This is a genomic window from Bradyrhizobium sp. USDA 4501 (assembly GCF_054062115.1).
Genome location: NZ_JBSSEX010000001.1, coordinates 1,127,427 through 1,241,681 on the forward strand (window position 1 = coordinate 1,127,427; position 114,255 = coordinate 1,241,681).

The window sequence follows — 114,255 nt, forward strand, 5'->3', positions numbered from 1 at the left end:
TCAGGTCACGCCTGCGGCGTTGGGCGAACTGGGTGTCCATCACATCGATCCGAACAGGCCACGCGGGCGGATGAAGACGACCAGCAGGTAAACGGCATAGATGCCGACCGATTTCAGCGACGGCGGCAGGATCAGCGCGGTGGTTGCTTCCACCAGGCCGACGATGATGCCGCCGGCAAAGGCGCCGAACACGCTGCCGAAGCCGCCGAGCGCCACGGTGACGTAGGCGATCAGGGCGAACGACGCGCCCACGTCGGGGTAGACGTAGAAGAAGATCGCCATGATGGCGCCGGCGAGGCCGACCAGCGCCGCACCAAGGCCCCAGCCGAGCGCGAACACGCGGTTCTTGTCAATGCCGACCAGCGCCACCGCGCCGGCGTCTTCGCGCGTCGCCTCGAGCGCGCGGCCGAAATCGGTGCGATTGATGAAGAAGTAGAGCGCGACGAAGGCCGCGATCGACAGCATCGCGCCGATCAGCTGCGGCTCCGGCAGATAGATGCCGGCGATCGACACCGTCTTGCCGCCGACCCAGGAGTTGGTGACGCTGCGGTAGTCGGGCGTGAAGAAGAACTGGGCGAGGCCCCGCATCACGATCGCGAGGCCGAAGGTCGAGAAGATCTGCACCATGCCAGCATTGGCCTTGGCGCGCATCGCGAAGCGGACGATCAACAAATAGACCACCGCACCGAACACGAACAGCGCCGCGGCGACCAGCGGCGCCGCGAGCAAGGGATCGATCGCGAAGAACGCGAACAGGAAGAAGGTCGCGTACATCGCGATCATCAGGAACTCGCCGTGCGCGAAATTCACGACGTCCATCAATCCGAAGATCAATGCGAGGCCTGCGGCGATCAGTCCGTAGAGCAGCCCCATCAACAGGCCGCTCGCCAAACTCTGGATAATGGTCTCGGCTGTCACGGTCGACGCTCCATGTTCCGACCATTGTCTTTAGCCCCCGTCATTGCGAGGAGCGAAGCGACGAAGCAATCCATGCTTCCTTTTCGCGGAGACGTGGATTGCTTCGCTTCGCTCGCAATGACGGAACATGCGAGACTCTGAATGATGTCTTCGGCTGTCACCGCCGTCTGCCCCCTCAATAGCGTTTTCGAGCGAAGTGGATACCGGTTCGCGCTAGGAAAACGCGTCGCAACAAGAATCCAGAGCTCCGCTCCGATACGATCGGAACGGACGCTCTGGCGCCCGACCGATCAGCTGTTCATCGGCCAGATCGCCTCGGAGACGGCGGCCTGTTCCGGGAAGATCGTCACGAAGTTCTTCGCGGAGTACTGCAACAGCACCGGATCGGCGAAGTTGTTCTGCCCCATCTCGTCGAACTTGACGCGCCGCCACGGCATGATGGTCTGATCGCCCGGCATGTCGGTGGCGACCAGCGCCTCGCGGATCTTGTCGCCGTCGGTCGACTTGGCGCGGTTGATGGCGTCCGCCATCACGATCAGGCCCATGAACTGGCGCGACGAATAGTCGTTGAAGTCCTTGCCCGACTTGGCGCGGTACATCTCGTTGATGAGACCGACCATCGGCCGCTTCTGCGCCAGGTCGAGCGAGAAGCTGCCGCGCGAGATCACGCCCTCGAGCTTGTCGCCGACCGCGTCGTAGGTCGCCTTCTCGGAGAAGCCGGCGTCCTGCGCCATGATGTTCTTCGGCTTGTAGCCGAGCTCGGCCATGGTCTTCACCAGGAGGATCGCGTCGGTGGTGTAGCTCGACGGCATCAGCACGTCGGCATTCGCCGCCTTGAGCTGCTGCACCTCCGCGGTCAGCGACGGCGAGTTGGCGCGGTACTTGATGTCGGCCACGATCTTGTAGCCGCGCTCGCCGGCGAGCTTGGTCTGCGCGTTCGCCGAATCGGTGCCGAAGATGGTGTCTTCGTGGAACAGCGCCAGCGTCTCGATCTTCTGGCCCTTCTTCTTCATCGCATCGAAGAAGTCGAACATCGCGGTCGAGAACATCTCGTCATGCGGCGAGGCGCGGAAATAGTATTTCAGGCCGCGGCGATGCAGGCTCGGCGAGGAATTGTCCGCCGAGAGGAACGGAACGCCGTAGCGCTCGCAGATCTGGCTGACGGTGACGGCGACCGCGCTCTGATAGGTGCCGATCACGGCGCAGACCTTCTCCTGCGTGATCAGGCGCTCGGCTTCGGCGCGGCCCTTTTGCGGATCGGCCTGGTGGTCGGCGAACACGAGCTTGACCTTGGCGCCGCCGAGGCCGGACAGGCCCTCGCCCTTGGCGAGCGGCAATGCGAAGTCATAGTTCTTGTTGATGATGTCTGCCGCGGTCTCGAACGCGCGCTGCGCATCGACGCCGATCTGGGCGCTGGCGCCCGAGAGCGGATAGATCACGCCGATTGCCACTTCACTGGTCTGCGCGCGCGCGGCCATCGGACCGAGCGCAGCAGCGGCAGTGGCACCCAGCAACACGTTACGGCGAGAGATCGTCATCGAAATTTCCCCTTGGTCAGCTTGTTATTATCGATGTGACGCTTGTAGCGCGCAGTAAAGCCTCAATGAATTGCACGAATTGCCTATTCAGAGCACAGCGAGCTGCTTGTTCCTGAGATCGGTCACCAGCATCAGGCCCGGCGAATGCGTGATCGCGAACGGCAGCTTCGCACTTGCGATCACCGATTGCGGCGTGACGCCACAGGCCCAGAACACCGGGATCTCGTCATCGGCGACCGGTACCGCATCGCCGTAATCGGGCTTGGCGATATCCTTGATGCCGATCGCATGCGGATGGCCGAGATGGACCGGCGCGCCATGCACCGACGGGAAGCGCGAGGTGATCTGCACCGCGCGGATCGCATCCGCCGGCTTGAACGGGCGCATCGACACCACCATGGGTCCCGCGAACGGTCCCGACGGGCTGCAGGCGATATTGGTGCGGTACATTGGCACACGCAGATTGCGTTCAATGTGACGGATCGGCAGGCCCTCATCCAGCAGCGCCTCCTCGAAAGAGTAGGAGCAGCCGAGCACGAAGGTGACGAGATCGTCGCGCCAGTATTTGGTGATGTCGGTCGGCTCGTCCGCCACCTCGCCGTCGCGCCAGACCCGGTAGCGCGGCACGTCGGTGCGGATGTCGAGGTCGAGACCAAGGGCCGGAATGCGGGGATCGCCGACGTCAGACATGCCGATGATCGGGCACGGCTTCGGATTGAGCTGGCAGAAGCGGTGGAAGGCGCCGGCGAGCTTTTCCGGCAGGATCGCGAGATTGCCCTGGACGAAACCGTTGGCGAGGCCGGCTGTGGTGGCCGAGGCCACGCCGTCACGGCAGGCGCGGCGCGCTTCGACGCTCGCCAGCACTGGCTCCCCCTGAGATCGCTGCACTGCCGCAAAAACAGTCATGGGATTCTCCTGCCCATAATCTCGACAAGGACAAACCAACACCAAGCGTGATATAATGTCTAATCGTCCTTTCTAATCAAAATCGATAAAGCAGATTTATCGATCGGGAAAATGCTTCCAATGACGGACTTCCGCTCGATCGAGACATTTCTCTGGGTCGTCAAGCTCGGCAGCTTCCGCGGCGCCGCCCAGCGGCTCAACACCACCCAGCCGGCGATCTCCCAGCGCATTGCCCAGCTCGAGCGCGAAATGGGCGTCAAGCTGCTCAACCGCGACCACCGGGTGGCCTCGCCCACCCCGAGCGGGCGGCTGATGATGATCTATGCCGAGAAGCTGATCGGCCTGCGTTCGGAGATGATGGCCGAGGTCGGCGACCGTTCGGCGATGCGCGGCGCGCTGCGGCTCGGTGTCGCGGAGACTATCGTGCACACCTGGCTGCCGCGCCTCGTCAAAAGCGTCAACGAGGTCTACCCGAACCTGTCGCTGGAGATCGAGGTCGACATCACGCCCAATCTGACGCAGCGGCTGCTGGCGCAGGAGATCGAGCTCGCCTTCGTGCTTGGACCGGTCTCGGCGTCCGGCGCGCACAACCACGTGCTGTGCGATTACCCGATCGGTTTCCTGGCGAGCCCGGCGCTCGGCCTCGGCGACGGCCCGGTGGCGCGGCAGGACCTGGCGCGGTTTCCGATCATCACCTTTCCGCGCAAGACCCAGCCCTACGAGACCGTACGCGCGCTGTTCAACGCCCCCGATCTGCCGCCGATCCGGCTGCACGCCTCGACCTCGCTCGCGACCGTGATCCACATGGCCAATGAAGGGCTTGGCATCGCGGTGATCCCCGCGGCGATCGTCGAGAACGAGCTTGCCGACGGGCGCTTGCTGCTGCTCGACACCGACCTCAAGCTGCCGCCCCTCACCTTCACCGCGAGCTGGCTCGCCTCGCCCGATGCGGTCGCCATCGAGCGCGTCGCCAATCTCGCCAGGCAGATCGCGCAGACGAGCGTGGCGGTTGACGGCGCGAGAGTGGCGCGTCATTGAACGATTGCCGGATAATCGAACGTCATTCCGGGATGGTCCGAAGGACCAGACCCGGAATCTCGAGATTCCGGGTTCGATGCTGACGCATCGCCCGGAATGACGAAAATAAAAATGGACTGACGACATGAGCCGAGCCGCCACCAACCTGCAGATCGATTCCGCCCGCCTCTGGGGCACCATCCACGAAACCGCGCAGTTCGGTGCAACGCCCAAGGGCGGTGTGCGACGGCTGACCTTGAGCGCCGAAGACAAGCAGGTGCGCGACTGGTTCCGCAAGGCATGCGCGGACGCCGGCCTCGAGGTGCAGGTCGACGCACTCGGCTCGATGTTCGGGTTGAGGAAAGGACGGGACATGTCGAAGCCGCCGATCGGCGTCGGCTCACATCTCGACACCCAGCCGACCGGCGGCAAATATGACGGCGTGCTCGGCACGCTGGCGGCGCTCGAAATGGTGCGCACGCTGAACGATGCCGGGATCGAGACCGAGCTGCCGATCTGCATCTGCAACTGGACCAATGAGGAAGGCTCGCGCTTTGCGCCGGCGATGATGGCCTCGGCCGCCTATGTCGGCGATTTCACCACCGACGACATCCTGTCGCGCAAGGACGCCGAGGGCGTCACGGTGGCGCAGGCGCTGGACACGATCGGTTATCGCGGCGACGCCCCGGTCGGCCGCCAGAAGTTCACCAGCTTCGTCGAGCTGCATATCGAGCAGGGTCCGATCCTGGAGGCCGAGAACAAGACCATCGGCGTGGTCGATTCCGGCCAGGGCGTGTTGTGGTACGACGGCAAGATCACCGGCTTCGAGAGCCACGCCGGCTCGACCCCGATGCCGCTGCGCCGCGATGCGCTGGCGACGCTGTCCGAGATCGTTCTGGCGATGGAGAGCATCGCGAAGAAGCACGGCCCGAAGGCGGTCGGCACCATCGGCGAGGCCGTGATCGCCGCGCCCTCGCGCAACGTCATCCCCGGCGAGATCACCTTCACGGTGGATTGCCGCAGCGCCGACGCTGGGATCATGGATGCGCTGGATCGCGACCTGCGTGCCGCTGTGAGCGAGATCGCAGCAAAGCGCAAGGTCGAGGTGCAGCTTGATCTCGTCTGGCGCAAGGCGCCGACGCACTTCGATCCGAAGCTGGTCGACGCGGTCGAGAACGCCGCCAAGCAGCTTGGCTATTCGCACCGCCGCATCACCTCGGGCGCCGGCCACGACGCCTGCAACCTCAACACGGTGATGCCGGCAGCAATGGTGTTCGTGCCCTGCAAGGACGGCATCAGCCATAATGAGCTGGAAGATGCCAAGCAGACAGATTGCGCCGCCGGCGCCAACGTCCTGATGCATACGGTGCTGGCGCTCGCCGGCGTCGCGTCCTGATCATCATTTCTCCTCATCGGATGGAGGCTTTCGTGCGCGCAGTGTTTGTCGACGCCAATGAATCGCTTGCTGTCATCACGGAACGACTGGAAAAGCCCGGCGATCCCAGGATGCGGATCAACCGCAACCCGGACATCAAGTCCGAGGACTATCCGGCGGTGCTCGACGGCGCCGAGATTGCGGTGGTCGACCACACCGCGCTGCCGACCGATGTTGCGAAGAAGTGCGCCGGCCTGAAGCACGTCGTGTTCCTCGGCACCGGCGCGCGCAGCTACATGAACCCGGAAGAGCTTGCCGAGCTCGGTATCTCCGTGCACCTGATCAAGGGCTATGGCGACACCGCGGTCGCGGAGTCAGCGATCGCGCTGATGTGGTCGTCGGCGCGCGTGATCGCGCAGATGGACCGCGAGATGCGCGCCGGCAACTGGCTGCGAGAGGACGGCATGCAGCTCACCGGCAAGACACTCGGCCTGGTCGGCTTCGGCGGCATCGCCGCCGAGGTCGCCCGCATCGCACTCGGCAGCGGCATGAAGGTGATCGCCTGGAACCGGTCGGCCAAGAGCCATCCGGGTGTCGAATTCGTCGATCTCGACACCGTGCTGGCGAGCAGCGACGTGGTTTCGATCCACCTGCTGCTGAATGACGAGACCCGCGGCCTGATCACGCGCGACAAGATCGCGAAGATGAAAAAGGGTGTGGTGCTGATCAACACCGCGCGCGGCGCGATCGTCGACGAGCTGGCGATGATCGATGCGCTCAATTCGGGCCACATCCGCCACGCCGGCCTCGACGTCTACAACATCGAGCCGCTGCCGAAGGATCACCCGCTGACCAGGATCCCGAACGTGACGCTGTCGGCGCACTCCGCCTTCCGCACGCCCGAGGCGAGCGAGAATTTGATCCACGCGGCGTGGGAGCACTGCCGAAGGATCGTGAAGGGGTAATTTCACCGTCGTCCCGGCCAAGCCAACGGGTCGGCGCAAAGCGCCGCCCGATGACAAGCTCCGCGCGAGCCGGGACCCATAACCATCACTGCCCATTGTCACGAAGGCTGGGGGCACAGCGAGCCCCAACAACGAGACCCTGTGGTTATGGGTCCCTGCTTTCGCATGGACGACAGTGGCCGTAGGGTGGCTAACCCGCCCTACGCAGATTGCGAAGCAATCAATAACGACGTCGTCCTGGACAAGCGAGCGTAGCGAGCGCGATCCAAGACCCATTACCACCGGCCTGCGTCATCGCGCAGGGCGGTGGTCAGACCCAGCAACACAACAAGCACTCGGGGTAATGGGTCCTGGCTTTCGCCCATAGGCGCTAAGATAGTTTGATCATAGTCTGATAGTGGCGCTTATGTCTGGGTGGCTCGCGTAGATGTCGCCGGAGAGCGTGACTGGCTCTGCAGAGTAGAGCGATTGCGGGCTGTGGAATGATCGCTTGCCGTAGCGAAGCGACGAGCTGGCGCAGCAGACGCCACGTCACTGGGTGGGTCAGGCGGCGTCGGGCAAGCGGGGAGAGTCTTCGAGTTCGTCGACGAGCGGCTCGAGCAATAGAATGATCAGCAGATGAGCGAGGATATGGGGTCTGGCGGACCGCTCGTCGGTTCCGGGAGGTCCCTTCAGGCCAATCAGGCTTTTCAGCCGCTTGAAGCCGAGCTCAATGCGCCATCGCAGCCGATAGAGGGCGAGGATATCTGCAGTCGTGAAGTCCTCTGGCCTGAGTGAGGTCACCAGGATCACCCAATCTGCGGCGTCAAGTGTTTGCCTGGAGAGCTGATGACCTCCCTTTTGTGCAGTCCGGCGCGCCTTGCGTCGCGCAGCCGCAGCAGCTTGCGCCGGCTTCTTCGCGGCAACCAGACGCACTGCGAGCGGCGGCGCACCTGACTTGCGCTTTATCCAAATCGGCCGATCGATCAGGCCACGCGCCGAGGCGTTGCGCAGTTCGGCAGTGAGGTCAACAAGATTACCTTCGGCATCGAGCCAGCGCGCGCTCTTCCAGCCGGCCCGGATCACGAAGTCTGCATCGGCATCGACGAGATGCGCCATGCGCTCCGGTTGCAGATAGGCGCGATCGGCAAGACGGATCTCACCGGCAACCGCCGGTATCCGATCCAGCGTCTCGCCCGCTCGCTGATCGGTCAGCTCGAAGTGACCAAAGCGCTCCTGCGGAAGATCGAACGCGCTATGGATACGCCACACTGCGTTCTTGTTCCTGCCGCTCGTCCCAGCCTTGGGGACCGTCGTGGCGTCAACAATACGGATCAGACGACCGCGGCTCGCCTTCGGCGCCGCGTCGGCAAGCGCCTGCTCGACCAAGATTGCCAGCCAATCTCCGCACTGACGTAAGCGATACAACAGAGCCACGTTGGAGATATCGACAAGCCCAACCGACGTGGCCCATGCCGCCGTCAACCGCAGCCCTTTCTCACCAAGGCAATAAGCCAAGATCAGGCGCAGCAAGTCGACCGCATTGCTGATCTCCCGCGGACGGACAAACGCCTTCGTCTTGCGCGCGCTAATGTTCAGAGCCTCGGCTCCGCCAAGTCGGGCGACAACGCGCGCCCAATCTTTGTTCACAAGCGATTCGTGTGCCATTCCATCTTGGAATCACAAACGAATCCAAGGCGCAAATCCTATTTTAGCGCCTATGGGCTTTCGCCAGGACGACCCCGTTCTTGACGGCGCAGCCTAATCCACCATCTCCGCGACGGCCTTGCCGCATGCCGTGGTGTCGGCATTGCCGCCGAGATCGCGCGTGCGCAGCGTGCGTTCGCCGAGCGTGCGCTCGATCGCGCCGACGATCGCAGCCGCCGCCTGCTTCTCGCCGAGATGCTCCAGCATCATCGCGCCCGACCAGATCATGCCGATCGGGTTGGCAATGCCCTGCCCGGCGATGTCAGGCGCCGAGCCATGGACCGGCTCGAACACCGAGGGGAAGTCGCCTTCCGGATTGATGTTGCCCGACGGCGCGATGCCGATCGTGCCGGTGCAGGCCGGGCCGAGATCGGAAAGGATGTCCCCGAACAGGTTGGAGCCGACCACGACGTCGAACCAGTCCGGATGCAGCACGAAGTTCGCGGTCAGGATGTCGATGTGGTATTTGTCCCACTTCACGCCGGGATATTTCTTGGCCATCGCCTCCACGCGCTCGTCCCAATAGGGCATGGTGATGGAGATGCCGTTCGACTTGGTCGCCGAGGTCAGATGCTTCTTCGGCCGCGACTGCGCCAGATCGAACGCAAATTTCAGGATGCGGTCGACGCCGGTGCGGGTCATCACGGTTTGCTGGGTGACGAATTCGCGGTCGGTGTCCGGGAACATGCGGCCGCCGACGGACGAGTATTCGCCCTCGGTGTTCTCGCGCACCACCCAGAAATCGATGTCGCCGGGCTTGCGGTTCGCCAGCGGCGACGGCACGCCGGGCATCAGCCGCACCGGGCGCAAATTGACGTACTGGTCGAACTCGCGGCGGAATTTTATGAGCGATCCCCACAACGAGATATGGTCGGGTATTTTCGCCGGCCAGCCGACCGCGCCGAAATAGATCGCATCATGCTTGCCGATCTGGTTCTTCCAGTCGGCCGGCATCATCTCGCCGTGCTTCTCGTAATAGTCGTAGGAAGCGAAGTCGAAATGGTCGAACTTCACGTCGACGCCGTGCTTCTTGGCCGCCGCCTCGATGACGCGCAGGCCCTCCGGCATCACTTCCTTGCCGATGCCGTCGCCGGGAATGACCGCAATCCGATACTGCTTCTTTGCGCTGCTCATCGAGAACACCCTTGTGATTTGCCCGGCCGGCAATGCCGCCTATTCTCATGGTCCTGCAATGGACCAAACTTTGCGCGAGCGCAACGCTGCAGTGCAGTGTTGACCGCGGCGCGACCCTGCCCCACCAAATTCGCCGACACCCACTCCTCATACCAAGCGAGACATCCCATGGATCTGCATCTGCGCGGCAAGCGTGTCCTGATCACCGGCGCCTCCAAGGGCATTGGCGCGGCCGCCGCCGAAGCCTTTGCCGAGGAAGGCGCCAACCTCCTGCTCGCCGCCCGCAACGGCGACCAGCTCAAGGCGCTCGCCGAGCGGCTGCGCTCCGCGCACCAGATATCTGCCGCGACCAGCGTGGTGGATCTGCGCAAGTCCGAGGATCTCGCGCGCCTCGCCGGGGAGGCCGCCGACATCGATATCCTTGTCAACAATGCTGGCGATATCCCCGGCGGCTCGATCGACAAGATCGACGAGGCGACCTGGCGGCATGCGTGGGAGCTCAAGGTGTTCGGTTACGTCAATCTGACGCGCGCGATCTACGCCCAGATGAAGGCGCGCGGCGGAGGCGTGATCGTCAATGACATCGGCGCGGCCGGCGAGAAGTTCGACGCCAATTACATCTGCGGCAGCGCCGGCAATGCCGCGCTGATGGCGTTCACCCGCGCGCTCGGCGGCAAGAGCCTCGCCGACAATATCCGCGTCGTCGGCATCAATCCCGGCCCGGTCGGGACCGACCGCCACGTCACGCTGCTCAAGACCCGCGCCAAGAACCAGTTCGGCGACGAGAACCGCTACAAGGAATTCCAGAAGGGCCTGCCGCTCGGCCGGCCCGCACATGCACGCGAGATCGGCGACCTGATGGCGTTCCTCGCCTCCGACCGCGCGGGCTATACGTCGGGCGTGATCTACACGGTGGATGGCGGGCTGACGTCGGGATGGGGTTAGAAATCGCCCCTCCGCTTGTACCGCCGTCATCCTGAGGAGCCGCGCGTAGCGCGGCGTCTCGAAGGATGGGCCACGGGCTGCGCCATCCTTCGAGGCTCGCCGAAGAGGCTCGCACCTCAGGACGACGCCGTCCGCTCGAACAGCTGCCGGATCAGCGTCGTGATGCGGCCCTGCGGCGCCAGCATCTGGTTCATGATAGAGAAATGATCGGCGCCGGCGATCTCCTCATAGGTCACCGGCAAGCCGTAGCGGGCGCGATGGCCGGCGAAATCGGCGGTCTGCTTGCGCAGCAGCGGCAATTCGGCGCTGCCGACTACCAGCGACAGCGGCTTTGCCGTGCCGCCCTCCGCCATCATCGGCGAGTTGCGCCGCGACGCCGCTTCGTCGAGCCTCAGCTTTTCGTTGAGGTAGGAATGCCTGATCGGCTCGAGGTCGTAGATTCCCGAGATCGCCATGCCGGCCCGGACATGGCCGTTCGACAGCGCCATCGATGTCAGATGTCCGCCGGCCGACCAGCCCGACACCACGATGCCCTCGGCAGCGGCCCCGAGCGCGGGCAACTGCCCGGCCAGAAAGTCGATGCCGGCATGGATCTCGGCGACGATGTCGTCGAGCGTCGCATCCGGCGCCAGCGTATAGCCGATCAGCGCGACATTGATGCCGTGGACCATCGGCCCCTCGGCGAAGGTCGTGAACACTTCCTTGGCACGGGTCTGCCAATAGCCGCCGTGGATGAACAGCAGCGTCGGCGCGCCGTCGCGAACTTTCACGAAGTCGATCCGGTTGCGCTCGCGCGAGCCGTATCTGAGGTCGAGACGGCCGGCGTGCTTTTGCCGCAGTGCCGCCGAGCGTTGCTCCCAGCCGGCGGCGATCTCGGCGCTGCCCTTGACGGCAACGCCGTTGTTCAAGCCGAGGTCACGCTCCTGCTGGCTCATCGCGCGCCAGTCCAGCGCGGAAAACAACGCTGCCATCCCTGTCCCTTCGGTTCTCGTCGCATTGCCACGACGGCAGGAAATGTTCTACAGCACAAGCAAACAGAAGGCATAGGAGCAACGGCGCATGGCTGATCAGGGCTTGGTGAAGGAAACGGCGTGTGCCGTCGTCGAGAAGCTGAAGGCCGGTGACGTTACGCCGCTCGATCTGCTCGACGTGCTGGAGACGCGCATCGCCGAGGTGGACGGCAAGGTCAACGCGCTGCCGACGCTCTGCTTCGACCGCGCCCGCACCCACGCCAAGGCCCTGATGCAGAAACCGGCCAGTGAGCGCGGCCTGCTCGCAGGCCTTCCGGTTCCGATCAAGGACCTCACCGCCGTCTCCGGCGTGCTGACCACGCTGGGCTCTCCGATCTTCAAGGACAACGTCCCGGCGAAGTCGGACATCCTGGTCGAGCACCTCGAACAGAATGGCGGCGTGATCTACGCCAAGTCGAACACGCCGGAATTCGGCGCCGGCGCCAACACCTTCAATGAGGTGTTCGGCCCGACCCGCAATCCCTGGGACACATCGCGCTCGGCCGCTGGCTCCTCCGGCGGCGCCGCGGCGGCACTTGCGAGCGGCACCGCGTGGCTGGCGCACGGCTCCGACATGGGCGGCAGCCTGCGCAATCCGGCGAGCTTCTGCGGCATCGTCGGCCTCCGGCCGTCGATCGGCCGCGTCGCGCAGACGCCGAAATTCGGCGTCGACCGCACGCTCGGCCAGCAGGGACCGATGGCACGCAATGTCGAGGACCTCGCGCTGCTGCTCGACGCGATGAGCGGCGAGCATGCCGCCGATCCGCTGTCGCTGCCCGCACTGCCGACGTCGTTCCTGTCGGCGGCGCGGTCAGGCAGCAGGCCGAAGCGCATCGCCTATTCGCCCGATCTCGGCATCACGCCGGTCGATCCCGAGGTCAAGGCGGTGACCCGCAAGGCGGCGGAGCGGTTCGCGGCAGCCGGTGCGATCGTCGAGGAGGCGCATCCCGATTTCAGCGAAGCCCATGAATGCTTCCACGTGCTGCGCGCGTTCGATTTCGCAATCAGCAAGGCCGAACTGCTGCGCACCAAACGCGATCTGCTGAAGCCCGAGGTGATCTGGAACATCGAGGAAGGGTTGAAGCTCACGGTCGAGAAGCTCGAACGCGCCGAGGCGCAGCGCGTCGCGATGACGGCGCGTACGCTCGAATTCTTCGACAAGTACGACCTGCTGCTGGCGCCCGCGACCATCGTGGCGCCGTTTCCGGTCGAGAACCGCTATGTCGCGGAGTGCGACGGCAAGAAGTTCGACAACTACGTCGAATGGCTCGGCATCGTCTACGCGATCACGCTGGCCTGCTGCCCGGCGCTGTCGCTGCCCTGCGGCTTCACCGCCTCGGGCCTGCCGGTCGGCCTGCAGATGGTCGCAAAGCCGCGCGCCGAGGCGCAGCTTCTGGCCGGCGCGAAAGTGCTGGAGGACATTCTGGGCGTGCGCGGCACCACCCCGATCGATCCGCAGCCGCCGCGATCCTGACCCTTATGGTGGAGAGGCGGGCGATACCCTCCACTTCGTCATTGCGAGCGAAGCGAAGCAATCTGTCACCGAGCGCGCAGAACGATGGATTGCTTCGTCGTTTCAGCGCAAAATTGCTCTGCAATTTTGTCGCGAGCTCCTCGCAATCCCGGGGCTATCTATCTCTATGGGACGAAGGGATAGGCTGCAGACGATCTGCCCTACGCCTTATCCTCCGTCGCCTGCAGCGCCACAGTGAGTGCCGCCTTGGTCTGCTCGACGATTTCGTCCAGCAACTCCTCGCGGCTGATCTGCGCGGACTCGCCGGTCAGCAGTCCCTGCTCGGCGAGCATCACGATGCCGTGCAGCCCGGCCCAGATCTTCAGCGCCTGCCGCTCGCGCAGCAGGCCGACCGCGGGCGCCTCGAACGACTCGATCAGCAGTGCCAGCGTTTCCATCGCCGCGGTGTGCAGCTCGCTGCCCTTGGGCGCGCAGGCCATGGTGCGCGACGCGAACATCAGCCGGTAGATGCCGTGGCGCTCGAGCCCGAAGGCGAGCGCGGCCTGGGCAAAGCGCGACAGCTTCGAGCCCTTGCTCGACTGCTCGATCGCCTCGCGCATGATCACGTTGAACTGCCGGAATGCTTCCGCGGTCACCGCCTCCAGCAGCGCCTCGCGGTCGGCGAAATGCCGGTACGGCGCCGGCTGCGAGACGCCGAGCTGCTTGGCCAGCGCCTTGATGCTGATCGCCTCGGGACCACCGAGCTCGACCTCGCGTAACGCGGCCTGGATCAGGGCTTCGCGGAGGTCGCCATGGTGGTAGGTTTTGAACGGCTTACGAACGATTTGTCCCATTGCGGCAATGATCGCTGAATTTTCGCTTGACGCGCAAGCGCGACGATAATGTAATATACTATAACTTGGCGATCCGGTTAAGAGGGCCGGCCGCCCAAGCAAGCCAAGAGCTTGCCTAAACAAGAACTTGCCTAAACAAGGCTTGCATAAACCGGAATGAGGAACCCGGCGCAACCCACAATGCGCCAGAGCCGAGGGAGGTGCTTGCATGTCCAAGCTCAGAATCCGCGTCGACCAGGACAAGTGCCAGGGTCACGCCCGCTGCAAATCACTCGCCCCCGAACTGTTCGAGCTCGACGAATACGGCAACGCCCATGAGGTCGGCGACGGGACGGTCCCGGCCGGGCTCGAGGACAAGGCCTGGCTCGCGCAGACCAATTGCCCGGAAATCGCGATCGAAGTCACCGAGGAATGACGGCCAGCCGGGGACGGCCGTGCGCCGCCCGTTGAGCCAACCAGCGTTTGATCGAACGAGAAGGAAACGAGCTGATGTCCGATTCCCCGTCCGCAAGCTATCTGCCCGAACATCCCCCGGTCTCCGACTGGGTCCATGATTTCGACCATACCGATCCGGTCTGGACCGACGACCCGTTCCCGATCTGGGAGACGCTGCGCGCGGCTTCGCCCGTCGTGCATACCGAGCGCTTCCTCGGCTGCTACATGCCGACCACCTATCAGGCGGTGAAGGAGATCGCCTACGACACCGAGCACTTCTCCTCGCGCCGCGTCATCGTGCGCGACATCCGCCCCGAGATCACCGCTCGCGCGCCGCCGATCACCTCCGATCCGCCGGAGCACAAGCCCGCCAAGCAGGTGCTGCTGCCGCCGTTCACGCCGGACGCGATGAAGCGGCTGGAGCCGCGGGTGCGCGCGATCTGCAACGAGCTGATCGACGAATTCATCGCCGATGGCCATTGCGACGCCGCCGCGCGCTACACCAAGCACATCCCGGTGCGCGCCATCGCCCATATGCTGGGAATTCCCGAGAAGGACGGCGACCTGTTCATCAAATGGATCCACCAGATCCTCGAGCTCGGCATCAAGAACGAAGACGAGCTGATGAACGGCGTGCGCGAGATGACCGGCTACTTCGTGGCCCATCTCGAGCAGCGCAAGCTCGAGCCGGGCGACGATCTGATCTCGCAGCTGCTGCGGGCCAAGGGCCCCGGCGGCCAGCGGCTCACCGACGAGCATGTGCTCGGCTCGCTGCGGCTGCTCTTGATCGCCGGCATCGACACCACCTGGAGCGCGATCGGCTCCTCGCTCTGGCACCTCGCCAAGACGCCGGCCGATCGCGAGCGCCTGATTACGGAGCCGGCGCTGATCCCGACCGCGATCGAGGAATTCCTGCGCGCGTATTCGCCGGTGACGATGGCGCGCGAGGTGATGAAGGAGACCACGATCTCCGGCTGCCCTGTGAAGGCAGGCAACATGGTGCTGCTGTCCTTCCCCGCCGCCAATCGCGATCCCGCCATGTTCCCCGATGCCGACAAGGTGGTGATCGATCGCAAGGAGAACCGCCACGCCGCCTTCGGCCTCGGCATCCACCGCTGCGTCGGTTCCAACCTTGCGCGGATGGAGATGCAGGTCGCGATCGAGGAATGGCTGAAGCGAATCCCTGATTTCCGGCTCGATCCGGCCGGCAAGGTCACCTGGTCGGAAGGCACGGTCCGCGGCCCGCGTCAACTGCCCGTTCTGTTCGGCAACAACGCCTGAGGAACCCGACAGCGGTTACATCGCGTCACCCAATGAGGTAGCTTGCCCCGGAATCGAACCGACGAGTCCGGGAGCAATGCAATGACCGAACAAACCGCTCAGCCCGCGAGCGATCATCTCGACATCCACGATGTCGAGCGGCGGGTGAAGGCGATCTTCATCGGCTCGGTCGGCAATCTCGTCGAGTGGTACGATTTTTACGCTTACACGGCGTTTGCGCTGTATTTCGCGCCGGCGTTCTTCCCGCACAGCGACCCGGTGGTGCAGCAGCTCAATGCGGCCGTGCTGTTTGCCGCGACCTTCCTCATGCGCCCGCTCGGCGGCTGGCTGTTCGGCTTCATCGCCGACCGCTATGGCCGGCGGCTGTCATTAACCCTCTCGGTGGTCTGCATGTGCTTCGGCTCGCTGATCATCGCGGTGACGCCGACCTATGCCTCGATCGGCATCGCGGCCCCGGCGATCCTGGCGCTGGCCCGCGTGATCGAGGGCCTGAGCCTCGGCGGCGAATATGGCGCCAGCGCCACCTATCTCAGCGAGGTCGCCGATCCCAAGCACCGCGGCTTCTATTCCAGTTTCCAGTACGTCACGCTGATCGGCGGCCAGCTCACCGCGATCATCGTGCTGCTGTTGCTGCAAAAGGTGTTCCTGACGCCCGACGAGCTGAAGGCCTGGGGCTGGCGGATTCCGTTCGTGATCGGCGCCATGCTCGCGATCGTCGCGGCGGTGATGCGCCGCAGCCTGCATGAGACCGAGGCCTTCGAGGAGGCCAAGAAGGTTTCCAAACCGACCGGCTCGATCGTCGGCTTGTTGAACTATCCGCGCGAATTGCTGCTGGTGGTCGGCCTCACCGCCGGCGGCACCGCGGCGTTCTATACCTTCACCACCTACATGCAGACCTTCGTGAAGCTGTCGGTCGGCCTCACCGAGGACCAGACCACCTTCGTGATCTTCGGCTCGCTGATCTTCGCGACCATCCTGCAACCGATCTATGGCGGACTCTCCGATAAGATCGGCCGCAAGCCGCTGCTGATCTTCTTCGGCATCGCCGGCACGCTCGGCACGATCCCGATCCTGACCGCGCTGAAGGATACCAAGTCGCCGTTCATGGCCTTCCTTCTGATCTGCGGCGCCTGGATCTTCGTCGCCGGCTACACCTCGATCAACGCGATCGTGAAGGCCGAGCTGTTTCCAACCAACGTCCGCGCGCTCGGCGTCGGCCTGCCCTACGCCATCACGGTGTCGATCTTCGGCGGCACCGCGCCGGCGGTCGCGCTCTATTTCAAGAGCATCGGGCATGAGGACTGGTTCTACTACTATCTCAGCGGCATGATTTTCCTGTCGCTGCTGATCTACTCGACGATGCGCGATACCAAGCGCGACTCCGCGATGCACCGCCACGAATGATCGCACGACGCCATGACCGACGATAACGAACCGCCCGAGAGCAAACTGACGCGCAGCAAGCAGCGCTGGGCACGCGAAGGCAAATTCCTCACCGGCAAGGTCACCCGGCCGGAGGAGCAGCGCCTGCCGCCGGGCCAGCATCTGACGGCGGATTGGCCGGTGCTCGATCTCGGGCTGATGCCGAACATCTCCCAGGAGCGCTGGCGGCTCGACGTCTACGGCGCGGTCGAGCAGACCATCTACTGGACCTGGCAGCAGTTCATGGCGCAGCCGCAAACGCAATTCGTCTCCGACATCCACTGCGTCACGACCTGGTCGCGCTACGACAACCAGTGGGAAGGGCTCGCCACAAGCGACCTGCTCGCCGCCTGCCAGCCGCGCGAGGACGCGCGCTTCGTCGCGCTGCATTCCTATGACGGCTATACGACGAATCTGCCGATCGAGGACTTTGCCGCCGAGGACGCGCTGCTCGCCCATAGCTGGTCGGGCAAGCCGCTGGAGCAGGAGCATGGCGGCCCGGTGCGGTTCGTGGTGCCGCATCTGTATTTCTGGAAGAGCGCGAAGTGGCTGCAGCGCATCGAATTCCTCACCGAGGACGCGCCCGGCTTCTGGGAGGTCCGTGGCTATCACAATCGCGGTGATCCCTGGGCCGAACAGCGCTATTCTGGCGACTGACACACCAACAAGATGATGGAGCCTGCCCGTGCCGCACGAACGCTTTCAATTCACCGGTGTTGGCGGCCATCAGCTGGCCGCCGCGCTTGACACGCCCGACGGGCCGATCAAGGCCTATGCGCTGTTCGCGCACTGCTTCACCTGCGGCAAGGACGTGCTGGCCGCAAAGCGCATCGCGGTCGCGCTCGCGGCCAAGGGCATCGCCACGCTGCGCTTCGACTTCACCGGCCTCGGCTCCAGCGAGGGCGAGTTCGCCAACTCGACCTTCTCGTCGAACGTCGCCGATCTCGTCCGCGCCGCCGACCATCTGCGCGAGATGCGCACAGCACCCGCGATCCTGATCGGCCACAGCCTGGGCGGCGCCGCGATCCTCGCCGCCGCGGGTCAAATCCCCGAGGCCAAGGCGGTCGCGACCATCGCCGCGCCGTCAGATCCCGTCCATGTCACGCATTTCTTCAGAGACCGGATCGAGGACATTCGCACGCAGGGCGAAGGCGAAGTCTCGCTCGCGGGCCGCCCGTTCCGCATCAAGCGCGAATTCCTCGACGACGTCGCCGAGCAGAAGTTGATGGCGCAGGTGAAGCAGCTGCACAAGGCGCTGCTGATCATGCATTCGCCGACCGACGACACCGTCGGCATCGACAACGCCACGCACATCTTCAGCGCCGCCAGGCACCCCAAGAGCTTCGTCTCGCTGGCCGAGGCCGACCATCTCTTGAGCGGCAAACAGGATGCCGACTATGTCGCCGACGTGATCGGCGCCTGGGCCGAACGCTACATCGATATCGCGCCGCAGCCGGCGGCGGATACCGGCACTGCGCCGCGCAACGTCGTGGTGCAGGAGACCCGCGCCGGCAAGTTTCAGCAGATCATCACGGCAGGCCCGCATCGCATGCTGGCCGACGAGCCGATCGCCGTCGGCGGTCAGGATTCCGGCCCCGGGCCGTACGACTTCGTGCTGGCCGGGCTAGGCGCCTGCACCTCGATGACGATGCGGATGTATGCCGACCGCAAGTCGCTGCCGCTCGGTCGCGTCACCGTAACGCTGACGCACAGCAAGATCTACGCGAAGGATTGCGAGGAGTGCGAGACGCGCGAAGGCATGCTCGACCAGATCGACCGCGTCATCAGGATCGAGGGCGACCTCGACGCCGACCAGCGCAAGCGGCTGATGGAGATCGCCGACAAGTGCCCGGTGCACAAGACGCTGACGTCGGAGGTGCGGATCGTCACCAAGGCCGCGGAGTAAGCCTGCGACACAGCGAGACGGGTCGTGCCGTAGCAGCATCTGGGCGGCGTCCCTCTCCCGCACGAGGGCCGTCGCAGGGGCGTGCTAAAAAATATCGAAAACAACCCCATGCAAAGGTGCCGGCGGCCGCCGGCGCTCGACAAGGCAACTTGACACGTCGGGCAACTCAGGGATATCTTCCATTATTCCGAAATCGTGCGAGCGTCCCTTTGCCCGCGCGCCGCGCGCTTGCCGGTCAGGCAGTTCGCCATGATCCGCACCGCGGCGCCGATCTCGTTCTCGCGCCAGGCGGCGAAGCCGAGCAACAGGCCGTGGTCGCGCGGCCGCTCCAGCGCGAGGCTCGACAGTGCGCGCACCTCGACGCCGGCGACCACCAGGCGCGTCACAGCATCCCGGTCCGCACGGCCATCCTTGAAACGGGCAATCAGCTGCATGCCGCCCGGCGGCACCTCGGCGGTGAGCACCTCGCCGAGCTGCCGCGCCAGCGCCGCCGCGAGGTGATCGCGGCGCGCGCGATAGATCCGCCGCATCCGCCTGACATGCGCCAGGAAATACCCGTCGGCCATGAAGCCGGCCAGCGCCTCCTGGACATGCACGGAGGCGATCAGCCCGAGATGGCGCTGCGCGATCTCCATCGTCCGCGCCAGTGATGGCGGCACCACCAGATAGCCGATGCGGATATCGGCGGTCATCGCCTTGGCGAAGGTGCCAAGATAGAGCACGCGTCCCTCGCGATCGAGCCCCTGCAGCGCCGGCATCGGGCGACTGTCATAGTGAAACTCGCCGTCGTAATCGTCCTCGACGATCCAGGTCTTGCCGGGCTCGGCAGAAGCCAACAGCTCGGTGCGGCGCGCGACCGGCATCACGCGCCCTGTGGGGTGCTGATGCGAGGGCGTGGTGAAGATCAGCTTCGGCGCGCGCGTCGCGCGCGTCCGCATCATGCCCCATTGATCGAGGCTGACACCGACGACGTTTGCACCGGTGGCACGAAACGCCGCCGCCGCACCGGGATAGCCGGGATCCTCGGTCCACACCGCATCGCCGGCGACGATGGTGGTCGCGGCGATCAGCGTCAGCGCCGCCTGCGCCGTCGGCAGCACCAGGATCTGATCGGCCTCGGCGCGCACGCCGCGGCTGACTTCGAGATAATCGCGCAAGGCCTCGCGCAGGCTCGGCCGGTTGACCACGGTCTGGTCATTGAAGCGGCGGCGCAATGCGCTGCGACGCAGGCAGCGCGCCCAGATCTCGTGCGGAAACTCCCGTGCATCCGCAAGCCCGGGACGCAGCGGCCGGAAATCGGCCTGGTAGGACAGCGGCCAATCCGTATCGGAGAGCTGCAACGCCCAAGGCGACAGCAGCGGCTTGCGGGCGGCATCACGGCGTGGCGCGGGCAGAGCCTTGGCGAAGCGCGCCTCGATATCGTCGGTCACAACCGGCCGCCGCCGCGCCGCGACCCGCAGATACCCTTCGGCGACGAGCTGCTCATAGGCATGCGTCACGGTGTTGCGCGCCACGTCGAGCTCGGCCGCAAGGCTGCGGCTCGATGGCAGCATGGCGCCGCTCCTGATCCGGCCGCTCGCCATCAGCGCGCGCAGCTGCTGGGTCAACTGCGCGGCCAGCCCGGCATCGTCCGATCGCTTCAGCGCGAGCAATTCGGCGAGGATCAATCTGGCTCCACTATTCTACCAAATCTGGCTCTTTCGAGAGAGCCAGCATGATCCTATTCACAAGCGGTATTGCCTGCAAGGATCCTGCCGTGAACCAGTCACTCTCCCCCGCCAAGGCCGCCGCCCTGTTCATCGTCGTGGTGCTGGCCTGGGGCATCAACTGGTCGGTCACGAAATCGCTGGTCGAGGCGGTGCCGCCGCTGTGGACCGCATCGATCCGCAGCTGGGTCGCCCTGATCGCGCTGCTGGTGATCCTGCGCGCCAGCGGCAATTTGATCATTCCGCGGATCGCCGATGTCCCGGTCGTGCTCAGCGTGGCGCTGCTGCACATGACGTTTTTCTCGACGCTGGTCGCCGCCGGCCTGCGCTATCTCCCGGCCAGCAAGGGCGTCGTGCTCGGCTACACCACGCCGCTCTGGGTCGCGCTTGCCGCGGCCGCCGCGCGCACCGAACGGCTCGGGACGCTCAAGCTTGTCGGCGTCGCGCTGGGACTCGCCGGGCTCGGCGTGATCCTCAACCCGGCGTCGCTGGACTGGAGCAATCTGCATGTCCTCGCCGGCGCCGGCATGATCATCATCGCCGCGATCTGCTGGGCCGCGAACATCATCTATATCCGCTCGCACCGCTGGATCGCGACGCCGCTGCAATTGCTGCTGTGGCAGGTGCTGGTCGCGACGCTGGTGCTGACGATGTCGGCGCTCGTCACCGAAGGCGTGCCCGAGGTGAAATGGTCGCCACACCTCCTGCTGCTGTTCCTCTATTCCGGCTTCATCGGTACGGCGTTGGCCTATTGGGCGATGTCCATGGTCAACAAGAGCCTGCCGGCACTGACCACCTCGCTCGGCACCACGGCGACGCCGATCGTCGGTATCGTGACCGCAGCCCTCTTGCTCGGCGAGCCGATCGATCTCTCGCTGGCGATTGCCGCGGCCCTGATCGTCGGTGGGATCGCGCTGAGCTCGCTCGCGGATGCGCCGTCGCGTGCGTAATTAGGACCTGTGCTCATAGATTCGTCACGTCCGCTTCGGTCTCGGAAGCTGACGTCGAAACCGACGCGCTGCATGTCGGCCTTGGGCCAAAGGACTAAACCGCTCGCGCGGTAGGGCACGACGGCTGGCAGCACGGCTGAGAGGATAGCGCAACGAGGCGTCCTGTCTTGAGATGAGGGGTTCGCAACCTTCACTCAAAACAGGAGCATCCCCATGACCGACGAGGCAGTGAGCCCGCTGCGCCGGCGCATGATCGAAGACATGACGATCCGGAAGTTCGCGCCGAAGACCCAACATGACTATGTGCAACGGGTCAAGAACTTCGCGGCGTTTCTCGGACGATCACCTGATACGGCGAGTTTTGAGGACGTGCGGCGCTACCAGCTGCATCTGGCATCGAGCGGCGTTGGCGTGCCGACCATCAACCAGACCGTCTCGACGCTGCGGTTCTTCTTCAGGGTCACGCTCAAGCGCCACGAGATCGTCGAGCACACCCACGTCATTCACGAGCCGCGCAAGCTGCCGGTGGTGCTGAGCCCAGAGGAAGTGGCGCGGCTGCTCGATGCGGCACCGGGGCTGAAGTACAAGGCGGCGCTGAGCGTGGCCTACGGCGCCGGCCTGCGCGCCGCCGAGGTGGTCTCGCTCAAGGTCGCCGACATCGACAGCAAGCGGATGATTATCCGCGTCGAGCAGGGCAAGGGCGGCAAGGACCGCAACGTCATGCTGTCGCCGCACCTGCTTGATCTGCTGCGGACCTGGTGGAAGGCGGCGCGGCCGCAGGGCTGGCTGTTCCCCGGCCGCGATCCGGCGCAGCCGATGACCACGCGCCAGCTCAATCGTGCCTGTCATGCCGCCGTGCAGATGGCGGAGATCAACAAGCGCGTGTCGCTGCATACCCTGAGGCACAGCTTCGCCACCCATCTCTTGGAGCAGAACATCGACGTGCGCGTGATCCAGGTGCTGCTCGGTCACGCCAAGCTCGACACCACGGCGCTCTATACCCGGGTCGCCACCAAGACGATCAGCGAAGTGATGAGTCCGCTGGAACACATCGCGATCAAGATGAAGGAGGCTCGGCCACCCGGCTGACGGCGCCCGTGTCCCGCCCGGTTCTGGAGGTTGCGGATATCCTCCGCAGCCATGGTCCGGCGTGGCGCAAGGCCCATGCCGGCCACGTCAGCCTCGACCAGTTGAAGGTGATGTCGGCGATCGAGCGCTGCCGCACGGCAGCCCTCGGCGGCCATGTCGCGCGCTGTGAGGACTGCGCCCACACGTCGATCGCCTACAACTCATGCCGCAATCGGCACTGCCCGAAGTGCCAGGGCGCTGCGGCGAAGCAGTGGCTCGCCGATCGCGAAGCCGAGCTGCTGCCGGTGCCGTATTATCACGTCGTGTTCACGCTGCCGGCTCGGATCGCCGACATCGCCTATCACAACAGGGCTGCCATCTACGACCTGCTGTTCAAGGTCTCGGCCGAGACCATGCTGACGATCGCCGCCGACCCGAAGCATTTAGGGGCCAGGATCGGCATCACGTCGGTGCTGCACACCTGGGGCTCGGCCATGACCCACCACCCCCATGTGCACATGATCGTGCCGGGCGGCGGTATCTCCCTCGATGGTCGGAGCTGGGTACCCTGCCGGCCGGGCTTCTTCCTGCCGGTGCGCGTGCTCTCACGACTGTTCCGGCGCCTGTTCCTGGGTCGCCTTGCTGCCCTCCACCAGGCCGGGCGCCTCAGCTTCTTCGGTAACGACGCTCATCTCGCCGGAGCACAATCATTCGCCGCATTGCTTGCAGCGTCGCGCAAGACGGAATGGGTCGTTTATGCCAAGCGTCCGTTCGGCGGGCCACAGGCCGTGCTGGCCTATCTGTCGCGCTATACACACCGCGTCGCCATCGCCAACAGCCGCCTGATCGCCCTCGACCAGCAAGGCGTCACCTTCAGATGGAAGGATTATCGGGTCGATGGCCGCGATCGTCACAAGCGGATGACGCTCGCCACCTTCGAGTTCATCCGCCGCTTCCTCATCCACGTGTTGCCAAAGGGCTTGCACCGCATCCGCCACTACGGCCTGCTGGCGCGGGGCCCCTGCGCCGACAATATCGCACGCGCGCGCGAACTGCTCGCCGTCAGCGATCGTGAGAATGAGCCCACCGAGACCATCGCCGCCGGCAAGCCGCCGTGCCCATGCTGCGGCGGTCGCATGATCGTCATCGAGGTCTTTGAGCGAGGCGCAACGCCCAGCCATCAACAGACCGCGCCAACCCGCGCCATCAGGATCGATACGTCATGAGCGCGCAACCGTCATTCTGCAAAGCTGCTCGCCATGCCCGCCGCTCATCGACCGGCCACGGCGGAGCGCACCTGAACGCTCATCGGTCGTCGCCCATCCGTCCATCATTGATCGCGTTCGACGCCGCCCACCGCCCATTCAATGATAGCGACAGCGTCGTGCCGACCGCTGCACCGGTTCGAACTCCATCGGCCAGGTCGCCTGCAGAGCTCAAATCCCCATAGAGCCCGCCGCACTTTCCTGCCCACCATGCGCGGTTTCCTTGTATGGGCTTTGTCAAGGGAGGCGTTTAAATAGGCGATAGGTCGGCGCATCTTTTCCTTCGTCAGTTTCTTTGTTCGATCTGAGGCCGTTTCTTCGTCCCGACCCGCACTTCGCTTGCGCTGGCGCGCGCAGAAGCTGTCAAGGTTGGCCGCCGCACGAATCGTACGACAGGCTCCGCCGTTGCCAGGCCACACCTTGACAGCTTCGAGCACGACGGCATCGCTTGGTGCGATCGGGATGACGATCGGAGGGGAGCCCGCTTGCGGGCGCGATCAATCGCGCCACAACCTTGTATCCGGTGGGTCCAAGGACCCCGAACCATGATGCAGTCATGCGCATCGGCAGCGAAGCTCCGAAGCGGCGGACCCATTCTCCCTTTCGGCATCGAAGCCAAGGAAACACGTCGGGACCCCGCCACCTCGAACCGTCATCGGCGACACCGTCACAGGCGGACGGAAGGCCGAAACTGTTGGGGTGTCCTTCCTCCGTTCATGATGCCGGCCGCAGAACGACGCCGTCCGGCACTACGCCCTCCCGCACGAGTCGCCACAGAGCGATCAGGAGCTTGCGCGCCAAGGCCACGATCATGGTCTTGCGCGTCCCGCGGGCATTCTCGGTACGAGTTCGAAACCACTGCGCCAAGACGCTGTCCTTCTGGAATCTGAGAAATCGCCACGCCAATTCGATCATGCCTCGTCTCACTCGGGCATTGCCGGAACGGGTCAGCCCTCTCTCCCGGCGTTTTCTGCCGCTTTCGTCAGGCGAGCCAGTGAGGCCGGCATAACGCGCTATCGCCCTTCGGTCGCGCATGCTTCGCGATAGTACCTCCTGCACCAGCATGTCGCCGGTCTCGACACCAACCCCGATTACCCGCGCCAACAGGCGCTCCATTGCGTGTGGTCCATCACTGGGCGTTTGCTTGAGACGCTCCAGGCGAGCCTCCTCGATCTGCCGTATCTGATCGCTGACGAGCCGCCGGCGCGCCATGTCGCGACGCAGCTCAGCCAGGGTTGTTGGGCGGGATCGGCTCTCCTTCGGGGGTGCGCAAGCCGTCAAGGCGTTCGGCGGCTTTCTTCAGCTTGGGATTGAAGCCGCGGATGCCGAGCCGTATCAACGCTGCTTTCATTCGGTTGACGATCCGACTTTGCTCTCCGACAAGGCTCTCGCGCTCACGGGTGGGGCGCTTGGCATCTTCGTCCTTGATTGTCGGGATCGCGACCATCTTGCAGTGATCACGCTCGCCCCGCAACCAGCCGAGAAAAGAGCGTTTCAGCAGTTCGGTGTCGAGACGATCGGTCTTGGCGCGCCGGTGCTCGCGCGATACCGCTATGCTCGATGCGTGAATGACATGCGCCTCGATGTCGCGCACCCTGAGCCAGCGGGCCAGCCAGAAACCGTCACGGCCGGCCTCGAAAGCGACCGCGATGCGTTCGATGCGGTGTCCTGCCTTCCGCGCCTCTTCTCGCCAGCGATTGAGCAGCTTCAGCAAGGCGTTCTCGTCGACCTCAAGCTTCTTCGACGGCTGGCGCTCGACACCAGGCACAATCCCCGCAACGAGCCAGCTCGACAGGCTCATCTCGATCACAGCGATCAGCGTACCGTCCGGTTTGAGGGGTGTGAGGGATCGGCTCAGGTCGTTCAACTTCTGCATGGGGTGCTCCATCGGTTCACATCAGCGCCGATGAATGCCATATCCTCACCGTCCTCACCGCCGCCGCCCGCACCATAGCATCTCCCTTGGAGGCTTTCGGACGCCGACCGCCCGAATGTGCCGCGCCGTCAGTCATGCGGCCGGCATCCGAAACCCTTCACACAAGCGGTCCTCAACAGGACGAATGTCGCGCAGCCGGCTTCCCTTTGTAAGCCATTTCACACAGTAGCGAAGCGCCGCCCATTATGATTACTTGAGGGACTGCCCCCAAAACGGGAGGTCGAGATGCCAACGTCATCTCACCTTTTGCGATGGTCGACCGAGATGCTGCCGGAGCGCGTGCGGTTCTCCACGTTCCGTGAGGAGTTTGCGCGGCTGAACCTCGCGTTGGACGTGATAGACCACAGCGGTGGCCGCCCACGTATCGACGTCACCTGCTTGTCGCTCGGTGCGGTTGGCGTTTGTAGCCTTGTCACGACGCCGGTGGAGTTTATTCGTCACAAACACCACCTCAAGGATAGCCGTGAGCAATTCGGACTGAACCTCGTCGAGGCTGGACCGGTCCAATTTGCAAATGCTGGCCAAGAGTATGGCTATGACGTCGGCTCCGCTTGTTTGGTCGATCGGGGAAGGACGCTGCGAGTATTTGGGCCGCGTGGGGGGAGCGTCAAATTCGTAACCGTGCAGGCTGCCGCCCTTAGGTCTCTGGTGGCCAACCCGGAAGACCTATCAGGTCGGCCAGTGCGTTCCGGACCGGCGCTGAGACTTCTCAACCGCTACCTGCGGTCGCTCGCATCCTTCAAAGAACCTCCGTCATCAGAGCTAGCCGCCACCGTCGGCGTACATCTCCTCGATCTTGTCGCCGCGACGCTCGGGCCGACCGACCAAGCAACAGACATCATTACGGAGCGCGGTGTGAAGGCAGCAAAGCTGCAGGCGATCCTAGCGGAAGTCGCGAGACGCTACAGCGATCCCAATTTCGATTTGAACAAGGTCGCTGGGGCGATCGGCATGTCGCGGCGATACGTGCAAAAATTGCTCGAGGAGGGGACCGGAAAGTCTTTCACCGAGCATCTTGCAGGACGCCGGCTCGAGCGTGCCTTCGCGATGTTGACTGACCCGCACCATCTGCATTTGGCCATCATCGACATCGCGTATGCAGTCGGCTTTGGTGACGTTTCTAATTTCAATCGCACGTTCCGCCGGCACTTCGGCGAGACGCCCTCAGGTGTGCGCGCCGCATCGACCATGCGGGAGCAGAAGTGATCCTGCGGCTCCTTACCAGTGCGCCGACGATGCCGCAGAATGCGAGTATTTGCGGGCTTCGCGAACACCCTTTCTTTAACATCATCGCCAAGAGGCGCATACCGACATCGCAGGGAATGAGCGCTAGACATGCAGACCGTCAGCTTAGGGCTAGCAGGCAACATCGAAATCGGGATAGGGGGAAGCCTCGCGGCTTCTCCCCTCCCACACCACCGGACATACGGGTCCGTATCCGGCGGTTCGGTGGATTATGCGGGCTGCTGTGCCGCGACGGAAGCCAAGCCGAGTGCCCTGAAGAACGCGATTGGCATGGCGATGGTGAGCGCGGGGCTGTTCGCGAGCCGCCAAGGGCCATGCGGGCTGCCGGCGGTTTGTGCCGCCAGATCCCGGCCGACGCCGCAGCGTCGCAGCTCGGCAAAGCGAGTGTCACCGCGCTTCCATTGTTTCCAGGCGATGGCGCGCAACCGCCGCCTGAGCCATTCGTCAAGTGTGCGCAACACCGACGGGGTTTGGCAGATGCCGAAGTAGCCGCGCCATCCGATCAGATAGCGCGATAGTTCCTTGGCAATCTGCGCGAGGCTTCGGCCGCAGGTGCGTCGTGTCAGTCCTCGGACCTTCGCCTTGAAGCGGGCAAGTGCCTGCGGCGCGATGCGCCGACGCGGTTCTTTCCCACCGATAAAGCTGAAGCCCAAGAACTTGCGAACGCTCGGTTTGGCGACCGCGCTCTTGGCTTTGTTGACCTTGAGCTTGAGGCGCTTTTCGAGGAACCGTTCGATGCCCGCCAGCACCCGCTCGCCCGCCTTCCGACTGCGCACATAGATGTTGCAGTCATCGGCGTAGCGCACGAAGCGATGGCCGCGTCTTTCCAGTTCCCTGTCCAGCACATCCAGCATCAGGTTCGACAATAGCGGCGAGAGCGGACCGCCCTGCGGCGTACCCTCTTCCGTCGGACTGACCAGCCCTCTCTCCAGCACACCCGCATTCAGGAATCCGCGGATCAGCTTCAGGAGGCGCTTGTCAGTCACCCGCTTGGCAACGAGCCTCATCAGGATGTCGTGGTTGACCCGGTCGAAGAACTTCTCCAGGTCGATGTCCACCACGAAGCTGTGGCCGGCCGCAATGTACGTCTGCGCCCGTTCCACCGCCTGATGCGCCGAGCGCCCCGGCCGGAAGCCGAAGCTGGTCTCGGAGAACGTCCCGTCCCAATCCGCCTGCAGCACCTGCATCACCGCCTGCTGGATCAAGCGGTCGAGCACCGTCGGGATGCCGAGCGGCCGCAGGCCGCCCGACGTCTTCGGTATCTCCACCCGCCGCACCGGCTGCGGCTTGTAGGTGCCCTCAAGTAACTGGGCTCGGATCGCTAGCCAGTGCTCCTTCAGGTGGGCCGGCAACTCATCGACGGTCATCCCATCGACGCCCGCCGCGCCCTTGTTGCGCGTCACTTGCGCCAACGCCGTCTTCAGGTTCTCACGCTCGATTACCGCTTCCATCGACGGCCCTGCGGCCGCCGGGCGTTCGAGGGCGGTGGCCGCCGCGCGCGCTTCGGACTCTTGGGCGGCGGCGTTCGGGGCTTCACCCTTCGCTCCGGTGCCCAAGTTCAGCTCGACCTGATTCTTCTGCCGCATGGCTCGCGCGAGATCACCGTTCTACTGGCCACTTCCACCGTTTGGGCCTTCGACGGCACGCCACCGCCTACTATGCCCGCTGCTGACTTCTGCGCTGCGGTCAAGTCGCCTTACGACGACCTCAGTCCCGTTACCGGGACACAGCACAGACCTCCCGAGGTAAGACCGACCGCCTTCACCGCACGCTCGCCGGATTTACCACCCCGACCCTTGATGACTATGGACTTCGCGATCACATGCTCGCTCGTCCGGCCGGGTAGGCCTCGTTATCCGGTAATTGTCCATCGAGCCGCGGCTTTGCTCCACGCTGTCTTCAGACCCCACCTCGCGATGACGCCCTTGCGCTTCGCTAATCCTTCGCCGTCATCAGGCTGGATAGAGGACTTCCACCTCCAAGCTGTCGTTCATACTCGGCACACATGAATTAGGCCGCCAACTGAGGCGGCCTAGTCATGTGACCAAAGTTGGTGGTCACTTCTCAACTTCCACGATGTATCGCCGTATCGTTTTCGCGGTTTTCGCGCCCTCAGGTGCAAGGTCCTTCCAGACCTTGGACTGGAAAAATGCTATCGCGGCATCTGCGCTATCCCACTCGGTCATGGCCACACTGATTGGAGCAGGCCCACCCTCCGCGTGGAAAACTCTGCCTTTCAAAGTCCCCATTGAGCGGCCACCGGCCTCGGCCAGTGCCCTTCTCGCTGCCTCGATATAAGCGGGCGAAACAGTTGCACCAGCAATTGGTTCGATCTCACCGATACTGTAGGCCTTCAGCTTGGTTTGAGCGTGCAAACCTTGGAACGCGAACCCGCCGATTGCGATGCCGCTGAGCAGTGACAATGCCATCAAGTATTGAGTTTTCATGATTTCCTCCAGCTTGCCGATAACCGGCCGGGCGAGAGTAGGGTGAGAGGCAGCCGCACTCAACTTCGATAAAAGCGCGAGGGACTTCCGGTGACCCTCGAAGAGCCAACCTCTCGGGAGTCATGCAGACCATCAGCTTAGGGCCATCCCGGACTCATGCGTGCGATGACCATCCTACTCGATCACCTCGTCGACATTGGCAGGCAACGCACGAGAATGATGAGCCGGAGCACGCTGCGGTGGTGAGATTGAATGCAAAGACATCTCAACGTATTGGCTCGATCCATTGGGCGCGCGACGGCCCCGGCTCAAAGGGATCACCGAAGTACTGGGTTTCACGAACGACCTTCCCGCCTCTGAATTCCATGATGCTCACCGTGTAAGACGGCAAGCCGTCGTATGTAAGGACAAATTCAGTAACCCAAAGGTCGGCAGCGCCGAGTATGCGTCGCACCGTAAAGCGCTTCTTGTTCGGCTGCGCAAAACGAGACGCTTGAATATTGCGTCGACCGCGGATTCTCTCCCCGGATTGAGGGTACTCAAGCACGGCATCATCACGGTAAATCTCATGCTCCGCCTCGAAGTCATTTGCATCTGAGGCTGCCCAGTGATGATCCAAAGCCGCTCGAATGGTTTGATCTTCATTCATTCTCTTCCCTCGCGTCGCAATGCTGCATATTATCTCCAAAACGGAGCATCGGCACGAACGGAATGTCTGCTGAGGGGCCATAAGACGCCGATAACTACCGAACCGGGCAACTTCCGCTTTATGACGGGAAGCCGACGGTTATGAGGACACGCCTAGGCCGTCGCAAGCGGCCTGACCCGCAAGCTCCCGCGCAGGCCGGCGCCGGTGCCGAGCATGATGCCGGCGATCGCGATGAGGGACGACAGCGAGAGCGTCGACAGCCCAGTCAGCCCCTGCCCGACCGAGCAGCCGAACGCCATCACGCCGCCCGCGCCCATCAACGCGGCGCCGCTCGCCGAGCGCAGCATATGCTGCGGCGACCGGTAGCCTTCGAGCTGGAAGCGCCCGGTGGCGATGGCCGTGATCAGGCTGCCGGCGAACACGCCGAACACGGTGACGATGCCGAAATTGAGCGTCGAGCCGGTCGACAGCATGACGTATTGCAGGGCGTCGGCGATCGGCGCGATGAAGGTCAGCGACGTCACCGGCACCGGATTGAAATCATCGGCGCCGAGATAGCCGGTCGCGTACCAGCCCCCCGCCACCAGCAGGCCGACGATCAGGCCGGCCGCGATCTGGCCCGGTGACTTGCGGAATGGCGCATGGGCAAAGGCGAAAATAATCAAGAGGGCTGCGAGAACCGAGGCCGCCACCATCCGCGCCGGCACCGCGCCGAGGCCGATGTCCGCCAATAGCGCCGGCACCGAATTGGCTGACACTGTGGCCTGTGACGCCTGCACCATCGCGATCCGCGCCGGGGCGATCAGGCCCTTCAGCGTCATCTCGGCGAAAATGCCGAGCACGATCACGACCACGAAGGAGCGCAGATTGCCGCGCCCGAGCAGCACCAGCGCCCGCGAGCCGCAGCCATTCGACAGCACCATGCCGTAGCCGAACAGGAGCCCGCCGAGGAACATCACCGGCGCCGAGAAGGACGGTTGCAGATAGATCGACTTGCCGAGATCGACGAGGCCTGCCGCCGCCAACAGCTGCGAGGCCGCGATCGCGACGCCCATCGCCAGCGCATAGGTGCGCGCCAGGCGGCCGTCGCCCTCCGCCCACCAGCCGCGCAGGCCGCTCATCATGCAGAAGCCGCTGAGCAGCGCGACCGAGCCATAGATGAGGCCGATGGTCAGGGCGGCAATGATGACGATCGTGGCGGGGTCCATAATAGTCCTTCAATTACGTTCGTCATTGCGAGCGACGCGAAGCAATCCATACTATCACGCTGGAGAGAAATGGATTGCTTCGTCGCTTCGCTCCTCGCAATGACGGTGAACTAGGGTCGCAAAATCACGCGGTCGCGCGACGAGCCTGCCACGGCAACAAACGCCGCCTTGGCCTGTTCCAGCGGGTAGATCGCGCTCGGCTTGATCGGGAATGGCTTCAGATGTCCGCCGGCAAAGCCCGGCGCGAGCTCGCGCAACACCTCGCCGGTCGCAACCGACGACAGCGCAAGCGTGTCGATGCCGACATAGGTGTGCTGGCCGCGGTAGAATTCGAGGATGTTGAACTGCACGATGCGGTCGACCGCCGCGATCAGGATCTGGCGGCCGCGCAGCGCCAGCGACTTGTGCGCGGCCTGGAAATAGGGATCGCCGACCGTGTTGTAGACGATGTTGGCGCCCTTGCCGCCGGTCAACTCGCGCACGCGAGCGGCGACGTCGGTGGTCGAGGCGTCGATCACCTCGACCGGCGAATTGCTGTGGCCTTCATAGGGCTCGCTCTTGCGCACCACGCCGATCACGCGCGCGCCGTGCCAGCTCGCGATCTGCACCGCGGCCTGCCCGACCTTGCCGTTGACGCCCATCACGAGCACGGTCTCGCCCGCCTTCGGCAGGCCGGCGCGGCGCAGGCCCTCCATCGCGGTGACGAAGGGCACGCCGATCCCGGCGGCTTCGTCCCAGGAAAAGCCCGCGGGTTTTTCCACCACGGCATCGCGCTCGACCACCAGATGCGTGGCATGGGTGCCGTCGCGGCGGATGCCGAGGTCGCCGGACGAGCCGAACACCTCACGCCCGATGAATTCAGCGGGACCATCGATTACGACACCGGCGTAGTCGCGGCCCGAGGTACGCGGGAATATGGCATAGGGCATCAGCCCGGTCGCGGCCTTGACGTCGGACGGATTGACCGCGGCGGCCCTCACCTCGATGAGCAGATCGTCCGCCGCGCGCGACAACGCAAGGGTCTCGACCGCTGGCGCCACCGCCGCCGCGTTCTCCGCCTTCGTCAGCAGGCGGACGCAGCGCGCGTCGACAGGATGACGGTTTGCTTGCGGGGCCGGCGGCATCAGCGTTCCAGTCTCGGTCATGGAGCGCGCCGCAAGGCACGCGGATGGTGGCGGCCGGATGGCCTCGGGCCATGACTAATCGACTGACCGATCAATTCAAGGGGCTTGTTGCGGCCGGCCGAGTCAGAGCTTCGGCGGCGGGGCCGTGCCCAGGATCGCCTCGATCGACAGGCCGAGCCCGAGCAGCCTTGCATCGCTGCCGACCGGACCGTCGAGCTCGAGCCCAACCGGCAGGCCATCGGACGTCATGCCGGCATAGAGCGACAGCCCGGGAAGGCCAGCATTGCTGCCGGGATCGGTGTTGCGGATCAAGGTGCCGAAGGTCGGCACCTGGGCGCCGCCATTGACCGACATCTCGCCGGATCCGTTGTTTTCGTCGATGACCGGTGCAGGCGCGATCGTGGTCGGAAACAGGATCGCATCCAGCCCGTTGTCCCTGATGTAGGTGGCATAGATCGCCTGCAGCACCGGCCGCTGCACTTTGATTGCATCATCATAGGCGGCACCGAAGGCGTCCGTAGTGATGGCACCGAATGCGCCGACGACATCAGGACTGGCGACGCCGGCCGCGATGTCGGACAGCGTGATCCCTTCAATCCCGGAGGCGGCGAGCCAGGCCGGGATATCGGCGATCGGCTCGTGCAACGCGACCACAAACGACACCTTGCCGTTCTGCTCAAACAGATCGGGCATGTCGACATCGACCAGCACCGCGCCGGCCGCCGAGAGCCGGGCGCAGGCTGCGCGGGCGACGGCTTCGACATCGCGATCGAGGCCGCTCCAGAAACAGGCGGGAATGCCGAGACGCACGCCGCGTAGCGGGATGCTCGTTGCCAGCGGCGTGCCTGTCATCACGGCATCGAGCAGCGCGACATCGGCGACGGTGCGTCCCATCGGGCCGACGGTGTCGCGGGTATGGCTGATCGGAACCACCTGGTTGTCATCGTGATAACGCCGCTCGGCGCCGCCATCGCCGACTGAAGGCCGAAGGCCCACGGTCCCGGTCAACGCCGCGGGCACGCGGGTCGAGCCGCCGGTGTCCGATCCGAGGCCACAGGTGGCGATGCGCGCGGCGATCGCCGCCGACGTTCCGCCGGACGACCCGCCCGGGATCCGGCTGGTGTCGTATGGATTCCGCACCGGTCCCGCGAACGGTGCGAGATTGGTACTGGTGATGCCGAAGGCAAGCTCGTGCAGATTGGTCTTGCCGATGACGACGGCACCCGCATCGAGCAGCTTTTGCAGCGACGGCGCATTGCGCGCAGGCCGCGCGTGTTGCAGCGCCGGCGTGCCGCCCGATGTCGGCAGTTCTGATGTGTTGATATTGTCCTTCACGACGATCGGAAGCCCGGCCAGCACGCCGGTCCGCGTCCCGGCATCGACCTCGCGCGCCGCGGCCAGCGCGCCGTCGCGGTTCAGCACGATGAAGGCGTTGAGGTGCTTGAGCCGCTCCGCACGATCGAGCGCGGCCTCGACGACACTGACCGCCGTTACCTTGCCGGCGCGGATATCAGCCAGGATCTCCGCAGCGGTCGTTTCATTGGTGTCGGCCATACCCTGCGCCCTGTTGAATTGCAGGGATTAGGCTATTCTTTCGGCCGCTTGTCGTAAACACGTTTCGCCTTGCCGAGCGAACGCTCCAGCGTCTCGGGCGCAACGACGCGGACGCGGGTGGAGATGCCGATCGTGTTCTTGATGAAGGCGGAGACCTTCTCGGCGTATGCAGTCAGCCCCTCACCGTCCCAGCTCTCCGGCCGGGCTTCGGCGAGCACCGTCATCTCGTCCATGCGGCCCTCACGGGTCAGCTCGATGACAAAGTGACCGCCGCACCAGTCGGTCGCCAGCAGCGCTTCCTCGATCTGGGTCGGGAACACGTTGACGCCGCGCAGGATGATCATGTCGTCGGAGCGGCCGGTCACCTTCTCCATCCGCCGCATGCCGGGCCGCGCCGTGCCGTGCAACAGCCGCGTCAGGTCGCGGGTGCGGTAGCGGATGATCGGAAAGGCTTCCTTGGTCAGCGAGGTGAACACCAACTCGCCCTTCTCGCCGTCGGGCAGCACCTTGCCGGTCAGGGGATCGATCACCTCCGGATAGAAGTGGTCCTCCCAGATGTGCAGGCCATCCTTGGTCTCCACGCATTCCTGCGCGACGCCGGGACCGATCACCTCCGACAAGCCATAGATGTCGGTGGCGTCCATGTCGAACGCCTGCTCGATCTCGACGCGCATCGCATTGGTCCAGGGCTCGGCGCCGAAGATGCCGAACTTGAGCGACGATTTGCGCGGGTCGAGGCCCTGTCGCTTGAACTCGTCGAGGATCGCCAGCATGTAGCTCGGCGTCACCGTGATGATGTCGGGCCGGAAATCATTGATGAGCTGCACCTGCCGCTCGGTCATGCCGCCCGAGATCGGGATCACCGTGCAACCCAGCCGCTCGGCGCCGTAATGCGCACCGAGGCCGCCGGTGAACAGGCCATAGCCATAGGCGTTGTGCATCAGCATGCCGGTGCGGCCGCCGGCGGCGCGGATCGAGCGCGCCATCACGTCCGCCCAGGTGTCGATGTCGGCTTTGGTGTAGCCGACCACGATCGGCTTGCCGGTCGTGCCCGAGGACGCATGGACCCGCACCAATTGTTCGCGCGGCACCGCGAACATGTTGAAGGGATAATTGTCGCGCAGATCCGTCTTCACCGTGAACGGAAATTTGGCGAGATCGGGAAGCTGCCTGAAGTCGGACGGCTGCACGCCGGCGGCATCGAACGCCTTCCTGTAGTGCGCGACATTGTCATAGGCATGCTTGAGCGACCAGGCCAGCCGCCTGGTCTGCAGCGCCATGATCTCGTCGCGCGAGGCGCGCTCGGCCGCATCGAGCTCGGCGTGATAACCGCTGTCCTTGACCTTGAGCTTTGCCGTTGCCATCGACGTTTCCCCTGAAGCCTTTATGCCTGGATGTCCGTGTCGGGCAGCCAGGTGCCCGCTATCACGCGCGAATGCCCGCGGAATTCGGCGATCACGCTGTCGCCGGAGGTCACGCTCACGTCGTAGATTCCCGAGCGGCCATTGCGCGAGATCTCGCGCGCGGTCGCCACCAGGCGGTCGCCAAGCTTGCCGGGCCGGATGAAAGTGACGTTGCCCTGCGCCGCCACCGCGCGATCGTTGCGGCTGTTGCAGGCAAAGGCGAAGGCTGAATCGGCCAGCGTGAAGATGTAGCCGCCATGACAGATGCGCTGGCCGTTGACCATGTGCGGCTGCACCGTCATCGCCATCACCGCCTGCCCCGGCCTGATCTCGACGAGCTCCATGCCGAGGCCCTTGCTGGCGTCGTCTTCCTTCCACATCGCGTCCGCGCAGGCGCGGGCAACGTCCTCGGGCGATAGCGTGGCCTTCACGTTCACATCGAACTCCCTGTGCCCGGGCCCGTTGCGGAGGGCCTCTTGTGCCGAACTTCAATTTCAAGCGCGACGCACGAGGCGTCAACGCTACTTCCGTCATTCCGGGACGATGCGCAGCAGCGAACCCGGAATGACGACAATCTCAGACGTGGTCGTAGTCGACCACGACCTTCTCAGAGCACGGCTTGGCCTGACAGGTGAGGATGAACCCCGCCTTCAGCTCCCACGGCTCCAGCGAATAATTCAGGTCCATCGGCGCCTCGCCTTCGACCAGCTTGGCGCGGCAGGTCGAGCACATGCCGCCCTTGCAGGCAAACGGCAGGTCCATGCCGGCGCGCAGCGCAGCGTCGAGGATCGACTCGCCGTCGGCCACCGGGACCTCGCGGCGCTTGCCGTCGATGATCAGCCCGGCAATCGCCTTCGGCGGCGCGCCGGCCGGAACGACGACCTTCGCCCGCGGCTTGCCGCCGAATTCCGACACGAAGCGTTCGACATGGATGCGCTCGTCGGCGATGCCGATCTCGCGGCAGGTGGCCTCGATGGTCTCGCTCATCGCGGCCGGACCGCAGACGAAGACGTGATCGACCGTCTCGGCCGGCACCAGCGAGCGCAGCAGCACCCGCACCTTCTCGCCGTCGAGCCGGCCGTGCAGGATCGGAATGTCCTGCTCCTCGCCCGAGATGACGTGGAATACCGAGAGCCGCTGCATGAAGCGGTCCTTCAGCTCCTCCAGCGCCTCGCGGAACATGACGCCCTCAGTCGAACGGTTGCCGTAGAACAGGAAGAAGCGGCTGTCCGGCTCACGCGCCAGCACGCCCTTGATGATCGAGAGGATCGGCGTGATGCCGCTACCGGCGGCAAAGCCGACATAGGTCCGCGCCTCGCCCGGCGCGTGGGCGACGCCGAAACGCCCGGTCGGCGTCATCACGTCGAGCTCGTCGCCGGTCTTCAATTCCTCGGCCGCCCAGTTCGAGAATGCGCCGCCGTCGACCTTCTTCACCGCGATGCGCAATTCGCCGTCGTCGGGACCGGAGCAGATCGAATAGGAGCGGCGAACCTCCTCGCCATCCATCGTGGTGCGCAGCGTCAGATACTGGCCCGGCGTAAAACGGTAGTCGCCTTGCAGATCGTCGGGGATCGCAAAAGTCATCGAGATCGCGTCCGACGCTTCGCGGCGCAGATCGCTGACGGACAGGCGGTGAAAGCGCGGTGTCGACATGGTCAATGACACTTGAAGTAATCGAAGGGTTCACGGCAGCTCCTGCAGCGCCACAGCGCCTTGCAGGAGGTCGAGCCGAATTCGGAGAGCAGCTCTGTATCAACGGAGCCGCATTGCGGGCACATCACATGCTGCTCGCCGAACAGCGCGCGGCGCGAGGAGCCCGGCAGCGGCGGCGCGATGCCGTACTCCTTCAGCTTGCGGCGGCCGTCCTCGCTCATCCAGTCGGTGGTCCAGGCCGGCGACAGCACGGTGCGGACCTTCGGCCCATGAATGCCTTCACGCGCCAGAGCGAGCTCGATCTCGAGTGCGATCATGTTCATGGCGGGACAGCCGGAATAGGTCGGCGTGATCGCGACCTCGACGTGACCGTCGTGGACCGCGACATCGCGCAGCACGCCGAGATCGGCGATGGTCAGCACCGGGATCTCGGGATCGACCACCTGCGCGGCCGCGCGCCAGGCGCGCCGGCGCAGATCGGCATCGCTGAGCGCAACGGTCACCATGTTGCCCCCGGAAAGGTCCGCTGCATCGATTGCAGCTCGCTGAGGAGATGGCCGAGATGTTCGCTGTGGCTGCCGCTGCGGCCGCCCTGCTGCATCCAATCGCTCTTCGGCAGTGCCAGCGTCGCCTCGTTGATGATGCCGGTGACCGTCTTCAGCCAGCGCGGCTGCAGCGCCGCCGGGTCGATCGCAATGCCGGCATCGATCAGGCCGCGCTCGCCGTCGTCCACCGCGAACATCTCGCCGGTATAGGCCCAGAGATCGTCAATGGCGTCCTGCGCGCGGCGATGGCTCTCCTCGGTGCCGTCGCCGAGGCGAACGATCCATTCCGACGAATGTCTGACATGATAGGCACTCTCCTTCTCCGACTTCGCCGCGATCGCGGCAAACGTCGGATCGGACGAGGCCATCATGGCGCGCCAGTAGAGATCGGCAAATGCCGCGTAGAAGAACTGCCGCACCATGGTGCGGGCAAAGTCGCCGTTCGGCTGCTCGACCAGCAGCAGGTTGCGGTACTGCCTGACGTCGCGCAGATAGGCGAACTTGTCTTCGTCGTTGCCTCGGCCTTCGACCTTGGCCGCGTAGGTGTAGAGCTCACGGGCCTGACCGAGCAGGTCGAGCCCCATATTGGCGAGCGCCATGTCCTCTTCCATCGCAGGCGCATGGCCGCACCATTCGGACAGCCGATGGCCGAGGATCAGCGCGTCGTCGGCGCGGCGCAGCGCGTAGAGCACCAGCGGCGTTTCGGAGACTTCGATGTTGGCGGTTGCCATGTTCTCTATTCCACCTGCATCCACTTGCTCGACGTCATCCTGAGGAGCCTGCGCAGCAGGCGTCTCGAAGGATGGCCGCGGTTACGATCGGGCGTCATGGTTCGAGACGGCGCTGCGCGCCTCCTCACCATGACGGGTGAAATTCACATGTGCCCGACTTCGTCGGGGACGTCGTAAAAGGTCGGGTGACGGTAGATCTTGGATTCCGCCGGCTCGAACATCATGCCCTTCTCGGACGGATCGGACGCGGTGATCGCGTTCGAGGGCACCACCCAGATCGACAGCCCCTCGCCGCGGCGGGTGTAGATGTCGCGCGCGGCCTGCAGGGCGAGCGTCGCGTCGGCCGCATGCAGCGAGCCGACATGCTTGTGCGCCAGGCCATTGCGGCTGCGGATGAAGACTTCCCAGAGCGGAACGTTCGGCGTGGCCATGGCGGCGCTCCCTTATTCTGCGGCTTGCGCGAGCTGACGGCTCTTGCGCTTCTCGGCATAGGCCATCGCGGCCTCGCGCACCCAGGCACCCTCCTCATGCGCCTTGCGGCGCGCGGCGAGACGATCGCGGTTGCAGGGGCCGTTGCCTGCCAGCACCTGCTTGAACTCGTCCCAGTCGATCGGGCTGTGCTCCCAATTGCCGTTTGCGTTCTGCTTCATGCCGGGATCGGGGATCGTCAGGCCCAGGAATTCGGCCTGCGGGACGGTGGCGTCGATGAATTTCTGGCGCAGCTCGTCGTTGGAGAAGCGCTTGATCTTCCATTTGGTCGAGGTGTCGCTGTGCTGGCTGACCTGGTCCGGCGGACCGAACATCATCAGCACCGGCCACCACCAGCGATCGAGCGCGTTCTGCGCCATCGCCTTCTGCTCCGCGGTGCCGCGGCACAGCGTCACCATGATCTCAAAGCCCTGGCGCTGGTGGAACGACTCTTCCTTGCAGACGCGGATCATCGCGCGCGCATAGGGGCCGTAGGAGCATCGGCACAGCGGGATCTGGTTCATGATCGCGGCGCCGTCGACCAGCCAGCCGATGGTGCCGATGTCGGCCCAGGTCAGCGTCGGATAATTGAAGATCGAGGAATATTTCGCCTTGCCCGATAGCATCGCATCGACCAGCTCCTCGCGCGAGGTGCCGAGCGTCTCGGCGGCGGCGTAGAGATAGAGGCCGTGGCCGCATTCGTCCTGCACCTTGGCGAGCAGCGCAGCCTTGCGGCGCAGCGACGGCGCGCGGGTGATCCAGTTGCCCTCGGGGAGCATGCCGACGATTTCGGAATGGGCGTGTTGGGAAATCTGCCGCGTCAGCGTCTTGCGGTAGGCGGCGGGCATCCAGTCGTTCGGCTCGATGCGCTCGTCGGCATCGATGCGGGCCTGGAACTGACTGGCACGGGCGACATCCTCGACGCCGCGATCGTCGCCGTCGGATGAGTTGAGCGCCTGCGTGTACATGGCCGACCTCCCAATGTGTTGTTAGGCAGCAATATATAACACAAATTTTCGAATGCAAGAAGTTTTTGTAATATATTCAGACACCCTCGAAACGGCGCGCCACCGCCCCGTTGGGCTTCGGCAGCGGCCCGTCCTGGTTGGTTGCGTGGTCGTCAAGCCATTGTTCCGACGGCGAAAGCAGCCCGCGATAGATCTCGCCGCAGAGTTTCCGCGCCGCCCTGCCCGGCCAGTCCTTCGGCAGCAGCTGATACGGCAGCAGCGGATCACGCAGCACGACCCGCCGGTAATGGTGGATCAAGAGAATGCGCGCGGTGAAGGCGTCGGCGTCGCTCAGCGTCTCGCCGCGGATGATCGAGCCGTGCAGCGGCTCGAACGTCTTCATGAACTTCAGATAGGCGTCCGCGGTGCGGTCGAGCGGCCAGCTTTCGCTAAGCAGCCGGCGTCCGCTGTCATCTTCCGCGGAGACTTCGAGCCGGATCGCGCGCGACGCTTCAACGGGGATCGGCACGCCCGACGGCGCGACCCACACGCCGGGCAGCGGGCTGCCGAAGCCGGCATTCTTCAACGCCTCGCGCGCGGCGTCGCGGTCCTCGGCATTGCCGATCAACAACAGCTCGAAGCGGCCGGTCCAGTCCGACGGCGGCGGATCGTAGATGTGCCGAGTCGCGGTGTCGAAGGTCTGCCGGCCCTTGGCGTTCAGCCGATAAAAACTGTTGCGGCCGACCTTGTTGCGCTCGAGCCAACCATCGGCGGCGAGCCGCGACATCGCGGTGCGCACCACATTGCCGTCGATGTCGAGGAACTTGAAGAATTCCAGCAGCGTGCCGAGCCACACCGAGCCGCCGCGCGGCACGATGGAATCGCCGAACACGGTGATGATGATCGAGCCGGTGCGTGACGGCTCGCGCTTCAGCTGATCGACGATGCGGGCAAGCGGCTGTGACATGCCCAACGCATAGCGCGTTTTGTCGATTCACGACAATGCAGGGTCTTCTCCTTCTCCCGCGTGCGGGGAGAAGCTCGGGATGAGGGGGCTCTCCGCAATCACGGTGCGAGTTGCGCTCGTGGAGACTCCCCTCACCCGGATCGCATTGCGCTGCGCTTCATGCGATCCGGCCTCTCCCCGCAAGCGGGGCGAGGCAAGGAAGAGACATGTCAGCGATTGGGATCCGGATAGACGATGCTGCGCCAGCCGCTGCGATCGAACGGCGCCCACTCGCCTTCCTTCTGCGCGAGGCGATCGGCGACCGCGTAGACCACGGCCGGGTGATGACCCATGCCGCAATGGCTGCTCTCGACCTCGATGCTGTCGGTCATCGACGAGGCCTGCTCGCGGCAGCCCTGCCAGGCGCAGACGCCGTCGGTGCGGCTGAAGATCGCGGTGGTCGGCACCGGCGGCGCGCTGGCGAGCGAGCCGCCGAAACGCTGGTCCTCCTCGTCGGCACGACGCCCGCTGGCCATCTCATAGACGCGCCAGGCGTTGGTCGACTTCGGGCCGGCGGCAAACGGGCTGCCGAGCGTGATCACCTGGCGCACGCGCTCCGGCATCATCTTGGCGAGCTGGCGCGCATAGAGGCCGCCGAGGCTCCAGCCGACCACCGAGACCTTGCGGCCGGTGGTTTCATTCATCTCCTGCAGCAGCTCGACCATCCCGTCCTGCACGCCGGCGCGAAGCCCGAGATTGCGGCCCTGGCGCCAGCCGCTGACGGCGTAGCCCTTGCTCCTGAGAAAGTCGCGCAGCGGCCGGGTCGACATGTCGGAAGCGATCAGCCCCGGCAGCACCAGCACCGGATGCCCATCGCCGCGCGGCGCGAGGCTAAGCAACGGCAATGCACCAAGAAAGGCGCCGAGCTCATGAATGGCGCGGCCTTCCAGAAACATCAGCGTCCTGGACGGCGGGCGTAGCGTCTGCGCAGCAACGGACATTTCAGCTCCTCTTCCGGCAGGGCCGCCGGCAATGGGACCAACGAGAATGGGTCAACGGAGTTGACGCGAACCCGGCGGAATTCGTTCCGCAACGCAACAATCTGTCCTGAAAAGCTAGGGAACCGGACACTTTCGTGCAAGCGGTCCGGGTCACACTTGCCACAACTAAAGTGACGTTCGTGCCCAATCGGTCACAGCAGCCGCAGCGTGTATTCCAGGGTGTAAAGCGCAAGGCCGGCAAGCCCACCGATCAGCGCGCCGTTGAAGCGGATGTATTGCAGATCCTTGCCGACATTGACCTCGATCAGGGAGATCAGCTGCTCCATGTCCCAGCTCTTCATCTGGTCGGCGATGAAGCCCGAGACGCCGCTCTTCTGCTCGGCGACGACGGTGCGCAGGATCGCCACCAGGCCCTGATTGATCTCGCCGCGCAGGTCGGTGTCGCCGTCGAGCGCGTCGCCGGCCTCGACCAACATTCGCGCCAGCTGATGCTGCAGCACCTGCGACTCGCCCGAGGCGCTGCGTTCGATGAAGTCCTTGACGTTGGCCCAGATGGTGCGCCCGAGATTGGCAAGCTCCGGCCGCGCCATCAAATCGCGCTTGAGACCATCGATGCGGTCGGCGAATGCCTTGTCGCTGCCGAGCCGGTCGACAAAGGACAGCAGCATGCGGTCGAACTCGCCGCGGAACGGATGCTGCGGATCGTTGCGCACTTCCTCGAAGAACTTCGTGGCGGACGCGATGATCCGGTTCACCACGAACTTGTCGGCACGATAGAGCCTGAGCAGCGTCGGCATCTCGGCGCGGACCTTGTCGCGGATCACGGCCATGGTCTCCTGCTGCGTCAGCGTCTGGTGCAACACGCGCAGGATGTCGTCGAGCAGGCCGCCATGCTTGCCCTCCTGCACGAAGCCGCGCAGCGCGCCGGCCGCAAGCGGCGCGAGGTCGATCGAGAGCACCTGCGTCGTGACGCGGCGGCTGATGAACTGCATCAACCCCGAGCTCTCGGTCGCCGCGAATGCCTCGGGCAGCATCCGCAGCACGAAGCGGGCGAGATCCTCCGAACGTTTGCGGTCGCGCAGCCAGTCGGCGATGAACGAACCGAAATCGATCTCGCGCAGCTTGGCCTCGACCGGCCCGGATTCCAAAAAGTTGTTCTCGATGAATTCGCCGAGCTTCTCGGCGATGCGCGCCTGATTGCTCTGGATGATCGCGGTATGCGGGATCGGCAGGCCGAGCGGCCGCTTGAACAAGGCGACGACGGCATACCAGTCGGCGAGGCCGCCGATGGTTGCAGCCTCGGCAAATGCCGCGATGAAACCGAACACCGGGTGCACCGGCAGCAGCGCCTTCGCTGCGATGAAGATGATGAAGGTTGCCGCCAGCACGCCGGTCGCCAGCCACTTGACGCGCCGCAGCTCGGCCGCGCGTTCGACGTCGACTGGCGTTGCGATGAGGGCGGCGGGAAGGGTCATGGGGTTTCGCAGGGGTGACGAACGAAGCATAGCATGGCCGCACCGCCGTCATTCCGGGGCGTGCGAAGCACGAACCTCAGGTGCGCAATTGCGCACCGGGGAATCTCGAGATTCCGGATCGCCGTTTCGCGTCGTCCGGAATGACGATGGATACATGAGTTATGAAGGACACCGCCAAAAAAGAAGGCCCGCAAAATGGCGGGCCTTCGAAAAGGGCAGTTGGTCAGCGCGGCCGCGATCAGGCGGTCTTGCCGTAGACCTTGGCGAAGTTGTCCTGCGCGGTCTTCGCACCGTCGGTGACGAGCTTGCCGAGATATTCGGTGGTGGCCTTCGCCCGCGAGACGAACAGTTCGCCACGCGCACGGGCCAGCTCCGACTGGATCTGGGCGGCTTCGCTCAGCGACTTGGCCGACGCGAGCTTGTCGATACCGGCGAAGAACGCCTCGGCGTCCTGGTAGATCGCCTGCTGGATGTTGCGGCTGATCTTGGCGGCTTCGGTCACCGAACCGGCAACGGCGGACTCGATCACGTTGGTCACCTTCTCCGAGCCGGCATAGGCATCGGCAGCGCGGGTCTTGGCGGCCTCGGCCTGCTTCTTCACGAACTCACGGGCGGCTTCCGGAACTTCCAGGTTCTGAAGCTTGGTGAACGCCTCGGTGACGGGCGCGAAGGCTTCCTTGACGCTGTTCAGCACGGAATTGGTTTCGGTGGTCATTGGGGTCTCTCCATCCTCAGGTTTGAGCTATGGGCTCACCCCGTCCGGTTTGGCCCGGGGCAACGGTGTTATGACACGCCTCATGGTGCGTCGCAACATCTATGTTGCAGCGCGATATCACGAACCCGTGAACAGCACGAAGATCCGGCGGAATGCCTAGAGAACCAGCAGGAAACGGTTTCTAATTACCACTGACCGCGTCAGACACCCCGTAAGCCTCCATTTGGGCCCGGACCTGCGCCACGTTGTGCCCGAGCACGACAATGTCGTGGGTCTTGCCCTCGACGTCGCGGACATGGTCGCGCAGCAGGGCCTCAGCCTTGAAGCCGAGGCTCTCGAACAGCGCGATCGCCGCCCGCTGATCGACGGTCATCTGCACCGAGAACTTCTCCAGCCCGGCACCGAGCGCGATGGCGAAGGTCTCCTGCGACAGCGCCCGGCCGACGCCCTGCCCGCGCACGTCGAGCGACACCACCATCCGGATCTCGCCGACATGCGGCGACCAGGAATGCGGATCGCGCACCAGGGTGCCGCAGCCGACCACCTTGCCGTCCTTGATCGCGAGCAGGCTCGTGATGTCGCCGCGCTCGATCTCGTTGATCCAGGCCGACAGCACCTTCGGCTGGCTGATGTTGCGCGGCAGGAACAAGAGATCATGCGTCGGCAGCTTTTGCGCGAAGGCCAGCACCGCGGCCTCGTGGTCCCGAATCATCAGGCGAAACTCGATGTCGCCCGCCTCGGTCTTGACGCGGCGCGGATAGGAACGTTGTTCGGTCATGTCGATCTCTCTCAAGTCGACCCCTCTTAGGTCGATCTTTTGCTCAGCCAGGAGTCCAGTTTCGGCCACAGCCGCTTGATTGCATTGGCGCCGGCGACCAGCGAGACGTGACCGCCCTTCAGCATCACCTCCTCCTTGTCCTCGGAGCCGATCTTGGTGATCAGATGCTTTGCCGCATCATACGGCACGATGTGGTCGTGCTCGGCGACCGCGTGCAGGATCGGCACCTTGATGTCGGCAAGCTTGGCCTCGCGGCCGCCGACGGTCATGGTGTCGTTGTAGAGCTTGTTGTCCCACATCAGGTCCTTGGTGATGGCGCGGAAATATTCGCCCGCGAGCGGCAGCGTGTCGGTCGCCCAGCGATCGAACATCCGGTACGACTTGACGAACTCGTCGTTCCAGATGTTGTCCCAGAGCTGGATCTGGCCGACGACACGCGCGGCCGGCCGCAACATGTCGAACGATTGCAGGATCAGTTCGGGCGGCATGTTGCCGGTGCTGTCGATCAGGCGGTCGACGTCGAAATAACGACGGTCGGCGAAATTCGAGAACAGCTTCATCTCGCGGAAATCGATCGGCGTGGTGAAGCAGATCAGGTTCTTCATCGGCCCGTCGTTGAAGATCGAGCCGTAGAGCAGCGACAGCACGCCACCGAAGCAATAGCCGATCACCGAGACGTCCTTTTCGCCGGAATCCTGCTGCACGCGGCGGACCGATTCCGGAATGAAGTCGAGGACGTAATCCTCCATGCGCAGCGATTTTTCCTCCGGCTTCGGCGCACTCCAGTCCAGCATGTAGACGTCGAAGCCGCGCCTGAGCAGGAATTCGATGAAGCTCTGCCCCGGCACCAGGTCGAGGATGTAGCCGCGGTTGGTGGTCGCCATCACGATCAGGACCGGCACGCGATAGACTTCGCTGGCCAGCGGCCGGTAGTGATAGAGGTTCATGGTGCCGCGCGAATACAGCACATCTTTCGGCGTCGAGCCGAGCGACGGGCCGGAGCTCGAGAAATACTCGACGCCCTTGATGCTGCGCTGGATCGCGCGCTGCACCTCGGACTGGACCCGCTCGGAGATCGAGGCGAAATCAAAGGGGGTGGGAGCATTCATTTGCTGCCTCCGTCCGCTGGCGGCTGCTTGGTGCGCGGTGGCCGCGGCGTTGCGCCGTGGCCGTCGTCCGGCGCCAGCGAATTGTGGTGCACCTGCTGCAGCAGCGTCTTGATTTCGTTGAGCTGGTTCTCCATCGATTGCAGGCGTTCCGCCATGCCGACGAGCTGGGCGCGGCTCGGCAGGTTCATCGCCAGCAGATATTTCTCCATCAGCTCGCCGAGCTGCTTCTGCGCACCGGCCGCGACGCCGCCGGCCTGGTTCATCGCCTTGGAAAATTCCGGCGAGCTCATGAGCTGGTTGCCGAAGGAATTGAACCCCTTCTCCATCTCGCCAATCATCGTCTGCCAGATCACGGCAGGGTCGTTGCCCTTGTCGGCCATGCGGCGCTCCTCCACACCAATTTCGGGCGCTTGCCGCGCTTCCATTTGTTTCTGCCATACGACACTGTTGCTGCTGATCGGTCAACAGCGCGGCGCGACCGGCGACGCCGAGGCTCTTCTGCGCTGCGTCAATCCGTGGCATAGAGGTTCCTGACCGCGACACCAGCAGGGGACGCCCGTGACCACGCTCGCCCATCAGCCGCCGCAGATCATCCGCGCCAATGGCATCGACATCTGCTACGAGATGTTTGGCGATGCGAATGCCGAGCCGCTGCTCCTGATCATGGGCCTCGGCGCCCAGATGATCCATTGGGACGACGAGTTCTGCCGCCAGCTCGCCGCGCGCGGTTTTCGCGTCATCCGATTCGACAACAGGGATATCGGCAAATCCTCCCGCCTGAGCGGCGGCAAGCGGCTGACCGCGCTCGAACTGCTCAAGCTCCGCTTCCTGAAGATCCCGGTCGCAGCGCCCTACAAGCTGGCCGACATGGCGAGGGACACGATCGGGCTGATGGATGCGCTCGGCATCCGCACCGCGCATCTGGTCGGGGCCTCGATGGGCGGCATGATCGCGCAGGAGGTTGCCATCACCTTCCCCGAACGCGTGCGCTCGCTGACCTCGATCATGTCGACCACGGGCAATCCAAAGATCCCGGGCCCGACCCGCGAGGCGACCGCAGTGCTGATGGCGCCGCCACCGAAGAGCAAGGAAGAGTATTTCGTCCGCTTCGGGCAGACCTGGAAAGTCCTGCGTAACGGCTCGTTCCCTGAAGATGAGGCGCTCGATCCCGAACGCGCGCGGCGCACCTTCGAGCGCGGCCTCAATCCGGAGGGCGTCGGCCGTCAGCTCCGCGCCATCCTCGCCTCCGGCAGCCGCAAAGAGCGCCTGCGCGGCGTCAAGGCGCCGACGTTGGTGATCCACGGCACCATCGATCCGCTGGTGCATCCCGAAGGCGGCAAGGACACCGCGGTCTCGATCCCGGGCGCGAAGCTGGTGATGATCGAGGGCATGGGCCACGCCCTGCCGATTCCGATGTGGCCGCAGATCATCGACGCCATCGACAAGCACGCGCATGGCGCGGCGGCGAAGGCGGCGTGAGGCCAGAGCGTTTTCGAGCGAAGTGGATCCCGGTTCGCGTGAAGAAAACGCCCCAAAGCCAAAATCGAGAGCCCCGTCCCGATTCAATCGGAACGGGGCTCCGGTATCTTCCGGTAACCATGTGAGCCAGGAGTGCGTTCTTCCGGGCGCGGCACGGACGCTGTAGAGAGCGCTATCCACCGCTCAGCCACCGGGAGCAACCAGATGAAGACCATCCTCCGGCCACAGACAGCCGTCGCCGCTCTCCTCCTCGCGCTCGCGTCTTCATCGGCAATGGCGGCTGCCAGCGACGCGCAGCAGGAAGCCAACCGCAAGGCGGTGCTGGCGTTCTACGAGAAGGGGCTGAACCAGAAGGACGCCGACGCGGCGCTCGCCTATGTCGGCAACCGCTATGTGCAGCACAATCCCGGCGCGGCCGACGGCCGCGAAGGCTTCCGCAAGTTCATCGGCTTCCTGCGCGAGAAGTTTCCGAACTCGCACAGCGAGATCAAGCGCTCATTCGTCGACGGCGACTACGTGATCCTGCACGTCCACGCCGTGCGCGAGCCCGGCACCCGCGGCAACGCGATCATCGACATCTTCAAACTCGAGGACGGCAAGATCGTCGAGCACTGGGACGTGGCGCAGCCCATTCCGGAGAATCCCGCCAACAGCAACACGATGTTCTGAGGCATCGTGATGGCTTGTGTTCAGCCACTGGCATGATCAGGCTGGCGAGCGCGCCGGGACGCCCGCTATTGCTTGACCGCGATCCAGATCACGTGGCGGACACCGCGGCCTCGGCCGGTGGCGCGGACGGCAATTTCGTTGACCGCGAACCCCGCCCCGGGTGAGCGATTTCGGGAACTTGGCATTCGGACCGGACGACCAGACGGCGAGCACGCCGCCGCGCCGCAACGCGGCGTGTGCGATCTTGAGCCCGGAGACATCATACAGCGCGTCATTGGCCTTGCGGGTGAGACCTTCAGGCCCGTTATCGACGTCGAGCAGGATGGCATCGAAGCCGAGCGGTTGGCGTTCGATCACGCTGGCAACATCCTCCTCCCGGATGCTCACGCGCGGATCGTTCAGGCTGTCGCCGAAGATCTCCGCCATCGGGCCTCGCGCCCAGGCAACGACCGCCGGCACCAGCTCGGCCACCGTGATCCGCGCCTCGGGTCCGAGCACGGCGAGCGCGGCCCGCAGCGTAAAGCCCATGCCAAGGCCGCCGATCAGAAAATGCGGCCGTGCGACCGTCTCGATCTTCTTCGCGGCAAGCGTCGCCAACGCCTCTTCCGAGCCCGACAGGCGGCTGTTCATCAGCTCGTTGGTGCCGAGCATGATCGAGAATTCGTGGCCTCGCCGCATCAGACGCAATTCACCCTCGGTGCCGGGAATGCGCGCGGTATCGATCTTTTCCCATGGAATCATGCGGCGGTTTGTATCATGGCAGGCACCTCTGCCGTAGCCCGGATGGAGCGAAGCGAAATCCGGGGTCTGCCCCGTCCGCATGAGACGCTGTCCCGGATTACGCTTCGCTTCATCCGGGCTACGAAGGCGTGAGCCTAGCCGCCTGTCCAGACGTCGAGCACGTAGCGGTTCCTGGTGCCCATTTCCTCGATCCAGCGCGCGGCGGCGTCGGTGTCGACACCGGTGCGCTCGCGATAGATCGAGATCAAGGTCGCCTTGACGTCGGGCTCCATCCTGCCGCCGTCGCCGCAGACATAGACGATCGCGCCCTTCTGGATCAGCTCCCAGACCCGGTCCTTGTGTGCGGCGACAAGGTGCTGCACATAGGTCTTCGGGCCATCGGCACGCGAGAAGGCGGTGTGGAGTTCACTGACGCCGTCGGCTGCGAACGCCTTCAGCTCATCCGCATAGATGAAATCCTGCTCAGGATGCCGGCAGCCGAAGAACAGCATCGCCGGCCCCAGCGTCGCGCCCTGCGCCCTGCGCGCGGCGCGCTCCTGCAGGAAGCCGCGGAACGGTGCGAGCCCGGTGCCCGGCCCGATCATGATGATCGGCACGGCATTGTCATCGGGCAGGCGGAAGCCGGCCTTGGTCTCCTTGATGGTGGCGTGGACGGTGTCGCCGGCGCGGCGGCGCGCCAGATAGTTCGAGCAGACGCCCTTGTAGATGCCGCGGCCGGAACTTGCCGGCGCCTCCACCACGCCCACGGTGACACTGCAGCGCTGCGCCTCGCCGGCCGGAGACGACGAGATCGAATAATAGCGCGGCGCCAGCAGCGACAGCATTTCAAGATAGAGGTGGAACGGCAGCTCGCAGGCCGGATATTCCTCGAGCAGGTCAAATACCGATTTGCGCTTCGCCAAGACGTCGGTGCGATAGCGCGCGGCCGAGGCATCGTCGTCCCCGACATAGGCCATCAGCTTCGGCTTGGTCGCCGGGCAGCGAGTGTGCTCGGCCATGATCTGGATCTGCTTGCGGGTCGCGACCTGCTGCAGCTCGACGAACTCGGTGAGCAGCCGTCCGACCGACACGGCGTTGCCGACCGGCAGTTGCGCGCGGCGGCCTTCCGAGACCTGCAGACGGATCTGGTCGGCCGGCAGGAAGCCGAAGCGGCGCGCAACGGAATCGACCAATGTAGGATCGTTGCGCGGCACCACGCTGAGATGATCGCCGACGCGGTATTTCAGACTGGACGGCAGCTCGACCTCGATATGCCGGGTCGAACGCTCCGACGGATGAGCGCCTGCCTTGGTCTGCAGCTCGCTGTTGGCGAGCACCTTCATCGGCACCGCGCCGCCCTGTGTCACGATGGTATTGACCGCACCCTGCGCCACCGGCTCGATCGCGTAGAGCGGTTCGTCCTCGGCGGTGCGGGTGAAATTCCAGTCGATGCCGAATTCCTTGGTCGCGACCTTGGCCGCCTCCGGGAACCATTTCTGGAACTGGCCGTCGAGATCGCTGCGCGCGTCGCCCTCGCCGCGCGGATAGACGGCGCGCGCGCCATGTTTGGTGAGCTGCTCGTCGATGAAGCGCGGCACCGACTGGTAGGTCGCCGCCCAATCGCTGTTGCCGCAGCCGAACACCGCGTAGCGGACCTTGGCGAAGGCATCCTTCGGCAGGTCGCTGTCGAGCCATTTGACGAACTGCGTCGCGTTGTCGGGCGCCGCGCCATTATAGGAGGCGCAGATGATCAGCACGCCGCCCTCCTCCGGCAGCTTGCCCACATAATCGTCCAGCGGACCCAGCCGCGTCGCGAAGCCGTTGATCTCCGACAGATCGGCCATGCGGGTCGCCAGTTCCTCGGCGGAGCCGAGATTGGAGCCGTAGAGCACCAGCATCGGCGTGTTGTGGCCGGGACGCGTGGTCGGCGCGCGCGGAGCCTTCGGCGCGGCCGCAACCGCGCCCGTGCTGCCGGCGAACGCGCCGCGGTCCTTGTCGTCGCGCGGCCGCACCTTGATCCTGAAGCCATCCGGCTTGACGGTCAGCGTCTCCTTCAGATGCATCTGGTAGCGATGCACGTCGATCAGCTTGAACCGTTGCAGGATCATCCCGATCGCCAGCGCCGCCTCGTGCATGGCAAAGCCGCGGCCGATGCAGGCGCGCTGGCCGTTGCCGAACGGCTTCCAGGCATTGATCGGGCGCTTGGCCTCCGCCTCACGGCTGAAATTCTCGGGATCGAACACGTCGGGGTTCGGACCCCAGACGCTGGGATCGCGATGCAGCGCCATCACCAGGATGGTGATGAAGGTGTTCTTCTTCAGCTTGTACTTGCCGCCGATCATCTCGTCGTTGAGCGGCGCGATGCCGTAGGCCGGCGCCGGCGGCCACAGCCGCAGCGCCTCCTTCAGGCATTGCGTGATGTAGGTGAGTTGGGTCACCTGCTGATAGGTCGGCCGCGCATTGACGTCGGGACCGAGGACGCGATCGACCTCCTCATAGGCCTTCTTCAGCACCTCCGGGTGCTTCAGCAGCGCGTAGATCGTGCACGACAACAGGCCGCTGGTGGTCTCGTGGCCGGCGATCAGGAAGGTGTTGATCTGGTAGCGGATGTTGACGTCGTCGAGCTGCTCGCCGGTGGCGCGGTCGACGCCGGTCATCATCGCCGCCAGCATGTCCTTCTTGTCGTCGGTCGCGGCGGTGCTGCCGCGCCGCTCGGCGATGATCTCGTCGACCATCTTGTTCATGAAGGCGACGTCGTCGGCCAGCGTCTTGCGCCGCTTCTGCATCCACAGACCCTCGAGCGGCAGGCCGCGGGTCATCATGATGGTTTCGAGCGATCGCACCAGCGATTCCACGAACGGGTGGTAGTCGCGGCGGTAGAATGAATTGAAGCGGTAGTCGAAGCCGCAGAGGCCGATGGTGTCGAGGGTGAGCGCCGTCATGTCGTGGACGACCTCGATCTCCTCGTCGGCGTTAAGGCGCTCCCATTTCTTGACCAACTGCTCGGCAATGTCGACCATGCTCGGGTGGTACGACTGCATGGCGCGGTTGCCGAACGGCTGCATCAGGATGTTGTGCGCCTTGCTCCAGTTCGGCTCCTTAGTGTCGGCGGTGAACAGGCCGTCGCCGCCGACCGCACGCACCCGGCGCAGCGAGCCGCGCACCGCCTTGTCGAAGCGCTTCTCGTCGGAGAGCTCGTCGACGAGATCGTGGCCGGACACGATCACGAGCGGCGCGCCCATCATGTCGAGCCAGAAGATCGGTCCGAGCTCCTTGGAGAGCTTGACGAGATGCTGCACCGGCGCGGTCGAGTCCAGCGACAGCATGTTGCCGACCACCGGCTTCGTCGGCGGATGCGGAATCGGACTCAGTCTGTTGCCGGACGCCATTTTCGAAGTGCCCCCTCTAACCTCAGTCATTCCGGGATGGTCCGAAGGACCAGACCCGGAATCTCGAGATTCCGGGTGCGATGCTGCGCATCGCCCCGGAATGACGACGCCGTCGTCAGCCAAACCGCTTTCTGCGCCATTCGATCAGCTTCGCGCTGACTTCGTCAGGCTTTTCCTGCTGCGTCCAATGGCCGCTGTCCTTGACCAGGTACTTCTCGAGGTCCGGCACCAGCCGCTCCATGCCGTCGGCGGCCGAGGGCGGCAGCACCGCGTCGTTCTCGGCCATGATCATCAGCGACGGCACCCGGACGTGATGGTCCAGCCCGGCCGAGCGCTCCCAGTTGCGGGTGAAATTGCGATACCAGTTGATGCCGCCGGTGAAGCCGGTCTTGATGAAGGTGTCGACGAACACCTTTTTCTCGTCCGCGGACAGGATCGGCGTGCGCGGATCATGCTTGGCGTCGTAATTCGCGATCATCTGCGGAAACGCCAGGTTGAGCCGCGCCGAGGCGCCGACGCCGGCGATCGGCTGTTCGGGCGGCGCGTCCGCCGGACGCGGCACCGGCTTGCGCATGAAGGCGTCGAAGGTCTGCTCGACGCGGCTGCCGAAGATGCGGTCGGGCTCGCGCCCCGGATCCTGGAACTGGACGATGTACATGTGATCGCCGAAGCGCTGGCGGAACAGCGCGATCGGGTCCATCGGCGCGCGGTCCCAATGCGGCGTGTTGACGCCGACGACGCCGGCGACCCGCGCAGGATGCCTGAGCGGCATCTGCCAGACGACAAAGCCGCCCCAGTCGTGACCGACGAAGATGGCCTTGTCGATCTTGAGATGGTCGAGCAGGCCGACGAGGTCGCCGGTCAGGTGCTCCATGTCGTAGGCCTCGACCGGCTCCGGCCGGTCGGTCGCGCCATAGCCGCGCTGATCCGGCGCAATCACCCGGATGCCGGCCTCGCCCAGCGCCTTGACCTGGTGGCGCCAGGAAAACGCCAGTTCAGGCCAGCCGTGGCACAGCACCACCGGCGGCGTGTCGGTCTTGGGGCCTGCTTCATAAAACCCCATGCGGATGCCGTTCGTCTCGGCGAACTGCAGCGGTGGCATCTCAATCATCGACCGGGATCCTTATTCGGCTGCGCCCTTGATGTCCGCGGGCGGGGGAGCGAACGCCGCCTCGAGTACATCGAACTCGAGCGGCAGCATGTCGCACATCACCTGCACGTGGGGAATGATGTTGGCGCCCACGATGAAGCCGAAATCGAGCTGATCGCGGTAGCTCTGCACGGTGATGTTGAGCGCCACGCCGTGGGTCGAGATCGAAACCGGGAAGATGTGCAGCAGCTCGGCACCCGCCGCATACAGCGTCTGCCGCGGCCCCGGCACGTTCGAGACCGTGATGTTGGTGGCCGGCGGCAGCACGTTGGAGAGGTCGGAGCGGCTGTAAAGCAGCGCCATGATCTGCACCAGGATCGGCGCGCCCAGCAACGAGATGTTGGTGACCTGCGGCACCAAAGCGCGCAGCGGATGCGACATTTCCTTGGACTTGGTCGACTGCGCGATGATGGTTTCCAGCCGCTTCCGGGGATCCTCGATGTCGGTCGCGATCGAGCAGATCATGCCGAACACCTGGTTGTTGGATTCGGCGTTGCCCTCCTCGCGCAGCGAGATCGGAACGCCTGCCGTCAGCGACTTGTTCGGCAGCGCGCCCTGGCTGATCAGATAGCGCCGCACCACGCCGGAGGCGAGCGCCAGCACGACGTCGTTGAGCTTGCCGCCGGACGCCTTCGCCAGTGCCTTGGCCCGCGACAGCGAGATCGAGGTGCCGGCAAAGCTGCGCTCGGACGAGATCGCCTTGTTGAGGATGGTCGGCGGCGAGGACATCGCCTGCAGGCTCTCGCGCGACCTCGGATCGGCGACCTTGGCGACGACGTCGGACAGGCTCTTCATGACCGTCGGCATGGAGCCGGCGAACTTCACCGCGCTCTCGATCTGGAACATGGCGTTGTCGAACAGGATCGAGCCGAGATCGCTCTTGCCGGAGCGCGGCAGCTCCAGGCTCTTCTGCGCGGCGGCGGCCGCCTCGAACGGCTGGGTCCAGAGTTGCTGATAGGCGTCGATCAGATTGGCCGCGATGTCGCGCGGCTCCTGCGCGACTTTCTTCGCGCTCGGCGGCTCGATCTCGCGCGGCACCGGCGTCAGGTCGTAGATCATGCTGGTCAGCGCCGCGCCGGCGCCGCCGTCGATGCAGGCATGGTGCATCTTGGAATAGAGCCCGATCTCGTTGTCCTTCATGCCCTCGAAGACGTAGAACTCCCAGAGCGGGCGGGCGCGGTTCAACAGCTTGGCGTGCATCCAGCCGACGATGCGCTCCAGTGTCGCGCGATCGCGCGGCGCCGGCAGGCTGGCGCGGAAGATGTGCCGGTCGATGTCGAACTGATCGTCCTCGACCCAGGACGGGTGATCGATGTCGAGCGGCGCCTTCTGCAGGCGTGCCTTGAGGATCGGCGCGATGTGCAGCCGCGAGGCGATCATCGCCTTGAACTCCTCGAAGAAGTCGCCCTTGTAGCCGTCGGGCAGGCGGAAGATCGCCATGCTGCCGACATGCATCGGCATTTCCGGCGTTTCCAGATAGAGAAACGATGCGTCCAGCGAGGACAGCTTCTTGGCGTCGCTCATGGTCTCCTCCCGAGAGCCTACTTACGCGGGCGCCTTGGGCGGCGCTTCTCGTCGTTTGGTCAGGATAGTGCCTGTTCTGCCGGCCCGTAGGCAATGGCAAAGGGGCCCGAGCGGTCAAAATGCCGGAATTCCCCTTCCGGCTGGGCCAGCCGGTCCGCAATCGCCCACAGCGCCGCGGGATTGACGCCGAGGCCGATATGGCTGGCGAAATGCACCTCGATGTTCTCGGCGGTGGCCGACGGCCGCACGCGCGAGGTCCGCCAGTTCACGATCCCATCGGTGCGGGAATAGATCGAGGTCGTCGGCACCGGCATGTCGCCGGCGATCGCGGCGCGGATCTCAGGGATGTCGTCCACAGCTTCGCCGGACAAGAGCTCATAGAGCCGCGTCGCATTGGTGGCGCGGATGTCGTCGGCGAACGGGCTGCCCAGCGTCATGATGGAGCGCACCAGCTCCGGCATCTGCGACGCCAGGTCGCGCGCATAGACGCCGCCGAGGCTCCAGCCGATGATCGAGACCTTGCGCCCGGTCGCCTCATGGACCCGCTTCAGCAGGTCGCGCAGCGCAGCCCGCCTGCTGGAAATCCCGCCGAAATTGCGGCCCATGTTCCAGGCATAGGCATCGTAGCCGAGCTCCTTGAGATAGCGCCGCATCGGCGCCATCGAAAGGTCGCTGGCAAGGAAGCCCGGCAGCGCCAGCACCGGATGACCATCGCCCTTCGGCGCCTGCATCAGGAGGGGCGACAGCAGCAGGCTCGAATTGAGTTCGAGCACGCCGCGCGCCTCCGCCAGCATCAGGAACAGGCTCGGCGGGCGCAACCGGCGTTCGGTCCCATCAACGCTCCTGTCCATGTCGGTCACTATTTCTTCTTGCTCGTGCCGCCGAAGCCGGCCATCGCCACGAACATGTCCTGGAAGCGTTCGGCGAGCTTGGGATCGAAGGTGAACCAGCTCTGCATGAGCGATTCCGGTGAGATCTTGTCGATGTTCGACGTCATCTGCTGCTGCAGCTTGTCCATCACCGCCGCCTGCATCGGCCCCACATCGGGCAGGCCGAAGAATTGCCGCGCTTCGAGGGGCGTACAATCTATCTCGACGTTGACTTTCATATCCGCCTCCTCAAATGCGCCTTGGCCCGCCACAGTATCGCCGGGACGGGGCGAGTTGCGCAAGCGAGCCGTACCTGCCCCGGGGGGCAGTCGGCCTCAATCATCCGTTATGGTCAACCAAACCGTTTGGAGCGGTTGCTCGAGGCGCGCCGGTGATCATTCCCGTGACCGACAAGCGGCACTCCGAAAGTCGAATGTCACGCGTTCGCGCCAACAGCCTACTCTCCAAGCCGGTTCATTGCGCTGCACCCGCGCGGATGGGTTAACCCTTTGGCAAATCGCGCTTGCGCGGCCGGTAAACTCTGGCAACATGGATCAATAATACCAGCCGGACAAAGCAGCCGGCGGACAAAAACGGGGACGCGGGATTACATGTCGGGACGTTGGAGTTTGTTTGCGGCCACTGTCGCCGCACTCGTCGCCTTTGCTTTGCCGGCATCGGCCCAAACGTTGAAGTATGCGAACCAGGGCGAGTTGAAGTCGCTGGATCCCTACACGCTGAAGGAAACCACGACGATCGCGCACCACGCCCACGTCTACGAAGGCCTCACCGCGCGCGACAAGGACCTCAAGATCATTCCGGCCCTGGCGGAAAGCTGGGAGACGCTGAGCCCGACCAAATGGCGCTTCCATCTGCGCAAGGGCGTGAAATTCCACAATGGCGATCCCTTCACCGCCGACGACGTGCTGTTCTCGGCCGAGCGCGTCCGCGCCAAGGGCTCCAACTTCCTCAGCAACGTCCCGGCCGACGCCAAGTTCAGCAAGGTCGACGACTACACCGTCGACGTAACGCTCGAGTCGCCCAATCCCATCCTGATCTCGCAGTGGGATAGCTGGTACATCATGGACAAGAAGTGGAGCGAGGAGAACAACTCGGTTGCACCGACGCCGGCCTCCGCGACCACGCCGAGCTACGCGGCGCTGCACGAGAACGGCACCGGCCCCTTCACGATCGAGAGCCACCAGCCCGGCGTGAAGACCGTGTTCAAGGCGTTTGCCGGCTATTGGCGCAAGCCCGAGCATAATCTCAAGGAGATCATCTTCACCCCGATCGGCTCCGACGCCACCCGCGTTGCCGCGCTGCTCTCGGGCGAAGTCGACGTGATCGAACCGGTTCCGCTCCAGGACATCCAGCGCGTCAATTCCAGCGGCGTCGCCACCGTCATGACCGCGCCGGAGATTCGCACCATCTTCATCGGCATGGATACGGCGCGCGACGAGCTGCTGTTTTCCAACGTCAAGGGCAAGAATCCGTTCAAGGACATCCGCGTCCGCGAAGCTTTCTACAAGACCATCGACGTCGATCTGATCAAGACCCGCGTGATGCGCGGCATGTCGACCCCCTCGACGTTGATGATCGCCCCCGAGCTCTATCCGCTGTCGAAGGAATTCACCCGGCCGAAGCTCGATCCTGATGGTGCCAAGAAGCTGCTGGCCGACGCCGGCTATCCGAACGGCTTCGAAGTCACGATGGACTGCCCGAACGACCGCTATGTCAACGACGCCGCGATCTGCCAGGCGGTGGTCGGCATGCTGGCCCGCATCGGCGTCAAGGTGAACCTGCTGGCGCAGCCGAAGGCGCAGTATTTCGCCAAGGTGCTGAAGCCCGGCGGCTACCAGACCTCGTTCTTCATGCTGGGCTGGACACCCGCGACGTCCGACTCGCACAACGTGCTGCACGACATCCTCGGCTGCCGCGACGATCCGAAGGATGCCACAAGGGGCGAGGCCAATCTCGGCGGCTATTGCAACAAGGAAGTCGACGCGCTCACCGACAAGGTGCTGGTCGAGGGCGACACTGCCAAGCGCGACCAGTTGATCAAGCAGGCCTACGACATTGTCATCAAGGATTACGGCTACATTCCGCTGCATCAGCAACCGCTGGTGTGGGGCGTGTCGAAAAAGGTCAAATTGACCCAGCGCGCGGACAACCAGGTGCTGCTCTACTGGGCGACCAAGCAGGGTGAATAGTGGCTTTGGCGAATTGGGTCCCGGAAGCGCAGGCTTCCGGGACCGCTCGTTTTCCGGCCGCGCAAGGCCGCGAGCCGAATGTCAAAAGCAGTGAAAGGTAGAGATGCTGGCCTTCACTCTTCGCCGCTTCCTGCAGGCGATCGGCGTGATGCTCGCCGTGGGCGTGATCGCGTTCGCGATGTTCCGCTTCGCCGGCGACCCGGTAAACCAGATCGTCTCGATCGACACCTCGGCCGCGCAGCGCGCTGAAATCCGGCACTCGCTCGGCCTTGACGATCCGGTGCTGGTGCAGTTCGGCCGCTACTTCATCAATGCGCTGCAGTTCAAGTTCGGCGTGTCCTACCAGTTCCGCCTGCCGGTCTCCTCGCTGCTGGCGGAGCGGCTGCCGGCGACGCTGGAGCTTTCGATCTGCGCCACGCTGTTCGCGATGGTGGCCGGCATCCTGATGGGGGTCTATTCGGCGCTGCGCCGCGACACCGTGCTCGCCAAATTATTCCAGGCGGTATCGCTGATCGGCATTTCGCTGCCGACCTTCCTGATCGGCATCCTCCTGATCTATCTGTTCGCGGTGACGCTGGGCTGGCTGCCCTCCTTCGGCCGCGGCGAGGTGGTGAAGCTCGGCTGGTGGACCACCGGACTGCTGACCGTCTCGGGCCTGAAGGCGCTGATCATGCCGGCGATCACGCTCGGGTTGTTCCAGATGACCCTGATCATGCGGCTGGTGCGCGCCGAAATGCTGGAAGTGTTGCGGACCGACTATATCCGCTTCGCCCGCGCCCGCGGGCTGACCACGCGCGCAATCCATTTCGGCCATGCGCTGAAGAACACCCTGGTTCCCGTGATTACGGTGGCCGGCCTGCAGTTTGGCTCGGTTATTGCTTTCTCGATCATCACCGAAACCGTGTTCCAATGGCCGGGCATGGGACTTCTGTTCGTGCAGGCCGTGCAGAATGTCGATATCCCGATCATGGCCGCATATCTGTTGATGGTCTCGCTGATCTTCGTCACCATCAATCTCGTGGTCGACATCCTCTACACCGTGGTCGATCCGCGCTTGCGCTCGACCGTCGGCCGCGCGGCGTGAGGGCTGACCGATGTCCGATGCCGTCGTCCCCCATCGTTCCCAAGGCCACCAGGCCCCTGCCGGCTGGTTCAGGCGCGCGCTCGACAGCGACATCTTCTATTCGTTCCGTCGCTCCAGGCTGACGATGGTCGCCGCCGTGATCACGCTGCTGTTCTTTCTGCTCGCAATCTTCGCGTCGTGGCTCGCGGTGCAGAACCCGTTCGATCCGGCGCAACTGCAGCTGATCAACTCGCGGATCGCGCCGCTGTGGACCACCGACGGCCAAAGCCCGTTCCTGCTCGGCACCGACGAGCAGGGCCGCGATGTGCTCTCGGCGATCCTTTACGGCCTGCGCATCTCGCTTGCGGTCGGCCTGGCCGGCGTGGTCTTTGCCGGCGCGCTCGGCATCGCCCTCGGGCTGATCGCAGGCTATTTCGGCGGCGTGGTCGACACCGTGATCATGCGGATCGCCGACGTGCAGCTCACCTTCCCCGCGATCCTGATCGCGCTGCTGGTCAATGGCGTCGCCAAATCGGTGCTCGGCAACCGGCTCGACGAGATGAGCACGCTCGGCGTCCTGATCATCGCGATCGGCCTCAGTTTCTGGGTGCAATATGCCCGCACCGTGCGCGGTTCGGTGATGGTCGAGAAGAACAAGGATTACGTGGCCGCGGCGCAGCTGATCGGCCTGCCGGCGCCGAAGATCATGCTGCGGCACGTGCTGCCGAACACGATGGGCCCGATCCTCGTCATCGCCACCATCAACCTCGCGCTCGCGATCATCACCGAGGCGACGCTGTCGTTCCTCGGCGCCGGCATGCCCGACACCATGCCCTCGCTCGGCACCCTGATCCGGATCGGCAACAACTATCTGTTCGCCGGCGAATGGTGGATCGTCGCCTTCCCCGGCATTGCGCTGGCCGGCCTGATCCTCTCCATCAACCTGCTCGGCGACTGGCTGCGCGACGCCCTCAATCCGAAGCTCCGATGACCAAGCCTGTTCTTTCCGTGCGCAATCTCGAGGTGGAATTCGTCACCCGCCGTGCGACCTTGCGCGCCATCAACGGCGTGTCGTTCGACATCGCCAAGGGCGAGGTGCTCGGCGTGGTCGGCGAGTCCGGCGCCGGCAAATCGGTCACCGGCCTTGCCGTGATCGGGCTCATCGATCCGCCCGGCCGCATCTCCGGCGGCGAGATCGAACTGTCGGGCACGCGGATCGACCATCTTCCGCTGGAGGAGATCCGCCGCATCAGGGGCAAGCGGATCGGCATGATCTTCCAGGATCCGCTGACCAGCCTCAATCCGCTCTACCGGATCGGCGACCAGATCATCGAGACCATTCGCACCCACAGCAATCTGAGCGAGAGCGCCGCGCGCAGGCGCGCCATCGATCTGTTGGCCGAAGTGGGCATTCCAGCGCCGGAGAAGCGCATCGACGGCTACCCGCACGAATTCTCCGGCGGCATGCGCCAGCGCGTCGTCATCGCGCTTGCGATCTGCGCCGAGCCCGAACTGATCATCGCCGACGAGCCGACCACCGCGCTCGACGTCTCCGTGCAGGCGCAGATCATCGCGCTGATCAAGCGCCTCGGCCGCGACCACGGCACCGCGGTGATGCTGGTGACCCACGACATGGGCGTGATCGCCGAGACCTGTGACCGCGTTGCGGTGATGTATTCCGGCCGCATCGCCGAGATCGGCCCGGTGCAGGAGGTGGTGCGCAATCCGCTGCATCCCTACGCCAGGGGCCTGATGGGCGCGATCCCGACGCTTGCCGGCGAGGACAAGCGCCTGGTGCAGATCCCCGGCTCGATGCCGCGGCTGTCGGCGATCCCGCCGGGCTGCCCGTTCAATCCGCGCTGCGCGTTTGCCTTCGATCGCTGCCACGTCGAACGCCCCGAGCCGATCCGGCAGGGCACGCAATCCGTCGCCTGCCATCTGTTCGAGCCGGCGAAGGAGACGGCGGCATGAGCGGGACATTGATCGAGGTCAGGAACCTGCGCCGCGTCTTCGACGTGTCCAAGCCGTGGCTCAACCGCGTGATCGAGGGCGGCCATCTCGAATTCCTGAAAGCGGTCGACGGCGTCTCCTTCGACATCAGGCGCGGCGAGACCTTCGCGCTGGTCGGCGAATCCGGTTCCGGCAAGACGACGGTCGCGCGCATGGTCGTCGGCCTGCTGCCGCCGAGCTCGGGCGAGGTCGTCATCGACGGCGTCTCGATGACCGATCCGCGGCAGGGCCAGGCGCGCCGCCGGCTGCGCCGGCGCATCCAGATGGTTTTCCAGGATCCCTATGCGAGCCTCAATCCGCGCTACCGGGTCGCCGCCATCGTCGCCGAGCCGATCCGCGCTTTCGACCTGATCCAGGGCGAGCGCGACGTCAGGGCCCGGGTCGGCGAATTGCTCTCGCTGGTCGGCCTGCACCCCGACGACGGCCAAAAATTCCCGCACGAATTTTCCGGCGGCCAGCGCCAGCGCATCGCGATCGCCCGCGCGCTGGCATCCGAGGCCGAGTTCATCGTCTGCGATGAGCCGACCTCGGCGCTCGACGTCTCCGTGCAGGCGCAGATCCTCAACCTGATGCGCGACCTGCAGGACAAGTTCGGCCTCACCTATCTCTTCATCAGCCACAATCTCGCGGTCGTCCGCCACATGGCGAGCCGGATCGGCGTGATGTATCTCGGCCGCGTCGTCGAGATCGCCGAAGGGCGAGAATTGTTCGAGAACCCGCGGATGCCCTACACGAAGATGCTGCTCGGCGCGGTTCCGGATCTTGCGATGTCCGGCCGCCAGCGCATCCCGGTGAAGGGCGAGATTCCGAATCCGATCGATCCGCCGCCGGGCTGCTCGTTCAATCCGCGCTGTCCCCTCGCCTTCGATCTCTGCCGCCAGAAGACGCCGGAACTGATCGACGGCGTCGCCTGCCACGCCGTCAACAGTCCCGCCGTCGTTCCGGCATGATCACGAGGATGGGAGCGGCCATGTGCACCAAGCGGTTGGCATACCAGCCGGCCTGTGATCAAGTGCGGCCGCCAAAGAGACCCAACAACAAACCGACGAACGGTCAATCGCCATGAGCAACATCAACCCCGATCCGTTCACAACCCGGCCCGAGATCGAAGGCACCTTCGGCGTCGTCACCTCGACGCACTGGATCGCCACCGCGGTCGGCATGGCAACGCTGGAGAAAGGCGGCAACGCCTTTGACGCCGGAGTAGCCACCGCCTTCACGCTACAGGTGGTCGAGCCGCACCTGAACGGCCCCGGCGGCGACGTGCCGATCATCGTGCACGACGTCAAGCGCGGCAAGAGCGAGGTGATCTGCGGCCAGGGCCCGGCGCCGGCGAAGGCAACCATCGCGCATTATCGCAGCGAGGGTCTCGAGATGGTGCCCGGCACCGGCCTGCTTGCGGCCTGCGTGCCCGGCACATTCGAATCCTGGATGCTGCTGCTGCGCGACTACGGCACCATGAAGCTGCGCGACGTGCTGGAGCCCGCGATCGCCTACGCACGCGACGGCTATCCGCTGGTCGAGCGTGCGTCGGCCACCATCAAGACCGTCGAGCAGCTGTTCCGGAAATACTGGACCACATCGGCCGACGTCTATTTGCCTGGCGGCGAGGTGCCGAAGCCCGGCACCATCTTCACCAACAGGAAGCTCGCGGAGACCTACGCACGCATCCTGAGCGAGGCGGAGAGCGCCGGCGGCGATCGCGTGGCGCAGATCGAGCGCGCGCGGCAGGCCTGGTCGAAGGGCTTCGTCGCCGAGGCGATCGACAAGTTCTGCCGCACCCAGGAGGTGATGGACGTCTCCGGCTCGCCGCATCGCGGCGTGCTGTCGGCCGACGACATGGCGCGCTGGCAGCCAACCATCGAGGCGCCCCTCACCTACGACTACGGCCGCTACACCGTGCAGAAGGCCGGGGTCTGGAGCCAGGGTCCGGTGATGCTGCAGCAGCTCGCGCTGCTGAAGGGTTTCGAGCTCGACGGGCTCGATCCCGCAGGCCCCGACTTCATCCATCTGCAGATCGAAGCCGCCAAGCTCGCCTATGCCGATCGCGAGACGTTCTACGGCGATCCGAAATTCACCGAGATCCCGATCGAGACGCTGCTGTCCGATGCCTATAACAACGAACGGCGCAAGCTGATCTCAAAAGACAAGGCGTCGCTCGACTTCCGCCCCGGCTCGGTCGAGGGCTTCGGCGGCGTCGTGAAGTTGCGACACGCCGAAGGACATCGCGAAGCGGTCGGCGCCATGGGCGCGGGCGAGCCGACCGTCGGCCGGTTCGGCGAAGTGCGCGGCGATACCGTGCATTTCGACATCATCGACACGGCCGGCAACATGATCTCGGCGACGCCGTCCGGCGGCTGGCTGCAGTCCTCGCCGGTGATTCCCGAGATCGGCTTCTGCCTCGGCAGCCGCGCCCAGATGTTCTGGCTCGAGGAGAACCACCCTGCCTCGCTCGCGCCGGGCAAGCGGCCGCGCACCACACTCTCGCCGACCATGGCGCTGCGCGACGGCGAACCGTATCTCTCCTGGGGCTCGCCGGGCGGCGATCAGCAGGACCAGTGGATCACGCAGTTCTTCCTGCGCCATGTCCACGCCAGGCTCAATCTGCAGGAGGCGATCGACGCGCCGGCCTGGCACTCCGAGCATTTCCCGATCTCGTTCTGGCCGCGCACCTCGCGGCCCGGCGTCCTGGTGCTGGAAAACCGCGTGCCGAAATCGACCATCGACGAATTGAAACGCCGCGGCCATGTGGTCGAGATTGGTCCCGATTGGTCGGAAGGCCGCCTCACCGCGGCCTCGAAGGTCGGTGCCCGCCGCCGCGCCGCCGCCAATCCGCGCGGTATGCAGGGATACGCCGCAGGCCGCTAGACACGAAGGTTTGAGATGACCTGGTCGATCATCGCCCGCGACAGCGCCACCGGCCAGCTCGGCATCGCCGTCGCGACGCGGTTCTTCGCGGTCGGCGCGCTGGTGCCGCACATCGCACCCGGGATCGGCGCGGTGGCGACGCAGGCGCTGGTCAATCCTTATTACGGCATCGACGGCCTCGCGCTGCTGCGCGGCGGCAACAGCCCGCATGAGGTGATCGCGGCGCTGATTGCGCCCGACAGCGGCCGCGAAAGCCGGCAGGTCCATGTCATGGACGCCAGGGGCCGCATCGCGGCGCATTCCGGCAAGGACTGCATCGACTGGTTCGGCCATATCGCCGGCGACGGGTTCTCGATCGCCGGCAACATGCTGGCCGGCCCCGCGGTGCTCGACGAGACCGCGCGCGTTTATGCCGAGAACGAGAGGCTGCCGTTCGCGGAGCGGCTGATCAAGGCGATGTTCGCCGGCGAAGCGGCCGGCGGCGACAAGCGCGGCAAGCAATCGGCGGCGCTTCTGATCCACGGCGCGGAGGAATGGCCATTGCTCGCCCTGCGCGTCGACGACCACGCCGATCCCCTGCGCGAGCTGGAGCGGCTGGAGGCCGTCAGCCGCGAGCACTGGGCGCCATTCCGGAGCTTCATGCCGACCCGCGACAACCCGGCCGGAACCAGCGATCGCGCCACCATCGACGCCGGCATCGCGGCGGCAAGCGCGAGCCGTAAATGACAGCAGGCCCGCTGATCGAGATCGAAGGCCTGCGCGTCACCTTCCAGGGCGATGACGGCCGCACCACGCATGCCGTCGACAGCGTCGATCTCTCCGTCGCCAAGGGCGCCACGCTCGGCCTGGTCGGCGAGTCCGGCTGCGGCAAGAGCGTGACCTCGCTCGCGATCATGGGGCTGTTGCCGAAGCAATCCGCCGCGGTGTCCGGCGCGATCCGCTTCGACGGCTTCGACCTGCTCGAGGTGCCGGACGAGACATTGCGCGACCTGCGCGGCGATCGCCTCGCGATGATCTTCCAGGAGCCGATGACCTCGCTCAATCCGAGCTTTACCATCGGCGACCAGATCACGGAGACGATTCTGCGCCACCGCGGCGGCTCCCGGCGCGCGGCGCGCGAACGCACCATCGAGCTGCTGCGCCGCGTGCATATTCCCTCGCCCGAGAAACGCATCGACGAGTTTCCGCACAAGCTGTCCGGCGGCATGCGCCAGCGCGTGATGATCGCGATGGCGCTGGCCTGCGACCCGCAGCTTCTGATCGCCGACGAGCCGACCACCGCGCTCGACGTCACCTTGCAGGCCCAGATCCTCGATCTGATGCGGGAGCTGAAGGCCGCGAGCGGCGCCGCGATCATCCTGATCACCCACGATCTCGGCGTCGTCGCCGAAGTCTGCGACGAGGTCGCGGTGATGTATGCCGGCGAAATCGTCGAGCGCGCGCCGGTCGACGAGCTGTTCGCCAATCCGCAGCATCCCTACACGGTCGGACTGCTCGGCTCGATCCCGCGGCTCGATCGCCGCACCAGCCATCTCGCCTCCATCGAGGGCATGGTGCCGAACATGGCGAACCCGCCCGCCGGCTGCCGCTTCGCCGCGCGCTGTCCGTTCGTCGAGGATGCCTGCACCAAATCGCCGCCGCCGCTCGCGCTGCTGAGCCCGACCCACGCCTCGCGCTGCATCCGCGCGCCGCTGGAGCGGCTGGTGTCATGACCGCGCTGCTCGAGGTCGAAGGGCTGGTCAAGCATTTCGTCGCCGAACGCTCGCTGTTCGGCCGGCCGACCGCCCATGTGAAGGCGGTCGACGGCGTCAGCTTCACGGTCGAGGCCGGCAAGACGCTGGCGCTGGTTGGCGAATCCGGCTGCGGCAAATCCACCGTCAGCCGGCTGGTGCTGCGGCTGATCGAGCCGGATGCCGGACGGATCCGCTTCGAAGGCCGCGACCTCGGCACGCTCAATGCCGAGCAGCTGCGCGCATTCCGCCGCGACGCGCAGCTGATCTTCCAGGACCCCTACGCCTCGCTCAACCCGCGCATGACGGTGAGCCAGATCCTGACCGAGCCGCTGGCACTGCACAATCTCGTCCCGGCCGCGGACCGCCGCGAGCGGGTCGAGCAGCTGTTGCGCCTGGTCGGGCTCGAGCCGCGGTTCGCGCGGCGCTATCCACATGAATTCTCCGGCGGCCAGCGCCAGCGCATCGCGATTGCCCGCGCGCTCGCGGTCGAGCCGAAGCTGATCATCTGCGACGAGCCGGTGTCGGCGCTCGACGTCTCGATCCGTTCCCAGATCCTGAATTTGCTGCGCGACCTGCAGGATCGCCTGAAGCTCGCCTACATCTTCGTCTCGCACGATCTCGCCGTAGTGAAGCACATCGCCGATCGCGTCGCCGTGATGAATCTCGGCACCATCGTCGAGACCGCGGATGCCCAAGCGCTGTTCGCCGCGCCGCGCCATCCCTATAGCCGCGCGCTGCTGTCGGCGATCCCGGTGCCGAAGCCGCGTGCGAAGCGCAGCCGCATCGTGCTGGAGGGCGAACTGCCGAGCGCGCTCAATCCGCCCTCCGGCTGCCGCTTCCATACCCGCTGTCCCTATGTGATCGCGCGCTGCCGCAGTGAAGTGCCGCAGTTGCGCGAAGATGGCACCGGTTATGCATCGGCCTGTCACCGGACGGGCGAGCTGCCCGGCGCGGAGGCGATCGTGCCCTCCGATGGCGGGTTCTCGCCGACACTGGAAAAGCTGGTGGCGGCGTTCAATGCGGCGGAAGCCTCGGGACAGCCCGGGGTTATTTCACAGGGAACAGAGGCGTAGGGAACAAGGGGTTGGCGATGAGATTTTGGCGCTTGGCGGTCCTGATGGCGGCCCTCGTGACCTGGTGCGGAACGAGCGCGCGTGCCGAGACGACACTCCGCATCGGGCTCGCCGAGGACCCGGACATCCTCGATCCTTCAATCGGACGCACCTATGTCGGCCGCATCGTCTTTTCAGCCTTCTGCGACAAGCTGTTCGACATCGACGAGAAGCTGAACATCGTTCCGCAACTCGCGCTGTCCCACGAGAACTCGGCCGACGGCAAGGAGATGACGATCAAGCTCCGGCCGGGCGTCAAGTTCCACGACGGTGAGCCGTTCGACGCCGAAGCCGCCAAATTCTCGCTGGAGCGCCATCTGACACTGCCGACCTCGTTTCGCAAACCGGAATTGGCTGCGCTCGACCACGTCGACGTCGTTGATCCCCTGACCATCAAGCTGGTGCTCAAGACGCCCTACTCGCCGCTGATCGCCCAGTTGACCGACCGCGCCGGCATGATGGTTTCGCCGAAGGCGGTGAAGGAAGCGGGTGACAAATTCGGACTGCATCCAGTCTGCGCCGGACCCTACAAGTTCGTCGAACGCGTGCAGCAGGACCGCATGGTGTTCGAGAAATTCGGGGATTACTGGAACAAGGACAACGTCTTCATCGATCGCATCGTGTTCCTTCCTATCGTCGATGCCACGGTGCGGCTCGCCAATCTGAAATCCGGCGGGCTCGATCTGATCGAGCGCGTGCTTGCCACCGATATCAAGGACGTCCGAAGTGACAAGCGGCTCGTGCTGTCGACCGCACCTGAACTCGGCTATCTCGGCCTCACCATCAACATCGGCAACGACAAGAGCAAGGGGCCGCTCAGCCAGTCGGAAAAGGTGCGCCAGGCGCTCGATCTGTCGATTGACCGCGAGGCGCTCAACCAGGTCGTCTTCAACGGCGAGTTCACGCCGGGCAATCAGTGGGTCAGCCCGACACACCCTTACTATCAGAAGGCGTTTCCGGTTCGGGGACGCGACATTGCCAAGGCCAAGGCGCTGCTGAAGGAGGCCGGTGTCACGCTGCCCGTCGCCATCGACTACATGGTCCCCAAAGGCGCCGAGAACGAAGCCGTAGCCCAGGTCGTGCAGTCGATGGCGGCCGAAGCCGGCTTTGACATCAAGATCCGCGTGGTCGAATTCGCGACGACTTTCAAGCAGGCCCAGGCCGGCGAATTTCAGGTGTTTCAGATCAACTGGAGCGGCCGGATCGATCCCGACGGCAATTCCTATGTCTTCCTGCACACCAAGGCGCCGCAGAACGATGGCGGCTATTCTAACGCGGAAGCCGACAAGCTGATGGAAGATGCACGGCTGATCAACGATCCCGCCCAGCGCAAGGCAATCTACGAGAAGATGACCAGGATCGTGCTCAATGACGAGCCGATCATCTATCTCTATCACCGCACACTCCTGATCGCGCATTCCACAAAAGTCGCGGGTTACCGGCAGATGCCGGACGGATTGGTGCGCGTGGTCGGGCTGAAATTGAAATGATCGCCACAGCGCAGGACACGCGGGGCCGACAATGCTGAACTTCCTCGCCAAGCGGCTGGTTCAGCTGGTCCCGACGCTGTTCTTCGTCTCGCTCCTGATCTTCTCGCTGCAACATTTGCTGCCCGGCGATCCGGCACTCGTCATGGCCGGCGAGGAGCGCGATCCGGCCGTCATCGAACAGATCCGCCAGCAATACCATTTGGATCAACCGATCCCGGTGCAATACGCCTATTGGGTCAAGGGCGTGCTCACGGGCGACCTCGGCGAGTCACTGCGCAACAAGATGCCGGTGTCGAGCCTGATCGCGCAGAAGCTGCCGGTTACGATGCAAATCGCCGGCATGGCGATCGTGGTCGCCTTCCTGATCGGCATTCCCGCCGGCATCATCTCGGCGGTGAAAATCGGCACCGCGTGGGACTATGGCGCCAATTTGTTCGCGCTGTGGGGTATCTCGACGCCGAATTTCTGGCTCGGCATCATGCTGATCTTCCTGTTCTCCGTCGAACTTGGCTGGCTGCCGGCCTCCGGCTACGTGCCGCTCAGCGAAAACTGGCGCGCGAGCCTCGCCGCATCGGTCATGCCGGCCTTCGTGCTCGGCAATGCGATCGCGGCGATCCTGATGCGGCATACGCGAAGCGCGATGCTGCAGGTGCTGGAGAGCGACTATGTCCGCACCGCGCGCGCCAAGGGCCTGTCCGAGCGCACCGTGATCCTCAAGCATGCGATGCGCAACGCGCTGACGCCGATCATCACGCTCGGCGCGCTCGAGCTCGGCACGCTGCTGTCGGGCGCGGTGCTCACTGAGCAGATCTTCTCGATCCCGGGCTTCGGCAAGCTGATCGTCGATGCCGTGTTCAACCGCGACTATGCGGTCGTGCAGGGCGTGGTGCTGACCACGGCGACGATCTACATCACGCTCAACCTGATCGCCGACATCGCCTACATCCTCGTCAACCCGCGGCTGAGGGGTTGATCGGATGACCGACGCTGCACTCAGCCCCCTCGCTCCGCTTGCCGCCGCCGAAACGCTCGAGAGCCCGGCGCGGCGCGCCTGGCGGCGGCTGATCCGGCGCAAGGGTGCCGTGCTCGGGCTCACCGTGATCGCGCTCTTCATCCTGCTCGCCGTGTTCGCGCCGTTGATCGTGCCCTATGATCCGGTCGCGACGAGCTGGTCGCTGGTACGCAAGGCGCCGTCGGCGCAGCACTGGCTCGGCACCGACGAGCTCGGCCGCGACGTGTTCGCCCGCGTCGTGTTCGGCGCTCGCGCCTCGCTGCTTGCCGGCGTCATCTCGGTCGGCATCGCGCTTGCGGTCGGCGTGCCGCTCGGCCTCGTCGCCGGCTATCGCGGCGGTTTCATCGACGCGCTGATCAGCCGCATCACCGATGCGATGCTGGCCTGCCCGTTCCTGATCCTGGCGATCGCACTCGCAGCGTTCCTCGGCCCGAGTCTTAGCAATGCCATGATCGCGATCGGCGTCTCGGCGACCCCGATCTTCATCCGCCTGACCCGCGGCCAGGTGATGAGCGTCAAGGTCGAGGACTACGTCGAGGCGGCGCGCGCCATGGGCAATCCGCGCTGGCGCATCGCGCTGGTCCACATCCTGCCCAACATCCTGCCGGCGCTGCTGGTGCAGGCGACGCTGTCGATCGCGGCCGCGATCATCGCCGAGGCCGCGCTGTCGTTCCTCGGCCTCGGCCAGCAGCCGCCGGCGCCGTCCTGGGGCAGCATGCTCAACGCCGCGCAACGCTTCCTGACCAGCGCGCCATGGATGGCAGTCTGGCCTGGGCTTGCGATCTTCCTGGTCGTGTTGTCGTTCAATCTGGTCGGCGACGGCCTGCGCGACGCGCTCGATCCGAAAGCGCGGTAGTGGATTCGTGCCACAGCGAGCGCCTGTGCTCTCTCCGTCACCCCCGCGCAAAGGCTCGCCTTTGTCGCTGGAGGAGCGCGCATCTTGCGCGCGTCTCGAAGGGTCGACGGCCACCGACCGGGCCGTTCATCCTTCGAGGCTCGCTTCGCTCGCACCTCAGGATGACGGGACACCAAGTTCTCGTCATTGCGAGCGAAGCGAAGCAATCCACCATCACCGAGCATGCGGAACTATGGATTGCTTCGTCGCTTCGCTCCTCGCAATGACGGCGGAAGCTAAATCACCACTTCCCTGAGCACCCTGCGGCAATCCATCTCGTATTCGAGATCGACCACCGGCGGGCGGCAGAAGTGCCAGGTCAGGCCGGAGCGGGTGGCGCCGCGGCGGACCAGCTCGTCGACGAGCACCGGATGGATGTCGTGCACGGTGTAGGCCTGCACCGCCGTCGTCTCCTGCCAGCCGAAGCTGAACTCGGCGAGACGGCGTTCCATCTCGCCGGCGGTGAAGCGGACCTTCTCCCGCCACGCGCCGGGACTGAGATCGCGATAGCAGACGATGCGGTCGGGATAGCTCGCGGTGCCGCCGCGCGCCTCCGCACCGCCGGCGATCACGAAGGATGGCGACGTCGTCGTGCTCGGCCGCGTGAACGAGAACGCATGGAACGACGGCTCGGCCGGCGGATCGATCTCGGGACAGACGTTGCTGCGCGCCACCGGATTGATGGTGCCGTCGAACAGGCCCCATTCGGCGAGCGTCTTGACGTAGTGCTGGTTGAAGGCGCGGAAGCCGTCCTCGGTGAAGGCGGCCGGCGAACGCAATTCGCAGGCGCAGAACGCGGTCAGCGGCCGGCCGGCGTCGCGGATGTAGGCCGCGATCCGCGCAAAACCTTCCGCGAGCGGCAGCAGGCGATCGAAGCGCACCCGTTCGATCTCATAGCCCGCGTTCGCCTGCGCGCCGCTTGAATATTGGAACACGGCCGGAATGAACCGGTAATTGCCCGCCGCAAACTCGCTCGCCATGCCTGTTTCCTCCGGATTTCCTTGAGGCGAGTATTTTCTGCCCGCCGTCGGCAAAGGCTATCACGAGACAAAGAAAAGGCGGCAGTGGCTTTCGCCAGTGCCGCCTTCCCTGCGAGCATGAGCTTGGAGGGCTCAGGTCGGTTTCAGCGCGCCGCCGCGACGGTCGAGCTCGTAGTCGGCGATCTGCTTGGCGCGATCGGAATGGGCAGCGGCCTGGTGGTCGGTCGCGATCACCGTGTAGACCATTGGCAGCACGAACAGCGTGAACAGCGTGCCGATCGTCATACCGGCGACGACCACAAGCCCGATCGAGAAGCGGCTGGCAGCGCCGGCGCCCGAGGCCGTGAGCAGCGGCAGCAGGCCGGTGACCATGGCCGCCGTCGTCATCAGGATCGGACGCAGGCGGATCCGGGCGGCCATCTCGATCGCCGCGCGGCGGTCCAGTCCCTCGTTGAGCTGCAACTCGTTGGCGAACTCCACCATCAGGATGCCGTGCTTGGTGATCAATCCGACCAGCGTCAGCAGGCCCACCTGGGTGTAGATGTTCATGGTGGCGACGCCGAAGAACAGCGGGATGAGGGCGCCGACGATCGCCATCGGCACCGAGATCATGATCACGAACGGATCGCGCAGGCTCTCGAACTGCGCCGCCAGCACCAGGAAGATGATGATGATGGCGAACGCGAAGGTGACCAGCAGCTGGTTGCCTTCGTGGACGTATTGCCGGGAGTCGGCCAGGAAGTCGTAGCTGAAGCCGGACGGCAGCTTCTTGGCTTCACCCTGCAGGAACTCCACCGCCTGGCCCATCGAGACGCCGGGCATCGGCACCGCCTGGAAGGTCGACGAGTTGAGCTGGTTGTAGTGGGTCAGCGCGTTCGGATCGACGCCGGTCTCGACCGAAACCACGGTGGACAGCCGCACCAGCTGCCCGGTCGCGGTCGGGACGTAGTAATCGTTGAACGCCTCAGGCGCGAGCCGGCTGGCGCGCGGCACCTGCGGAATCACCTGGTAGGAGCGTCCTTCCAGATTGAAGCGATTGACATAGTTGCCGCCGAGCAGCGTCGCCAGGGCGCCACCGATCGACTGCATGGTGATGCCGAGGTCGCTCGCCTTGGAGCGGTCGACCTTCACCCGGACCACCGGTTGGTTGAAGTCGAGGTCGCTGTCGGTGACGATGAACAGGCCGCTCTTGCGCGCCGCATCCTTCAACTTGCTCATCTGGTCGAACACCTGCTGGAATCCGGCCGTCGAAGAGATCACCATCTGAACCGGCAGACCGCCGGGGCCGCCGGGCAGCGGCGGCAGGCTGAACGCGAACGCGCTGATGCCCTCGATCTTGGACAGCTCGGCCTGAACCAGCGGCTGCAGCGCCTGCGCGCTGCGCTTGCGCTCATCCCACGGCTTGAGCAGCATGCCCGCGAAGCCGCCCTGCGGACCGGTGATGCCGTTCAGGATGAACCGCAGGTCGGTCTCGGGAAACTTCTGGAACTCCTTGTCCATCTTGTCGCCGTAGAAATCGATGTAGTCGATGTTGGCGTATTTCGGCGCCTTGGTCACCGCGAACACGATGCCCTGGTCCTCCTGCGGCGCCAGCTCCTTCTGGATGTGCATATAGAGGAAGCCGACCAGACCGAGGATGGTCACGGCGAACAGCGCCGTGATCGGGCGGTAGTCGAGCGAACGGTCGAGCTGACGGCCATAGGCCCGCGTCAACGCGCCGAACACGCGATTGACCACCTTGGCGAAACGCCCCTCCTCCGCGCTCTTGAGGAACACCGAGCACATCATAGGCGACAGCGTCAGCGCGATCACGCCCGACACGATCACCGAGCCCGCCAGCGTGAAGGCGAATTCGCGGAACAGCGTGCCGGTCACGCCGCCGAGGAAGCCGATCGGCGCGTACACCGCCGCCAGCGTGATCGTCATGGAGACGACGGGACCGACGATCTCCCGGGCACCCTTTAGCGATGCCTGCACCGGTGGCAGGCCCTCCTCGAGATGTCGATGGATGTTCTCCACGACCACGATCGCGTCGTCGACCACGAGGCCGATCGCCAGCACCATCGCCAGCAGCGTCAGCAGGTTGAAGCTGAAGCCGGCGGCCAGCATCAGGATGCAGACGCCAATCAGCGACAGCGGGATGGTGACGACGGGAATGATCACCGACCGCAGCGAGGCCAGGAACAGGAAGATGACGACGACGACGATCAGGACCGCTTCAGTGAGCGTCTTCTCGACCTCATCGATCGACGATTGAATGAACTTCGTGGAATCGTAGGCCACCTTCATCTTCATCGACGGCGGCAGGTTGCGCTCGAGGTCGGGGAACAGCGCGCGCACGCCCTTCACCAGGGTCAGCGGGTTGCCCTGCGGCGTCGCCTTGATGCCGATGAAGATCGCATGCTCGCCGTTGAAGGCGACGCTGGCGTCCGTGCTTTGCGCGGCGAGCTCCACCGTCGCGATGTCCTCGATGCGCACAAAGCCGCCGTCCTTCGCCTTCACGATCATCCGCTTGAACTGATCGATGTTCTGAAGGTCGGTATTGGCCGAGACGTTGGAGACGATGAAGAAGCCCTTGGTCTGGCCGGCGGCCGCCTGGAAGTTGTTGGCGGCGATCGCGGCGGCGACGTCGTTGGGCGATACGCCGCGTCCGGCCATGCGGGTCGGATCGAGCCAGACGCGCATCGCGAAGGTCTGGCCGCCGAGGATGTCGGCCGAGGCGACGCCATCGACCGTCGAGAGCACCGGCTGCACGACGCGGGTCAGATAGTCGGAGATCGACGATCCGGTCAGCTCCTCGCTGGAGAAGCCGAGATACATCACGGCGATGGTGTCACCGGTCGCCTTGGTCACGACGGGATCGAAGGCTTCCTTCGGGATCAGGTATTTGACCGAGTTGACCTTGGCGAGCACCTCGGTGAGCGCCTGGTTCGGATCGTGATTGAGCTTGACGTAGACCTGAATCGTCGAGGTGCCGAGCACCGAGTTCGACGTCATGTAGTCGACGCCTTCGGCCGACGCGACGGCCTGCTCGATCGGCGTGGTGATGAAGCCGTTGATCAGCTCGGGCGACGCACCGGGATATGACGTGGTGATCGTCACGACGGTGTTCGAAAGATTCGGATATTGCCGGATCGGCAAAACCATCGCCGCGCGCAGGCCGATCAGCAGGATCAGCAGACTGACGACGACCGACAGCACCGGGCGCTTGATGAAAATATCAGTGAAGGCCATCGCCAACTCGATTCGTGTTCTGCCGGCTTGCGGCAAGATGTGGCGGAGGGCCGATGGCCCTCCGAGTTCGATGAATGAAGATCAGTAGCGCGGCGGTTCGGCCGGAACCGGCGGCGGCGGATCGGTCGAGATCGCAACCGGCATGCCCGACTGCAGCTTGATCTGGCCGACTGCGACGACCTTGTCCCCCGCCTTCAGACCCTTGAGGATCTCGACACGGCCCTCGACGCGGTTGCCGGTCTTCACGAAGGTGCGGTCCGCGGTCAGGGTGGTCTTGCCGTCGTCGCCCTTCTTCTCGGTGATCAGGAACACCGAGTCGCCGTACAGCGTGTAGTCGACCGCGGTTTCGGGAATGGTCACGACCGGCGGCTTCCCGGGCAGCACGATCGTGGTGGTCGCGAACATGCCGGGCTTGAGGATGCTGTCCGGATTCTGGATCGTGGCCTGCACCCGGATGTTGCGGGTGTCGGTCGCGATCTGCGGCTCGATGGTCGTGATCTTGCCCTCGAAGGTGCGGCCCGGATAGGCGTCGACCGAGACCCGTACGGCCTGACCGACCTTGATCTGAGAGCTCTGCTTCTCGGTGACGGTCAGGTTGGCGTACAGCACCGACAGATCGGTCAGCGACACGATCTGCGTGCCGGCCGTCAGATACTGGCCGACTTCGACCTGGCGCACGCCGAGATCGCCTTCGAACGGTGCGCGCACCAGCTTCTGCGAGATCAGCGCTTCGGTCTTGGCAATGCCCGCCTTGGCCTGGTCGTAAGCCGCCTGCGCCGTATCGACGGTCGACTGCGGACCGAACTGGCGCGACGCGAGTTGCTTGGCGCGGTCGAGCTGCAGCTCGCCCACGGTCGCCTGCGCCTTGTAGTTGGCGAGGTCGCCCTGCTCCGGTGCGTCGAACAACTGCACCAGCGGCGTACCGGCCTTTACGTGGCTGCCGGCGGTGAACTGGATCTCGGTGATGCGGCCCGGCACGTCGGTCGTGACGTTGACCTGGTGCACGGCGACGAGATCGCCGACAGCGGTCAGCAGGTTCGGAATCACCTCAGTCTTCGCCTCGACGGCCGACACGTTCGCCGGCGGCGGCTTATTGTTGGCAAAGAACTGCGCGATCATGTGGCTGCGGAAGGCGTTGAAGCCGACCAGCGCACCGACGAGCAGGGCCAGCAACAGGCCTACGATGATCAACCAGCGCACCATGCGGACGGGACGCTTGGCTTGCTTCTCCTTGATCGGTTGCCCCGAGATGTGGCTTTCGGTCTGAATATTCATGTCATGCACTTTCTGCAGTTACCGACGGTCCTGCGATCGGCGACGGCTGGCGGCCCAAATGAGTTGAAATTGCGGCTTCGGTAAGTCCGATGCCGCGAAGGATGAATTGGCAAAGCTGCCGCTCGGCCGCAGCGGCATCGCCGTAGGGGAGACATGGTGTCGCAGGCAGCTGGGTCAGCGCACCCATCAGCACGGTATGGTGCGCAAACCAGAACAGGTTGAGCGGCTCGTCGCCGATCTTCGTGGCCTCGCCGGCGGCGATCGCCCGCTCGAGCGAGGCGGCGAAGGTCGGGCCGATCAGCTTGCCGACCTTGTCATAGAGCAGGCGCGCGAACTCGCCGTCGTCGAGATGGCTCGTCACCATCAGCCGCATCCGCTGCGTCTCTTCCTGGTCCGGCGCATCACGCAACTGCATGAAGTGATCGACCATGCCTTGCACCAGCTCGACCAGGGTCGCGGTCGAGGGCTCCTGGCCGAGCAGATGCGCGAGATCGGGATCCGCCTCGCACTCCTCGGCAAGGATCTCGGCATAGAGCGCCGCCTTGGACGGGAAGTGCTTGAACAGCAGCCCTTCCGAAATGGCAGCCGCGGCCGCCACGCTCTTTGTCGTGGTGCCGGCAAAGCCGCTGCGGGCGAAACACCGCTTGGCGGCGCTCAGGATCAACTGACGCCGCAAGTCACTCGTCATGCGTAAGGTAGACATTTGGGTCGTGAGTAATCACTCACTTTACCAAAAGTCAAGGTTCTATTGCACCGCGAAAGCCACTTTAAATAGGAGTGTGGCCGATCGACCCTCTGATGCGGTTCACGAGGTAGGTGCCGTCGCGGCTGGACAGCACGCGCTCCAGATTGGCCCCGTCGATCTTCGCGCTGGCAAACCGCGGCCCCGCCGTAACGTCTTGCAAAGACGAGGCAAAAGCCTCGACCTCAGCCATCGTGCTGATCGCCCGGCTATCCCCGATTCCGCAGGCTTTGGCAACACCCACGAGGTCGGCGGTTCCGCCGGTGTGGCTGGCCTGGCCGCCGGTTTCGCCGTAAGCCTCATTGTCCAGCACAATGATCGAGAGATTTTTGGGCTGCTGCAGGCCGACAGTGGCGAGGCTTCCCATCCCCATCAGCATCTCGCCGTCGCCGGTGATCACGACGACCGGCAGCGTCGGCTGGGCCAGCGCGAGGCCGAGCCCGATCATCACGGCGCCGCCCATGCCACCCCAGAGATAAAAGTTGCGGTCGTGGTCGCCGGCAGCGGCGATGTCATAGGTCGAGGCGCCGAGGCCGCCGACGGCGAACGCGCCCTTGCGATCTTTCAGCAGTTCGGAAACGACGGCACGGCGGTCGAGGAGATTGGCTTTGCTCATTTGGTGAAGACCTTTGCCCCGATCAGGCGCTGCGACAGCAGGACGGCGGTGGGCGTGCAGGCGTTAAACGCCTGCGCTGCGCCGGCCTCGACGACTTCGCGGACTTCTTCAGGGTGCGAGGCGCGCAGCACCTTGATCCCGGACAGTTCGAGTATCCCTTGCGTGTTCGAGCCCATCGGCACCTGCCAGGGATTGAACTCGCCCCATTCGCCGCGCATCGTCACCAGCGTCAGGAACGGCAAGCGGAAGATCTGCACCAGCGACAGCATGTTGATGCAATTGCCGACCCCGCTCGACTGCATCAGCAGCACGCCGCGCTGACCGCCGGCCCAGGCGCCCGCGAGCAGCGCCACGCCCTCTTCCTCGGTGGTCAGCGCGATGCCGCGCATCGAGGACGCCCCCAGCACCCGCTCGATCAACTCTGAATGGCCGGCGTCGGGCACGTAGGGCACCTGACGCACCTCGAAGCGCTGCAATATCGAGAAGATCTCCTCGGGCCAGGAGGCCGCAGTGTCGGCACGGGCATGCATTGGCGTTTCCGGTCTTGTTGTTTGATCGCGACTGTAGAGGGGCGCGCGCGCTTCATCAAAGCGCAAAACCGCATATGGCTCTGCGATTTGCTCGCACCACGCAACGCCCCGGCGCGCTGTTCCCGGCCCCAGCAAATTGTGTTGCGCGGCCGCCGCCCGCGGCTTACGATAGTTGCAAATGAAACTAATTGGGTTGGATGCGCCATGAACGGACACGCGCGCGAGCTGGCTGACGGCTTCGACCTCGAGAAGCTGACGCCGGAGTTCTATGCCGACCCCTACCCGACCTATCGCGCGTTGCGCGAGAGCGCGCCGGTCAAGCGGCTGCCGAACGGCTGCTATTTTCTCACCCGCTACGACGACCTCATCGCCGCCTACAAGAACACCAAGGCATTCTCCTCCGACAAGAAGAAGGAGTTCTTGCCGAAATACGGCAACTCGCTGCTCTACGAGCATCACACGACCAGCCTCGTCTTCAACGATCCGCCGGCGCATACCCGCGTGCGGCGGCTGATCATGGGCGCATTGTCGCCGCGGGCGATCGCCGGCATGGAGCCTGACCTGATCGCGCTGGTCGACAGCCTGCTCGACCGGATCGAGACCCGCGACCGCTTCGAGCTGATCGGCGACTTCGCCTCGGCCATTCCGGTCGAGGTGATCGGCAATCTGCTCGACGTGCCGCACGACGAACGCGAGCCGCTGCGTGACTGGTCGCTGGCGATCCTGGGCGCGCTGGAGCCGGTGATCGGCAGGGAGGCGTTCGACCGCGGCAACAATGCGGTGAAGGATTTCCTCGCCTATCTCGAAACGCTGGTTGAACGCCGCCGCAAGAAGCCGGGCAATCCCGAACGCGACGTGCTGACAAGGCTGATCCAGGGTGAGGACAATGGCGAGCGGCTGACCGCGAAGGAATTGCTGCACAACTGCATCTTCCTGCTCAACGCCGGCCACGAAACCACGACCAATCTGATCGGCAACGGGCTGGTGACGCTCAGCCAAAATCCGGATCAGAAGCAACGGCTGATCGCGCAACCCGAACTCATCAAGACCGCGGTCGAGGAGATGCTGCGCTACGAAAGCTCGAACCAGCTCGGCAACCGCATGATCGTGGAAGAGACCGAGCTCGGCGGCATCAAGCTGCCGGCGGGCACGCTGGTCACGCTGTGCATCGGCGCGGCCAACCGCGACCCCGCGCAATTCCCCAACCCCGAAGCTTTCGACGTCGCGCGCACGCCGAACCGCCACCTCGCCTTCGGCACCGGCGCGCATCAATGCGCCGGCATGGCGCTGGCGCGCCTCGAAGGCGCCATCGCGATCTCGCGGTTCCTCAAACGCTTCCCGAACTACGCGCTCGACGGCGCGCCGGTGCGCGGCGGGCGGGTGCGCTTCCGCGGCTTCCTCAGCGTGCCCTGCAGCATCAGCGCATAAGACGACACATTGTCGCCTGCGAATTTGGCTGGCGACACACTTCCCTGTGGAGGAACTGATGCCCAAATCAACTGCAGGCACGATTTGATGTAGTCTCTCGTACGCTGCAGCGGGAGTGACGCATGATGAATGCATCGGTCACTGATTTCCTCGCAACCGAAGCGCAGTTCGGCACTTACAATTACGAGCCGATCGGGGTCGTGCTGTCGCGCGGCGAAGGCGTCTGGGTCTGGGATACCGATGGCAACCGCTATCTCGACTGCCTCTCCGCCTATTCGGCGGTGAGCCAGGGCCACTGTCATCCGAAGATCCTCGCAGCCATGATCGAGCAGGCGCATCGGCTGACGCTGACCTCGCGCGCCTTCCACAACGACCAGCTTGCTCCCTTCTACCGCGAGCTCGCGGAGCTGACCGGCTCGCACAAGGTGCTGCCGATGAACAGCGGCGCCGAGGCGGTGGAGAGCGCGATCAAGTCGGTGCGCAAATGGGCCTATGAGGTCAAGGGCGTGCCGGACGGGCAGGCCGAGATCATCGTCTGCGCCAATAATTTCCACGGACGCACGCTCGGCATCGTCGGCTTCTCGACCGATCCCGGCTCGCGCGACCATTTCGGCCCATTCGCGCCGGGCTTCAAGATCATCCCGTTCGGCGATGCCGCCGCGCTCGAGCAGGCGATCACGCCGAACACCGCGGCCTTCCTGGTCGAGCCGATCCAGGGCGAAGCCGGCGTCGTGATTCCTCCGCCAGGCTATTTCGCCCGCGTGCGCGAGCTGTGCACCACGCATAATGTGATGCTTGTGCTCGACGAGATTCAGACCGGGCTCGGCCGCACCGGCAAGCTGCTCGCCGAGCAGCACGAAGGGATCGAGGCCGACGTGACGCTGCTCGGCAAGGCGCTGTCGGGCGGCTTCTATCCGGTGTCGGCGGTGCTTTCCAACAACGCCGTGCTCGGCACGCTGCGGCCCGGCCAGCACGGCTCGACCTTCGGCGGCAATCCGCTGGCGTGCGCGGTGGCGCGGGCGGCGCTGCGCGTGCTGATCGACGAGGGAATGATCGAGAACGCCGCGCAACAGGGCGCCCGCTTTCTCGCCGGATTGCAGGACATCCGCGCCAACGTGATCCGCGAGGTGCGCGGGCGCGGGCTGATGTTGGCGATCGAGCTGCATCCCGAAGCCGGCGGCGCCCGTCGCTATTGCCTGGCGCTGCAGGCGCGCGGCATCCTCGCCAAGGACACCCATGAGCACACCATCCGGATCGCTCCGCCGCTGGTGATCACGGCCGATCAGGTCGACTGGGCGACGGAGCGGATCGCGGCGACCCTCACGCAGGACGTTTCCTGACGGTTCCCCTCGCCGGAAGACCGTAACGCCGGCCGTAGCCACAACGAACGAATCCGCCGTCGGTGCGTTAAAGTACTGCGGGCGACTGTTGAACGGAGAGCTAAGCTCATGCTTTCCCGCAGCGCTTTGTTTGTTGTCTTTTCGATTGGCAGCTCGATGCTCGTGCCGCACGGCGGCGCGTCCGCCCAGCCACACGGAAAGGGTCCACCGGCGGCAAGGCCGGCTGCACCGGCCGCAATGGCGCGTCCCGCCGCGCCGATGGTACACGCCGCCCCTCCCGCAATGGCCAGGCCGCCCGCAATGGCGAGACCGCCTGCAATGGCTCGGCCACCCGCGATGGCACGGCCGGCAGCACCCGCGTTCCACGCCCCGCAGCGACCGGCGATGGCGCCGCGCCCGGCCCCGCATTTCGCCGCCCCGTCGGTGCGCCAGGCCCCCCATATCGCCGCGCCGCGTGTCGCAACGCCACGCCCCGAATTCCGTCGCGGAGCACCGCAGCGCCAGGCTCCGCATAACGCGGCGCCATCACGCCCGAGTCCACCTTCGCGCTTGAGCGAGCGGCCGTCGCCGACGGAGCGCGTTCAACAGCGCGCGCAGCAGCATCAGCAGATGATCCAGCAACGCCAGCAGGCGGCGCAGCAGCGGCAGCGTGACGCGCTCTCGCGCCAGACCACCGAGCGGCAGACCCGGATCGATCGCCTGCAGCAGCGCGTGCAGCAATTGCAGTCGCAAAAGGTCCAAGGTGCACGCGCGCAACGCGTCCATGACCGTGCCCTGCAGGCGCAGAGCCGTCTGTTGCAGCGCGAGCAGCGTGCGCAGCAGGCCGACGTTGCCCGCCAGCAGAGATTGGCGCCGGCAGCAACGGTTGGAGCCGCGGTCGCGACCACAGCCGCGACGCAGGCGGCGCAGCGCGAGCGGTTTGCCGCGCACTTCCGCGAGCAGGCAGGCGCGCAAGGCCAGGCAGGGCTTGCGGCGCGCCAAGGCGGCTGGGCGCCCCGACATGCTTGGCGACGCGGCAGCCACGCGGCCTTCGTGGCGTGGCTTGGGCCGCTGTTCTGGCCCTACGCCTATTCGGACATCTTTGACTACACGTTCTGGTCCTATGCCTACGAGCCCGGCTATTGGGCCTACGCCTATGACGACTTCGTCGACACCGTGTTCTGGGACACCAACAGTCCCTACTCCGCCTATGCCAGCATCTATCCTGGCGACTATCCGGCGACCGCGGGCCGCGATCGGTCCCGTCAGCGCACCGACACGAGCCCGCAGGCAGTCAAGCAGCTCTGCGGCGAACCGGACAAGGGCGTCACGGCCTGGCCGCTTGCCGACATCGCGCGGGCGGTACGGCCGGACCAGCAGCAGCGCGCCCTGCTCGACGAGTTGAAGACATCAGCGGCAAAGGCCGCCGATATCTTCAAGGACTCCTGTTCGGACAGCTATGCCATGACGCCCACCGGCCGCTTGCGGTCGATGCAAAACCGCATCAGCGCGACGCTCGAGGCGATCAAGATCGTGCGGCCTGCGCTGGAGAATTTCTACAGCTCGCTCAGCGACGAGCAACAGGCCCGCTTCAATGCGCTCGGTCCACATGTCGGCGAGCGTTCGCCGCAGCAGGAGGCGATCGCGCAAGCCGGCAATTGCGGCGATTCGAAATCCGACCTGGCGCACCTGCCGATCAACCGGATCGCGGCCTCGCTTCATCCAGCCGGCAAGCAGAAGGAGGCGCTCGACCGCCTGAGCGATGCGACCACAAGAGCCATCGCGGACCTGCAGGCGGCCTGCCCGAACGACGTGCCGCTGACGCCGGTCGGCCGGCTGGAGGCGATGCAGCACCGGCTCGAAGCCATGCAGAAGGCCGCGAAGCTGATCGAGCCCGCACTGGACGAGTTCTATGCGATGCTGAGCAGCGAGCAGAAAGCCCGCTTCAACACGCTGCAGCGGGTCGCGAGCCCCTGAGACGGCCGGACGGCGATCCGGATCGCCGGGCGCGCCACAGATTGCCAGCCCCCCATCTTGCCTTTGCGGCCGGCGCGCAGCAATGTCTGGTACCGGCATCCTGATGCAATGCCGAATGACGGGGCGGGAATGAAGCGCGGCTGGATGAGCACTGGCGAGCTACGCGAGCGCTGGGGCGATTCCTTGTTGACGGTGCTCACTGTCCTGCTCCTGGTCATGATTTTCGTGGTGGCGCCGTTGCAGGCGTTGGGGCTGTTCGAGTTCCAGATTTTTGAGCTCCTGCTCGCGCTGGTCCTGGTCGGCGGCGTCTTCCTGATGTCAGGCAGCACGCTGGCGGTCGTCACGATGCTGGTCGCGCTCGTCATGATCGTCACGGGCGGGATCCTGAGACTACGCTCACCTTCAATTTTCGATCTCAACCTGTTCGCCGCATCCTGGCTGCTCGTCGGCCTCACCATGGCCGTGACGGTGGCGCGCGCGACGTTCGCGCCAGGCCGCGTCACCTATCACCGTGTGATCGGCGCGGTCCTGCTCTATCTCACGGTCGCCGTGATCTTCGCGGCGCTCTACACCTTTGTCGGTACGCTGAGGCCCGATGCATTTCCCGGCATGAAGGTGGAAGACAGCCCGACATTGGCAAGCCGCGTCCTCTATTTCAGCTTCGCCACGCTCACGACGACAGGTTATGGCGACGTCGCTCCGTTGCATCCGATCGCGCGGAGCCTGTGCAATCTCGAGGCGATCTTCGGCCAGCTCTATCCGGCAACGCTGCTGGCGCGGCTCGTCACGCTGGAGATCGAGCACCGCAACGAGGAGTCCTGATGGGGCGGGAAGCATGCAGCGCCGTGCCCACCTGACGGCGTACTAGACCACCGTCCGGTGCCGCTCGATGCAGGTTCGCAGCACTTCGTCCAGCGGACGGCCCCACCAGTCATTCGAAAAGATCTCAATCTCCGAATAGCCGTCAAAGCCCTGCGCCTCGACGGCGGCGCGCACCGATCTGATGTCGATGACGCCGTCACCCATCATGCCGCGGTCGTTGAGGATGTCCTTGGTCGGCACCAGCCAGTCGCAGACATGGAACGCGAGCAGGCGATCCTGGCCGGCGCGCGCGATCTGGCGCATCAGCTCCGGATCCCACCAGATGTGATAGACGTCGAGCGCGACGCCGATCGCGCCGGTTCTGCCGGGATCGAGTGCGTCGCAGATATCGAGCGCATGCCTTGTGGTGTTCACGCAGGCGCGGTCGGCGGCATAGGCCGGATGCAGCGGCTCGATCGCGAGCGGCAGCTTTGCTTGTTTCGCATAGTCCAGCATCTCGGCGATGCCGTCATGCACCTGCGATCGTGCCAACGCAATATCCTTCGACGCCGCGCTGCCCGGCCGCGAATATTGCGGCAGGCCGCCGACCACCAGCACGATGCAGGAGGCGCCGAGCGCGGCCGCCTCGTCGACCGCACGGCGATTGTCGTCGCGCGCTTCGCTGCGATGCACGCCATCTGCCGTGAACATGCCGCCGCGGCAATAGCCCGACAGATCGAGCCCGGCATCCTTGACCGCACGGACGGCGCGATCGAGGCCGACGGCTGCAACCTGGTCGCGCCAGGGATCGATGGCGCGGATGCCATGGCGCGCGCAGGCCTCGACGATGGCGAGAAGATCGCCCTGCTTGCGGACGGTCGCCGTGTTCAGCGACAGCCAGCGGTGGTCGTTGGAAAAGTCGCGCATCAGCCGTCGATGCCGCGCGTGGCCAGGATCGTCGCCATCCGGCGCGTCGCGAGCTCCGGATTGGCGAGCAGACCAGCCTTGTCGGCGAGCCGGAACAGCACGGCAAGATGCAAGGTCGAGCGCGCGCTCTCCTGCCCGCCGACCATGGTGAAGTGATCCTGGTGCCCGTTGAGATAAGCCATGAACACGATGCCGGTCTTGTAGAAGCGCGTCGGCGCCCTGAAGATGTGGCGCGACAGCGGCACCGTCGGTCCCAGCACGTCGTGGAAGCCGGCCTCGTCGCCGGCGGCGAGCCGCGACAGCGCGTAGGACGCCGCCGGTGCGATCGCATCGAAAATGCCGAGCAGCGCGTGGGAAAATCCCTTGTCGTCGCCGGCGATCAGTTCGGCATAGTTGAAGTCGTCGCCGGTGTACATCTTGACCCGCGGATCGAGCCGGCGCCGCATGTCGATCTCACGCTGCCTGTCGAGCAGCGAGACTTTGACGCCATCGACCTTGGCCGCATTGGCGTTGATGATCGCAACCGCCGTATCCATCGCCTTGTCGAGATCGGCCGTGCCCCAGTAACCTGATAGCGCCGGATCGAACATGTCGCCGAGCCAATGGATGATCGCGGGCTCACGAACCTGCGACAGCACGCGGTCGTAGACCCTGGCGTAGTCGTCAGCGCTCTTGCCGAGCTTTGCCAATGCGCGCGAGGCCATCAGGATGATGCGGCCGCCGGCTTTCTCCACCGCCGCGATCTGCTCCTCATAGGCGTGGATCACATTGTCGATCGACCTGGCGTGCTCGACCGCGAGATGGTCGGTGCCGGCGCCGGAGAACACCAGCGCATTGCCCCTGGCCTTGGCCGCCTTCACCGAGCGCTGGATCAGTTCGAGCGAGGTCGCCCAGTCCAGCCCCATGCCGCGCTGCGCGGTGTCCATGGCTTCGGCGACGCCGAGGCCGAGGTCCCAGACGTGCTCACGAAACGCGATCGTCCTGTCCCAGTCGATCGCCGCGGCCAGCCAGGGATCGACGTCGGCGCGCGGATCGGCCACCACATGCGCGGCCGAGAATGCCACGCGGTTCAGCGTACCCTCGAGCTTCGCCGGAAAGGTCCGCGACGCCGCCAGGCGATAGGTCTCGAGGCCGCCGCCAGCGGTCGGCAGCTTCAGCGACAGCGATGATATCGGCCGGACTGGCTTGTTCATGGCAAGGTCCCTTCTCAGACTGATATCGGGGCGACGTCGATCCAGCGCCGCTCCTTCCAGCTCCTCAGCGCGCATTCGGCGAGCTGCACGCCCTTGGCACCTTCGAGCAGGGTGTATTTGTAGGGCGCGTCCTCGCAGACATGGCGGATGAACATCTCCCACTGTTCCTTGAAGCCGTTGTCGTAGACGACGTTCTCAGGCAGCTTCTGCCAGTCGGCATAGAAATCATGCATCCGCTTCTCGTCCGGATTCCACACCGGCCGCGGCGTCGCCTGGCGTGCCTGGATCACGCAGTCGGTCAGGCCCGCCACCGCCGAGCCATGGGTGCCGTCGACCTGGAAGGTGACGAGGTCGTCGCGGTAGACACGCGTCACCCAGCTCATGTTGATGTGCGCAATGACGCCGCCCTTCAGGCGGAAGGTGGCGTAGGCGGAATCATCGGCGGTCGCCTGGTATTTCTTGCCCTTCTCGTCATAGCGCTCGGGGATGTCAGTCGTGCCGAGGCAGGTCACGCTCTCGACCTCGCCGAACAGATTGTCGAGCACGTAGCGCCAGTGGCAGACCATGTCGAGGATGATGCCGCCGCCATCCTCGACACGGTAATTCCACGACGGCCGCTGCGCTTCCTGCCAACCGCCCTCGAACACCCAGTAGCCGAACTCGCCGCGCACCGAGAGCATGCGGCCGAAGAAGCCGGAGTCGCGCAGGAAAGCGAGCTTCTTCAGGCCCGGCAGGAACAGCTTGTCCTGCACGGTGCCGTGCTTGAGGCCCCTGGCATTGGCGAGCTTCACGACCGCAACGGCCTCCTCGAGGTTGGTCGCGATCGGCTTCTCGCAATAGACATGCTTGCCGGCGTTGATCGCCTTGGTCAGCAGCGAGGGCCGCGCCTGCGTGGTCGCGGCGTCGAAGAACACGGTGTCGCCCTTGTCGGCGAGAGCACGATCGAGATCAGTGGTGTGGCGCTCGATGTTGTAGCGTTTTGCCAACGCGCCGACCTTCTCGGCGTCGCGGCCGACCAGGATCGGATCGGGCATGACGCGGTCGCCGTTCGCAAGCTGCACGCCGCCCTGCTCGCGGATCGCGACGATCGAGCGGATCAGATGCTGGTTGAGCCCCATTCGGCCGGTGACGCCGTTCATGATCAGGCCGAGGCGTTTGGTCGTCATACTGCTTGCTCCTGCGAAACGCGTGGTGTTGGCCGCTTGAGCGGCTGCATGGTGGACCAGTCCGGATGGATCGAACTGGCAAAGCCCGGTGCGACGGCGATCGATCCGGTCAGCAGATCGCCGTCATGGATCGCGAGGCGGACCTTGCCGCGCTCGCGCGTGTAGAGATCGGGATGCGCGGTGAGGAAGGCGTCGGCCTCGTCAACCGGGGTGTCGGCAAAGCCATCGACATAATGATGTCCGTTGCGCTCGGCATGGGTGACGCCGATCAGCGCGCCGAGCGCGAGGTCCTGCTGCACGCCGAGCCCGGCCTGGCAGGTCAGGTCCTCGCCGCTGACGAAATACCGCTCGCCGTCCGCGCTCCACGCCGCCGCGCGGGTGGCGTTGATGATGGACTTGTAGATGCCCTTGCAGGATTTCGAGGAGATGCCGCGATAGCCGAGCACGCGGGCCTGCGGGAATGCGTCATAGGAATCGTCGGCTTCGTCGATGATGATGCCGTACGCCGCCAGTTTCCCGAGCGGCGAGGCTCTTGTGATATCGCGCGGCATCGGCTGCTCGATATAGAGCAGTTTTGCCCTGATCGGCTGCAGCGCCGCGTCATGGTCGAGCCGGTCGACCAGCGCGTTCAGCGCGGCAAGGTCGGCATATTGCTCGTTGGCGTCGAGCGTGATCCTGGTTGCGTAAGGCAGCTTTGCGAGCTCGCCGCCGATCCGCGCCAGCCGCGCCGCGTCATGTGCGGGATCGCCGTTCAGCTTAAGCTTGAAATAGCGCGCACCGGCGTTCTCGTTGCGGTCGGCGACGCCGCCCTCGCCTTCAACCTTGTCGTCCATTCCGACCGTGTGCCTGACGGCGACACGCTCGAGCCGTTGGCGCGTCGACAGAAACCGCGCGATCGCCGCGTCGTCTAGATCAGGCGTCAGCCGCGCGTCGATGCCGGCGATATTGCCGGCCATGCCGTCGAAGAAATTCGCGCCGGTCGCGCGCAGCAGCGCATCCAGGATCGCCTTGTCGATCTCGGCCGGACCGAAGCCGGCGGCAAGCGGCGGAATGTCTTCGGCAGCGCAGGCCTCAACCTGCGGGCCGATACACGCGGCATGCAAGCCGAACGCGGTGTCAAAGCCCCTGTTCGTCAGATAGAGCTCGCGCGCAACCGCAAGCGAGCGGCGAAGCCCGTCGAGCGACTGCGCTTCGGTCAGATGCGGCCGCTTGTCGAACCATTTCGGCGCCAGCATCTCGGCGCTGGCGCCGGTGGCGCGGCCCTTGCCTTCCACCTCGATCTCGACCCGCACGAACATCTGCGTCGATGCGGTGATCGTCACCGCGCCGAAGCGGAACGGCCGGGCGAACACCAGCGGCCGTTCGAAGAAGGCGATATCGTTGACTTTAAGGCGAAGCGGCATTGACGGCTCGGGTGTTAGTCCAGCGACCCCTGTGAGAAGAAATGCTTCCGGATCCGCTGCACCAGTTCGTTGAAGACAGGATCGGACATCGTCTCGAGCGAGCGCGGCCGTGGCATCGGCACGTCGTAGATCGCGGCGATCGCGCCGGGCCGCTCGGTCATCACGAGCACGCGGTCGGCGAGGAACACGGCTTCCGGGATCGAGTGCGTGATCAACAGGACCGTCTTGCCGGTCTCGCGCTGGATCCGCATCAATTCGACATTCATCCGCTCGCGCGTCATGGCGTCGAGCGCGCCGAACGGCTCGTCCATCAGCATGATCTTGGGGTCGTGCACCAGGGCGCGACAGATCGAGGCGCGCTGCTGCATGCCGCCGGAAAGCTGCCAGGGCAGCTTCTTCTCGAAACCTTCGAGGCCGACCAGCTTCAGCAGATCCTTGGCGCGCGCGAGATACTTGTCCCGCGGCAGCTGCTTCATGTCGATCGGCAACATCACGTTGGAGAGGATGTTGCGCCACGGCAGCAGTAGCGCGTTCTGGAACACGATGCCGACATTGCCGTGCGGCCTGGTCACCGGCTCGCCGTCGACCAGCACCTCGCCGGTCGTCGGCGGCAGCAGGCCCGAGATCATCTTGAGCAGCGTGGACTTGCCGCAGCCGGAGGGCCCGACCACAACGAAGAATTCGCCGTCATTGATGGTGAAGTCGAGCGGCCGCAGCGACGGCACATCGCCGTCGCGCGACCGGTAGGTCTTCGACACGCCGGACAGTTTGATACCCGGCGTGGCTCCCGCCGCGCGGTCCGACACCAGGCGCAGATGCGCTGCGGGCGGAACATCGGCTGGTTTGGTTGCGGGATTCATTCTGCCGAATCCACTGGGATGTAGAATGCTGTCATTCCGGGATGGTCCGAAGGACCAGACCCGGAATCCCGAGATTCCGGGGGCGATGCTTTGCATCGCCCCGGAATGACGGTGTTTGTTGCGCTCACGAGTCACCCTTCGGCAGATAGTCGTTGGTGTAGAACGCCTTCGGATTGGCCTTGGCCTTGGCGTCGAGGCCGCCATACTCGACCATCAAATTGACCGACTCGGTCATGTTCTGGTCGGTGACCTGGAACGGCCGCTTGGTCCTGGTCTCCGGCGTACGATAGAGCGGGATCGTCAGCTCGAAGCCTTGCGTCAACGTGTCGATCTTGCCGCCCTTCGGGTTGGCGTCGAGGATCGACTGCGCAGCGGCCTTGGGGTCCTTCTCCGCGGCTTCCACCGCCTTTGTCGTCGCCGACATGAAGCGGCGGACCAGGTCGGCATTGGCCCTCACATAGTCGGAGTTCGCGATGATGCCCGACGACACCATGTTGATGGCGTAGTCGGCGAACTTGATCGGATAGACGTCCTTGCCGGTGGCGTCCTTGATCTTCATCGACTGGTCCATGACGTAGCCGAGCAGCAGGTCGGCCTGGCCGTTGATCACGGCGTTGAGCTTGGTCTGGCCGTCGCCGGCGACGGTGTTGAAATCGCTTTCCTTCAGACCGGTCTTCTTCAGGAACAGCGGCCAGATCTGCGTCATCGAATCCGCCGGCGTGATCGCGACCGTCTTGCCCTTGATGTCCTCCGGCTTCCTGATGTTCTTGTCGGCAAGGCTCATCGCCGACATCGGGCTGGTCTGCAGCAGCACGCCGGTGGCAATCACCGGCGCACCCTTCACGGCCGCGCGCATCATCGTCGGCACGTCGACATAGCCGAAATCGGCGGTCTTGGCGGCCACCGCCTGCGTGGTCGCGGCCGAGCCGCGGCCTTCCTGGATCTCGAGGTCGATGCCCTCAGTGGCATAGATGCCCTTGGCCTTGCCGTAATAGAACGGCGCGTGCTCGCCGTAGACGTACCAGTTCAGCATCAGCACGACCTTGTCGGCCGCAGATGCAGGGGCCACCGCAAGCGCGGTCCAGGCCAGTGCGGCAATGACAGCAGTGATCAATCGCATCACGTTCTCTCCCTGTTTTTCGTCATTGCGAGGAGCGAGAGCGACGAAGCAATCCATTTCTCAGCTTGTGGCGCGATGGATTGCTTCGCTTCGCTCGCAATGACGGTTTCCCTTTTCGTTAGGTGGCTCTGCGATATCCCTAGGAAGCAAAAATGATGTCATCGCGCTGGCTGACGTGCCAGGGGATCACCAGCCGCTCGATGCGGTCGACGATCCAGAACAGGATGACGCCGAGCAGCGCGAGGATCACCAGCGCGGCGAACATCGTCGGCAGGTCGAAGGTACCGATCGAGCGCTGCATCACATAGCCGATGCCGGAGTTGGAGCCGACGAACTCGCCGACGACGGCGCCGACCACGGCGAGCGTCACCGAGACTTTCAGGCCGGAGAAAATCGCAGGCATCGCGTGCGGCAGGTTGACCGCGCGGAACACCTGGAAGCGGCTGCCCTGCATCGCGCGCGCCAGATCGACCATATCAGGGTCGACCGATTTGAAGCCCTGTACCGCCGAGACCACCACTGGGAAGAAGCCGAGCAGGAACGCGGAGATCACCTTGGGGATGATGCCGAAGCCGAACCACACCACGAACAGCGGCGCGATCGCGATCTTCGGCACGGATTGGGAGAACACCAGCAGCGGATAAACGTAGCTCTCGACCGTCTTCGAACCCGCGATCAGCATCGCTACGGGAATGCCGAACAGCGCCGAGAGCAGGAAGCCGCAAATCGTTGCATAGGTGGTCGGCCAGGACTGCCGCAACAGCTCCGGCCAGTCGCTCCAGAGCACCGCGACGACGTCGCCCGGCGAGGGAATTTGGTAGGCCGGAATATGGAACAAGCGGATCGCAAGGTCCCAGGCCGCCACGATGACGACCAAAAACAGGAACGGACGTACCCACGCCGCATTCAGCACCTTCGACAGGCCCGAAGGGCTCTTTGCCTCCGCCACGTCACGCTCCCTTTGCAGTCTCTCTGTTCGTTCAGAAATTAACCCGTTGGATAAATACTGTCCAGCCCCAAGCGCGCGGCAAATCGCGCCGAAATATGCAACTTTCGTCAGGCGAGAATTTTTGTCGGATGAGACTTCGTAGCCCGGATGAAGCGCAGCGAAATCCGGGACCGCTATCCGCGGATGCAACTCCCCGGATTGCGCGGAGCCTGTCATCGGGCGCGCGTTCGCGCGACCCGTTGGCTCAATCCGGGCTACGGATCACCGCAATGATCGCGAGCCCTCACACCACGCGATGTTCCGCCGCGCGCAGCACCGGCATCGCGCCGCCGAACGCCGCCGTAGATTTGCCGGTCAGCGCCGCCAGCACCAGCGCGGTCATATGCTCGAGGCGCTCGTCGCGGGCGTCCTTCTTCAAGAGGTCGCGGCCGAAGATCACGCTCAGCGTGGCGCTGTTGGAGAGATAGAAGAATGCGAGCCCGGCGATCGAGATGTAGAGCTGCACCGGATCGACCGCGACGCGGAAATCGCCGCTCTCGACCCCGCGCGTCACCACGGTGCGGATCATCTCGACAAAGGGCGAGTGCATCGACTTGACCTTGGTCGAACGCTTCAGGTGTTTTGCCTTGGCGAGGTTTTCGGTGTTCAGCAGCGCCAGGAACTCGGGGTTGCGCAGAAAATAGTTCCACGTGAAGTCGATCAGGCGCCCGATTGCCTCGGGCGGATCGAGATGCTCGAGATCGAGGGTGCGTTCCTCGGCACGGATCTTCTCATAGGCGCCTTCCAGCACCTCGAGATAAAGATCCTCTTTGTTGCCGACGTGGTAGTACAGCATACGTTTGTTGGCGTCGGCATTGGCCGCGATGCGATCGACCCGCGCCCCGGCGAGGCCATGGGCGGCGAATTCCTGCTTGGCCGCCTCGAGAATCCGCAGCCGCATCCCCTGGGGGTCGCGCTGCCATCTCTGTATTCGCTTTGCCTTGGCCAAATCGATCGCCCGTGATGCTGAATTGATGAATGTAGCATGACGAACGACGTTTGAGAACGAATGTTGTCGTGACGGCCATGCGGGAATATTTCTCGCCGACGCGACATGCAGCGTCCTCTCTGCCATTCCCGGATGCACGCTGCCGGCACGACACGCGCATGAAACGCAGCCTAGTCTGGCTTTCCTTGCGACGGCTGCACCAGCAGCGTCGGCACACCGCACGTGCCGTTCCGCACCGTCATCACGCGCGTGCCGGGCTTGCGGCCGTTACGGACCTCGGAGACGTCGACGCCAGCGGCGATCAGCCGCGCACGTGTGGCATCGATATCGGCGACGCGCCAGCAGATGCCGCGCAGCCGGTCCGGCGCGTCGGCCTCCGCCTTGTCGTTTTCCTTGCTCGGCCGGTGCGTGACCTCGACCACGAGGTCGCCGCAGCGGAAGAACATCAGCCGGCCCCACTCCGGATGCGACCGGTCGAGCGCCATGTCGAGCCCGAGCCGCGCGCCATAGAGCGCGGCGGCGCGTTCCGGATCGGCGGTCGAAACCACCACATGATCCATCGCGGTGATCGATGCGGTCGTGGTACGCACCGACAACGGCCGCTCCTGCTCGCGTTCCAGGAAGAACATGCGCACGCCGCGCGTCGCATCGGTCGCGGCCCGCGTACGCTTCCACGACAGCACGGCGCCGCTGGTCTCGTCGCGGCTTTCGACTTCAGTGACTGGTTCGGGCTTCAGCGTCAGCCGGTCGAGCCGGCGGTGTGTCCTGGCGATGTCGCTGGTGCGGAAGCAGAGGCTCGCAAGCCCCTCACCTTGCGTAACGAGCGAGCTGCGGATGCGCTGGGCTGCGTCATCGTCGCCGAGCGGCGCCACCAATTCCAGCGTGGTGTTGTCGAGCGTGAACAGCGTGCGGTTCGCACCACCGCCACTGTAGCGCCAGGAAGGCGTCCGCGCGAACAGCGCCTCGTAGGCCGCGCTGGCAGCAGCGATGTCACTGGTCAGGACGACGATGTGATCGAGACCGGTAATCATGGCTGCAACCTCCCCGAATCTGCCGTCATTGTGTTTCTCCCTTAACCCAACCCGGAACCACGGACTGCCGCCGGCCGTTATGCCGCATGCCAGAACGGCCCGGCGCAGCCATCATCTCTACCTGTAAACCAGGCAGGGTTGCGAATATTTTCAGCGATATCGGCCGATCAGCAATGCTAGTCTGGAACCGCCGGCCGGGACCACACCAAGCCACGACGGAAAGCGAATGCAGGCCCTCTTCATCGGACAGACCTATATCGACGTCACCTTCATCACAGATCACATGCCCGTCGGCGACGAAAAGCACGTCGCCGACGCCTATGCGGTGTCGTTCGGCGGCAACGCCGTGACCGCAGCATTCTGCTGCGCCAAGCTCGGCGTCCCGCCGGACCTGATCGCCACCATGGCCAATGACTGGCTCGGACGGATGTTCTGGGACATGGCCGACAGGTACGGCATCTCGTTCCACCCCCGCAAGGTCAACTCCTCCTCGCTGTCCTTCATCATGCCGAACGACGGCAAGCGCGCGATCGTCCGCTGCCGCGACGACCAGCACATCCACCCCTTTCCGCTGCTGAACATCAAGGGCTGCCGCGCGCTGCACATCGACGGACACCAGCCGGACGCCGCGATCCATTATGCGAAGCTGTGCCGCGAGGACGGCATCCTGACCTCGCTCGACGGCGGCGGCCTGCGCACCAACACCCACGAGCTGCTCGCATTCATCGACATTGCGATCGTCGCCGAACGCCTGTGCGAGCAGATGGACAAGACGCCGGAGCAGATGCTCGACTATCTCAAGGGTCGCGGCTGCAAGGTCGGCGGCGTCACCATGGGCGAGCGCGGCCTGCTCTGGTATGACGAGGCCGGCACAGTGCGCACGCTGCCGGCTTTCCCGATCCCGCGCGCGCGCGTGATCGACACCAACGGCGCCGGCGACGTCTTCCACGGCGCCTACATCTACTCTTACCTTTCGAACCCGAGCAAAGGCTGGCATGAGCACTTCAAGTTCGCGCGTGCAGCCTCGACCTTCAAGATCCAGAAGCTCGGCAACGAGGCCGGCTTGCCGACACTCGCCGATATCGCAGCGGTCAAGCAGGAATTTCGCGCCGAGGCCTGATATCGGTGAACGGGGCTAGTCATGAGGCACGTCTTCGTCGCCGGCAGCATCAATATGGACGTGGTGGCGACCGCCGAGCGCCATCCGCGGATCGGCGAAACCGTCGCCGGCGAGGCCGTGCTCTATTTTCCCGGAGGCAAGGGCGCCAACCAGGCGGTGGCTTCGGCCAAGCTCGGCGTAGCGACCACGCTGATCGGCCGGCTCGGCACCGATGCGTTCGGCAAGGAGCTGCGAGCGTTCCTTGCCGCGCAAGGCGTCGATCTCACCTCGGTCAAGACCACGCACGGCACGCATTCCGGCACGGCGATCATCACGCTCGCCAATGCCGACAACACGATTGTCGTCGTGCCAGGCGCCAACGGGCTCGTTGACGCTCATGATGTCAAGGTCCCCTCACTTATGAAGGGTGACGTCGCGGTCAGCCAGTTCGAGATCCCGCTGCCGGCGATCGCTGCCTTCTTCCGGCGCGCCCGCGCCGTCGGCGCCACCACGATCCTCAATCCGGCACCGGCAAAACAGGCCGACAAGGCTCTGCTCGATCTCGTCGACATCCTCGTTCTGAACGAGACCGAACTCGGCTACCTGACTGGCACGGGGCTGCGCGACAGCGATACGCCGGAGCGCTTCTCCGAGGCGGCCCGGGCGTTGGGGCAAGGCAGGATCGTCTGCGTCACGCTCGGAAAGCGCGGCGTGCTGGCGCTGGTCGACAACCAGCCGCTGCTCGTGCCGGGACGCGAGGTCAAGGCCGTCGACACCACAGGCGCCGGCGATTGCTTCGTCGGCGCCCTCGCCTCACAGCTCGCCATCGGCAAGCCGCTCGGCGACGCGCTGGCCTACGCCAACGCCGCCGCCTCGATTTGCGTGCAACGGATGGGAGCCGCGCCGTCGATGCCGACGGCGGATGAGGTGGAGGACGCTCTCTCCCCAAGTCGTCCCGGCGAAGGCCGGGACCCATAACCACCGGCCACAGTTTGGGGGCACACGCGTGGCAACTGCGTTCGTCTCCGCCAACGACTGCCGCGGAGTATGGGTCCCGGCTTTCGCCGGGACGACGCTTGCTTACATTTGCGCCAGCGCACTCTTCAGATCAAAGCTCGCATCCGCCGCCTGCTCCGGCGTAATCGAGCCGCCGGCGCCGAGCAGCCGGCGGCCGAACATGTGATCGCCGGCGCGATTGATCGATTCGATGCCGAGCAGCTTGTCGCCGCGATAGCAGAACGCCGAGAACGCGCCCTGCGCGCGGTCGCCGCGCACTACGACGCGGTCGTAGCCGGTGGTGAGACCCGCCATCTGCAGCTTGTCGGGGCCCTGGTCGCTCCAGAACCACGGCAGACCGTCATAGACCTCGGTCTTGCCGGTCAGCCGCGACGCCACGCAGCGCGCATGGTCGGTCGCATTCTGCACCGACTCCAGCCGCAGCGACCCGCCGAAGCGTTTGCTGGTGTAGAGCGCGCAATCGCCGATCGCGGAGACATTCGGATCGGCGGTCAACAGATGCTCGTCGACGATGATGCCGGATGCCACCGGCAGCCCGGCCTCCGCCGCAAGCTCGACATTCGGCAGCACACCGACGCCGACCACGACGAGGTCGGCCGGGATATGCGTGCCGTTGCTCAGGCTGACACCGGTAACCTTGCCGCCATCGGCCTCGATCGCCGTGACCTGCACCCCGAGGTGAATCCGGATGCCGGCCGCGCTGTGGCGGGATTGCGAGAACTCGGAAATCTCCGCGGTCACCGCCCGCGCCATCACGCGGGAGGCAAGCTCGACCACGTCGACCTCGAGGCCCTTGGCCCGGGCAGTGGCGGCGAATTCGAGCCCGATGAAGCCCGCACCGATCACGACGACGCGCATGCCGGGCGCGATCAAGTCGCGCAGCGCCTGGCTCTCATCCAGAATGCGCAGGTAGCGGACTGCGTCGAGCTTGGCGTTGGGGATATCCAGCAGCCGGTTCCGCGCGCCGGTTGCGAACACCAGGTGTCCGTAATCGAGCGACGCGCCGGAGGCGAGCGCCACCTTCCGCGCATTGCGGTCGATCGCATGGGCGCGATCGGTGATCAGCTCGATCTTGTTGTCCTGGTAGAACTTGTCGGGCCGGAACATCAGGCTCTCGGGCCCGCCGGTCCCTTTCAGATAGGCCTTCGACAGCGGCGGCCGCTGATACGGCAAATGGCCTTCGTCATTGATCAGGGCGACGCGCTCGGCGAAGCCGGCCTGGCGCAGCGACGCCGCGAGCTGGAAGCCGGCGTGTCCGGCGCCGACGATGATGACCGAGCCTGTCATCGGAACAACCCAAATACGCGCGAGCAGGAGTGACCCATGCCGTTTCCTCTTGTCGATGTTAGCTTGCTTGCCCCGTCCCCACAGCGCTCGTGTCTGCGTACCGAAGGCGCACGCCATTTGGCCTCATGGCTCGTACCGATGCAAGGGGGTCCCAGGCGATTCTGGGCGCGCCCGCGGCCCCCGGGCCGGATTGCCACGGCTCCCGCCAAGGCCTTAAATGTCCGGAACCAACAAGCCCAAGGTCTTCAATATGCCAGCACCCGCCCCCTCCGCCACCGACCCCGCTTTGCTCCGCATCGACGGCGCCATCGCGACCATCACACTGAACCGGCCGGCCGCGTTCAACGCGATCGACATGACGATTGCCAAGAAGCTCGAGCAGCTCAGCGCCGAGGTCGAAGCCAACAAGGACGTTCGCGTACTGGTCATCGAGGGCGAAGGCCGCGCCTTCTGCGCCGGTGGCGATTTGCAGACCATCGGCGCCGCGACCGAAGCCAACAATGTCGCCCCCGTGGTCGGCGAGATGCTTCACCACTACCATGCCTTCATCGAGACGGTCCGGCGGATGCCGAAGATCGTGCTATCCAGCGTGCATGGTTCGGCGGCCGGAGCCGGCATGGGCCTCGCGTTCGTGACCGACCTGTGTATCGCCGCAGAGGATGCCCGCTTCACGCCCGCCTATGCCAAGATCGGCGTATCGCCGGATGGCGGCAGCACGGTCGGCATCGTCGGCACGGTCGGTACCCGCCGCGCGCTGCAGATTTTCCTGGCCGAGGATGGGTTCACCGCGCAGCAAGCCTATGAATGGGGTCTCGTCGTCAAGACCGTCCCCGCGGCCGAGCTGAAGGCGGCGACGCGGCAGCTCGCCGAGCGTCTGGCGCAAAATCCGCCCGCCGCGATCGCGGGGACCAAATCACTGGTCTATCAGGCCGCCACCACGCCGACCAAGCAGCAGCTCGACGCCGAGGAACACAAGATCATCACGGCGATGCATACCGATGATTTCCGCGTCGCCGTGAAGAAGTTCACCAGCAAGTCGAAGTAGAGGTTTGGCTAGTTCGGGCAAATGTACCCCGTGCCGCCGGGTGCCTTGAAGCAGCCGACCGATTCCGGGATCACCTGCTTGGGCAGCCACAGCACGACCTTCGGAAAATAGATCGTGAAGCAGATCGTGACCAGGAACACGACATAGATCGGCAACGCCGCCCGCAACGCTTTTGCAAAACTGATGCCGACGAATTTCGAGGCCATCAGCAGCACGAGCCCGTAGGGCGGCGTGATCAGGCCGAACGCCAGCGTTGCGATCAGCACCACGCCCATGTGCACGCCGTTGATGTCGCCGGCCTGGGTCAAGGCGTTGACCAGCGGCATGAAGATGATGATGGTCGGCACCGGCTCGATGAAGTCGCCGACCACGGTGAACAGCAACACCATCAAGAGCATGATGAGGTGCGGGTCGTTACCGGCGATCGAGGTGATCCAGTCGGCGATGTAGATCGCGCCGCGCAGATAGGCCAGCATCCAGCCGAACGCGTTCGCCGCGCCGATCGTGATCAGCGGCAGCGAGAAGATCAGGCCGGCGAGGCAGAAATCATACGGGATCTTCTTCAGGTGCCCGCGGTTCAGCGCCGGGATCACCACGACGATGATGTAGGCGACCGCGACCACGCCGGCCTCGGTCGGCGTGAACCAGCCGGTCAGGATGCCGCCCAGCAGGATCACCGGGATCATCATCGGCAGCGCCGCGTCACCGGCGGCGAACGCAACCTGGCGCGGCGGCGCACGCGGCTTGCGCAGGCCCGAGGGACCGAAGAAGTAGCAGTAGATCATCAGCCCGAAGCCGATCATCAGTCCGGGGACCACACCGGCCATGAACAGCCCGGCGATCGAGACATTGCCGACCGCGCCATAGACCACCGCCGTGATGCTCGGCGGCACCAGCGCTGCGATCGTCGACGCCGAGGCGATGATCGCGGCGATGAAGGCCGGCTCGTACCCTTCCCGCCGCATCGGCCCACCGAGCGCCCGGCTCATGATCGCGACGTCGGCGGTGGTCGAGCCGGACATCTCCGAGAAGAACATGCTGAAGACGACGACGACCTGCGACAGCCCGCCCCTGATATGGCCGACCAGCGAGACCGAGAGATTGGCGATGCGGACCACGACATTTGCGGAGCTCATGAGCTCGCCGACCAGCAGGAAGAACGGGATCGCAAGCAGCGCCTCGGAATCGACGCCGTCGAAGACCTTCTGGATGATCGCCGCCAGCGAGACGTCTGATAGCACTGCGCCGACGAACACGCCAGCCATCAGCGAGAACGGCACGGGCACGCCGAGATAGCCGAAGAACAGGAAGCAGAACGACATCAGCGCAAGCACGACCGGTGCGCTCACGGCTGCACTCCCGTCGTCGCGCGGGTATCGATCGCAGGAATCGGAAGGTGGTCATCCGGCGGCTCCGGATGGTCGAAGCCATTGCGGATCCCATTGACGAGCTGCTCGATCGTGAACAGGCCGATCAGGATGCCGGACAGCGGGATCACCGCATAGAGCGAGGCGATCGGCGTACCGGACGGCAGGCGGAAGCTGCCGAAGCCTCGGAGGTAATTTTGATAGCCGTACCAGACCAGGCAGAAGGCGACACCCAGCACCACCAGACGGATGACGATCTCGACGATCAGCCGCGACCTGCCATGCAGCGCTTCGGAGATCGCGGTGAGATAGAGATGGTCGTTGCGCCGTGTCGCGACCGCGGCCCCGATGAAGATCGCGTAGATGAACAGCGTCGAGGTCACCTCCTGCAGCCACAGCCAGGGATGACCGATGGTGCGGGTGACGATATCGGCGGTCACCGACAGCGAGAAGCCGAAGCACAGCAGGCCGCACAGCATCATCAGGATCAGCTCGAGCCGGTCGAGCGCCCGCCATTTCAGATGCCGCTGCCGTTGCAGCACCAGTGTGTCGGCGATGGCCATCGAATGCTCCGTCCTCGTATGTCGTCCCGGCGAAGGCCCATAGGCGCTAAGATAGTTTGATCATAGTCTGATAGTGGCGCTTATGTCTGGGTGGCTCGCGTAGATGTCGCCGGAGAGCGTGACTGGCTCTGCAGAGTAGAGCGATTGCGGGCTGTGGAATGATCGCTTGCCGTAGCGAAGCGACGAGCTGGCGCAGCAGACGCCACGTCACTGGGTGGGTCAGGCGGCGTCGGCCAAGCGGGGAGAGTCTTCGAGTTCGTCGACGAGCGGCTCGAGCAATAGAATGATCAGCAGATGAGCGAGGATATGGGGTCTGGCGGACCGCTCGTCGGTTCCGGGAGGTCCCTTCAGGCCAATCAGGCTTTTCAGCCGCTTGAAGCCGAGCTCAATGCGCCATCGCAGCCGATAGAGGGCGAGGATATCTGCAGTCGTGAAGTCCTCTGGCCTGAGTGAGGTCACCAGGATCACCCAATCTGCGGCGTCAAGTGTTTGCCTGGAGAGCTGATGACCTCCCTTTTGTGCAGTCCGGCGCGCCTTGCGTCGCGCAGCCGCAGCAGCTTGCGCCGGCTTCTTCGCGGCAACCAGACGCACTGCGAGCGGCGGCGCACCTGACTTGCGCTTTATCCAAATCGGCCGATCGATCAGGCCACGCGCCGAGGCGTTGCGCAGTTCGGCAGTGAGGTCAACAAGATTACCTTCGGCATCGAGCCAGCGCGCGCTCTTCCAGCCGGCCCGGATCACGAAGTCTGCATCGGCATCGACGAGATGCGCCATGCGCTCCGGTTGCAGATAGGCGCGATCGGCAAGACGGATCTCACCGGCAACCGCCGGTATCCGATCCAGCGTCTCGCCCGCTCGCTGATCGGTCAGCTCGAAGTGACCAAAGCGCTCCTGCGGAAGATCGAACGCGCTATGGATACGCCACACTGCGTTCTTGTTCCTGCCGCTCGTCCCAGCCTTGGGGACCGTCGTGGCGTCAACAATACGGATCAGACGACCGCGGCTCGCCTTCGGCGCCGCGGCGGCAAGCGCCTGCTCGACCAAGATTGCCAGCCAATCTCCGCACTGACGTAAGCGATACAACAGAGCCACGTTGGAGATATCGACAAGCCCAACCGACGTGGCCCATGCCGCCGTCAACCGCAGCCCTTTCTCACCAAGGCAATAAGCCAAGATCAGGCGCAGCAAGTCGACCGCATTGCTGATCTCCCGCGGACGGACAAACGCCTTCGTCTTGCGCGCGCTAATGTTCAGAGCCTCGGCTCCGCCAAGTCGGGCGACAACGCGCGCCCAATCTTTGTTCACAAGCGATTCGTGTGCCATTCCATCTTGGAATCACAAGCGAATCCAAGGCGCAAATCCTATTTTAGCGCCTATGGGCGAAGGCCGGGACCCATAACCACCGGCGCCTGATGCTTTGAGAAAGAACGGCAGCCCGGTGCTTCAATGGACGAGCCGCGGCGTATGGGTCCCGGCCTTCGCCGGGACGACGCAGGAAGTGGGCTAGTGGCTCGTCACAGTGATTTTGACGGTTTGATACCGAGCCAGCTTAGGATCGGCAAGTTCTCTGGCGGCACGAGGATTTCGATGCTTCTGGGGATATCGGCTCGACGGCGAATGAGGCCGTTACGTTCGAGCGTGACGATCATCTGATGGACTGAGGGCGGGCTAACACCGAAGTGACGCTGCATGTCGGCTTCGGCGGGGGGCCGTCCGAACATGTGCGAGTAGGTATAGATGAAAGCCAGATAATGGCCCTGCTTCTCGGTAAAGCGTGCGCCTGATTTTTGACTCATGGATCGATTCGTCCGGAGCCTCCGACAGGGAGGCGAACGATGAATGTACGGTACCGGGTTGAATTGAGCCAAGCCGAGCGAGAGGAACTGACGGCGATGCTGAGCGGCGGCAAGCATGCCGCTCGCAAACTCAAGCGGGCCCAGATTTTGCTGGCGGCCGACATCGGCAGCCGCGACGAGGAGATTGTCCGGACCGTCAGAGTAAGCGCCTCCACCGTCTATCGGACCAAACGCCGCTTGGTGGAAGGCAATCTCGATCGGGCCTTGAGTGAGGAGCCGCGTCCCGGTGCGGAGCGCAAGCTGACCGGCAAGGAGGAAGCCCTGCTGGTGGCGACCGCATGCGCCAAGCCGCCCGCTGGCCGGAGGCGCTGGACGCTGGCGCTGCTGGCCGACGTGATGGTCAAGCTCACCGATCATGACAGCCTGTCGGGCGAGACCGTGCGCCGCCGGCTGGCCGATAATGACCTCAAGCCGTGGCGCAGGGACATGTGGTGCATTCCCCATGTCGATGGCGAATACGTCGCCCGCATGGAAGATGTGCTCGATCTCTACGCTGAAGCGCCTGATCCCGAGCGGCCGCTGGTCTGCTTCGACGAAACCCCCGTCCAGCTCATCGGCGAAGTGCGCCAGCCGATCCCACCCGAGCCGGGAAAGCGCGAGCGTTACGATTACGAGTACCGCCGCAACGGCACCGTCAATCTCTTTGTCGCCCTCGATCCGCATCGGGCCTGGCGTAACGTCAAAGTCACCGAACGGCGCACCGCCGTGGATTATGCTCACTGCATGCGCGAACTCGTCGATGTCCATTACCCCAAGGCCGCCTGCATCCGTGTCGTGCAGGACAATCTGTCGATCCATGCCCCCGGCGCCCTCTACCAGGCCTTTGCCCCCGCCGAGGCCCGCCGCATCCTGCGCCGCCTCGAGTTCCACTACACCCCGAAACACGCCAGTTGGCTCAATATGGTCGAGATCGAGATCGGCGTGCTCCAAGGGCAGTGTCTCGGCCGCCGGATCGACGATCCAAAACGCCTTAGAAACGAGATCGCAGCATGGGAGCGGCAGCGAAACAAAACTCGCGCCCGTATCAACTGGATGTTCACAACGGACAAAGCTCGCACCAAACTGGGGCGCGCCTATCCAGGCATACCCAAAGAGTCAAAATCACTGTGACGAGCTACTAGTTGACCGCGCGGATCAAATTCTTAATCTTCTCCGCATGCGGCCCGAGATCCTTGGCGAGCTTGTCGAGATAGGGATCGGCGATCGCGGTAAAGCTCTTCTTGTCCACATCCTCGACCACCTTGACGCCGAATGACTTCAGTTTTGCAGCCGCATTCTTCTCCAGTTCGAACGCCTTCGCCGGCTCCTTGGCGCTCACCTCCGCGGCCGCTGTCGTCACCCAGGCCTTCTGCTCGGCTGAAAGGCTCTGCCACAGCCTGTCGCTGATGAACAACAGCGCATTGTTGGCCTCATGCTCGGTCATCGAGAGCACCGGCGCGACTTCGTAGTGCTTATTGACGAGGTAAACATTCACGCTGTTTTCCGCCGCCTCGACGACGCCGGTCTGCAGCGACGTGTACACGCTGCCGAACGGCATATGGACGGTTTGCGCGGCGTAAGCCGGGAAGATCGTGTCTTCCGTAGCCGTCGCCTGAACGCGAATCTTTACACCCTTGAGGTCGCTGACGTTGTGGATTTCCTTCCTGGCGTAGATGCTTCTAACGCCTTGGCTGCCCGTCGCGATGACATGAAGGCCTTGCGACGTGTCGTCGATCATCGCCTTGATCGCGTCAATCACCTTCTGATCGGCAAGGGCCTTCACCACATGGTTGGCGTCGCGGAACAGGAAATGCAGCGACATCACACCGGCCTGCGGCGAGATAGTCGCGGTGTTCGCCGACGAGATGATGGCGAATTCAATGTCTCCGGATTTCACGAGCTGCAGCAGCTGCGGCTCCTGTCCGAGCTGCGCTCCCGGATACTGGTCGACGATCATGGTCCCCTTGCTCAACTCCTTGAGCTTGGCGGAGAACATATCGTAGGCCACGCTGTATCCGGTGTTGAGCTGCTGATCGTGCGCGAAGCGGTAGTGCTTGACTTCCTGCGCGCCGGCGCCCGCGGAAAGCAGCAGCGCTGCCGCGGCCATGGCAATCCCGACGATCCTGGCTGAATAGCCCATCGCGACGTTCCCCCTGTTTTTAATTGAGGGGGATCATCCCACCAGTCGCGCAGGATTGTCAATAAAACAGAGGCAATCAGCTCGTCGTAGGCGACAACGAGCACCACATCGCAGAAATTATCGACAATTCAGCAGATGCGCCGAACTTTGCAAGCTACTTCCCCTTGGCGCGCATGAAGTCGAAATCGCAGCCCTCATCGGCCTGCAGGATGGTGTCGTTGAAGAGATGCGCGTAGCCGCGCTTGGCCCAATCGGGCGAACCGGCCGGCGCGAGCGCGTCGCGGCGCTTCTGCAATTCGGCCTCGTCGACCAACAGATCGATGCTGCGCTTGACGACATCGAGCCGGATCATGTCGCCGTTCCGCACCAGCCCGAGCGGACCGCCGACCGCGGATTCCGGCGTGATGTGCAGCACGATGGTGCCGAACGCGGTGCCGCTCATCCGCGCATCGGAGATGCGGACCATGTCCTTCACGCCGGCGCGCGCGAGTTTCTTCGGGATCGGCAGGTAACCCGCCTCCGGCATGCCCGGCGCGCCCTTCGGGCCGGCATTGCGCAACACCAGCACGTCGTCGGCGGTGACATCGAGCGCGGGATCGTCGACCCGCAGCGTCATGTCCTCGACCGATTCGAACACCACGGCGCGGCCGGTGTGCTGCAATAGTTTCGGGCTCGCCGCCGACTGCTTGATCACGGCGCCGCGCGGCGCGAGATTGCCGTGCAGGATCGCCATCGCGCCTTCGGATTTGATCGGGTTCGCCTTGGAGCGGATCGCGTCCTGCCCCGGCACATCCTCGGCATTGGCGACGACCTCGCGCAAGGTCTGGCCGGTGATGGTTTTGGCATCGAGATCGATCAGGTCGCCGAGCTGCGCCATCAGCTTCGGCACGCCACCGGCGTGATGGAAATGCTCCATGTAGTGTTCGCCCGACGGCTTGAGGTCGACCAGCACGGGGACCTCGCGGCCGAGCTTGTCGAACGCCTCGAGGTCGATCTTGTGCGGCGAGCGGTTGGCGATCGCCGTGAGATGGATCAGGCCGTTGGTCGAGCCGCCGATCGCCTGCATGACGACCTGGGCGTTGCGGAACGAGGACGGCGTCAGGATCTCGCTCGGCTTCGGTCCCTTGGTCTTCGCCATCTCGGCGGCGACGCGGCCGCTGGCCTCGGCGGAACGGAAGCGTTCGGCATGGGGCGCCGGGATCGTCGCGCTCATCGGCAGCGACAGGCCGAGCGCCTCGGTGATGCAGGCCATGGTGGAGGCAGTGCCCATCACCATGCAGGTGCCGACCGAGGGCGCGAGGCGGCCGTTCACCGCCTCGATCTCGTTGTCGTCGATCTCGCCGGCGCGATACTTGCCCCACAGCCGGCGGCAGTCCGTGCAGGCGCCGAGCACCTCGCCCTTGTGATGGCCGACGACCATGGGCCCGACCGGAATCACCACCGTCGGCAGATCGGCGCTGATCGCGGCCATGATCTGCGCCGGCAAGGTCTTGTCGCAACCGCCGATCACGATCACCGCATCCATCGGCTGGGCGCGGATCATTTCCTCGGTATCCATCGCCATCAGGTTGCGCAGATACATCGAGGTCGGGTGCGCAAAGCTCTCCGCGATCGAGATGGTCGGGAACACGAACGGCATCGCGCCCGACAGCATCACGCCGCGCTTCACGGCCTCGATGATGTCAGGCACGTTGCCGTGGCAGGGATTGTAGTCGCTGTAGGTGTTGGTGATACCGACGATCGGGCGATTGAGCGCATCGTCTGAATAGCCCATCGCCTTGATGAACGCCTTGCGCAGGAACAGCGAGAAGCCGGCGTCACCATAGCTTGTCAGTCCCTTGCGAAGTCCGTCGGCCATTTTCTTCTCGTCCCGTGGTTGTTCGGCCGCACTTAAGGAGCGGCAGGAATTATTGTCAATATGAGATAATCCGGTCGCGGCGGGTGGCTGGTCTGCGGCAAAATCGCCCCCATTATTGACAATAACCGTGGCGCCATGCTGACCTCAGGCACCGATCCAAAGCCGAGAGCGCATGACAGCCGAGCCCACATTGCCCGAACTCCAGGCCCCCTCGCGCGAGGAGGAACAAGCGGAGGTGATCCGCCGGCTGGAGGAGGACATCATCTTCGGCCGCTTCGCGCCCGGTTTGCGGCTGGTCGAGGATAACCTGATGCAGCGCTACGGTGCGAGCCGGCATTTCGTCCGCCAGGCGCTGTTCCAGCTCGAGCGCCAGGGCATCGTGCTGCGCGAGAAGAATGTCGGCGCTACGGTGCGGTTCTATGCGGCCGAGGAAGTGCGGCAGATCTATGAGGTGCGCGAGATGTTGACGCGCCAGGCCGCGCTGATGATCGCCCTGCCCGCGCCGCAAAGCCTGATCGACCAGTTGAGCGAACTGCAACGGCACTACTGCATCAAGGCCGAGGCGCAGGACATGCGCGGCATTCACGAGACCAACGATGCGTTCCACCTCGCGCTGTTCTCCGCCTGCGGCAATCCTTACCTCGTCCGCTCATTGCAGGACTACATGAACCTGACGCTGCCGATGCGCGCCAAGAATCTCGCCGACAGCGAGGGCCTCGCATTGTCGCGCCGCCAGCACGAATTGATGATCGAGCTCTTGAAGGGCCGCGACAGCTGGGCGCTGGCGCAGCTTTGCGTCGATCACATGCAGTACAGCAAGGCGGATTATCTCGTCCGCATCTCCAACGACAAAAAGCCGCAATAGCGCGATACGCGGCCTCCTCGTGAAGGAGACGGCGATGCGCTATGTGGCTATATTCCTTGGATCGTTCACCGTGCAGCTTGCGCTCGGCGGCGTCGGCGAAGCGGCCGATCCGCGCGCGACGCAGCTCACCTACGAGCCCTGGACCAAGACGTGCCTGACAGAGGCGAGCTGCTTCGTCGGCGCCGCCGCGCGCGGTCAGTGCTCGCCATCGGGCGGCACACTCAGCGTCTCGCCGCAGAGTAGCAAGCGCGCGATCGTGAGCGCCAATGTCGGAACGCGGACCATGCTGGAAGGCACGATCAGCCTCCGCATCGATCAGGACGAGCCGATCCAGATCGCGAGGCCGCATTGCTACACGCTCGGCTGCGGCGGCACACTCGAGGCCGACGGCGAAATGATCGAGCGGCTGAAGCACGCGCAGACGATCGCTGTCGAAGCCAAGAACCTCACCGGGCAGACCATAAGCCTCGCCTTTCCCCTCACGCACTTCGCCGAGACCTTTGACGGGCCCGGCAGCCCGCCCAAGACATCCGGGCAAGGTTCGAAGGAGGCGCAGCAGCACACCGAATCCGTGAAGCAACTGCCGCAATGCGAGGATTGATCACTTCTTCCAGTCGATCACCCTCTCCTTGTCGCCGTCGAACTCCATGCTGCAGAACGCGCCGCCCTGGTAATAGTCGCCGACCGGATCCGGCGGCAGCTTGGCCTGCTCGGCCATCGCGTGCTCGCGGAAATCTTCAGCCCTTCCGGTCGGACGATAGCCGAGATCGTAGGCGCGGTGATTGTCCCACCACGAGCGCTCATTGTAGGACGCGCCGTACAGCACCTCGAAATGGATGTCGGGATGCTCGAGCCCGATGCGGCAGAGCTGGACGAGGTCTTCCGGCTTGAGCCAGATCGAGAGCCTGCGGTGGTCGAGCGGCGCCTCGCCGAAATTGCCGATCCGGAGGCACGTGACCTTGATCCCGTGCTTGTCGGCATAGAGCGCGCCGACGCCTTCGCCGAACACCTTGCTCACACCGTAGCGACTGTCCGGCCGCGCGGTGACGTCGGTGCCGATGCGGTGATGACGCGGATAAAACCCGACCGCGTGGTTGGATGAGGCGAAGATCACGCGCTTGACGCCCTTTTTGCGCGCCGCCTCGAACAGATTGTAGCAGCCGACGATGTTGGACTGCAGGATCGCGTCCCAGGGGCCTTCGACCGAATAGCCGCCGAAATGCAGGATGCCGTCGACGCCCTCGCAGATCGCCTCGACCTGCGCAAGGTCGGCGAGATCGGCCGCCTTGAACTTTTCGTTGCTGCCGAGATCGGAGGGCTGCTTGATATCGCTCAGCAGGAGATCCGGATAGATCGGCGGCAGCAGCTTGCGCAGGCTCGTTCCGATTCCCCCCGATGCGCCGGTCATCAATATGCGTGGCATGCCGTCCCTCTTCTTTCCTGATTGCTGCGATCGAATTGCGGTCGCAGGCCGACAATGATAGCAAACCAGGCGCTCAAGGAAACACCATCGAAACACAACAACGAGAACAGCAAATGTCCGATGTTCATTCCGCCGGCTGGCGTCCCGCGACCTGCTATCCCGATCCCGCGATCCGCGCGCTCGATCCGCGTTTCGAGAAATACTGGCTGAAACTCTCCGCCGTCGAGCGCATCGCGACCGGCCTGCGCTGGGCCGAAGGTCCGGTGTGGTTCGGCGACGGCCGCTATCTGTTGTGCAGCGACATCCCGAACCAGCGCATCCTCAAATGGGAGGAAGAGACCGGCGCGGTCAGCATCTTCCGCAAGCCGTCGAACTTCGCCAACGGCAACACCCGCGATCGCCGGGGCCGGCTGATCACCTGCGAGCATGGCGGCCGCCGCGTGGTGCGCACCGAATATGACGGATCGATCACGGTGCTGATCGACTCCTTCGGCGGCAAGCGGCTGAACTCGCCGAACGACGTCGTGGTGAAATCCGACGGTTCGATCTGGTTCACCGATCCGATCTTCGGCCTGCTCGGCAACTACGAAGGCTACAAGGCCGATCCCGAGATCGAGCCCAACGTCTACCGGCTCGATCCCGAAACCGGCAAGGCCACCATCGTCGCCGACGGCGTGCTGGGGCCGAACGGGCTGTGCTTCTCGCCGAACGAGAAGATCCTCTACGTCGTCGAATCCCGCGGCGAGCCGAACCGCAAGATCCTCGCCTATGACGTCGCAGCCGACGGCAAGACGATCTCCAACAAGCGCGTCTTCATCGACGCCGGCCCGGGCACGCCCGACGGCATGCGCTGCGACATCGACGGCAATCTGTGGTGCGGCTGGGGCATGGGTGATCCCGAACTCGACGGCGTCGTCGTGTTCGCGCCCGACGGCGTCATGATCGGCCGCATCGCGCTGCCGGAGCGCTGCGCCAACCTCTGCTTCGGCGGCGTCAAGCGCAACCGCCTGTTCATGGCGGCGAGCCAGTCGATCTATGCGCTCTACGTCAACACCCAAGGCGCGCTCGGCGGTTAGTCATTGCGAGGAGCGAAGCGACGAAGCAATCCATCTGTCCGCCCGTGAGGAGAGATGGATTGCTTTGCTTCGCTTCGCTCGCAATGACGGCGAGACTGCAACCTTCATCTTCGCAAGATTCGCACTCTTCAAGACCTTGCGCCCCCAAAATGGCTGACGCCGGAGCAGTTGCCTGCCCCGGCGCCAAAAGTCGCGTCTCTCGTGGCTCGGCTTACGCGGCGTTGTAGCCGGCGACCGCCTTGGCCTCGAGATATTCTTCCAGACCGTAGCGGCCCCATTCGCGGCCGTTGCCGGACTGCTTGTAGCCGCCGAACGGCGCGGTGCGCTCGTTCGGCACGCCCTGCAGGTTGACGTTGCCGGCGCGGATCTGGCGGCCGACGCGGCGCGCGGTTTCCACGGTGTCGGCGGAGACGTAACCGGCGAGACCATACGGCGTGTCGTTGGCGATCTTCACCGCGTCGGCTTCGTCCTTGGCGCCGAGGATGGTCAGCACCGGTCCGAAGATCTCTTCGCGGGCGATCGTCATGTCGTTGGTGACGTCGGCGAAGATGGTCGGACGGACATAGAAGCCCTTGTTGACACCCTCGGGCAGGCCCGGGCCGCCGGCGACTAGCGTTGCGCCCTCGTCGATGCCCTTCTGGATCAGCGCCTGGATCTTGTCCCACTGGCCGCGGTTGACCACCGGACCGATCGTCGTGCCGTCGGCACGCGGATCGCCGGCCTTGGTCTTGTCGGCAACGCCCTTCGCGATGGCGGCCACTTCCTTCATCTTGGAGAGCGGCACGATCATGCGCGACGGCGCGTTGCAGGACTGGCCCGAGTTGTTGAACATGTGCATCACGCCGCCGGTCACCGCCTTGGTCAGGTCGGCACCGTCGAGGATCACGTTCGGCGACTTGCCGCCGAGCTCCTGGCTGACGCGCTTCACGGTCGGCGCCGCACGCTTGGCGACGTCGACGCCGGCGCGGGTCGAACCGGTGAACGAGATCATGTCGATGTCCGGGTGCTCGCTCATCGCCGCACCTACCTCCGGGCCGAGGCCGTTGAGCAGGTTGAACACGCCCTTCGGTACGCCGGCTTCATGGAGGATTTCCGCAAAGATCAGCGCCGAGGTCGGGGTGAACTCCGACGGCTTCAGGATCATGGTGCAACCGGCGGCAAGCGCGGGCGCGACCTTGCAGGCGATCTGGTTGAGCGGCCAGTTCCAGGGCGTGATCATGCCGACGACGCCGACCGGCTCGCGCACGATCACGGCGGTGCCCATGGTCTCCTCGAACTCGTACTTCTTCAGCACTTCGAGGGTGTTCATGAGGTGGCCAAGGCCGGCGCCGGCCTGCAGCTTCTCGGCCATCGGCAGCGGCGCGCCCATCTCGTCGGAGACGGCCGCGCCGATCTCCTTCATGCGGCCCTTGTAGACCTCGACGATCTTGGTGAGCAGCGCAACGCGCTCCTCGCGGCTGGTCCGGGAAAAGGTCTCGAAGGCGCGCTTGGCGGCGGCGACTGCCTTGTCGACATCGGCCTTGGAGCCGAGCGCAATCTCATACATCGCTTCTTCGGTCGCGGGATTGACGACCGGGGTGGACTTGCCTTTGACGACGGGATCGACCCAGGCGCCGTCGATGTAGAATTGCATGCGATTGACCATCGGAAACCTCTTGTACGGGGCGTATGGAATGGGGAACGAAAGCGTTCGGCAGGCATCCTTGCACGAAAGCCCGGCGAATTGAACCCGCCATATGCGGGACGCGGCTCGTGCGCGCGAACAGCATATAATGTCGCTATCGCGCAGGTGGCAAGGTTGGTCTCGTCGCCCCGGCGAAGGCCGGGGCCCATAAACTCCGCCGGCAATTGGTAAAGGGTGCTGTTAGAACGAGTCGCGTTTACTTGCTGCCAGTTGTGGTAATGGGTCCCGGCCTTCGCCGGGACGACGATGTGGCTACACCGCCATCTTGCGATGCCGCACCGGGGCGCCGACCGAGACGCTTTCCGCCGCGTCAATGATGGCATTGGCGTCGATGCCATAGTGGCGGTAGAGGTCGCCGATCGTGCCGGTCTGGCCGAAATGCTCGACACCGAGCGCCTCGACACGGTGGCCGCGCACGCTGCCGAGCCAGCCGAGCGTTGCCGGATGGCCGTCGATCACGGTCACAATGCCGCAGTCGCGGCCGAGCGGCGCCAGCATGCGATCGATATGACTCAAATGCTGCGCGCCGCGGCGGTCACGGCGCAAATTCCGCGCGGCGGACCAACCCGCATAGAGCCGGTCGGCGGAGGTGACCGCCAGCAGACCGACGTCGCGGTGGCTCTCGCCGATCAGGCCGACCGCCTCGATCGCCTCCGGCGCGACGGTGCCGGTATACGCAATGACGATGTCGCAGTTCGGGCCCGGCTTGCGCATCCAATAGGCGCCGTCGGTGATGTCGCGCTGTAGGTCCGGGGTCATGATCCGTTGCGGCTGCTCCAGCGTACGGGTCGAGAGTCGCAAGTAAACCGAACCACCCTCGGCACCCTCGCGCTGCATGTGGCCAAAGCCCCAGCCCATGATCACGGCAAGTTCATCGACGAAGGCCGGATCGAACGAGGCGAGCCCGTCCTGCCCGATCCCGATCAAGGGCGTCTTGATCGACTGATGCGCGCCGCCTTCCGGCGCCAGCGAGATGCCCGACGGCGTCGCCGCCACCATGAAGCGGGCATCCTGGTAGCAGGCATAGTTCAGCGCATCGAGGCCGCGTTCGATGAAGGGATCGTACAGCGTGCCGACCGGCAACAGCCGCGCGCCGTTGATCTGGTGCGACAGGCCGAGCGCCGACAGCATGATGAACAGATTCATCTCGGCGATGCCGAGCTCGAGGTGCTGTCCCTTCGGCGAATATTCCCAGGTGTAGGCGGACGGGATCTTCTCCTGCCGGAACAAGTCGTGGTTCTCCGCCTTCGCGAACAGGCCGCGGCGGTTGACCCAGGCGCCGAGATTGGTCGATACGGTGACATCGGGCGATGCGGTGACGATGCGCGAGGCGAGTTCGCTATCGCCGCGCGCCAGCTCGTGCAGCACGAGACCAAAACCCTGTTGCGTCGACATCTGCGCCGAGGCCTTGAAGGCCAGCCGTTCCGGCACGTCGATTTCGGGCGCCGACAGGCGGCGGCGCCCCTCGCGGTTGAACGGCGCCTCGGCCAGGAAGGCCTCGAGCTTCGCAGGCTCCTGCGAAAGGCCCTCGAACTTGTCCCACTCGTGGCCGGGGCGGATATTCTGCGCGGCGCGCCATTTCTCCATCTGGGCGACCGTCATCAGGCCGGCGTGGTTGTCCTTGTGGCCCTGCATCGGCAGGCCGACACCCTTGATGGTATAGGCGATGAAGCAGACCGGCCGATCATGGTCGATCGCCTCGAAGGCCTCGATCATGCTCGCCATGTCGTGGCCGCCGAGATTCGACATCAGCGCCAGCAACTCGTCGTCGCTGCGGCGCTCGATCAGCGCCGACACCTCGCCCTGGTCGCCGATGTCGTCGCGCAGATGCTTGCGGAACGCGGCGCCGCCCTGGAAGCAGAGCGCGGCGTACATCTGGTTCGGGCAGTTGTCGATCCAGCGCCGCAGCGCCTCGCCGCCGGGCTCGGCGAACGCCTCGAGCATCAGCTTGCCGTACTTCACGATCACCACGTCCCAGCCGAAGTTGCGGAACATGGTCTCGAACTTGGCCCACAGCCCCTCGCGCACCACGGCGTCGAGCGACTGCCTGTTGTAGTCGACCACCCACCAGGTGTTGCGCAGGCCGTGCTTCCAGCCTTCGAGCAGCGCCTCGAAGATGTTGCCCTCGTCCATCTCGGCGTCGCCGACCAGCGCGATCATGCGGCCCTCCGGCCGGTCCTGCAGCCAGCCGTGCGCCTTGACGTAGTCCTGCACCAGCGAGGCGAACAAGGTCTGCGCGACGCCGAGGCCGACCGAGCCGGTCGAGAAGTCGACGTCGTCGCTGTCCTTGGTGCGCGAGGGGTAGGACTGCGCGCCCTTGTAGCCGCGAAAATTCTCCAGCTTATCGCGGGTTTGGTGGCCGAACAGATACTGGATGGCGTGGAACACCGGGCTCGCATGCGGCTTCACCGCGACGCGGTCCTGCGGGCGCAACACCGAGAAATAAAGCGCCGACATGATGTTGGCGAGCGAGGCCGACGAGGCCTGGTGGCCGCCGACCTTCAACCCGTCGGTAGAGGGCCGCACATGGTTGGCGTGATGGATGGTCCATGACGACAGCCACAGCACCTTGCGGGCCAGGGCAGACAGCATGTCGAGGCGTTCGGGCGCGATTCCCATGGCAATGCTCCGGGCGATATGCCGGAATGTTACTGCCGCAGGCGGCGGCGAAAATCTCAATTCCACGCGACAGCACAGCAAAAATTGGGATAAATTCCCACGATCCGACTTCAACTAACGAGTTCATCCCAATGCCTGCCCTCGATGCCATCGACCGCAAGATCCTGAGTCTGCTCCAGACCGACAGCCGCATGACCATGCAGGAACTCGCCGACAAGGTCGGGCTGTCGGTGTCGCCCTGCCACCGCCGGGTCAAGCTGCTCGAGGAGCGCGGCGTGATCTCTCGCTACATCGCAACCGTCGACCAGAAGTCGATCGGGCTGCACGTCTCCGTCTTCATCTCGATCAAGCTGGCGCGGCAGAAGGAGGAAGACCTCAACCGCTTCGCGCGCGCGATCTCGAAATGGGACGAGGTGCTCGAATGCTACCTGATGACCGGCAACCGCGACTATCTGCTGCGCGTCGTCGCCGCCGACCTTTCCTCCTACGAGGCATTCCTGAAGAACAAGCTGACCCGGCTCGACGGCATCGCCTCCATCGAGTCGAGCTTTGCGCTGAGCCAGGTGAAGTATTCGACGGCGTTGCCGGTGTGAGGGCGTTGGTTGGTCACTCGAATGATGCCAACCCCACAGTGTCGTCCCGGCGAAGGCCGGGACCCATACGCCGCAGCAGTTGTTGTGAGAGGGACTCGCCGTTGCAGCATCGCTTAACAATTTGCATTTGGGGTTATGGGTCCCTGCTTTCGCAGGGACGGCACTGAGTGTGTGAATCGTCCGAGCTTTGCATCTCGTTCCGTTTTGCAAAAGAGGCTTGCGCCGTCGGGCAACAGTGATTGGCGCTGGCGCCCTGCCCGGCCGGACGGCCTCGCCGCGACAACCAGGCTACGGCGCGATCCATATCCCAATCACGATGATGGCCAGTGATACGGCAATGACCAGCATATCGGTGGTGAGCCAATCGGGCATTCCGTTTGATGGCTGCTCGCTCATGTCCGCGATTCCTTCTGTTCGCGTCGAGCCGATATGCTGGAGCGGACCGGCGCGAACGAGGATGAACTGGTTCACATAAAGCTAGGAAAAAGCGGCAAATTCCGCGTGTTTTAACGCGCTCAAGTTGCGCCACACGGTCGATCTGCCGCGCAGGTTTCTGAACATGTTCGACAACGCCGCCGCTTCGGCACAGTCACCATCGTCGTCGTTCAACGCGCTGCGAGAGGCGGCTGAACGTCACCGGATTGTCGGCGCAACCCGGCGCCGACCTGCCGCCACGCGACAGGCCGCACACGGCCGACGAAGCAGCCGAGGTAGTGGAGTCGCCGTCCCGTCCCGATCCTCAGAGCACCTTGCGCTGTGCGAGGTTCTTCATCAGCGCACCGACGCCGAAGGTCCAGGGCTCGCATTCGTCGCTATTGCGCATCCGGTTGACCAGCTTGCCGAGCTGTGGTGCGGCGATGGTCACGATGTCGTCGCGCTTGTGGGTAAAGCCCTCGCCCTTGGAATCGCGATCCTTGACCGGCGCGAACATCGTGCCGAGGAACAGCGCAAATCCATCAGGATATTGATGCACGGGGCCGATGGTCTGGGCGACCAGATCGGTCGGGTCGCGGCTGATCTTGCTGATCGAGGAATGGCCCTCGAGCACGAAGCCGTCTGCGCCAGTCACGGTCAGGCCGACATCCATCTTCCTGACATCGTCGAGCGAGAAGGTCTGGTCGAACAGCCGGAGCAGCGGGCCGATCGCGCAGGACGCGTTGTTGTCCTTGGCCTTCGACAGCAACAGCGCCGAGCGCCCCTCGAAGTCGCGCAGATTGACGTCGTTGCCCAGCGCGGCGCCGACGATCTTGCCGGCGGCGGAGACAACAAGCACGACCTCCGGCT

Annotated in this window: 101 protein-coding genes and 2 pseudogenes (2 of these 103 running past the window's edge); 40 read left to right on the forward strand and 63 right to left on the reverse strand. The window is 64.7% G+C overall.

The features are described from left to right. From ACVWZM_RS05370 to ACVWZM_RS05385, 4 genes are all read right to left on the reverse strand, one after another. Positions 1 to 40: the 5' end (the start) of a branched-chain amino acid ABC transporter permease gene (locus ACVWZM_RS05370; protein WP_076827183.1), read on the reverse strand. 938 nt of this gene lie to the left of the window's left edge; the window shows 40 of its 978 coding nt (coding positions 1–40); its start codon is at positions 38 to 40; the stop codon falls past the left edge of the window. Further along, the gene (locus tag ACVWZM_RS05375) at positions 40 to 918 is read right to left on the reverse strand and encodes a branched-chain amino acid ABC transporter permease (protein WP_076827182.1); all 879 of its coding nucleotides are present in this window, start codon (positions 916 to 918) and stop codon (positions 40 to 42) included. The genes ACVWZM_RS05370 and ACVWZM_RS05375 overlap by 1 nt, the downstream gene beginning before the upstream one ends. 290 nt (positions 919 to 1,208) lie before the next feature. Then, a complete protein-coding gene (locus tag ACVWZM_RS05380; RefSeq protein ID WP_076827180.1) occupies positions 1,209 to 2,456 on the reverse strand; it encodes an ABC transporter substrate-binding protein in 1,248 nt (415 codons plus the stop codon). A gap of 87 nt (positions 2,457 to 2,543) precedes the next feature. Next, a complete protein-coding gene (locus ACVWZM_RS05385) occupies positions 2,544 to 3,362 on the reverse strand; it encodes a putative hydro-lyase (RefSeq protein WP_168857528.1) in 819 nt (272 codons plus the stop codon). Between the two features lie 120 nt (positions 3,363 to 3,482). Between ACVWZM_RS05385 and ACVWZM_RS05390 the strand changes: the two genes are divergently transcribed. From ACVWZM_RS05390 to ACVWZM_RS05400, 3 genes are all read left to right on the forward strand, one after another. Further along, positions 3,483 to 4,400: a LysR family transcriptional regulator gene (locus tag ACVWZM_RS05390; RefSeq protein ID WP_057017643.1), complete on the forward strand. Its 918-nt coding sequence runs from the start codon at positions 3,483 to 3,485 to the stop codon at positions 4,398 to 4,400. 124 nt (positions 4,401 to 4,524) lie between these two features. Continuing rightward, a complete protein-coding gene (locus tag ACVWZM_RS05395; protein ID WP_057017665.1) occupies positions 4,525 to 5,775 on the forward strand; it encodes a Zn-dependent hydrolase in 1,251 nt (416 codons plus the stop codon). Between the two features lie 32 nt (positions 5,776 to 5,807). Next, positions 5,808 to 6,719 (forward strand): NAD(P)-dependent oxidoreductase, encoded by a 912-nt coding sequence (locus tag ACVWZM_RS05400; protein WP_076827234.1) that lies wholly within the window; start codon positions 5,808 to 5,810, stop codon positions 6,717 to 6,719. A 543-nt stretch (positions 6,720 to 7,262) separates the two neighbouring features. Here ACVWZM_RS05400 and ACVWZM_RS05405 read toward each other — a convergent pair. Continuing rightward, positions 7,263 to 8,348, reverse strand: coding sequence for an IS4 family transposase (locus ACVWZM_RS05405; protein WP_456851881.1), 1,086 nt, complete (start codon positions 8,346 to 8,348; stop codon positions 7,263 to 7,265). A 111-nt stretch (positions 8,349 to 8,459) separates the two neighbouring features. After that, entirely contained in the window at positions 8,460 to 9,539 is a 1,080-nt protein-coding gene (locus ACVWZM_RS05410; protein ID WP_057017663.1) for a tartrate dehydrogenase, read from the reverse strand. 168 nt (positions 9,540 to 9,707) lie between these two features. On the opposite strand from ACVWZM_RS05410, the gene ACVWZM_RS05415 reads away from it, so the two are divergent. Beyond that, positions 9,708 to 10,484, forward strand: coding sequence for an SDR family oxidoreductase (locus ACVWZM_RS05415; RefSeq protein ID WP_057017642.1), 777 nt, complete (start codon positions 9,708 to 9,710; stop codon positions 10,482 to 10,484). Positions 10,485 to 10,600: 116 nt separating this feature from the next. Here the strand turns inward: ACVWZM_RS05415 and ACVWZM_RS05420 are convergent, their stop codons facing one another. Continuing rightward, positions 10,601 to 11,455 (reverse strand): alpha/beta hydrolase, encoded by an 855-nt coding sequence (locus ACVWZM_RS05420; RefSeq protein ID WP_076827177.1) that lies wholly within the window; start codon positions 11,453 to 11,455, stop codon positions 10,601 to 10,603. Between the two features lie 88 nt (positions 11,456 to 11,543). Here ACVWZM_RS05420 and ACVWZM_RS05425 point away from each other — a divergent pair, with 88 nt between their 5' ends. Beyond that, entirely contained in the window at positions 11,544 to 12,968 is a 1,425-nt protein-coding gene (locus ACVWZM_RS05425) for an amidase (protein ID WP_076827175.1), read from the forward strand. Positions 12,969 to 13,168: 200 nt separating this feature from the next. On the opposite strand, the gene ACVWZM_RS05430 is transcribed toward ACVWZM_RS05425, so the two are convergent. Then, positions 13,169 to 13,801, reverse strand: a complete 633-nt coding sequence (locus ACVWZM_RS05430; protein WP_076827173.1) for a TetR/AcrR family transcriptional regulator — start codon at positions 13,799 to 13,801, stop codon at positions 13,169 to 13,171. A 208-nt stretch (positions 13,802 to 14,009) separates the two neighbouring features. Between ACVWZM_RS05430 and ACVWZM_RS05435 the strand changes: the two genes are divergently transcribed. The 5 genes from ACVWZM_RS05435 (at position 14,010) to ACVWZM_RS05455 (ending at position 18,845) form a co-directional block, all read left to right on the forward strand. Further along, positions 14,010 to 14,216 carry a ferredoxin gene (locus ACVWZM_RS05435; protein ID WP_016842874.1) on the forward strand — a complete coding sequence of 69 codons (207 nt, stop codon included), beginning with the start codon at positions 14,010 to 14,012 and terminating at the stop codon, positions 14,214 to 14,216. 74 nt (positions 14,217 to 14,290) lie between these two features. Then, on the forward strand, positions 14,291 to 15,517 hold the full coding sequence (locus tag ACVWZM_RS05440) for a cytochrome P450 (protein WP_076827172.1): 1,227 nt from the start codon (positions 14,291 to 14,293) through the stop codon (positions 15,515 to 15,517). An 81-nt stretch (positions 15,518 to 15,598) separates the two neighbouring features. Next, positions 15,599 to 16,921 carry an MFS transporter gene (locus ACVWZM_RS05445; RefSeq protein ID WP_076827170.1) on the forward strand — a complete coding sequence of 441 codons (1,323 nt, stop codon included), beginning with the start codon at positions 15,599 to 15,601 and terminating at the stop codon, positions 16,919 to 16,921. Between the two features lie 12 nt (positions 16,922 to 16,933). Next, the gene (locus tag ACVWZM_RS05450) at positions 16,934 to 17,596 is read left to right on the forward strand and encodes a sulfite oxidase-like oxidoreductase (protein ID WP_076827168.1); all 663 of its coding nucleotides are present in this window, start codon (positions 16,934 to 16,936) and stop codon (positions 17,594 to 17,596) included. A gap of 28 nt (positions 17,597 to 17,624) precedes the next feature. Beyond that, positions 17,625 to 18,845 carry a bifunctional alpha/beta hydrolase/OsmC family protein gene (locus tag ACVWZM_RS05455; protein WP_253587430.1) on the forward strand — a complete coding sequence of 407 codons (1,221 nt, stop codon included), beginning with the start codon at positions 17,625 to 17,627 and terminating at the stop codon, positions 18,843 to 18,845. A 182-nt stretch (positions 18,846 to 19,027) separates the two neighbouring features. On the opposite strand, the gene pdxR is transcribed toward ACVWZM_RS05455, so the two are convergent. After that, the gene (gene pdxR, locus ACVWZM_RS05460; protein ID WP_456852140.1) at positions 19,028 to 20,512 is read right to left on the reverse strand and encodes a MocR-like pyridoxine biosynthesis transcription factor PdxR; all 1,485 of its coding nucleotides are present in this window, start codon (positions 20,510 to 20,512) and stop codon (positions 19,028 to 19,030) included. A gap of 47 nt (positions 20,513 to 20,559) precedes the next feature. Between pdxR and ACVWZM_RS05465 the strand changes: the two genes are divergently transcribed. From ACVWZM_RS05465 to ACVWZM_RS05475, 3 genes are all read left to right on the forward strand, one after another. Further along, positions 20,560 to 21,501: a DMT family transporter gene (locus ACVWZM_RS05465; RefSeq protein WP_076827162.1), complete on the forward strand. Its 942-nt coding sequence runs from the start codon at positions 20,560 to 20,562 to the stop codon at positions 21,499 to 21,501. Between the two features lie 213 nt (positions 21,502 to 21,714). Next, entirely contained in the window at positions 21,715 to 22,590 is an 876-nt protein-coding gene (locus ACVWZM_RS05470; RefSeq protein WP_253587431.1) for a tyrosine-type recombinase/integrase, read from the forward strand. 8 nt (positions 22,591 to 22,598) lie between these two features. Beyond that, positions 22,599 to 23,795: an IS91 family transposase gene (locus tag ACVWZM_RS05475; RefSeq protein WP_253587432.1), complete on the forward strand. Its 1,197-nt coding sequence runs from the start codon at positions 22,599 to 22,601 to the stop codon at positions 23,793 to 23,795. Positions 23,796 to 24,548: 753 nt separating this feature from the next. Here ACVWZM_RS05475 and ACVWZM_RS05480 read toward each other — a convergent pair. After that, a pseudogene (locus ACVWZM_RS05480) lies at positions 24,549 to 25,710 on the reverse strand (IS110 family RNA-guided transposase). Between the two features lie 285 nt (positions 25,711 to 25,995). Between ACVWZM_RS05480 and ACVWZM_RS05485 the strand changes: the two are divergent. Further along, a complete protein-coding gene (locus ACVWZM_RS05485) occupies positions 25,996 to 26,976 on the forward strand; it encodes a helix-turn-helix transcriptional regulator (protein ID WP_083714984.1) in 981 nt (326 codons plus the stop codon). Between the two features lie 248 nt (positions 26,977 to 27,224). Here the strand turns inward: ACVWZM_RS05485 and ltrA are convergent, their stop codons facing one another. The 20 genes from ltrA to ACVWZM_RS05585 all read right to left on the reverse strand — a co-directional run bounded on the left by ltrA (position 27,225) and on the right by ACVWZM_RS05585 (position 46,148). Continuing rightward, positions 27,225 to 28,601, reverse strand: a complete 1,377-nt coding sequence (gene ltrA / locus ACVWZM_RS05490) for a group II intron reverse transcriptase/maturase (RefSeq protein WP_456816111.1) — start codon at positions 28,599 to 28,601, stop codon at positions 27,225 to 27,227. A 471-nt stretch (positions 28,602 to 29,072) separates the two neighbouring features. Then, positions 29,073 to 29,462, reverse strand: coding sequence for a DUF1330 domain-containing protein (locus tag ACVWZM_RS05495; protein WP_076827158.1), 390 nt, complete (start codon positions 29,460 to 29,462; stop codon positions 29,073 to 29,075). A 265-nt stretch (positions 29,463 to 29,727) separates the two neighbouring features. After that, positions 29,728 to 30,111, reverse strand: a complete 384-nt coding sequence (locus ACVWZM_RS05500; RefSeq protein ID WP_057017631.1) for a nuclear transport factor 2 family protein — start codon at positions 30,109 to 30,111, stop codon at positions 29,728 to 29,730. Between the two features lie 152 nt (positions 30,112 to 30,263). Further along, complete coding sequence (locus ACVWZM_RS05505; protein WP_057017630.1) at positions 30,264 to 31,319, reverse strand: YeeE/YedE family protein; 1,056 nt, start codon at positions 31,317 to 31,319, stop codon at positions 30,264 to 30,266. 110 nt (positions 31,320 to 31,429) lie between these two features. Further along, entirely contained in the window at positions 31,430 to 32,464 is a 1,035-nt protein-coding gene (locus ACVWZM_RS05510) for a quinone oxidoreductase family protein (protein ID WP_371852123.1), read from the reverse strand. A 102-nt stretch (positions 32,465 to 32,566) separates the two neighbouring features. Beyond that, positions 32,567 to 33,997, reverse strand: coding sequence for an indoleacetamide hydrolase (gene iaaH / locus ACVWZM_RS05515; RefSeq protein WP_057017629.1), 1,431 nt, complete (start codon positions 33,995 to 33,997; stop codon positions 32,567 to 32,569). Between the two features lie 32 nt (positions 33,998 to 34,029). Further along, entirely contained in the window at positions 34,030 to 35,361 is a 1,332-nt protein-coding gene (gene paaK / locus ACVWZM_RS05520; protein WP_456852142.1) for a phenylacetate--CoA ligase PaaK, read from the reverse strand. 20 nt (positions 35,362 to 35,381) lie between these two features. Next, on the reverse strand, positions 35,382 to 35,837 hold the full coding sequence (gene paaI / locus ACVWZM_RS05525; protein WP_076827156.1) for a hydroxyphenylacetyl-CoA thioesterase PaaI: 456 nt from the start codon (positions 35,835 to 35,837) through the stop codon (positions 35,382 to 35,384). 139 nt (positions 35,838 to 35,976) lie between these two features. Beyond that, on the reverse strand, positions 35,977 to 37,053 hold the full coding sequence (gene paaE, locus ACVWZM_RS05530; RefSeq protein WP_057017627.1) for a 1,2-phenylacetyl-CoA epoxidase subunit PaaE: 1,077 nt from the start codon (positions 37,051 to 37,053) through the stop codon (positions 35,977 to 35,979). 2 nt (positions 37,054 to 37,055) lie between these two features. Then, positions 37,056 to 37,559 (reverse strand): 1,2-phenylacetyl-CoA epoxidase subunit PaaD, encoded by a 504-nt coding sequence (gene paaD, locus ACVWZM_RS05535; RefSeq protein WP_076827154.1) that lies wholly within the window; start codon positions 37,557 to 37,559, stop codon positions 37,056 to 37,058. Next, positions 37,553 to 38,329, reverse strand: a complete 777-nt coding sequence (gene paaC / locus ACVWZM_RS05540; RefSeq protein ID WP_456815843.1) for a 1,2-phenylacetyl-CoA epoxidase subunit PaaC — start codon at positions 38,327 to 38,329, stop codon at positions 37,553 to 37,555. The genes paaD and paaC overlap by 7 nt, the downstream gene beginning before the upstream one ends. Before the next feature lie 143 nt (positions 38,330 to 38,472). After that, positions 38,473 to 38,760, reverse strand: coding sequence for a 1,2-phenylacetyl-CoA epoxidase subunit PaaB (gene paaB, locus ACVWZM_RS05545; protein WP_016842890.1), 288 nt, complete (start codon positions 38,758 to 38,760; stop codon positions 38,473 to 38,475). A 12-nt stretch (positions 38,761 to 38,772) separates the two neighbouring features. Continuing rightward, positions 38,773 to 39,765 carry a 1,2-phenylacetyl-CoA epoxidase subunit PaaA gene (gene paaA, locus ACVWZM_RS05550; protein ID WP_076827150.1) on the reverse strand — a complete coding sequence of 331 codons (993 nt, stop codon included), beginning with the start codon at positions 39,763 to 39,765 and terminating at the stop codon, positions 38,773 to 38,775. A gap of 76 nt (positions 39,766 to 39,841) precedes the next feature. Then, on the reverse strand, positions 39,842 to 40,711 hold the full coding sequence (gene paaX, locus ACVWZM_RS05555) for a phenylacetic acid degradation operon negative regulatory protein PaaX (RefSeq protein ID WP_076827148.1): 870 nt from the start codon (positions 40,709 to 40,711) through the stop codon (positions 39,842 to 39,844). 209 nt (positions 40,712 to 40,920) lie between these two features. Next, a complete protein-coding gene (locus ACVWZM_RS05560) occupies positions 40,921 to 41,691 on the reverse strand; it encodes an esterase/lipase family protein (RefSeq protein ID WP_076827146.1) in 771 nt (256 codons plus the stop codon). Between the two features lie 191 nt (positions 41,692 to 41,882). Further along, entirely contained in the window at positions 41,883 to 43,166 is a 1,284-nt protein-coding gene (locus ACVWZM_RS05565; RefSeq protein WP_141340846.1) for a DUF445 domain-containing protein, read from the reverse strand. A 238-nt stretch (positions 43,167 to 43,404) separates the two neighbouring features. Next, positions 43,405 to 43,881 (reverse strand): phasin, encoded by a 477-nt coding sequence (locus ACVWZM_RS05570; RefSeq protein WP_028331816.1) that lies wholly within the window; start codon positions 43,879 to 43,881, stop codon positions 43,405 to 43,407. A 181-nt stretch (positions 43,882 to 44,062) separates the two neighbouring features. Next, positions 44,063 to 44,659: a GNAT family N-acetyltransferase gene (locus tag ACVWZM_RS05575; RefSeq protein ID WP_038383826.1), complete on the reverse strand. Its 597-nt coding sequence runs from the start codon at positions 44,657 to 44,659 to the stop codon at positions 44,063 to 44,065. A 26-nt stretch (positions 44,660 to 44,685) separates the two neighbouring features. Continuing rightward, positions 44,686 to 45,768: a PHA/PHB synthase family protein gene (locus tag ACVWZM_RS05580; protein ID WP_092083259.1), complete on the reverse strand. Its 1,083-nt coding sequence runs from the start codon at positions 45,766 to 45,768 to the stop codon at positions 44,686 to 44,688. Further along, on the reverse strand, positions 45,765 to 46,148 hold the full coding sequence (locus ACVWZM_RS05585; RefSeq protein WP_456784286.1) for a hypothetical protein: 384 nt from the start codon (positions 46,146 to 46,148) through the stop codon (positions 45,765 to 45,767). The genes ACVWZM_RS05580 and ACVWZM_RS05585 overlap by 4 nt, the downstream gene beginning before the upstream one ends. Before the next feature lie 178 nt (positions 46,149 to 46,326). On the opposite strand from ACVWZM_RS05585, the gene ACVWZM_RS05590 reads away from it, so the two are divergent. After that, complete coding sequence (locus ACVWZM_RS05590) at positions 46,327 to 47,247, forward strand: alpha/beta fold hydrolase (protein WP_168857785.1); 921 nt, start codon at positions 46,327 to 46,329, stop codon at positions 47,245 to 47,247. 204 nt (positions 47,248 to 47,451) lie between these two features. Next, positions 47,452 to 47,916 carry a nuclear transport factor 2 family protein gene (locus ACVWZM_RS05595; RefSeq protein WP_456852145.1) on the forward strand — a complete coding sequence of 155 codons (465 nt, stop codon included), beginning with the start codon at positions 47,452 to 47,454 and terminating at the stop codon, positions 47,914 to 47,916. 65 nt (positions 47,917 to 47,981) lie between these two features. On the opposite strand, the pseudogene ACVWZM_RS05600 reads toward ACVWZM_RS05595, so the two are convergent. The 6 genes and pseudogenes from ACVWZM_RS05600 to ACVWZM_RS05625 form a co-directional block, all read right to left on the reverse strand. Further along, positions 47,982 to 48,657 (reverse strand): annotated as a pseudogene (locus tag ACVWZM_RS05600) (spermidine synthase). 134 nt (positions 48,658 to 48,791) lie between these two features. Next, positions 48,792 to 52,025 (reverse strand): bifunctional cytochrome P450/NADPH--P450 reductase, encoded by a 3,234-nt coding sequence (locus ACVWZM_RS05605; protein ID WP_456835312.1) that lies wholly within the window; start codon positions 52,023 to 52,025, stop codon positions 48,792 to 48,794. Positions 52,026 to 52,140: 115 nt separating this feature from the next. Then, positions 52,141 to 53,136: an alpha/beta fold hydrolase gene (locus ACVWZM_RS05610; RefSeq protein ID WP_456835313.1), complete on the reverse strand. Its 996-nt coding sequence runs from the start codon at positions 53,134 to 53,136 to the stop codon at positions 52,141 to 52,143. Positions 53,137 to 53,148: 12 nt separating this feature from the next. Continuing rightward, a complete protein-coding gene (locus ACVWZM_RS05615; protein WP_076827135.1) occupies positions 53,149 to 54,699 on the reverse strand; it encodes a WS/DGAT/MGAT family O-acyltransferase in 1,551 nt (516 codons plus the stop codon). A gap of 59 nt (positions 54,700 to 54,758) precedes the next feature. Then, entirely contained in the window at positions 54,759 to 55,550 is a 792-nt protein-coding gene (locus tag ACVWZM_RS05620) for an alpha/beta fold hydrolase (protein ID WP_076827229.1), read from the reverse strand. A gap of 8 nt (positions 55,551 to 55,558) precedes the next feature. Beyond that, positions 55,559 to 55,807, reverse strand: coding sequence for a DUF6489 family protein (locus tag ACVWZM_RS05625; protein ID WP_141340837.1), 249 nt, complete (start codon positions 55,805 to 55,807; stop codon positions 55,559 to 55,561). A 372-nt stretch (positions 55,808 to 56,179) separates the two neighbouring features. Here ACVWZM_RS05625 and ACVWZM_RS05630 point away from each other — a divergent pair, with 372 nt between their 5' ends. From ACVWZM_RS05630 to ACVWZM_RS05685, 12 genes are all read left to right on the forward strand, one after another. After that, entirely contained in the window at positions 56,180 to 57,778 is a 1,599-nt protein-coding gene (locus ACVWZM_RS05630; protein ID WP_456852147.1) for an ABC transporter substrate-binding protein, read from the forward strand. Between the two features lie 103 nt (positions 57,779 to 57,881). After that, on the forward strand, positions 57,882 to 58,862 hold the full coding sequence (locus tag ACVWZM_RS05635; RefSeq protein WP_028331828.1) for an ABC transporter permease: 981 nt from the start codon (positions 57,882 to 57,884) through the stop codon (positions 58,860 to 58,862). A 10-nt stretch (positions 58,863 to 58,872) separates the two neighbouring features. Beyond that, positions 58,873 to 59,832 carry an ABC transporter permease gene (locus ACVWZM_RS05640; RefSeq protein ID WP_456814130.1) on the forward strand — a complete coding sequence of 320 codons (960 nt, stop codon included), beginning with the start codon at positions 58,873 to 58,875 and terminating at the stop codon, positions 59,830 to 59,832. Next, positions 59,829 to 60,812: an ABC transporter ATP-binding protein gene (locus tag ACVWZM_RS05645; RefSeq protein WP_456852149.1), complete on the forward strand. Its 984-nt coding sequence runs from the start codon at positions 59,829 to 59,831 to the stop codon at positions 60,810 to 60,812. Before ACVWZM_RS05640 ends, ACVWZM_RS05645 begins: the two co-directional genes overlap by 4 nt. Then, positions 60,809 to 61,801, forward strand: coding sequence for an ABC transporter ATP-binding protein (locus ACVWZM_RS05650; protein ID WP_456852151.1), 993 nt, complete (start codon positions 60,809 to 60,811; stop codon positions 61,799 to 61,801). Before ACVWZM_RS05645 ends, ACVWZM_RS05650 begins: the two co-directional genes overlap by 4 nt. 112 nt (positions 61,802 to 61,913) lie before the next feature. Beyond that, entirely contained in the window at positions 61,914 to 63,719 is a 1,806-nt protein-coding gene (locus ACVWZM_RS05655; protein WP_456852153.1) for a gamma-glutamyltransferase family protein, read from the forward strand. Positions 63,720 to 63,734: 15 nt separating this feature from the next. Then, positions 63,735 to 64,445, forward strand: coding sequence for a DUF1028 domain-containing protein (locus tag ACVWZM_RS05660; protein ID WP_456852155.1), 711 nt, complete (start codon positions 63,735 to 63,737; stop codon positions 64,443 to 64,445). Then, the gene (locus ACVWZM_RS05665) at positions 64,442 to 65,431 is read left to right on the forward strand and encodes an ABC transporter ATP-binding protein (protein WP_456852157.1); all 990 of its coding nucleotides are present in this window, start codon (positions 64,442 to 64,444) and stop codon (positions 65,429 to 65,431) included. Before ACVWZM_RS05660 ends, ACVWZM_RS05665 begins: the two co-directional genes overlap by 4 nt. After that, positions 65,428 to 66,525, forward strand: coding sequence for an ABC transporter ATP-binding protein (locus ACVWZM_RS05670; protein WP_076827120.1), 1,098 nt, complete (start codon positions 65,428 to 65,430; stop codon positions 66,523 to 66,525). The genes ACVWZM_RS05665 and ACVWZM_RS05670 overlap by 4 nt, the downstream gene beginning before the upstream one ends. A 17-nt stretch (positions 66,526 to 66,542) precedes the next feature. After that, on the forward strand, positions 66,543 to 68,054 hold the full coding sequence (locus ACVWZM_RS05675; protein WP_076827118.1) for an ABC transporter substrate-binding protein: 1,512 nt from the start codon (positions 66,543 to 66,545) through the stop codon (positions 68,052 to 68,054). Between the two features lie 31 nt (positions 68,055 to 68,085). Then, complete coding sequence (locus tag ACVWZM_RS05680) at positions 68,086 to 69,027, forward strand: ABC transporter permease (RefSeq protein ID WP_016842919.1); 942 nt, start codon at positions 68,086 to 68,088, stop codon at positions 69,025 to 69,027. A gap of 4 nt (positions 69,028 to 69,031) precedes the next feature. Beyond that, positions 69,032 to 69,922 carry an ABC transporter permease gene (locus ACVWZM_RS05685; RefSeq protein ID WP_057017605.1) on the forward strand — a complete coding sequence of 297 codons (891 nt, stop codon included), beginning with the start codon at positions 69,032 to 69,034 and terminating at the stop codon, positions 69,920 to 69,922. A gap of 275 nt (positions 69,923 to 70,197) precedes the next feature. On the opposite strand, the gene cnbZ is transcribed toward ACVWZM_RS05685, so the two are convergent. The 6 genes from cnbZ to ACVWZM_RS05715 form a co-directional block, all read right to left on the reverse strand. Beyond that, positions 70,198 to 70,941, reverse strand: a complete 744-nt coding sequence (cnbZ, locus tag ACVWZM_RS05690; protein WP_057017604.1) for a 2-amino-5-chloromuconate deaminase CnbZ — start codon at positions 70,939 to 70,941, stop codon at positions 70,198 to 70,200. Positions 70,942 to 71,073: 132 nt separating this feature from the next. After that, a complete protein-coding gene (locus tag ACVWZM_RS05695; RefSeq protein WP_057017603.1) occupies positions 71,074 to 74,175 on the reverse strand; it encodes a multidrug efflux RND transporter permease subunit in 3,102 nt (1,033 codons plus the stop codon). A gap of 81 nt (positions 74,176 to 74,256) precedes the next feature. Then, positions 74,257 to 75,450: an efflux RND transporter periplasmic adaptor subunit gene (locus tag ACVWZM_RS05700; RefSeq protein ID WP_253587452.1), complete on the reverse strand. Its 1,194-nt coding sequence runs from the start codon at positions 75,448 to 75,450 to the stop codon at positions 74,257 to 74,259. Between the two features lies 1 nt (position 75,451). After that, positions 75,452 to 76,153, reverse strand: coding sequence for a TetR/AcrR family transcriptional regulator (locus ACVWZM_RS05705; protein WP_076827113.1), 702 nt, complete (start codon positions 76,151 to 76,153; stop codon positions 75,452 to 75,454). 64 nt (positions 76,154 to 76,217) lie between these two features. Beyond that, positions 76,218 to 76,808, reverse strand: a complete 591-nt coding sequence (locus ACVWZM_RS05710; protein WP_028338816.1) for a thiamine pyrophosphate-dependent enzyme — start codon at positions 76,806 to 76,808, stop codon at positions 76,218 to 76,220. Next, on the reverse strand, positions 76,805 to 77,338 hold the full coding sequence (locus ACVWZM_RS05715) for a thiamine pyrophosphate-binding protein (protein ID WP_168857793.1): 534 nt from the start codon (positions 77,336 to 77,338) through the stop codon (positions 76,805 to 76,807). Before ACVWZM_RS05715 ends, ACVWZM_RS05710 begins: the two co-directional genes overlap by 4 nt. Before the next feature lie 204 nt (positions 77,339 to 77,542). On the opposite strand from ACVWZM_RS05715, the gene ACVWZM_RS05720 reads away from it, so the two are divergent. Further along, positions 77,543 to 78,766: a cytochrome P450 gene (locus ACVWZM_RS05720; protein WP_168857794.1), complete on the forward strand. Its 1,224-nt coding sequence runs from the start codon at positions 77,543 to 77,545 to the stop codon at positions 78,764 to 78,766. Positions 78,767 to 78,891: 125 nt separating this feature from the next. After that, the gene (rocD, locus tag ACVWZM_RS05725; protein ID WP_168857811.1) at positions 78,892 to 80,106 is read left to right on the forward strand and encodes an ornithine--oxo-acid transaminase; all 1,215 of its coding nucleotides are present in this window, start codon (positions 78,892 to 78,894) and stop codon (positions 80,104 to 80,106) included. Positions 80,107 to 80,631: 525 nt separating this feature from the next. Here the strand turns inward: rocD and ACVWZM_RS05730 are convergent. Further along, complete coding sequence (locus tag ACVWZM_RS05730) at positions 80,632 to 81,087, reverse strand: hypothetical protein (RefSeq protein ID WP_233475670.1); 456 nt, start codon at positions 81,085 to 81,087, stop codon at positions 80,632 to 80,634. 51 nt (positions 81,088 to 81,138) lie between these two features. On the opposite strand from ACVWZM_RS05730, the gene ACVWZM_RS05735 reads away from it, so the two are divergent. Both ACVWZM_RS05735 and ACVWZM_RS05740 read left to right on the forward strand, forming a co-directional pair. Beyond that, positions 81,139 to 82,062, forward strand: coding sequence for a Spy/CpxP family protein refolding chaperone (locus ACVWZM_RS05735; RefSeq protein ID WP_347340132.1), 924 nt, complete (start codon positions 81,139 to 81,141; stop codon positions 82,060 to 82,062). A 144-nt stretch (positions 82,063 to 82,206) separates the two neighbouring features. After that, positions 82,207 to 82,884, forward strand: coding sequence for a potassium channel family protein (locus tag ACVWZM_RS05740; protein ID WP_225160765.1), 678 nt, complete (start codon positions 82,207 to 82,209; stop codon positions 82,882 to 82,884). 42 nt (positions 82,885 to 82,926) lie between these two features. On the opposite strand, the gene ACVWZM_RS05745 is transcribed toward ACVWZM_RS05740, so the two are convergent. The 9 genes from ACVWZM_RS05745 to ACVWZM_RS05785 all read right to left on the reverse strand — a co-directional run bounded on the left by ACVWZM_RS05745 (position 82,927) and on the right by ACVWZM_RS05785 (position 92,500). Beyond that, positions 82,927 to 83,790: a sugar phosphate isomerase/epimerase family protein gene (locus tag ACVWZM_RS05745; protein WP_168857796.1), complete on the reverse strand. Its 864-nt coding sequence runs from the start codon at positions 83,788 to 83,790 to the stop codon at positions 82,927 to 82,929. Further along, positions 83,790 to 84,983: a dihydrodipicolinate synthase family protein gene (locus ACVWZM_RS05750; protein WP_456852160.1), complete on the reverse strand. Its 1,194-nt coding sequence runs from the start codon at positions 84,981 to 84,983 to the stop codon at positions 83,790 to 83,792. The genes ACVWZM_RS05745 and ACVWZM_RS05750 overlap by 1 nt, the downstream gene beginning before the upstream one ends. Before the next feature lie 14 nt (positions 84,984 to 84,997). Further along, positions 84,998 to 86,149 carry a Gfo/Idh/MocA family protein gene (locus ACVWZM_RS05755; protein WP_456852162.1) on the reverse strand — a complete coding sequence of 384 codons (1,152 nt, stop codon included), beginning with the start codon at positions 86,147 to 86,149 and terminating at the stop codon, positions 84,998 to 85,000. Then, complete coding sequence (locus tag ACVWZM_RS05760; protein ID WP_456852164.1) at positions 86,146 to 87,552, reverse strand: hypothetical protein; 1,407 nt, start codon at positions 87,550 to 87,552, stop codon at positions 86,146 to 86,148. Before ACVWZM_RS05760 ends, ACVWZM_RS05755 begins: the two co-directional genes overlap by 4 nt. Before the next feature lie 14 nt (positions 87,553 to 87,566). After that, positions 87,567 to 88,412: an ABC transporter ATP-binding protein gene (locus ACVWZM_RS05765; protein ID WP_168857800.1), complete on the reverse strand. Its 846-nt coding sequence runs from the start codon at positions 88,410 to 88,412 to the stop codon at positions 87,567 to 87,569. A 124-nt stretch (positions 88,413 to 88,536) separates the two neighbouring features. Further along, positions 88,537 to 89,535, reverse strand: coding sequence for an ABC transporter substrate-binding protein (locus ACVWZM_RS05770; protein WP_456852166.1), 999 nt, complete (start codon positions 89,533 to 89,535; stop codon positions 88,537 to 88,539). Positions 89,536 to 89,671: 136 nt separating this feature from the next. Continuing rightward, positions 89,672 to 90,481: an ABC transporter permease gene (locus tag ACVWZM_RS05775; RefSeq protein WP_016842153.1), complete on the reverse strand. Its 810-nt coding sequence runs from the start codon at positions 90,479 to 90,481 to the stop codon at positions 89,672 to 89,674. A gap of 283 nt (positions 90,482 to 90,764) precedes the next feature. Continuing rightward, a complete protein-coding gene (locus ACVWZM_RS05780; protein ID WP_057017592.1) occupies positions 90,765 to 91,421 on the reverse strand; it encodes a TetR/AcrR family transcriptional regulator in 657 nt (218 codons plus the stop codon). 218 nt (positions 91,422 to 91,639) lie between these two features. Continuing rightward, a complete protein-coding gene (locus ACVWZM_RS05785) occupies positions 91,640 to 92,500 on the reverse strand; it encodes a VOC family protein (RefSeq protein WP_456852168.1) in 861 nt (286 codons plus the stop codon). Positions 92,501 to 92,726: 226 nt separating this feature from the next. On the opposite strand from ACVWZM_RS05785, the gene ACVWZM_RS05790 reads away from it, so the two are divergent. Together ACVWZM_RS05790 and rbsK are read left to right on the forward strand one after the other, a co-directional pair. Next, positions 92,727 to 93,620, forward strand: coding sequence for a sugar kinase (locus ACVWZM_RS05790; RefSeq protein WP_028331857.1), 894 nt, complete (start codon positions 92,727 to 92,729; stop codon positions 93,618 to 93,620). A gap of 21 nt (positions 93,621 to 93,641) precedes the next feature. After that, positions 93,642 to 94,577, forward strand: a complete 936-nt coding sequence (gene rbsK / locus ACVWZM_RS05795) for a ribokinase (RefSeq protein WP_168857803.1) — start codon at positions 93,642 to 93,644, stop codon at positions 94,575 to 94,577. Positions 94,578 to 94,679: 102 nt separating this feature from the next. Here rbsK and ACVWZM_RS05800 read toward each other — a convergent pair whose 3' ends face one another. Beyond that, positions 94,680 to 95,903: an NAD(P)/FAD-dependent oxidoreductase gene (locus ACVWZM_RS05800; RefSeq protein ID WP_456852170.1), complete on the reverse strand. Its 1,224-nt coding sequence runs from the start codon at positions 95,901 to 95,903 to the stop codon at positions 94,680 to 94,682. Positions 95,904 to 96,153: 250 nt separating this feature from the next. On the opposite strand from ACVWZM_RS05800, the gene ACVWZM_RS05805 reads away from it, so the two are divergent. Beyond that, a complete protein-coding gene (locus ACVWZM_RS05805; protein ID WP_253587458.1) occupies positions 96,154 to 96,948 on the forward strand; it encodes an enoyl-CoA hydratase/isomerase family protein in 795 nt (264 codons plus the stop codon). Between the two features lie 8 nt (positions 96,949 to 96,956). Here the strand turns inward: ACVWZM_RS05805 and ACVWZM_RS05810 are convergent, their stop codons facing one another. From ACVWZM_RS05810 to ACVWZM_RS05825, 4 genes are all read right to left on the reverse strand, one after another. Beyond that, positions 96,957 to 98,297, reverse strand: a complete 1,341-nt coding sequence (locus tag ACVWZM_RS05810; protein WP_456852172.1) for a TRAP transporter large permease — start codon at positions 98,295 to 98,297, stop codon at positions 96,957 to 96,959. Further along, positions 98,294 to 98,878, reverse strand: coding sequence for a TRAP transporter small permease (locus tag ACVWZM_RS05815; protein ID WP_076826996.1), 585 nt, complete (start codon positions 98,876 to 98,878; stop codon positions 98,294 to 98,296). The genes ACVWZM_RS05810 and ACVWZM_RS05815 overlap by 4 nt, the downstream gene beginning before the upstream one ends. Positions 98,879 to 99,097: 219 nt before the next feature. After that, positions 99,098 to 100,183 (reverse strand): IS4 family transposase, encoded by a 1,086-nt coding sequence (locus tag ACVWZM_RS05820; RefSeq protein ID WP_253604643.1) that lies wholly within the window; start codon positions 100,181 to 100,183, stop codon positions 99,098 to 99,100. A gap of 209 nt (positions 100,184 to 100,392) precedes the next feature. Then, positions 100,393 to 100,674, reverse strand: coding sequence for a LexA family protein (locus ACVWZM_RS05825; RefSeq protein WP_076829365.1), 282 nt, complete (start codon positions 100,672 to 100,674; stop codon positions 100,393 to 100,395). A gap of 39 nt (positions 100,675 to 100,713) precedes the next feature. Between ACVWZM_RS05825 and ACVWZM_RS05830 the strand changes: the two genes are divergently transcribed. Beyond that, complete coding sequence (locus ACVWZM_RS05830) at positions 100,714 to 101,844, forward strand: IS630 family transposase (RefSeq protein WP_076829362.1); 1,131 nt, start codon at positions 100,714 to 100,716, stop codon at positions 101,842 to 101,844. Positions 101,845 to 101,851: 7 nt separating this feature from the next. On the opposite strand, the gene ACVWZM_RS05835 is transcribed toward ACVWZM_RS05830, so the two are convergent. Continuing rightward, a complete protein-coding gene (locus ACVWZM_RS05835) occupies positions 101,852 to 102,853 on the reverse strand; it encodes a TRAP transporter substrate-binding protein (RefSeq protein WP_057017493.1) in 1,002 nt (333 codons plus the stop codon). Positions 102,854 to 103,007: 154 nt separating this feature from the next. Further along, complete coding sequence (locus tag ACVWZM_RS05840) at positions 103,008 to 104,711, reverse strand: IlvD/Edd family dehydratase (RefSeq protein ID WP_456852174.1); 1,704 nt, start codon at positions 104,709 to 104,711, stop codon at positions 103,008 to 103,010. A 172-nt stretch (positions 104,712 to 104,883) separates the two neighbouring features. Here ACVWZM_RS05840 and ACVWZM_RS05845 point away from each other — a divergent pair, with 172 nt between their 5' ends. Together ACVWZM_RS05845 and ACVWZM_RS05850 are read left to right on the forward strand one after the other, a co-directional pair. Beyond that, a complete protein-coding gene (locus tag ACVWZM_RS05845) occupies positions 104,884 to 105,576 on the forward strand; it encodes a GntR family transcriptional regulator (RefSeq protein WP_456835330.1) in 693 nt (230 codons plus the stop codon). Positions 105,577 to 105,610: 34 nt separating this feature from the next. Beyond that, the gene (locus ACVWZM_RS05850) at positions 105,611 to 106,177 is read left to right on the forward strand and encodes an invasion associated locus B family protein (RefSeq protein ID WP_141340326.1); all 567 of its coding nucleotides are present in this window, start codon (positions 105,611 to 105,613) and stop codon (positions 106,175 to 106,177) included. Here ACVWZM_RS05850 and ACVWZM_RS05855 read toward each other — a convergent pair whose 3' ends face one another. Further along, positions 106,178 to 106,999, reverse strand: a complete 822-nt coding sequence (locus ACVWZM_RS05855) for an NAD-dependent epimerase/dehydratase family protein (RefSeq protein WP_456815823.1) — start codon at positions 106,997 to 106,999, stop codon at positions 106,178 to 106,180. A 113-nt stretch (positions 107,000 to 107,112) separates the two neighbouring features. Between ACVWZM_RS05855 and ACVWZM_RS05860 the strand changes: the two genes are divergently transcribed. Beyond that, the gene (locus ACVWZM_RS05860; protein WP_456852176.1) at positions 107,113 to 108,075 is read left to right on the forward strand and encodes an SMP-30/gluconolactonase/LRE family protein; all 963 of its coding nucleotides are present in this window, start codon (positions 107,113 to 107,115) and stop codon (positions 108,073 to 108,075) included. A 211-nt stretch (positions 108,076 to 108,286) separates the two neighbouring features. Here the strand turns inward: ACVWZM_RS05860 and ACVWZM_RS05865 are convergent, their stop codons facing one another. Continuing rightward, the gene (locus ACVWZM_RS05865; RefSeq protein WP_076827004.1) at positions 108,287 to 109,720 is read right to left on the reverse strand and encodes an aldehyde dehydrogenase family protein; all 1,434 of its coding nucleotides are present in this window, start codon (positions 109,718 to 109,720) and stop codon (positions 108,287 to 108,289) included. A 291-nt stretch (positions 109,721 to 110,011) separates the two neighbouring features. Then, entirely contained in the window at positions 110,012 to 112,378 is a 2,367-nt protein-coding gene (locus tag ACVWZM_RS05870; protein WP_456852178.1) for a transketolase, read from the reverse strand. 131 nt (positions 112,379 to 112,509) lie between these two features. Here ACVWZM_RS05870 and ACVWZM_RS05875 point away from each other — a divergent pair, with 131 nt between their 5' ends. After that, the gene (locus ACVWZM_RS05875) at positions 112,510 to 112,971 is read left to right on the forward strand and encodes an Lrp/AsnC family transcriptional regulator (RefSeq protein ID WP_016841346.1); all 462 of its coding nucleotides are present in this window, start codon (positions 112,510 to 112,512) and stop codon (positions 112,969 to 112,971) included. 739 nt (positions 112,972 to 113,710) lie between these two features. Here ACVWZM_RS05875 and ACVWZM_RS05880 read toward each other — a convergent pair. Beyond that, a protein-coding gene (locus ACVWZM_RS05880) for a fumarylacetoacetate hydrolase family protein (protein ID WP_168859173.1) crosses the window boundary here: on the reverse strand, positions 113,711 to 114,255 show its 3' portion. Its footprint extends 628 nt past the window's final position; the window shows 545 of its 1,173 coding nt (coding positions 629–1,173); its start codon lies off the right edge, out of view — the gene reads right to left on this strand; it ends in the stop codon at positions 113,711 to 113,713.

What these genes read in the sequence shown, in the direction of transcription:
- ACVWZM_RS05380 (WP_076827180.1), bottom strand. Translation starts at nt 2,456, where the DNA reads ATGACGATCTCTCGCCGTAACGTGTTGCTGGGTGCCACTGCCGCTGCT.
- ACVWZM_RS05385 (WP_168857528.1), bottom strand. Translation starts at nt 3,362, where the DNA reads ATGACTGTTTTTGCGGCAGTGCAGCGATCTCAGGGGGAGCCAGTGCTG.
- ACVWZM_RS05390 (WP_057017643.1), top strand. Translation starts at nt 3,483, where the DNA reads ATGACGGACTTCCGCTCGATCGAGACATTTCTCTGGGTCGTCAAGCTC.
- ACVWZM_RS05395 (WP_057017665.1), top strand. Translation starts at nt 4,525, where the DNA reads ATGAGCCGAGCCGCCACCAACCTGCAGATCGATTCCGCCCGCCTCTGG.
- ACVWZM_RS05410 (WP_057017663.1), bottom strand. Translation starts at nt 9,539, where the DNA reads ATGAGCAGCGCAAAGAAGCAGTATCGGATTGCGGTCATTCCCGGCGAC.
- ACVWZM_RS05415 (WP_057017642.1), top strand. Translation starts at nt 9,708, where the DNA reads ATGGATCTGCATCTGCGCGGCAAGCGTGTCCTGATCACCGGCGCCTCC.
- ACVWZM_RS05420 (WP_076827177.1), bottom strand. Translation starts at nt 11,455, where the DNA reads ATGGCAGCGTTGTTTTCCGCGCTGGACTGGCGCGCGATGAGCCAGCAG.
- ACVWZM_RS05425 (WP_076827175.1), top strand. Translation starts at nt 11,544, where the DNA reads ATGGCTGATCAGGGCTTGGTGAAGGAAACGGCGTGTGCCGTCGTCGAG.
- ACVWZM_RS05430 (WP_076827173.1), bottom strand. Translation starts at nt 13,801, where the DNA reads ATGGGACAAATCGTTCGTAAGCCGTTCAAAACCTACCACCATGGCGAC.
- ACVWZM_RS05435 (WP_016842874.1), top strand. Translation starts at nt 14,010, where the DNA reads ATGTCCAAGCTCAGAATCCGCGTCGACCAGGACAAGTGCCAGGGTCAC.
- ACVWZM_RS05440 (WP_076827172.1), top strand. Translation starts at nt 14,291, where the DNA reads ATGTCCGATTCCCCGTCCGCAAGCTATCTGCCCGAACATCCCCCGGTC.
- ACVWZM_RS05445 (WP_076827170.1), top strand. Translation starts at nt 15,599, where the DNA reads ATGACCGAACAAACCGCTCAGCCCGCGAGCGATCATCTCGACATCCAC.
- ACVWZM_RS05450 (WP_076827168.1), top strand. Translation starts at nt 16,934, where the DNA reads ATGACCGACGATAACGAACCGCCCGAGAGCAAACTGACGCGCAGCAAG.
- ACVWZM_RS05465 (WP_076827162.1), top strand. Translation starts at nt 20,560, where the DNA reads ATGATCCTATTCACAAGCGGTATTGCCTGCAAGGATCCTGCCGTGAAC.
- ACVWZM_RS05470 (WP_253587431.1), top strand. Translation starts at nt 21,715, where the DNA reads ATGACCGACGAGGCAGTGAGCCCGCTGCGCCGGCGCATGATCGAAGAC.
- ACVWZM_RS05485 (WP_083714984.1), top strand. Translation starts at nt 25,996, where the DNA reads ATGCCAACGTCATCTCACCTTTTGCGATGGTCGACCGAGATGCTGCCG.
- ltrA (WP_456816111.1), bottom strand. Translation starts at nt 28,601, where the DNA reads ATGCGGCAGAAGAATCAGGTCGAGCTGAACTTGGGCACCGGAGCGAAG.
- ACVWZM_RS05495 (WP_076827158.1), bottom strand. Translation starts at nt 29,462, where the DNA reads ATGAAAACTCAATACTTGATGGCATTGTCACTGCTCAGCGGCATCGCA.
- ACVWZM_RS05500 (WP_057017631.1), bottom strand. Translation starts at nt 30,111, where the DNA reads ATGAATGAAGATCAAACCATTCGAGCGGCTTTGGATCATCACTGGGCA.
- ACVWZM_RS05505 (WP_057017630.1), bottom strand. Translation starts at nt 31,319, where the DNA reads ATGGACCCCGCCACGATCGTCATCATTGCCGCCCTGACCATCGGCCTC.
- ACVWZM_RS05510 (WP_371852123.1), bottom strand. Translation starts at nt 32,464, where the DNA reads ATGACCGAGACTGGAACGCTGATGCCGCCGGCCCCGCAAGCAAACCGT.
- iaaH (WP_057017629.1), bottom strand. Translation starts at nt 33,997, where the DNA reads ATGGCCGACACCAATGAAACGACCGCTGCGGAGATCCTGGCTGATATC.
- paaK (WP_456852142.1), bottom strand. Translation starts at nt 35,361, where the DNA reads ATGGCAACGGCAAAGCTCAAGGTCAAGGACAGCGGTTATCACGCCGAG.
- paaE (WP_057017627.1), bottom strand. Translation starts at nt 37,053, where the DNA reads ATGTCGACACCGCGCTTTCACCGCCTGTCCGTCAGCGATCTGCGCCGC.
- paaD (WP_076827154.1), bottom strand. Translation starts at nt 37,559, where the DNA reads ATGGTGACCGTTGCGCTCAGCGATGCCGATCTGCGCCGGCGCGCCTGG.
- paaC (WP_456815843.1), bottom strand. Translation starts at nt 38,329, where the DNA reads ATGGCAACCGCCAACATCGAAGTCTCCGAAACGCCGCTGGTGCTCTAC.
- paaB (WP_016842890.1), bottom strand. Translation starts at nt 38,760, where the DNA reads ATGGCCACGCCGAACGTTCCGCTCTGGGAAGTCTTCATCCGCAGCCGC.
- paaA (WP_076827150.1), bottom strand. Translation starts at nt 39,765, where the DNA reads ATGTACACGCAGGCGCTCAACTCATCCGACGGCGACGATCGCGGCGTC.
- paaX (WP_076827148.1), bottom strand. Translation starts at nt 40,711, where the DNA reads ATGTCACAGCCGCTTGCCCGCATCGTCGATCAGCTGAAGCGCGAGCCG.
- ACVWZM_RS05560 (WP_076827146.1), bottom strand. Translation starts at nt 41,691, where the DNA reads ATGTCCGTTGCTGCGCAGACGCTACGCCCGCCGTCCAGGACGCTGATG.
- ACVWZM_RS05565 (WP_141340846.1), bottom strand. Translation starts at nt 43,166, where the DNA reads ATGACCCTTCCCGCCGCCCTCATCGCAACGCCAGTCGACGTCGAACGC.
- ACVWZM_RS05570 (WP_028331816.1), bottom strand. Translation starts at nt 43,881, where the DNA reads ATGACCACCGAAACCAATTCCGTGCTGAACAGCGTCAAGGAAGCCTTC.
- ACVWZM_RS05575 (WP_038383826.1), bottom strand. Translation starts at nt 44,659, where the DNA reads ATGACCGAACAACGTTCCTATCCGCGCCGCGTCAAGACCGAGGCGGGC.
- ACVWZM_RS05580 (WP_092083259.1), bottom strand. Translation starts at nt 45,768, where the DNA reads ATGAATGCTCCCACCCCCTTTGATTTCGCCTCGATCTCCGAGCGGGTC.
- ACVWZM_RS05585 (WP_456784286.1), bottom strand. Translation starts at nt 46,148, where the DNA reads ATGGCCGACAAGGGCAACGACCCTGCCGTGATCTGGCAGACGATGATT.
- ACVWZM_RS05595 (WP_456852145.1), top strand. Translation starts at nt 47,452, where the DNA reads ATGAAGACCATCCTCCGGCCACAGACAGCCGTCGCCGCTCTCCTCCTC.
- ACVWZM_RS05605 (WP_456835312.1), bottom strand. Translation starts at nt 52,025, where the DNA reads ATGGCGTCCGGCAACAGACTGAGTCCGATTCCGCATCCGCCGACGAAG.
- ACVWZM_RS05610 (WP_456835313.1), bottom strand. Translation starts at nt 53,136, where the DNA reads ATGATTGAGATGCCACCGCTGCAGTTCGCCGAGACGAACGGCATCCGC.
- ACVWZM_RS05615 (WP_076827135.1), bottom strand. Translation starts at nt 54,699, where the DNA reads ATGAGCGACGCCAAGAAGCTGTCCTCGCTGGACGCATCGTTTCTCTAT.
- ACVWZM_RS05620 (WP_076827229.1), bottom strand. Translation starts at nt 55,550, where the DNA reads ATGGACAGGAGCGTTGATGGGACCGAACGCCGGTTGCGCCCGCCGAGC.
- ACVWZM_RS05625 (WP_141340837.1), bottom strand. Translation starts at nt 55,807, where the DNA reads ATGAAAGTCAACGTCGAGATAGATTGTACGCCCCTCGAAGCGCGGCAA.
- ACVWZM_RS05630 (WP_456852147.1), top strand. Translation starts at nt 56,180, where the DNA reads ATGTCGGGACGTTGGAGTTTGTTTGCGGCCACTGTCGCCGCACTCGTC.
- ACVWZM_RS05635 (WP_028331828.1), top strand. Translation starts at nt 57,882, where the DNA reads ATGCTGGCCTTCACTCTTCGCCGCTTCCTGCAGGCGATCGGCGTGATG.
- ACVWZM_RS05640 (WP_456814130.1), top strand. Translation starts at nt 58,873, where the DNA reads ATGTCCGATGCCGTCGTCCCCCATCGTTCCCAAGGCCACCAGGCCCCT.
- ACVWZM_RS05645 (WP_456852149.1), top strand. Translation starts at nt 59,829, where the DNA reads ATGACCAAGCCTGTTCTTTCCGTGCGCAATCTCGAGGTGGAATTCGTC.
- ACVWZM_RS05650 (WP_456852151.1), top strand. Translation starts at nt 60,809, where the DNA reads ATGAGCGGGACATTGATCGAGGTCAGGAACCTGCGCCGCGTCTTCGAC.
- ACVWZM_RS05655 (WP_456852153.1), top strand. Translation starts at nt 61,914, where the DNA reads ATGAGCAACATCAACCCCGATCCGTTCACAACCCGGCCCGAGATCGAA.
- ACVWZM_RS05660 (WP_456852155.1), top strand. Translation starts at nt 63,735, where the DNA reads ATGACCTGGTCGATCATCGCCCGCGACAGCGCCACCGGCCAGCTCGGC.
- ACVWZM_RS05665 (WP_456852157.1), top strand. Translation starts at nt 64,442, where the DNA reads ATGACAGCAGGCCCGCTGATCGAGATCGAAGGCCTGCGCGTCACCTTC.
- ACVWZM_RS05670 (WP_076827120.1), top strand. Translation starts at nt 65,428, where the DNA reads ATGACCGCGCTGCTCGAGGTCGAAGGGCTGGTCAAGCATTTCGTCGCC.
- ACVWZM_RS05675 (WP_076827118.1), top strand. Translation starts at nt 66,543, where the DNA reads ATGAGATTTTGGCGCTTGGCGGTCCTGATGGCGGCCCTCGTGACCTGG.
- ACVWZM_RS05680 (WP_016842919.1), top strand. Translation starts at nt 68,086, where the DNA reads ATGCTGAACTTCCTCGCCAAGCGGCTGGTTCAGCTGGTCCCGACGCTG.
- ACVWZM_RS05685 (WP_057017605.1), top strand. Translation starts at nt 69,032, where the DNA reads ATGACCGACGCTGCACTCAGCCCCCTCGCTCCGCTTGCCGCCGCCGAA.
- cnbZ (WP_057017604.1), bottom strand. Translation starts at nt 70,941, where the DNA reads ATGGCGAGCGAGTTTGCGGCGGGCAATTACCGGTTCATTCCGGCCGTG.
- ACVWZM_RS05695 (WP_057017603.1), bottom strand. Translation starts at nt 74,175, where the DNA reads ATGGCCTTCACTGATATTTTCATCAAGCGCCCGGTGCTGTCGGTCGTC.
- ACVWZM_RS05700 (WP_253587452.1), bottom strand. Translation starts at nt 75,450, where the DNA reads ATGAATATTCAGACCGAAAGCCACATCTCGGGGCAACCGATCAAGGAG.
- ACVWZM_RS05705 (WP_076827113.1), bottom strand. Translation starts at nt 76,153, where the DNA reads ATGTCTACCTTACGCATGACGAGTGACTTGCGGCGTCAGTTGATCCTG.
- ACVWZM_RS05710 (WP_028338816.1), bottom strand. Translation starts at nt 76,808, where the DNA reads ATGAGCAAAGCCAATCTCCTCGACCGCCGTGCCGTCGTTTCCGAACTG.
- ACVWZM_RS05715 (WP_168857793.1), bottom strand. Translation starts at nt 77,338, where the DNA reads ATGCATGCCCGTGCCGACACTGCGGCCTCCTGGCCCGAGGAGATCTTC.
- ACVWZM_RS05720 (WP_168857794.1), top strand. Translation starts at nt 77,543, where the DNA reads ATGAACGGACACGCGCGCGAGCTGGCTGACGGCTTCGACCTCGAGAAG.
- rocD (WP_168857811.1), top strand. Translation starts at nt 78,892, where the DNA reads ATGAATGCATCGGTCACTGATTTCCTCGCAACCGAAGCGCAGTTCGGC.
- ACVWZM_RS05740 (WP_225160765.1), top strand. Translation starts at nt 82,207, where the DNA reads ATGAGCACTGGCGAGCTACGCGAGCGCTGGGGCGATTCCTTGTTGACG.
- ACVWZM_RS05745 (WP_168857796.1), bottom strand. Translation starts at nt 83,790, where the DNA reads ATGCGCGACTTTTCCAACGACCACCGCTGGCTGTCGCTGAACACGGCG.
- ACVWZM_RS05750 (WP_456852160.1), bottom strand. Translation starts at nt 84,983, where the DNA reads ATGAACAAGCCAGTCCGGCCGATATCATCGCTGTCGCTGAAGCTGCCG.
- ACVWZM_RS05755 (WP_456852162.1), bottom strand. Translation starts at nt 86,149, where the DNA reads ATGACGACCAAACGCCTCGGCCTGATCATGAACGGCGTCACCGGCCGA.
- ACVWZM_RS05760 (WP_456852164.1), bottom strand. Translation starts at nt 87,552, where the DNA reads ATGCCGCTTCGCCTTAAAGTCAACGATATCGCCTTCTTCGAACGGCCG.
- ACVWZM_RS05765 (WP_168857800.1), bottom strand. Translation starts at nt 88,412, where the DNA reads ATGAATCCCGCAACCAAACCAGCCGATGTTCCGCCCGCAGCGCATCTG.
- ACVWZM_RS05780 (WP_057017592.1), bottom strand. Translation starts at nt 91,421, where the DNA reads ATGCGGCTGCGGATTCTCGAGGCGGCCAAGCAGGAATTCGCCGCCCAT.
- ACVWZM_RS05785 (WP_456852168.1), bottom strand. Translation starts at nt 92,500, where the DNA reads ATGATTACCGGTCTCGATCACATCGTCGTCCTGACCAGTGACATCGCT.
- ACVWZM_RS05790 (WP_028331857.1), top strand. Translation starts at nt 92,727, where the DNA reads ATGCAGGCCCTCTTCATCGGACAGACCTATATCGACGTCACCTTCATC.
- rbsK (WP_168857803.1), top strand. Translation starts at nt 93,642, where the DNA reads ATGAGGCACGTCTTCGTCGCCGGCAGCATCAATATGGACGTGGTGGCG.
- ACVWZM_RS05800 (WP_456852170.1), bottom strand. Translation starts at nt 95,903, where the DNA reads ATGACAGGCTCGGTCATCATCGTCGGCGCCGGACACGCCGGCTTCCAG.
- ACVWZM_RS05805 (WP_253587458.1), top strand. Translation starts at nt 96,154, where the DNA reads ATGCCAGCACCCGCCCCCTCCGCCACCGACCCCGCTTTGCTCCGCATC.
- ACVWZM_RS05815 (WP_076826996.1), bottom strand. Translation starts at nt 98,878, where the DNA reads ATGGCCATCGCCGACACACTGGTGCTGCAACGGCAGCGGCATCTGAAA.
- ACVWZM_RS05825 (WP_076829365.1), bottom strand. Translation starts at nt 100,674, where the DNA reads ATGAGTCAAAAATCAGGCGCACGCTTTACCGAGAAGCAGGGCCATTAT.
- ACVWZM_RS05830 (WP_076829362.1), top strand. Translation starts at nt 100,714, where the DNA reads ATGAATGTACGGTACCGGGTTGAATTGAGCCAAGCCGAGCGAGAGGAA.
- ACVWZM_RS05835 (WP_057017493.1), bottom strand. Translation starts at nt 102,853, where the DNA reads ATGGGCTATTCAGCCAGGATCGTCGGGATTGCCATGGCCGCGGCAGCG.
- ACVWZM_RS05840 (WP_456852174.1), bottom strand. Translation starts at nt 104,711, where the DNA reads ATGGCCGACGGACTTCGCAAGGGACTGACAAGCTATGGTGACGCCGGC.
- ACVWZM_RS05845 (WP_456835330.1), top strand. Translation starts at nt 104,884, where the DNA reads ATGACAGCCGAGCCCACATTGCCCGAACTCCAGGCCCCCTCGCGCGAG.
- ACVWZM_RS05850 (WP_141340326.1), top strand. Translation starts at nt 105,611, where the DNA reads ATGCGCTATGTGGCTATATTCCTTGGATCGTTCACCGTGCAGCTTGCG.
- ACVWZM_RS05855 (WP_456815823.1), bottom strand. Translation starts at nt 106,999, where the DNA reads ATGCCACGCATATTGATGACCGGCGCATCGGGGGGAATCGGAACGAGC.
- ACVWZM_RS05860 (WP_456852176.1), top strand. Translation starts at nt 107,113, where the DNA reads ATGTCCGATGTTCATTCCGCCGGCTGGCGTCCCGCGACCTGCTATCCC.
- ACVWZM_RS05865 (WP_076827004.1), bottom strand. Translation starts at nt 109,720, where the DNA reads ATGGTCAATCGCATGCAATTCTACATCGACGGCGCCTGGGTCGATCCC.
- ACVWZM_RS05870 (WP_456852178.1), bottom strand. Translation starts at nt 112,378, where the DNA reads ATGGGAATCGCGCCCGAACGCCTCGACATGCTGTCTGCCCTGGCCCGC.
- ACVWZM_RS05875 (WP_016841346.1), top strand. Translation starts at nt 112,510, where the DNA reads ATGCCTGCCCTCGATGCCATCGACCGCAAGATCCTGAGTCTGCTCCAG.